We start from the raw sequence: 115,343 nt of genomic DNA, 5'->3' as shown, positions 1-115,343 counted from the left end.
AGACATATTAAGTACCTGTGAGGATTTCTCATAGATTTGTCGGTCATAAATGTTGAACACGTATCTCAGGACAGATACATAGAATGTGAAGCTGATCAACATCAGAAGTCCGATGAGAAGAATGGTTTTGTGATGAATCGGCAATCTCGTGAAAGCGTTCTTAATTTTTCTCATCCAAAGCGCTCCTTTGGCTGGCGAAGGGTGCTGTCCATTCGAAATGGTTTTCGATCTACTGTAAGTTATTTTCATATTTACACATCCATGGTCAGATGACAAGTCATATTTATGCAACATTTTAGATCATTATCGAAGGTTTAGCTCCCTTGTGAGAAATGAACATAGACGCAAAAAAAGCCAGTCTCCTTGAAAAAATCAAGGAAATCTGGCTGTTAGATATCAATCAATCATACAAGACATAGGTGTTACGGGTTCACAAAAACCGTCTTTAATTTGGCTACATACTGCACATCAAAGCCTAGACCTTCAGCTACCATTGCCAGCGGCACATACGTTTTGGACTCGTTGCCCACCTTGTTCAGGAATGCTGGTGTGTCCACGGCAAGGGATGCACCATTCACCTGAACGGCCGTTGCACCAATCTTCACGGCAACCTTCCGGTCTCCATATGTAATCGTTGCCGTTGAAGTTTTGTTATCCCAGACGGTTGTTGCACCGACTGCATTCACGATATCCTGGATTGCCACAAAGTTTTTGCCATTGCGAATGACTGGTTTGTATGGGGTATTCAGCGTTTTGCCACTAACGATGATGTTCATCGGTTCACCGCTCGCAGGAGCTGTCAGCTTGGTGTAGTCGCCCCAGATCGTTTCTGCGAATACTTTGGCAATCGCTTCATATCCGAACTGATTCGGATGGAAATCGCGGTCCTTAATCATGTGCGTCATCGTGCCTTCTCCGCCAATAAACTCCTTGGCGACATGAGCCACTTTTACATCCATCCCTTTAGCGGAAAATTCAGTAGCAATTCCATCAATGGTCTTCGTAAACCCTTGGGAAGCTTCCATCAGTTTCGCATAAAGCTCCTTACCAGCAACTTCAGGCATGGGTTGGTACTGGTCTGCGATTACGATCTTGGCATTAGGATTAACCTCATGAATATCATTGATAACTGCGCTAACATTGACTGTATAGGATGATAGCAATTCTTTCACTTTTGCTTCCAGTTCCGCATCACTCAGCTTATCTGCCGAGCCGAGCAGCTCGGATACATCGTTTCCTCCGATTGTGATAGCAACGAGATTCGCTCCAGCTACACTCTCCTTGATGGCAGCAATATTGGCTCCAACTTGTGCCGCTCTTGGATCAGGAAGACTCGGTTGAATGGTTTCGGAAGTGAGCGCTTTCCCTTCTTTAATCGCATCTGCAAAGTTTTTCAGACCACTGCTCTTCAATCCGGCTATACCATAGTTGTCCACCTGAGTACGTCCGTGAAGCAGGCCTTGTTCCTGTAACCGTTCCACATAACCATACGGCAGTTCTTTCAGGTTCGGCTCGTAACCCACGGTAATAGAATCCCCTAATGTGACGATGCGGAATTCCTTGGTTACTGCTATGGCATCCTTGTTCACAGGCAAAGATGCTGTTGTAGTTCCCGCAGGTAACGTATTGCTATCTGCAGCAAGAGCGGACTGGGCGGTTGATGCCAAAATCAGCATCCCTGCCAGCATACTTGCCGTTAATCCCGCGGCGGTACTTCTCCATATGCGTTTACGCTTCATTCTTAGAACACTCCTTGTCTCGTATCTATACTAAGTAAACAATAATTGCATATTACACTTTCCACTCCGATGACAGAAGTTCGTGTAACTCTATTCTAACATTATTAAAGGGGTGCTGTCGTCTGTACGAAAAAGGAGGAGCTCTCACTATACACGTAAATAGACTGCCCCGAAGTCGTTCACCCACCGGTCGTCGTCGCTGGACTCTACGCTGACGATCAAAAGGAGCTTCCCGCCATTTTTCATGACTATTGGAAGCCCCTTGTTTAACACAGATAAAATATCAACCTGTCAAGATTTCTGTTTACTTTGCGTCTCCAGAATCAGAACCATCCATGTCGTTTTCCGGTTTGTTCCCGGCAGAACGCTCTATATAACGATCATAGCGATCGTCCACTTCACGTGCCATATCCCGGTACTTCAACGTTTCCTCAACAATTGGGTCCCGTTCTGTCTGGATGCGCACCTCGTATTTGGGAGGAATGAGCTGGCGTTCACGCTTGTCAGCATCGCCGGACTCCTCCATGTCCCCTTCAGTCAGCATATCACTCAAACGTCGTTCCAGTTCTTTGGATTCATCCATTGTTGTTCGCTCCTTAGATTAAAGTCACAAATGCACTAATCTTACTATTACATCTTCACTTCGTGGACAGAACAGTCTTCCGATCGCTGTTATCCCCAGATTTCTTTGATTCCCTTGTCCAAGGGAGAAATCCGTTGATAAAGGCGAGCGCTCCGCTTCTTCAGATCTGTTCAGTCCCCTCCGTTTAATGTACAATTTCAAATTTTTCAAGCATTGATGAATTGAATATACTCACTCACTCCAAGCCGGTTGCCTTTGCTTCCTTCAACACATCCGTCAATGCATCATGAATCTTGCCATTGCTGGCCACCACATGACTCACCGAGAGTTGATAAGGCGTCCCCACGGTATCGGTAACCTTGCCGCCGGATTCCTCAACCAGCAGTGCACCTGCGGCGATATCCCATGGTTTCAGACCAACTTCGGTATAAGCGCTGAGGCGCCCCGCTGCAACATAGGCCAAATGCAGGGCAGCGGAACCGCCTGCACGCAGACTGCGTACTTGCGGTGCAAGCGCCTGAACAGCGGCCATATTGATCGGCAAGGCGTATGTCGTATCTGCCGGGAAGCCAACCGCGATCAGGCTCTGAGCCAGTTCCTGTTCACCCGATACAAGCATCCGGTTTCCGTGGACGTAAGCGCCTTTTCCTTTTTCCGCAACAAACATCTCGTCACGGGAAGGATCGTAGATTACCCCCACAACCACCTCACCGTTATGGGCCAAAGCGATGGATACGGAGTAGAACGGAAAACCATGTACAAAGTTCGTCGTTCCGTCCACCGGGTCCACAATCCAGAGAAACTCTTCTTCCTCAGCTTCTTTCAGTGCTTTGGCCGAAGCTTCCGGTCCTGGTTCTACGCCTTCTTCACCCAGAATGGCATGATGGGGAAAATGCGTCAGAATCAGGCGGCGGATCATCTGTTCCGCCCCTTTATCCACTTCAGTAACGAGATCCTGCGGGGAATACTTGGTTCCGGGCTCCCCCACAGTTCCGAGACGGCTCTTGATCCACTCTCCAGCTTTGGAGGCTGCATTAATGGCGACGGCAGTATAGCTTTTGCTTGTCACGACATAAGGTGTTTTTTCCTTCTCATTCAAAGCGTTCACTCTACTTTCTATATCAATCTACGAAAAATTAAAATACTTGTTAAAAGTATACGCCCCGAGGGTCGTAAAGTTTCTCGCTGCCCAGGCCCCTTTTGGCGCTACGGATGAATGATAACCGTCGACTCGTCCACCCAGTCCACACCCTCTTCGTGATAGAATGCTAGTTTCTGCATCAGTTGAACCAATGCTTCATCCTTGCGCTTTGCCTCAATCATCACATCAAGGGCGGGCGTATCTGCTGCGATATGGCGCAAGAAAGTGAGCAAAGGCTCCACTTCAACACCGTCAGCATGACCTCGCAGGTCCTTCTCACTCTTGGGACTGGACACGTGAATTTTGGGCGGCAACGGCTTGTCTGCCGGTGAATCCGCTTGGGCAAGCGGAGATTCCCATGTCTTCAATATATCAGGCCAGAGATCCCACGGCTGTTCGCCTTCATTGTTCACCCATTGATGATGAATATCCAGCACCATGGGTAGCCCCATACGCTGGCAGACTGCAAGTGTCTCGGGTGCATTGAAGGTCTTGTCATCATTTTCGAGCGTCATCCGCTCCTGAATATCCCGATCCAGCTTTAGAAAATTTTCCTCAAAACGCAGCGCTGCACTAGGCTTGTCCCCGTATGCACCACCAATATGTATATTGTTCTTGGCAGTGGCATTCAGCCCCATCGCATCCAGCATACGTACATGATGACGAAGGTCGCGCATGGAGTTGCGCAGCACTTCCTCCCGCGGCGTGCTGAGTACTGTAAAATGATCCGGGTGGAAAGATACACGCATCTCGTTCTCCTTCACAAAATCGCCAATCACAGCAAAATCCTGCTTAAGCGCGGGAAACGGGTCCCAATCACTCAGATCCTCATGTGTAGCCAGCGGAATTAATTTGGAGGAGAAGCGATATACATGAATATGGCTGCCTTTATTGTGTCTGAGCAAACGTAATGTATTATGCAAATTCTCGGCTGCAATCCGTTCCAGCTTGCGAATTGCCGCTTCCCTATCATCAATTTTCTTAAAGCTGGACATGGTCATCGTCCGGGAAGGTGAAGCATTCTCCACGAGCACGGACATCGCCACATAGCCTAAACGTACGAGCATGAATTTCTTCCTCTCTATTAGGGCGGAATTCCTTCCCGGCATATGAAGCCGGCAGTCTTCCCTTCACTGTATATAACCAAGTTTTACCCTAAAAGAGTGACCATAATCGTAATTTCGACAAATCCGTCCATTCGTTCCGGTCCACCTGTAACAAACTACCCCTGTGCCTGTTCACCAAAGAACATCTCGTCCGCAAGAGCGGTCTGAATGCGTGATTCTTCCTCGTTCAGTTTACGGATCAATTGCATCTCCACTTCGGTCACTTCCTGACCCTGGAAGTTAATCTCTGCAATGGAGACTACGATTTTTACGATGGCTACCGCCACGTTATCCGGTGTGTAAGCAATGACTTTCTGTCCGGTAGGAAATACACGAAAGCCTTGTTTGACCATTTTGCCACGGCCGTATTCAAGCAATTCGAACAGCTCTTGTTCATTCTTGAATTTGCACACGGAATTGAATTCGGTCTGAAATCCCATTCATACCCCTCCTTATTTTGTCGTCCTCAGGCTACACCTGTACGCCGTTCTCGTAGTTCAGCGCCTGCTTGCGGTTGTAGCGTTCCAAAGCCAGCTCAATCATGCGATCCAGCAGTTCTGCATACGATACGCCCGTCTCACGCCACAAGAGCGGATACATGCTGTAGGGGGTGAAACCAGGCATGGTGTTTACTTCATTAATAAGCAATACCCCATCCGATTTGCGAATGAAGAAGTCGGTCCGGGAGATCCCATTGCCTTCAATCGCACGGAATGCCTGCAATGCGGCCTCGCGGATGCGATCTGCGGCTTCCGGGTCAAGCGGAGCAGGGATCAGCATCTGAGACTGACCATCGATGTATTTAGCTGCATAGTCATAATATTCACCAGAGGATACAATTTCTCCTGGTACGGAAGCCATCGGTTCGTCATTGCCAAGCACACTAACCTCGACTTCACGCGCCTCTACAAACTCCTCAATGACAACCTTCGTATCATAACGAAGAGCAAACTCCACTGCTGTCTTCAGTTCACCCCGGTTACGCGCTTTCGAGATCCCCACGCTGGAACCGAGATTGGCCGGCTTAATGAAACAAGGATAGCCCAACTGATCCTCCACCTGCAGAATCATTTCATGTTCGGTCTGCTTCCACTGCGTAGCGTTAAAATACGTAAAGGCACATTGGTCGATTCCGGCCTGTGCGAACAGTTTCTTCATGACCACTTTGTCCATGCCACCTGCCGAAGCAAGTACGCCTGCACCAACATAAGGCATATCTGCCATCTCGAACATTCCTTGAATCGTACCATCCTCACCAAACGTACCGTGCAGCAGCGGGAACATGACGTCCATCGCCTCTTCTCCGCCATATAAACGGCCAAACAGCGCGTTCAGCGCTTCCTGGGTTCCGCCCGCCGCCTGCTCCAGCTTCAAATCTTCAATCTGCGCGAATGGCGCATGCATGACAGATCCTTTTTTCCACGTACCCTGCTTGGAGATATAAAAAGGAACCAATTCATACTTTTCATAATCAAAAGCGTTCGTTACAGCAAACGCCGTTTGCAGCGATACCTCATGCTCGCCTGACTTTCCGCCGTAAACGACGCCTACTGTTAATTTATCCATACTCATGTGTAACCTCCGATTATCTGTGCAATGATGCTGTCATGCCTGCATGTTCAGCACCACTTTTATTCTGTTATCTAGACTTATTTTACACGGAACCGGATGTCCACGTCACCGAATCCCATAAAATCTTTGACCATCAAAATTCATCTGCAATATGAAAAAGCCGATACACCGTCCGCTCGTTCCAGGCGTAAGAATCCCGGTAATCCCAGAAACGGTGGCGGCTGCTGACTGTATGTGCGTTCACAAGCGGCATGCCCCCCGCATCAAAAGCGGTCACTACGGTACTGTGTTGAAACCTGCCATCACCGTCCCAGTCGTAGAGAATGACATCTCCAAGCATTAGCTGCTCGGGACGCTCCACTTCGGTTGCTGACAATCCCCAGCTGCTGCCGGATAAATAGCGCTCCAGACTATTGGAGACCGCCCAACTGTAGCTCCACATTTCGGCGCCATTCACATAGCCTTTGTACCACCATCCTGCTTCTCTTTTACCAGTATAGTGGATGGGTGCTCCCCCTGCAAAGAGACATTGGGACACATAGTTGGTGCAGTCCACATCGAATTCCTCAAAGGCCGGATTACCCGCATTCCACCACCGATCCGCATAGGCCACAGCAAGATCCCTGCGATACAGCTGCTGCTTTGATCGCCTACCCTGTCCCAGTACTTCCCGGTTAAGCAGCGGCCGGTTCATCGCCTGTACAAAATCAGCTTGTTGAAAAGGACGACCCTCGCCTACCGGACGACGCTCCGGCACCTCACGTTCCACACGTGCAATGCTCCAAGCTCCACCTTGCCTAAGAAAGGTCAGGCGTTCCCGCTCAATCCGGTCTTCCCGATGGGTCAAACCGTTCTTCTCATAGAACAGCCTGCTGTACAATTGCACGTCCACCACCGATTCATCTGCCCCATCCATCAGTGTCCGCACAAGCTTGGCGCTGGTCTCACTGCGAAGAGGCACGGCCCGCCGCTTGCGATACCATTGGTCCAGTCTGGCCATCCGCTCTCCCCGTTCCAGCACAAATTCCGGATCGGTTACAATCCGCTCGCTTGTCTGTGGACGGTAGTCGATCTCACAGCGATTATACTGGTTCACGTAGGTATATAAGGCACTCTTCCATTCGCGTTCCAAGCCTGTGTCCCCCTTTGGCATGAGTTCTGTCCGGAATGATCCATTGCATGAAAACTCTTTTTTATTTATATGAGAGAATTTCGGTTGTATGTGTCTGGTTCTGTTTTGAAGCCTTAATAACGGGGATAATGCGTACGGAAGAGATCAAGTCCATTCCCTTTACTTGAGAACGCATTCAATGTCTAATTCGCTTGGCTGGACAGGCAAAAAGCCCTTTACGTACGGCGTTGAAAACGGTATACTTAAAACTAAAGTTACGATTATGAAATTACGTTTCACCTAATGAAACCAGTGAACAAGGACACGGAACGATGAAGGCCTGTTCTTCACCTATATGGACGTTTTCTTCATCTCACCGACCATTTTAAGGAGGTACATGTATGTCAGCCAAGAATCATTTCTCCGCGGCCCGCAGTCTTGAGGTCGGAGGCAAGTCTTATCGCTACTACAGTTTAGATGCTCTTCAGGAAGGCGGCTACGGCGACCTTTCCAAGCTTCCTTTCTCCATTAAAGTGCTGCTCGAAGCAGCTATTCGTCAATTTGACGGACGTGCAATTACCGAAGAACATGTTAAACAACTGACCGGCTGGGCAGAAGGCCGTGACAATAACAAAGAAATTCCATTTATCCCTGCACGTATCGTTCTGCAAGATTTCACCGGTGTACCGGTTGTCGTTGACCTTGCAGCAATGCGTGATACCGTGAAAAAAGCAGGCGGCGATCCAAAACAAATCAACCCACTCGTTCCCGTCGATCTCGTTATCGACCACTCCGTTATGGTTGATGCGTTCGGAACGAATGATGCACTCGACTACAACATCAAGGTTGAGTTCGAGCGTAACGAAGAGCGTTACCGCTTCTTGCGCTGGGCGCAAACGGCATTCAACAACTTCCGTGCAGTTCCACCATCCACAGGGATCGTTCACCAGGTTAACCTGGAGTACCTGGCTTCCGTGGCTGCAACCAAAACCATTGACGGCGAAACCGTTGTATTCCCGGATTCCCTCGTAGGAACGGACTCCCACACCACCATGATCAACGGACTCGGCGTTGTTGGTTGGGGTGTTGGCGGGATCGAGGCTGAAGCAGGCATGCTGGGCCAACCGCTTTATTTTGTAACACCGGACGTTATCGGTTTCAAATTAACAGGCAGCCTGAGCGAAGGCGCAACGGCAACGGATCTGGCACTCACTGTTACCCAAATGCTTCGTAAAAAAGGCGTTGTTGGTAAATTCGTCGAGTTCTACGGACCGGGTCTTAGCAACATCAGTCTGGCTGACCGTGCAACGGTTGCCAACATGGCACCAGAATACGGCGCAACAATCGGTTTCTTCCCTGTAGATAGCGAAACACTGAACTATATGCGTAATACGGGTCGTACCGACGAACAGGTGGATCTGGTTGAAGCTTATTACAAAGCTCAGAACATGTTCCGTACTGCTGATACGGTTGACCCTGAGTTTACAGATGTGATTGAACTTGACCTGGCATCTGTTGTACCAAGTCTCGCGGGACCTAAACGTCCACAGGATCGCATCGAGCTGACTCAAATGAAAGAAGGCTTCAATAGCATTATCCGCACGCCGATCGACAAAGGCGGCTATGGACTGAGCGACGAGAAAATCGCTGAGAAAGTGCCTGTAACACACTCTGACGGTTCCACTAGCGAACTGTCTGCTGGTGCTGTCGTTATCGCGGCAATCACAAGCTGCACCAACACTTCGAATCCAAGTGTTATGGTTGGAGCGGGTCTGCTTGCGAAAAAAGCCGTTGAACGTGGTCTGACCAAGCCTGGCTACGTGAAAAGCAGCTTGACTCCAGGTTCCCTCGTAGTTACCGAGTATCTGGAAAAAGCAGGTCTGATTGAATATCTCGACAAACTCGGATTTAACGTGGCCGGCTACGGTTGTGCAACTTGCATCGGTAACTCTGGCCCACTGCCAGACGAAGTAAGCGAAGCAATCGCTGAGAACGACATGACGGTAGCGGCTGTATTGTCCGGTAACCGTAACTTTGAAGGTCGTGTGCACGCACAGGTCAAAGCCAACTACTTGGCTTCACCGCCACTCGTTGTGGCGTATGCTCTGGCGGGTACCGTTAATATTGATTTTGCAACCGATCCAATCGGCTATGATACCAACAACGAGCCTGTATTCCTGAAAGACCTCTGGCCTAGCTCCGAGGAAATCAAGGATACCATCGCTAGCTCGCTGAACGCACAGATGTTCCGCAACAAATACGAGAACGTATTTACAGCTAACGAACGCTGGAATACGATTCCTGTACCGGAAGGCGAATTGTATGAGTGGGATCCTAACTCCACATACATTCAGAATCCACCATTCTTCCAGGAGCTTGGCGACAAGTTGACGGATATCGCAGATATTCGTTCCGCACGTGTCATGGCATTGCTAGCTGATTCCGTAACAACGGATCACATCTCGCCAGCGGGTAATATCGCACCATCCAGTCCGGCTGGACTGTACCTGAAAGAACATGGCGTAGAACGCAAAGACTTCAACTCTTACGGCTCACGTCGTGGTAACCATGAAGTCATGATGCGTGGTACGTTTGCAAACATTCGTATTCGTAACCAAGTGGCTCCAGGTACCGAGGGTGGTATTACCAAATACCTGCCAACGGACGAAGAAATGTCTATCTACGATGCTTCCATGAAGTATCAGGACGAAGGACAAAACCTGATCGTTATCGCAGGTAAAGAGTATGGTACAGGAAGCTCCCGTGACTGGGCGGCAAAAGGAACATTCCTGCTCGGCGTCAAAGCCGTTATCGCAGAAAGCTTCGAGCGTATTCACCGCAGTAACCTGGTGGGTATGGGCGTAATGCCATTGCAATTCCAGGAAGGTCATGGCTGGTCCAGCCTCGGTCTGAACGGTCGTGAAACGTATGACATCACAGGTCTGAGCAATGATGTGAAACCAGGTCAAGAGCTGACGGTTACCGTAACCCGTGAGGACGGCACCAAGTTCGACTTCCCTGTCATCGCTCGTCTGGACAGCATGGTGGACGTGGACTACTACCATAACGGTGGTATCCTGCAAACCGTATTGCGTCAAATGATGAAAAAATCTTAATTGCCTTTATATTTAATGCAATTAAGTTATACAGAAAAGCTCCTCGTTCCGTGCGGTCTGCACGGTGACGGGGAGCTTTTTGATTCTGCTTTTATTAATCGATATATGTTTAAAAATCAATCTTCAATCCAACTTCCGAATCATCGGGTGGCGCGGGAATGCGGTACACACCTCTGCAGTTCAATTTCTCCACGTTAATCCAGTCCATAAAATCATCCCCTCCGTAACTACGGACAAAAACAGCGTATTCCAACTTGCCTTCATAATTAATGGACTCTGTATATTCTGTGAACGGATGTTTCCCTTCTATACTCTGCAAAAAATCAGAAAACTCCCTTCTCCACTTATCTATTTGCTCTGCATATTGATCGGGAACATAATAATAGAAACCATCTGGCGTATAGTAAGAAATTTTCATTATCATCTTGCAGACCTCCTAGATCCTAATTGACAGACTAGAGTTTCAGGATTTCCATACCTTCTTTCAGTTGTTCTGACACAGCCGTATAATATTCAATGCCATGTGCAAGTTCCTGTTTGGTCTTATGTACCAGATAGTAGGAATATTTCTGCATTAATTCATGATTATTCAACTCAATCGGTAAGTGAATGATTTCAATTTCATTTGAATTAAAGTGATATCGATACCCTCTCTCCGATCTTCCAACTTTCATTACCGTTTTGATGACTAGCAACTCATCACGTGAAAAGGTTTTTATCAAATCTGACCTTTTCTGTTCTAAATCACGTACAAGCTTTTCACCTTGGTGTTCACTTTCTCTTTCAGCTTCAGCAATCTCACTTTCAATTTCCATGATCGCTTTCATTCTTCCTGCGAGTTGTTTAGCCAATGAATACAATATATGTCCTCCTTGTAAGGATATAGGTAAATAGGGTTATCCTCTCTACTCTACCTTATTAGCAATTCCAATCGCAAACTGTACCATGGCTTGCTTCTTATTTCACTTTTATATGTGATTCCTGTAGCACATCAGAAAAGGTGATGGGGAGCTTTTTTAATAGAATGAATATGAGCATGCTTAATGATGTTTATGCCAACTTCCCTTTAATGTCCAATGTAATGTGAAGCTTGATCCAGTGTTTGAAGTGAGGCCATGACCAGAAAGAGACAGGACATTATGATTAATGAGTACCCAATCCATCTGGCGGTGATTTGATTGTTGTTGTTTCCATCCTTTGAAGAAGAATGAGTAACGTAGCTTGGACGAACGACAAACACGACTCCTGTGCCAATCATTAAAGCAGCTAAGAAAATCAAATGCTTCCCTCCTTAAACGCGACTCTGATTGGAATTATACTCTTTTCTCGCGGTGCCAGCCGCTCCACCTACGATTATCCGTTTCAGACCGATAAGCATCGTATACAGGACATAACCAATCACCCCACCAAAGGTATTCAGCATAAGATCATCCACGTCGAATATGCCCATGCCCGTCAATAGCTGTGTCACTTCAAAAGCAAAACTTAAGAGCAAGGAAAGTACAAGTACCTTTGCCCCTGACAACAGCTTGTTACCCATCAGCACTGGAATGAAGATACCCAGCGGGATAAAGGCCATGATATTACCGAGCAGATGAATTGCGGTTCCGGGACGATGTAACGACAGGCTATGCCAGTCTCTTGAAATTTCCTGAAATGGCGTCAAGTTAACGGTACGTGTATGAATCAGATCCGGCTGTTGCGCGAACGTCATAAGTTGAAATCTAACGACGTTCCAATCCATCGTATGTCCCTTGAACAGGATCAGCTTGGTCAACAGATACAGATAGATGATGAATGCCGCCACCCAAACGATCTTCATATTGAACTCTTTAGGTTTCATAATGAACCTCCGTGTATATCTTGTTGTTGTTTATTCCTCCACCGTCACGACAACTCCGTTCACGTTGTCTCCCGATATCTCATATTGACCGTGTTCAGGTACGTTAATACTCTTCGCTTTGGATGCATCGTAATAACGCACATGATAGTGCTTGTCCCCGACTTCAGCGGAAATGCTCTTTTTCTGTTGCAGCAGCTCCAAATACTGCTCCAGAACCAGGTGATTATGATACATGATGGCACTGTGCGGCAGTCCCACATACCTAAAATGCCAAGGTTCGTATTGAATGCCGGTGATGTGCACTTTATCCTTCGGGTAACGTAAAATGAATCCGTATTTCCATGCATTCTTCTCCAGCCAAGCTCCTTCTGGCGCTTCACTCATGGCAGCCAGGGTAGAGCCGATATCCATGGACAAGCCCAGATTATGTTCACTGTGACCCGCAGGAAGAGCATAGTCCGAACCCTTTTCCTCGTAAAGCTGCTCCTGTTTCGTAAAGTCTCGATAACCACTGCTGATGAGGAAGTAACGCACGTCATCTTTCGCTGCAGCTTCAATCATCTTCTCGAACGCTTGCGCTACGTACTTTGACAACATGATATTGTGATCCAGCAAGCCGTATCCACGAACCAGATCTTGTTGTTCAGCCAAATTCACAATGTCCGTTCTAATACCCTCCGCATGAACAGGATACTCCGAATTGACGAGCAGTAAATTCCCTTTATGTACTTGATTCTTCATATCCACGTTAATGGTTTTGGTATATCCCGCCCGATTTTCAGCCGTATTCTGAATTTGCAGATTCGCTTCTTCCTTCTGCTCAAACAATGCAGGTGACTTGGAAAAAATATATCCCAGTACAATGATACATATCAAAAATCCCCACTTCTTCATCCCTTGTTCCTCCTTTACCTCGTATTATCAAGGATAGAGAAAACTAGTTAAAAAAAAGCAGGGCAATTCTAAAGTTTTTCTTAAATTTGGCATGTAACTTCATTCTAATGCAGGTAACCGAACTTCAAATACGGTCCGTACGACATCACTCTGGGCCGAAATGGTCCCATCATGCTGCTCCACAATATTTTTGGCGATAAAAAGTCCTAGACCTGTTCCACCTTCCTGCGGTGTACGCGCTCGATCCCCGGTGTAATACATATCGAAAATATGAGGCAGATCATCTGGATGAATATGTCCCCCATAGTTCATGATCTGAATGATAACCTGTCCTGCATCACGATGCCCATGAATATCCACATAAAGACCATCCGTACCGTGACGTGCCGCATTGATTAACAGGTTCTCAAACACGCGTGCAAGCACCTCACCATCGCCGGAGATGGTTAATTCGGAATCGATATGCAATCGGGTGACCAGGTGGTTCTTTTCAAAAACGGGGTACAGCTCTTCGTTCATCTGCCTCAGCAGCTCACTAAGATCAAGTCTCTTTTTCTCGATCGGCAACATGCCATAGTTCATTCGTGTAATCTCAAACAAATCATCAATAAGTTTCTCTAGACGCTGAGATTTGGTAAAAGCAATCGCTGTAAAGTGTCTGACCTGCTCTTCCGTTAACTGATCATCCTTCATCAACAGATCCAGATAACCCAATACTGACGTTAGGGGCGTACGCAAATCATGCGCCAGGTTTACTACCAGCTGGTCCCTGCTGCTCTCCGCAAAATCTCCCCGTTCTACCGCTTCCTTCAGCTTCAGATTTGCCAGATTTATATCCTCTGCAATCGCGCCCAGCTCGTCCTTCGTCGAAATCTGAACACGGTGCTGGAAATCTCCACTCGCGAGTTGCCGGATACCAGTAGAGATATCTTTGAAATAGGTAACATATGGCTTCGTAAACCAGAAGAAAAACAGTATAGCAAGCGGAATGAACAGGATGAGGAAAAAGTAAATATCCCCTATGCTTTTCATAAAGTGACGATATTCAGCTAACTGATCCTCCGCACGCACTCCGGTGTAATAGTATTGCATCAGTTTATATACCCCAAAGGTAATCGCGCCAGATGCCAGCATGCTTAGACCAAGCAACAGAATCATGGTTGTTCGAAAACTTCTACGTTTATTCATTAAATGTGTACCCCACACCCCAGATCGTTTTGATAAACTTGTTCTTGTCTACATCTTCCCCCAGCTTCTTGCGCAGGGTCCGAATATGAACCATCACGGTATTGCCGCTCTCATAATAAGCCTCTCCCCATACTTGTTCAAAGATGCTCTCTGCACTGAACACCTGTTTGGGATGATTTGCGAGCAGATACAGAATGTCAAACTCCTTCGGTGTTAATTCGATGGGCTTGCCATAAAGGGTGACGCTATGCTGATCTGGCGAGATAATGAGGCCGCCTTTCTCCAGAATGGAACGCTGGATCGGTACAGACTGGCTGAATTGAAGGGAACGGCGCAGCTGGGAATTGACCCGGGCGACCAGTTCCATCGGGTTAAATGGCTTGGTCATGTAATCATCTGCGCCCATCACGAGCCCAGTGATTTTATCCATATCCGAGGTTTTGGCGCTTAGAAAAATAATAGGCAGGTGATACTGCTCTCGAATTTTGCGGGTTACCTCATATCCATCCATACCAGGCATCATAATATCCAAAATAGCCAAATCGATCGTTTGTGTCTGAACGGCTTGAACCGCCGCTTTCCCATCGAATGCCTTGATGATGTGATATCCTTCTTTTTGCAAGTGCAATGCAACCAGATCAGCGATCTCAACTTCATCATCTGCGATCAAAATCGTAATACGTTTCATTGCTTATTCCACTCCTATATGTGATGCTCAACAATATAACATATCTGAATCCAACTTATAAATGATTGAAGGGAATCCAATATATGAAACTGGATCGTTTATTAGCCATTGTTGTGCTGTTGATCAATCGTGGCCGGGTGCAGGCCAAGGATTTGGCGGATACGTTTGAGGTGTCCATTCGTACCATCTACCGAGATATAGACACACTGGGTCAGGCGGGTATTCCTGTCGTCACCTATCAGGGTGCAAGCGGGGGGATTGGCCTTGCAGAAGGTTACCGGCTTGACCGAAATGTGCTGACCGACAAAGATCTGGCCTCCATTGTCACTGCGCTGCGCAGTGTCTCCACCTCCCATACGAATGTGGCACGAGACCTGTTGATGGAGAAACTCAGCAGTATCGTGCCTGAAGCCAAAAATGAAGATTTCCAGGCCAATACCAGCCGCTTTATTGTAGATTATTCGATGTGGACGCATCCCGAAGCGCTGCAAATCAAGCTCCAGCTCATTGAACAGGGCATGGATCAACTGCGGCCCATTACATTTACCTATTGCAGTGCCGAAGGTACCCAGACCCATAGAACGACCGATCCGCATACCCTTGTGCTCAAAAAGCATTCCTGGTACCTCTATGCGTTCTGTCACGAACGCAACGAGTTCCGTATGTTTAAGCTGGTCCGCATGCGAGACGTCGCCCTTGCCCAAGGAAACTTCGAACGCAAGCCGATTAACCTGCAGGACAGACCCTGGCAGCAGGATTGGGCAACCCCGGATAACAAGGTGCCTCTGACCCTCAGATTCCATGCGCGTATCCGTCACATCGCAGTGGAATGGTTTGGCATAGAGAGCGTCATCCCGAATGATGAGGGCTATTATATCAGCCAGGTCGCATTCCCGGAGGACAACTGGCTGTACGGGTTCATTCTTGGATTTGGCGCAGATGTCGAAGTACTGGAGCCTCTTCATATTCGAGAGGAGATTCGTAGAATTGCCGAACAAATTGTGCAAAATTATAGTGCCCCGCCTCGAACCTGACAGACAGGTGTCCAGTTCCTCCCGTTATACTTCTATTATATTCAAGCTTTACATAACGAGGAGGAATTAATTATGAACGTCACCGTATGCCAGAGCTGTGGAATGCCACTCACTACGCCTGCCCAATTCGGAACAGAAACGGATGGTACTACAACCCGCGAATACTGTATCTATTGTTATAAAGAAGGCAAGTTTGAGCAGCCCGATATTACGCTGGAGGGCATGATTGAAATGTGCACCGCCATCCTGAGCCAAGAAGGTATGGACGAGGAATCAGCAAGGTCAATGCTGCGCAACCAACTTCCTTTTTTGAAAAGATGGCATGCAGCTGGTATTGAACGGAACGTGGCATTTCCAGCAGAACATTCGAATGGGTCCGATGGCCTTAATCAAGTAACGCCCGACAATACGCTCTCCACAGAGCCCATTCGGTATGTCACACTGCCAGGAAAACGCCTCGCGGGTGTGTCGGCCAGAACCACCAATACCATTGAGATTAGTGGCAAAGGCTGCATTCAGGGTCTCTGGAACAGCTACTTCGCTTCAGATCATCAGCCCGCTCCTGAAGCGGCACGCTATGGCTGTTACGCTGACTATACGGATGGCATACATGGAGAATACACCATACTTGTGGGTCATGAGGTGAGCCCGGATGAATCGTTACCTGAGGGAGTGAATTCCGTTGAGCTGCCGCCTGCAACATATGCGGTGTTCACCTCCAGAAAGGGCCCGATGGCCGAAGTCGTGGGTGAAGCCTGGGGTGCGGTGTGGGCCTGGAACAATCAGGGGGAACGCACGTTTACCGGAGATTTCGAATTGTATGATGAGCGAAGTCTCGATCCTGAGAACGTACAAGTAGACCTGTATATTGCTGTTCGCCGCGAAAAATAAGAAGAAAAGTGAACATGATCATTTCTTAATCCGAATTGGACTGTTTATATCTGTATCTGTATCTCAGCAATGAAATTCCGCTCATGGATTTATGCAAAATGCTGTTAGGCTGCCAGGTTTCCTGGCGGCTTTTTTGGCATTTCCCTTTTGTCTATCCGTCGAAAATTGCCCTAATATGCACCCGACAACCGACCATGGTACCAAGTTAGCTAGCTTATGTCGTACCTATACAACCAGACTATATGTCTTAATTTCGACACAATTGGCAATCCCAAAACTGGGTCTATTCACTTAACAATCGCTTCTATCCTCCCATACGAAACCTCACATATTCGGTCCTTTCCTCCTGAATTTCTTTAAAAACGTTTACATCTCCTCAATACGGGGTAAAATCACTACAACCCAATTGGAATTGCACCTTAAGTTGCCTGTTTCGTCTAACAAGTCACATATACCTATTTGCGTAACAGAGACGATAACCTGTCGGAATACATAAGCTATTTAATAATCACATATGCATATTCGAAAATGCATTAAAGGAGGAACCAAGATGATCCGCATGCCTATTCAGCAAATGATCCCGTACCACCACCAATATCCGCGCAACACGGCGACCGTTGCTCCCAAAAAGGAGAATGAGAACACTCAAGGTCTATCCTTTCATGAAATTTTGCAGCAAAAAATGGCTAAAAAGAACGCCTCCCCTTCTTTGCGATAAATGAAATGATGAGCGAATTGAGCATTGCTTGCATGGCTGCACCGTTCTCTGCGAAGTTGTAGATGAACGGTTATTCGCGTTTTCGCTTTAATTGGTTGTTACATCGGCATTTTACATATGTACAGTCTATGGTCACATCCCTATAATGGGTTAAACATCTGCGGCACTTTGTTGAATCAACATCCATTTCAGGGGGCAAATATGATGATGACTATCGGCTGTTTTCACGCTCACTATTCCAACATTGCACTGATTGAAGAAGCACTCGCTCCTTATGAAGTTGAACTAGTTCATTATGTCGATCCGGGTCTGGATCGCCTCAAACATGATGCTGATTTCACCGAGGCAGTTACGCGTGAGAAAGTATCACAGACGCTGCAATGGATCGCACACTGTCATGCAGATGCCATCCTCGTCACCTGCACCCTGTTTGCAGCCGTACTTGAGCAGGAGGCACAGTATGTTCCCGTCCCAGTGGTTGGTATTGACGACCCATTACTTCAGGAATTGAAACGAGTACCGGGGAGATACATATTGGCGTTTACCAACCCTGCGACGATTGAAGGAACGATGGCACGGGTGAATCAGGCTTTGCAGCAGGATGATGAGAATGGACAGCGAAAAGGGATCGATGCTGTAGAAGCTGAAGCGGTATTGATCCCGGGTACATTCGAGTTAATCATGCGAGGCGATAAGGTAGGTTATCTTGCAGCCGTGAGTGCTGGATTGCAGCAGATTGCTGAGCAGTCCCCGGGAAGCACGGTAGTAGCGGCTCAGCTGTCCATGGCTCCCGCAGCAGCACGAGTTACAGCAGATACCGGCATGTTGATCTTTAGCCCGCTGGCATCGCTTTCGGCTTATTTGGAAAAGAAGTTGAGCTTGGCCCACCGTTAAGTGTTGAGCTCATGAAGCAAAATAAAAAGACTCTCGAATGAGAGTCTTTCGAATGGTATAATCATTTTGTACAGCCAATTTGTGGTGGGAAATAGATTGCCTCCAGTGGGAGGTGATTCTATGAACTTCTCTTTCAACGACGTAATCGTGTTCGCAATGTTAGTTATTGCGCTCCTCACATACATCGACCGTAAAAAGAAGTGACCCGCCACAGGTTGACGGCCTGACGGGTCACTTCGTCTGAACTATGCTGCACTTGGAGGAATACCCACCGCAAATGCTGTGCAGGAGTAGCCATTGGCCTGGCTACTCTTATTTGTTTTTACTTATACTCATTTTATTAAACATCTATGAGACAATCAACCTATAAGTGATAAAAATATGTTGTGTCGTACTTCTTGTCCTCTAAGATTAAGTGCGAACACCACATACCGGGTTAAAGCCGCTCTTCTCCACAATCACGGAGAGGAACGGCTTTTCACCATATCAGGCTGCCCAGATTGCGCTGTAACAACGCTTAGGAGCGTGTTCGGTATTCCTCAGCCTTTTCCTGCATGCCCGCAGCCAAGGCCTCATTCTCGGACAATCCTTTGTCCGCGGCAAAAGCACGAATATCCTGCGTAATGCGCATGCTGCAAAATTTCGGCCCACACATGGAGCAGAAATGGGCTTCCTTGGCCCCTTCGGCCGGCAGCGTCTCATCATGGTAGGATAGCGCACGTTCCGGGTCCAGCGACAGGTTGAACTGATCCCGCCAGCGGAACTCGAATCGTGCTTTGGACAGCGCATCGTCCCGCCGCTGGGCACGCGGGTGACCTTTCGCTAGATCGGCAGCATGTGCAGCAATCTTGTAGGCGATAACCCCTTCTCGCACGTCATCCTTATTGGGCAAGCCCAGATGTTCTTTTGGTGTAACATAACAGAGCATCGACGTACCGAACCAACCGATCATCGCTGCCCCGATCGCCGAGGTAATATGGTCATATCCCGGTGCAATATCGGTCGTCAGGGGTCCCAAAGTATAGAACGGCGCTTCCTTGCAAATCTCCATTTGCAGATCGACATTCTCCTTGATCTTGTGCATCGGCACATGTCCCGGACCTTCGATCATCACCTGCACATCATGCTTCCAGGCGATTTGTGTCAGTTCACCAAGCGTAGCCAGTTCCGCCATCTGGGCTTCGTCATTAGCATCGTAGATGCTTCCTGGGCGCAGCCCGTCTCCGAGAGAGAACGCCACGTCATACCTTTTCATAATCTCGCAGATTTCTTCAAAATGGGTATACAGAAAATTCTCCTGATGATGCGCAAGGCACCATGCCGCCATGATGGACCCGCCCCGTGACACAATGCCTGTCATGCGCTTGGCGGTCATCGGGATATATCGCAGCAGCACGCCTGCATGAATCGTAAAGTAATCCACGCCCTGCTCTGCCTGCTCAATGAGTGTGTCACGATACAACTCCCAGGTCAGTGCTTTGGCTTCACCATTGACCTTCTCCAGCGCCTGATAGAGCGGTACCGTTCCGATCGGTACCGGAGAATTGCGGATGATCCATTCCCGAGTCGTATGAATGTCCTTGCCTGTGGAAAGATCCATCACCGTATCTGACCCCCAGCGCACCGCCCAGGTCATCTTCTCTACCTCTTCCTCGATAGAGGACGATACGGCAGAGTTTCCGATGTTCGCATTAATCTTCACATGAAAATGACGCCCGATCAGCATCGGCTCGCTCTCCGGGTGATTGATGTTCGACGGAAGGATCGCCCTGCCACTCGCCAGCTCCTGTCGCACAAACTCCGGCTCCACGCCTTCACGAATGGCGGCGAACTCCATTTCCGGTGTGATGATTCCCTGTCGTGCATAATGCATCTGGGTCACGCTGCGCCCAGCTATTCCTCGCAAGGGTTGACCCCGCAACCCTGGATACTCCTCGGCTCCAGCTCGCTTCCCTCCTGGCTTCAGACCGTTATCTTCCGGCTTTACCGTCCGTCCCCGGTAAGCTTCAACATCTTCACGCTCCGTAATCCAGCGTGTACGCAGCGCTGGCAGACCCGCCCGGATATCGGCATGAAATCCGGGATCGGTCATCGGCCCGCTCGTATCGTAGACACGCAGCGGTTCGTTATGTTCCACTCCTTGGGGAGTATTCGTGTCATGAAGGGCAATTTCACGCTCCGGTACAGCAATGTCCGGTCGAGAGCCATAAATGTAAACTTTGCGGCTGCCCGGGAAGGGCTGAACCCGTCCGGTCGCCCCTTTTTCTTTTGCCAGCTGCTGATCCTGCTCGTCCTGTCCCATCGTTCTGTTCCCTTTACTCATCGCTCTTGTCTCCTCCTCATTGGTGATCGTCTGGATTGAAATGCTTGCGTACTTATCCCGAATCATCCACAACATAGATAAAGAAAGAGCGACCATACGACAGAAAGCAGGACATCACATTTAGTAATACGCAGGCAGTCAATGCAAATGGACTCCATCCCAGACGCTCTCCAGCCGCTCCCGGGTACTTTGCCCAAAAGCAGTTCTGGCAGCGTCTTCCGCCTGTTTACTGTATAAAAAAAGCCGGTTCCCAAGGGAACCGGCTTATGTCCATCACCAATAACGCACCTTATAAAGGCTCCATAGCGGAGCCCATCCAATAGGTCACATCATGTGGTGTTCGTGGTCGTATCGCCGATTACTTCCCTACGCTGGTATGATCCAGATCAGGTGCAAAGGGTCCGGAATCTCATGCGATTCCGTCTCAGTCCGGACAATTCGGACTCCCCCAGTAACGTTAACAAGTTGCAGCTAAGCCGCAGATACATATTTAATTATCCTGACCCGTTAGGCCGTCCATTACAGAGTAGCGCAACCGAATCATAAAAACAACCTTTATATTCAGAAAATAAAATCAGGATAACATGAGTCCCATCTGTGCAGCTGCTTCCTTCAGCACAGGTGCGTATTCATGCAACGTCTCCTGGGAAAGGCGACTAACAGGCCCGGATACCGACAAGGCAGCAGCGATGTTTCCTTTCCGATCCAGGATGGGGACAGATACTGCCGCAGCTCCCGGTTCACGTTCCTCATAACTTGTTGCGTAGCCATATTCCAGAATGTCTTTCATCTGTGCCAAATATACTTTGGGATCGATAAATACCGGCCATTCCGGTCCATTCATCAGATCTTCACGGTCCTCCTCGGTGGCAAAAGCCATCAGCACTTTGCTGGACGCTCCCACAGATAGCGGAAGTCTGACTCCCACCGGAGCCACCCGGCGAATCGCCTGATCACTCTGCACGGCTTGAATCCGAATCCGCTCACTGCCATCACGCAGATATAAGCTTACGGTTTCGCCCAGTCGATCCCTCAGCCGCTCCATCGCAGGAAGGAGCAGAATGGCCGGATCATCGCTGCGAGACATATGGGCAGACAGCTCCCAGATGCGTATGCCGAGTCGATACTTCTCGGTGGCTGCATCCCGGATCACGAACCCTTTCTCCTCCAAAGTAGCCATCAGACGATGGACTGTACTTTTGTGCAGACCGATCTGAGTGGCAATTTCCGTGAGTCCCAGATCACTGCGCGTTGTAAAACACAATAATATATCCAGCGCCCGTTCTACAGCCCGGACGGTTAACTTTCGATCTTCCATGGCATGTTGCCCTCCTCATGTTTCATCACATGAAACTTGGTTACATAAATTATATGAGAAACGGTCTCATCTGTAAACCAAAAAGCGCCAATTTGAAATAGGGATAATTGTAAATATTTTCTTTTTATAAATAAAAATCCCCTGCAATTTGCACCCTAAGGAAATGTTAACCATATATCTTCAGAACTATATAACAATTGCGTAACAAATGGCTCCAATCAATTGACTTTGACTATATTGGAACATACGATAAAGATATATTAAATTAAGATTTTGCTTCATACGTAGTCAGAAAAATCATTAATACGCTCTGTTCGTCTCGTTGTTATCTTCATTTGATTTTTAAAGGAGGGGCAATCATGTATCCGACATCCCAGAGCGAAGCCCCGCTGCAAACGAAAGTGTCAGATCTGCCTTCTTCGTTATCACCGAGGCTGATCCGGTTCAAACATATTGTCGTGGCGTTGCTGCTCTCCGTTGTATTTTTTCTGCTATTTTGTTTCATTGCACTACACGGTTATATTGCTTGGGTATTATCCAATCCAACGGTAGCGCCTGTCTTCTCCAATCCCATGCAGGCCAAGAACATGAAGTATCAAGACATCACGTTTCCAGCAGCAGACGGCAGTCGAACGATGCAGGGTTGGTATATTCCGGCTGACGATAATGCAAACAAAACCATCATATTCAGCCATGGATATGGTGCGAATCGTGAAGAAACGTGGGTACCGATGTATGACCTGGCCCATTATGCTCACCAACTAGGCTTCAATGTGGTGATGTTCGATTACGGTTTCGCTTCCCAGGTGAACAAAGCTGTCGCCACAGGTGGCAAAGCCGAATCCCAGCAGCTGCTTGGCGCAATCCAGTTTGCGAAGCAGCGCGGAGCTCAGGAGCTTGTTGTATGGGGCTTCTCCATGGGTGCAGGTACAGCCCTCCAGACTGGGCTGATTACCAAAGATGTGGATGCGATGATTCTGGACAGCACGTTCCTGCTTGAGCCAGATACACTGTACCATAACATCCATAATCAGATTGATCTGCCGCGTCAGCCTACACTGCAGATTATGAATCTGCTGTTCCCGATTCTGAACGGGACCGGATTGCAGCAGATTCCGTATCAGGAAGTGAAAAAGGAAGATTATCCGTTCCCTATTTTCTTCATCCATGGTACCGAGGATGAGAAAGCTCCTTACCCGATTGCGGAGCTGCTCGCTGCCAACCAGACCAATCCGTATTCCGATGAATGGATTGTGGATGGTGCGCATCATGAGCTGATCTTCCGGGAGCATCCGAAGGAATACCTGCGTCGTGTCTCTACATTCCTGAGTCATGTAACGAAGACGAGCAGCGATGATGTGGAAAATACCAATGCCGGAGAATCGTGAAGATCCGGTAATTAAAGAGCCCATATACGGGGCTCTTTTTTTTGTACACATAGGACAACATGACTGGAGAATATACTTTTGGGACGTAATTAAAGACAGCTCTAGCTTGTGTATTACAAAATTGAGGGAACCGGGGAGCCAATTTTATTTCCGCTGCTGGATCTAGATTTGAATTCATTTGAAACGGAGGTTTACCACTTATGAATTGGTATGGATATGGACATCTGCTGCCTCTGCGGGTACTTGAAGAAGTTCGTTTCTGGAAAGAGCAAGAAAAGGAACATACGATTGTTATCCGTGCATTGATTCCTGATCTTGAACCCTCATATGTCCAATGGCTTGCGGAATGGGAAGCCATCTTTGAGAACAGCGAGAGTGTCGCGAATCAGCTGTTGAAGCAAATACTGCCGGGAACCCAGCCTCCTGCCCCCTACATCATCCGCTGTATTGAACAGCTCGTGGCTGAAGCCTGCTCACAATCGCGAGAGTTCATTAGACAGCTATATGTCCTCCTGGAGCAAAGCACTGTAGTTCAGTCTGTCCCACTTGCCAAATTGGTTATTCTGCATTTTATTCGCGAATCCGAGTATTTCCTGGGGGTACTTGAAACGCTGAAACAACATGGAGCTATGCGAGATTCGGTGTCTGATTCAACTTTTTCACTGGAACATATTCTTCAAACCTCGGGGCAACCGGCTGATTCCAACGTACACATTGCCTCAACGTCCGTATCTGGACAGTCCAATCGTGAAGCTGTAGAAAATCCGTCTTCGGCTGTGGGAAAAGTCAACACCCCTCATCCATCCGTACAGGCGCAGGCTTCCGCTGCTGTTCAGTCTCCCAATGCAAACGAAGAGGGCACACCCAACGCTAACACAGCGGTGGTCAAGGAGAAACCTGTGCCGATTGGCGGACACACACTGCCTCCCCTACCTTATGCCTACAATGCGCTGGAGCCGCATATTGACGAGATGACCATGCGCATACATCATGACAAGCACCATCAATCCTACGTCGATGGACTGAACACCGCAGAGAAAAAGCTGGCAGAATCGCGTAAAAAGAACAATTTCGAACTCATCAAACATTGGGAACGTGAACTCGCGTTTAATGGTGCAGGCCATTACCTGCATACGATCTTCTGGACGATCATGAATCCCAAAGGTGGAGGTAAGCCTTCCGGCATGCTCGCAGAACAGATCAAGCGGGATTTCGGCAGTTATGAGGCGTTCAAAAATCAATTCACCGAGGCTGCCAACAAGGTGGAGGGCAGCGGCTGGGCCATGCTGGTCTGGAGCCCACGGGCGCATAGATTGGAAATTTTGCAGGCGGAGAAACACCAGAATTTATCTCAGTCCGACATCGTGCCTCTCCTGCCGCTCGATGTATGGGAACACGCCTACTATCTGAAACACCAGAATGAACGCAAAAAATATATCGAGGACTGGTGGAAGGTTGTGTACTGGCCAGCTGTGGCGGAACGTTACGAAACTGCGCGCAAGCTGTTATGGCCGCCTTATTAGGATTCTCGGGCTAAGCATAGTATCGGGGAGTGCTCTGGAGCGCATTGAATCCATGGTGCAATATGTTGATGTAAAAAAAGAGATATCTCCAGCCGAATGACTGAAAGATATCTCTTTGAGTTTGAATACAACTATTTACTTGCGGATAGAAGCTGCCTCAATCGCTTCATAAGCCCAATGTGTGGCAGGTACATCCGACCACTGTCTTGCTGCATTCGTTTCAGCTTGAAGACCAATCAGTTTATTCAGCATTGTCACAGCTTCAGCGCGGGTTATCGGCTGACTTGGACGGAACGTGCCATCCTTGTATCCGGTAACTACTCCCGCCGAACTTAATTGTTCTACTGCTTGTTGCCCCCAATGTTCGTTCACATCGGTAAATGCTGTCGGCGCAGTAGTCATCTGATCAGATGTTAATAACGGTAATAACGGCTGTAACACGACAGCCATTTCCGCGCGGGTTATCGCTTGATCCGGCTTAAAGCTGCCATCTGTATAGCCTTGAACAGAACCGGATTGGGCTGCCGCTAATATAGCCGCCTGTGCCCAGTGGCTGGATGTAACATCTGTAAATTCATGACTTCCCTCAAGAGTAGATGTTCCCAGAATACGCGTGATTAATGTTGCCATTTCCGCACGAGTTACATTACGCTCTGGTCGGAAACTGCCATCCGTGTACCCCTGAATATAAGGCTTTGCTTTCAATGTGTTGTCTGTCCAGTCTTTGACCTTAACAATGGAGAATGTACTGAATTTGTTTACTTCAATCTCGACACCTTGCTGATTATCAACGTTTAGGGTAACCCGTTTGCCGTGTACAAGCTCCTTCGTTCCATCACTATGCTCAATATATACACCTAGCTCCTCAGATTTTACACCTGCAACCTGATTAGCATCTAAAGGCAATATAAGCGTAACAGGTCTGCTCTGTAGATTCGTTTCGATCGTCATTGGACGTCCAATGATCTGGATATCCGTTGTGCCTACGAATTGGATGATCGACTCATTCGCCTGTGCTCTCGTTTGGATCTCTGAACGTTGGGATTCCTTCTTCACCGGTACAAGACGGAAATAAATATCATCTGTTCGTCCGTTCAAGGAACTCGCCGGAATGGTAATCTTCACATTAGGATTGGAAATAACCAGATCCACTCCTTGCTCAGCCAGCATTGCTGACGATTGTGGAGAGAGGTTCAGATCCCACTGTGATACTTCATCTTTTGCGTCTGGAATCAAGACAACCGCTGTACGGGAGCCTGTCTGTTTCAACTGGTCGATAATGATTTGCGTTTTGCTCTGATCAAGAAAAAGTTCATCCTTAACCGTACCATCTGTTCCTCGAGTACGATTAATCTCCAAGGAAGCGATCGTTGAAGCTTGATCCCCATTCGCTACATCCACTTTGATTACTTCTTTCTGTGGAGCTTGTGGAGTTGTTGGCGTTACAGGAGTAGGAGTAATAACTGCCCCACCTCCCCCATTACCTGGCGTTTCTGGATTGGATGGAGTTATGTTAATCTTCACTGGATTAGAAATTCCATATTCGGATACGCCATCTTCATATACAGCTCTAACAGCGAAAATATATTTTTCGCCTTCTCTAAGATCATTAATTTCCCAACTACTATTCAAAATATTAGAAGTAACAAGTACCCATTGTGAAGGGTCTACTGGTGCTGATGAGCCTTCGTACATATAGACCGAAGCTAATCCGTTCATGATTGGATCCCAAGTTAACGTAACCTTTTTCTCACCTTTTGTTGCCACTACATGCTGTGGTACAGGAAAGTTCGGGTCTGGGTCTGGATCTGGATTAGATCCACCACCATTATTATTCTCCTCTTGCGGGATCACAACGTTAGATGCAACATAATCTGAATTTTCTTCATCGGAAGTATACGATCTAACTGCAAATATATAGGACTGCCCATTTGTCAGATCACTGATATGTCCATCACTGTAACTGTCCGTCACATCCGTCCACAGATCGGGATCCTCAGGCGCTACTGTTCCTTGGTACATATACACGCGATAATCTAATTCTGGCTCTGTAGTCCATTCAATGGCAACCTGACCATCACCAGGTGTAGCCACTACGTTTTGTGGAAGAGGAGTTGAGTTTGCAAGTGTTGAATATCCCCGATCTCCCATGTTCTTGAGCTGACCATTCTTATCTTCTACCGCCAGGAACACTCGGTACCAAGTGTTCTCGTCCAATCCTGTGAACAAGAACGATTTTTCTTCATTAGCTTCTAGATCAACATAAGATAGATTATATAATGCATGTAATTTAGTATCTTCTTCCGACTGTCCTACAATTTCCTCATCATATAATTGATTGTCATAATAAAATCTACCAGCTTCATTAAGCTTCACCGTAACTTTAGATGTGGACTGAGTAACTGTTCCGTACATAGGATATGGATACAGATAACCTATTGTAGGATCGGGCAGTGGTGGAGTCGGTGCATTCATAAGCTTGGATGAACGCAAGATCGGATACCCATCGTTGATCCTGTTACGAGTTGTCCAAACTCCATCGAAATCCCATCCACTGAAATTAGATTGTTGTTTCATCTGCTCAGTAGTAAGACCCGTTGCATAATTAGAACCATTCTGCTGGTTCGTACTACTCTTGGCTAAATCATAGTAGTTATTAGTAAAGATAACTTGATTCTCTGAATCATTCAGATTACCAATGACTGACCCTATCGTCTGATCATCAATGGGTGATGATGAATTATCAGACATAACGTTTACAGATGCCGCCACATAATTATTAAGTACATTTATTTGAGAGGTGTCACTCGAGCCACGTACTTTATTCACTTCACCAAACAAGCCGCCAATACCTTCAGCAGAAAAGTCATTATTCCCTGAAGCATCAGATCTAACAGAACCGACCACATAATTGTCTGCAATGGTATGGCTTAATTCAAAATTAAGTTGACCAACTAATCCCCCTATTAGGTAGTCACCTGTCACCTGTCCTGAAACATAGCTTTGACGGATGAAATTATCATTCGACTCCCCAATAAGTCCTCCTATAGAATCATAACCACTCACTGTGCCTTCTGCAGCATTTCCAACGATTGTGCCTTTATTGCTTTCACCCAAAAGCCCACCGAAGGATTCGCCATACTCATCTAAGCCACTTACCGTGACACTAGTGCTATTATTCAGGTACTCACTTTCGTCCGAGTATCCTGAGATGCCCCCTACTCTTATATTCCCTCGTATATTTCCGCTGATATGCACGCCTTCAATGCGTGACTCTCTAATTTCTCCTGCAAGCCCACCTACCATCGCATCACCTGTAAAGGATACATTATTTAATATAAGATTTTTAACCTCAGCACTTTGTAATCCGTAGAACAGCCCCACATCGTTCTGATTCTCATCTGTCGTTTTCAAACCGGAGATTGAATAACCATTCCCATCGAAACTGCCTGTAAAAGGCATAAGCTCATCTTCTATCATGTCAGTAATTGGAGTCCAAGATCCTCCGTTCAAAAACGTGCTCATGGCTGCTTCAGAAATATCATTCTTCAGCTTGTAATTACCGTTTAAGTCTTCTCTTACGCAATAGAGCTCTTCAGGCGTACTAATGAGCTTCCATTCAACATCATCAGAATCCGTTTCCGTCATTTCATAGCAACTCTTGGCCTGAACGACGCCTTGTTGAAACACAACTGGCAGCATACCGAAGACCATAAGGAACGATAATATCACGACCCCTATTCTTCTCAGGAGCCTGGCGCGCTTCTGGTGATCCTTTTTTCGCATGTTCGAATCTTCCCTTCTCTTTCTGTTGTAGGAAGATTATAACTATCAGCTCTGAACGGATTCTGAACAATTATCGGCATTTTTCGTGAAAATATGCCTTTTCTCGCATTTTCGCAAAACCACTTTCAAATGAACATGTTTCTTCCCGTACAATTGTTGTTCAGCGGGGCACGCTTAAATCGAATAATCCAAATACAGAACAAAAAAGCAAGCCTCTATACTAGAGACTTGCTTATCATTTGAGGCCCACTATGCAGAGCGTATACCTTAAGAGGCGCAACCCTCACAGGCAACATAATTGTCGCCAACCTGTTTGCTAATCGCGATCAGATCGCCCAGCTTGATATCTTCCTCACCTGTAAATTCAAGATCAGCGATACGTGCAATGATCAGAGCAGCTGCTTCTTCTTTGCTTGTTGCCATTTGGCTGAACTCAGACTTTTCGCCTGTGGAAATAACCTCATATAAATACGTATATCTTAATGTTTCCATGTAGACACTCTCCTTCCGAAATCACATCATATCATCTCTATTACCCAATTCCAAGTCCAAGCTTCTGAACCTAATCGTAACGCAGTTTCATCTGCTCAGCCGTCCGTCTAACGGTTTCCCGATCCACGCTCAACACGCGGCTCGTCTCCGCCAAGGGAAAACGCTGACGCAGTGTGCGTACCAGCGAGGCTGTATACGCCGCAGAAGAAGGAACACCTGCCAGTTCCTGCAAACTCGCCATCGTTCCGGGCCGAACATCCGGGTACCCTTCGCTGGCACCGTCTGCTGCGTCCTGATAGAACTGACGCACATCTGCTGCCAGTTGATCACCTTGTCCCTCCACGATGATAAAGGCAGTAATAATATAAGCCTTGGCCTGTCTGCGCTGGGCAATACCGCAGAATTTCAGTCCACCCACACTGACATCATAATCGCCAGGACAGAAAGCACCCTCGATCTCCCCTGTACGTGCCTGACTCGACCATGGTGTTAGCGATTCAGCGATCAATGAGGCCATCTCCCGGAAATCGTCGTGAATATTGATGGCACGTCCCGGGTTAGGCAAAATTAAAGACACGTTAACGACCCCTGGATTCAGGGGGACTGCTGCACCACCGGATGGACGAACACAGACCGCTGTGCCTTGGCTTCTCATGCGTTCCATGGCTTCTACGGCCTGTGGCAATCTCCTGTCTCGCAGTCCCGCTACAAAAGCATCTGGATGCCGCCAAATGTGGGCAACAGGCAACTGACCTTCTCCCACTCGGCGGCACATGACTTCTTCCCAGGCAAATGCTTCTAGTACACTGCTCCCGGGCCGCAGGAGCGGTGTCTCCCAAATTTGCAGGCGCAATGATTGATCCAGTTGCAAATGCTGCTCTGCTCCCCGCGATCCGGGTTGATCTGAATTGGACGGTATACTCATATAAGATAGCCTCCGACTAAACTAATCTGGATGAACTGAAATAATTGGGTGATCCTTATGTATCTCCTTGTGTGAATGCAAAAGTAATATATAAATAAGCCGGTTCCCCAGGGAACACGGCTTATTTATGAAAGCTTCCATTGGCACAAGCATCTATTCTGCCATTTCAGTTCCAGCAAAATTGCCGAATGGAAACGACATAATTACGCCAAAGATTCAAATGCTTCTGGCTTGTCCAACGTGTGGAATGAGCCAATCTTAATCTTTCACCAGTGACAGGAACTCTGCACGCTGTGCCGGATTGTCACGGAAAGAACCTCGCACAGCAGACGTTACCGTCTTGCTGCCCGGCTTCTTCACGCCGCGGGAACACATGCACAAGTGCTCGCCTTCCACGACGACCATGACACCGTTCGGTTCTACCGCCTCAGTCAGAATATCGGCGATCTGTGAGGTAATGCGCTCCTGAACCTGCAGGCGGCGGGTAACCGCCTCCACCAAACGGGCCATTTTGCTCAGTCCCACAATCTTGCCGCTCGGTACATATCCAATGTGCACCTTGCCGAAGAAAGGCGCCATATGGTGTTCACATTGGCTGTAATAGACAATGTCCTTCACAATGACCAGTTCTTCGTGATTCTCGTCAAACGTAACCCCAAGTACATCACGCGGGTCCACTTCATACCCGCCAAAAATCTCTTCATACATCCGGGTTACGCGTGCAGGCGTTTCCAGCAGCCCTTCACGCGTACTATCCTCACCGATCAATTTCAGGATCTGCTCAACGTGATACTCGATCTTCTCCCGATTGTCGGATACTTTTGAATTCAAATAATCTTTAACGCCAGCCACTGCCGAACGCCTCCTTTCGAACCACATGCTGTAAGCAACTATTCACTTGAGCATTATGCATAATTCGATTCTTATGCAAAATGCTCACTCACAGCTATTATTTTCGGCGGCCCGAGTTTTTACGCGCAGGATGTTGCCCCGGCTGAGGCATCTTCGCGCCAGGCTGCTGGTTCTTCATCATCTGCTGGGCGCGCTGCATTTGCTTGCCATTCAGGTTGTAACCCATTTGCTTCGCCATCTTCTGGAGCATGTCAGGATCACTTTGCATTTTCTCAAGCTGCTTCCGCAAGTAGTATACCCCAATGAAAAATCCTCCGACCAGACCAACAATCAATGTAATAATCGGTATTGCTATTGCCATCTCTTAGACACCTCTGTATGCAATCTAAAAAGCCTGATGATTCGTGTCAGCACATGATGTTGAACGCTCACGATGTAAACATGACACGTACCGGATTTCCTGAAAGTTATCATAGCATTTCCGCACGCCTTGAGCAAACGGATTTTCCAGCTAACTGCTGAATTTAACATCCAGGAAACAGATCGAAAATATTCAGTAAATCTCTCAGCAACATCCGTTTAAGTTACATCAGGACCGCCTCTATGAAAACGGTTGTATGCTGAGCCAAGTCCACTTCAATCACATCCAGATCATAACGTGTACTGCCTCGTGCAACCCGGATGACTGGCCTGCCGGGCAATCCCCGGTGCTGACGTACAATGACTCCGGTCTCCCTGGTAGACAATCGAACTGCTGTTCCATTCGGATAAACGGACACACTCCGGTTGAATTCGATCAGAATATCACGATCCAGCTTCGTGCCAGACATCGCCATCATTTCTTCGCAGGCCTCATGTGGCAGCATACTTCGACCCGAAAGGCCATTGATCAGATTATCATACGTGTTAGCTGCACTCACGATTCTGGCGAACAGATGAATGTCCTTTCCCTTGATACCTCTCGGCAGTCCTGTACCATCTACATGCTCATGATGCTGCAATGCCGTATGTGCCACAAGTAGATTGAACTCCCGTTTGGACTTGATCAACTCGAACCCTCTCCACGTGTGATGCAGAGAAGAATTCGCTGCTGAACCGCTGCCGGGTGCCCCCTCCACTTTGCCGATGTCATGCAATAGGGCTCCGACAGCCAGATCCTTGAGCTGCGCATAGTTAAGCCCCAGATTCAGACCAATGACAGAAGACAGCAAACATACATTCATGGCGTGAACATACTGTGCGTTATCTTTGGTCCGAATATCTGTGAGCTGGACAAGCAATTCACGCCCGTTCAGAACATCGTTCAACAATTTATCTATGCTGATGGCGACCTTCTTCGGGCTCCAGTCCTTCCCGGAACGAATAGATTCAAGCGTGACACTCATTTCATTAATTACTGCCTTTTTCGTGGCTTCATCCAGAATGTCTTCTGTATCCACATCTTTATACGCTTCATCCTGGATGTACAGCATGGTCACGCCAATACGCTTCAGCGTATTAACCATAAATACGGTAAGCTGGACTCCGGCAGACAGCAATACCGTGCCGTTGCCGGAATATATGGTTTTACCCAGAAACTCCCCCGCCTCCACGCTCTCCACGTTAACATACTTCATGAACGTCCCCCGCTCTTACGATTGCTGCTCCAATGTGAGCAATTGCTCTTTGGTTTGCAGACCGCCTACATAACCCACCAGGGTTCCGTCTTTACCGCTGATGCGGTGACAGGGAATCATAATCGGAATCGGATTTTTGCTAATCGCGTCCAGAACTGCTCGAACAGCTTTGGGCCTGCCGATGATTTCCGCAACCTGTTGGTGTGTTGAGGCCTCTCCATAAGATATATCGGACAGGACTTGCCATACTTGTAGCTGGAATGGTGTTCCAAACAAATCGAGCTTCAGTTCAAACGCTTTTCGTTCTCCTGCAAAATACTGCTTCAACTGCTGTACAGCTTCACTCAGCTTCTCTTCATTTTTCTCATATCGATATTCCCCAATCCAGGTACGGGCCCACTGTTGCAGATGCGCCTCGCGCACATGGAAAGCACCAAAATCAATGTGACACAGCCCCTTGTCCGTAGCACAGAGCGTAAGTGTTCCGATCGGTGTCAGCACCTCATCGTAATATACGGGTGTACCATGCAGACCTGTTACGGCTGACGGTTTCCATGCTGCAGCTTCCGGTTTGGCAGGCTCCTTAGCCTGCCCGTTCTCCTGTTCGGGTGCCTCTTCCGTTACCTGATTTGGCTGCTGCCCATCCAATTGGTTAAGCTGATTATTCTGTTCCTTCTGATCCTCAGGCTTATTGTTGCTCGATTGTTCTGCCTGAGGCTTATCGGGTAAGGTCGCGGACGAACTCAGTCGTTCCTTGGCCTTCTGCAGCATGCTTAGCACGTTCCCATCTTGTTCGTTAGCGGCAGCTTCCCCAATAGCTCTCATTGCGTCTTCTCCTCCAATTCTGCTCAGCGCCCAGGCTGCAGTTCCCCGCAGCTCGGGACGCGGATCACGCTTCAGTACCTCCGTTAGTTTTGGTACAGCGGTTTTGTCTTTGAAATTGCCCAGGGCAATCACGGCGTTGCGCTGGATTGGCTTTTTGCCCCGCCAAGCGGCGGAGCTTTGGCCAAAGCGCTCTTTGAATTCACGGTTACCGATGTCGAGCAGCGGTATCAGCAAAGGTTTTACAATCTCCGGATCGGGATGAAACTCGGGATGGTGGTCCCAATTTTTACCCCGATTCTTCGGACAGACAATCTGACAGGTATCACAACCGTACAGGCGATTGCCAATTTTTAGCATAAATTCTTCATCCACGAAGCCCTTCGTCTGGGTCACAAACGAAATACAGCGCTGTGCATTCAGCTGTCCCGGCCCCACCAATGCTCCTGTTGGACAGGCATCAATACACTTCGTACATTCACCACAATCCTCGGTCACCGGGTTATCTGGCTGAAACGGGATATTGGTTACCAGCTCCCCGAGAAAGATCCATGAACCGAATTTCGGCGATATAATGGCACAGTTCTTGGCACTGAATCCAATCCCCGCACGCTGGGAAACAGCTCGGTCCACCAATGCCCCGGTGTCTACCATACTTTCGATCATGGCTTCAGGTACGCGCTCACGTATAAAATGAACCAGCTTGTCCATCGCAGCCCGCAGAACTTGGTGATAATCCTGCCCCCAGGCAGAACGGGCCAGAATACCACGGTAGGCGCCCGGCTCCGACTTCGGCGGATTGATCATCTTCGAAGGATAAGCCACGGCTATCGCAATGAGCGAAGCAGGCTCGCCGTCCTTCAACTCGGGACGCACCCTTTTCTCAATGTCAGGCTCCTCAAATCCGGATTCAAACCCTTTAGCCCGATGCTGCTCCAGAATAGACTTCAATGTCACGAAAGGCTCTGCCGAGGCAAACCCAATATCATCAATGCCCATCTCGGGAGCGGCTGCTTTAATCTCTTGTTTTAACTTCTCCCATACAGCTGCCGCATTTGCTGCTCCGGTCTGTGCACTCGTCATATCTATTCCCTCTCTTCTTCCAGCGCTAATTCCGTAAATAGTGAACGCCCGCCTCAGGTGGGAGGACAGGCGCTGATTTCGATATACAAGTCGGACATACCGGAGCTAAAAAGAAACCGAGTCTATATCGTTTAACGCAAAATGCAGCGCGAAGTTGTTGTCCATGTCCTGCTAACATTTTACAGTTTTTTAATTTCCGAGAACGGCCAAAAAATAAACTCCGCCCTGCCTACAATTTCACTGGATGTAATGCTTCCAAACACACGACTATCCTTGCTCTTGCCTTCATGACGATTATCTCCCATCACAAAGTAATGATCCGCTTCCAGCGTAATCGGTCCAAAATCAGGGTCCTGAACCTCCGTATCCGTGTACGTTTCCGCTTGCTGCTCCCCATTTACGAACAGATGGTGATCCCGCACTTCAACCGTATCTCCGGGAAGTCCGACAATCCGTTTGACCAGAAAATCTTTTTTCTCTACACCTTCACTTGGATCACGAAGCACAATGACATCCAATCGGGACGGTGTCCCAAAATCATATACAATCTTATTCACAAACAGACGGTCTCGCTCCACCAGCGTGGGCTGCATCGATTGACCTTTGACCATTGAGAGATTAAATACAAACAGGTTCAGCAGCATCATGATCACAAAAGCTATCACAATGGTTTTCACCCAGTCCCAAAGCTCTGCACCCCAGGATTTTCCCGGTTGATCAGGCACTCCTGGCCCGTTTCGTTCCTTGGAAGCCACATGCTCCGTTGAAAGGTTATTGGAGTTCAAAGAGACACCTCGTTTATCAATTTTGTTAGAAAAACGTCTATCGATGTACTTTCAAGGGAGAAAGAACCATATATATTAATTGAACTAAAGAATATTTACAATTGACACTCCGATGACAGAACAACCTTCCGATCGCTGTTATCCCCAGATTTTTTTAATCCCTTATATAAAGGGGAAAATCCGGGGATAAAGGCGAACGCTCCGCTTCTTCAAGTTATTTCTGTCCTCTCCGTTATCGTGTAAATGTTTAGTACAATTTATATAGTGAATGTTTTTCTTAAAATATCAGGAAGCTCGCGCTCCGTGTTTATATGTTCTGATATTACCAAAATCGAGTGATCATAATCCTTTTAATTCTACTTCATTTGCAAGGGTGAAACAATTGGTTATGAGCACCAGCACCCCTAAAAAGGTAAATAACAACGCGAATCAAGCAGTTAAACTGGGCATTAAGTTAAATGTAATGGCGTTCAGAAGTGGCGAAAAAAGGGGAATAATCGGTGAATAACACCCATATAAATAGAAAGGCATATCCCTCACGTTGTTACACGCTGAAAGATACGCCTAATATGAAATGAAAATCTGTTATATTTCTTTATTAACCATACAAACTAAGCTTTGGACAAGATACTGAGTTTCTGGAAAGCGCTCATAATCTGATTGGCACCGTAACCCATTGCTTCATATAGAGGCATGGCTACTTTGTTGTGCTCATCACCCGCCACCCAAATTTGACTGACTTTACGCTGCTGGAACCGTTGTTCCATGGCCTCGACAAGTTTTTTGCCGACTCCGCGGCGACGATAGTCTGGATGGACCGCAATACGATAGATGCATCCCTGGTTGTGGTCAATCGTACCGATCAAAGCGCCGACGAGGTCTCCCTCTTCTTCCGCAACCATGATCAGGTCAGAATCCCATGACAATTGACGGGCAAACGGGCCCATCGTGTTCTCATAACACTCTTCCGATAGTGCAACCTGGAGAAGCTCTGTCATCTGGCTTGCATCACTCAACTGAAAGGAACGAACGTGCATGTCTTAAATCTCCCTTTTCGTTAGCTTAGATGAGGTTTTACAAAAAGGGGTTCCCCTTTTTACCAAAAACCCAATGTTCATATAATGACAAAAAACGAGAAAATACCGCTTCTTCGTCAATTAAACCATACTTTACGCCATAAAACACGCATTTTCTTTTGAAAGCGCTTAATTGTAACCGTTTACATACGAATATTAAACTTTTCCTCTATTCTAACCTCCAAAATCACATAAATAGTTTCATAATGGGTAAAATATGTTTGTTATCTCTAAGCCATGAATCGATTAACGTCTGGGGGGACTTAATAAACAAAAATGTTGCTTAATTAGCCCGGATGCGGTTTAATATTAGTGACAAGGGTATTATTACATATGTACCTGGGCAATTTGCATAAATCCTCTGAGCGACTTTCATTCAGCAAGATATAGATCGAAGTGATATTATTTCGTCTAAAACTTGTCCCGGGAGCGATTCGAATTGAATTATGCAAAATGCTGACCTTAACAAAAATTCAAAAATCTCAGGAGGTATTTCACTATGACTTTTCAATTACCAGCACTTCCTTACGCTAACGACGCACTGGAACCACATATTGATGCGCAAACGATGGAAATCCACCACGATCGCCATCACAATACTTACGTAACGAACTTGAACGCAGCTCTGGAAAGCGCTCCTGAACTGCAAGGAAAAAGCTTGGAAGATCTGATTGCTAACCTTGACAGCGTACCTGAAGGTATCCGCACAGCGGTTCGCAACAATGGTGGCGGACACGCTAACCACAGCCTCTTCTGGGAAATCATCGGACCTAATGGCGGCGGCGCTCCTACTGGCGACATCGCAGCAGCAATCGATAGCGAACTGGGTGGCTTTGACAAATTCAAAGAAGATTTTGCAAAAGCAGCTACAACTCGTTTCGGTTCCGGCTGGGCCTGGCTCGTAGTTGGCAAAGATGGCAAATTGTCCATCACTAGCACACCTAACCAAGACAGCCCTCTCTTCGAAGGTCTGACTCCGGTTCTGGGTCTGGATGTATGGGAGCACGCTTACTACCTGAAATATCAAAACAAACGTCCTGACTACATCGGTGCTTTCTGGAATGTAATCAACTGGGATGAAGTAAACAAACGTTACGCTGCAGCGAAATAAGACTGCTGGCATAATAGAAGAGCCTGACTCGGTCAACGCGACCGGATCAGGCTCTTTTTTGTGTGCTTTTAGGTAAATAAATGCAAATATACACAGACAAATACTAATGCATAAACACAGGCCTATATAGATAGCATACTTGCATGCATATATACTTGCCTTTATAGCCCCTTACCTTCTTCCACTATCCCTCTATATCCCTTGAAACGACGTTTACACCACTTGGCAATCTAAACAATCTAACGAACCGAGGAAGCGCTATTAGCTTCGAATTCCACAGACTGGAGATGTAACGAACTATAGAGACGCTATTTCACCAGACAGCGCACTATTTCACTGTTTTTAACCGTTTTTCACTTGACGTCGCTCAGGTTCGTCAACTCTTCACATCTTATCGTTATCTGCGTTATAGGATCTTTAGGATTCGTTAGCGCTGTGGGTTCGGTGAACAACTCTTCCTATTAAACTTCTATTTAAGTTCATGGGAGAGACAGCTTCTTTCAGGCGCAGGCACGGCACAAGCACGAGTTCTGCTTCTTCAGACTGGTTCTGCACTCTTTCATTAAGATGCATATATCAGATTTAATTCAGTTCTTCATTCTGTTGCTCGTATGCCCCGGCAAAATAACTGCTGATCAGCTTCAGGAAGATGTTCGGGAATGCCATCTTGTCCATATCTTCCGGACCAATCCAGCGGTAGGTCAGGTCATCGCCTTTGCCAGTCAGCGTAAGCTGAGCCTCATCTGCCGCTGGAGATTCATCCAACAGGTTCGCATCTTCCGATGGGTTGGAGAGCAGAGAAGTAATCGAACGGAACTGCTCCGAGTGAGTTGTTGCCAACTCAGACGCAGCAGACGCTGAGGATGAGTGATCGCTCGCAGCCGCCTGTGCTTCGTAGGCGGCTCTGGCTTCCGCAGCGATCAGCGGAAGCTCGTTACTCTGGTCCTGCTCTGTGCATTTGTACACCTGCAGGCTCCAGACAATATGGCTGAACACATGCTCCGCATGGGTAGCCAGCCCCTCTGGGCGGGCAGCGAAGCCTTCCGCCCACAGACTGCCGGCCAGCAAAGCCATGGCCGGCTCATCGGCCAGCGGCCCCGCCGCCTTGCCGGCTGCGGCGGGCGCCGCCAGCACATGCGGCAGCTCCCACATGCGGGCCAATAGGCCCGTCGCTGGGCGCTGCCGCACAAGCACACGGCCGCGATGAGCACCGCGGCCCTCCACAATGGCGACCAGCCGCTGCTCAGGGCGCGGCGGCTTCGCCTTGGTCTTGACCGGCAGCGTGAGCTCCCGTCCGGCGATGCGGCCGGAACATTGCTCCATGACCGGGCAAGTCAGGCAGTGCGGCGCTTTGGGCGTGCACACCAGCGCGCCAAGTTCCATCAGCGCCTGATTGAAATCACGCGCACGCCCTTCCGGAATGAGCTCTCCCGCGAGCTCTTCCATCAACACCCGGGTGCTGCCCTTCATAATGTCCTCATCAATGAGGAAGTATCGGGACAGGACCCGCATCACATTGCCATCCACCGCTGGCTGCGGCTGGTTGAAGGCAATGCTGAGAATGGCCCCGGCTGTATACGGGCCCACCCCTTTTAACGCAAAGACTGCCTGCTTGTCCTGCGGCATCTCCCCGCCGTGCAGCTCCATAACTTGTCTGGCGGCTGCCTGAAGATTACGGGCACGCGAATAATATCCGAGTCCTTCCCAATTTTTCAAAACATCTTCTTCCGATGCCTCAGCCAAAGCCTGTACGGTCGGAAAATTCCCGATAAAACGGTTGAAATACGGGATCACCGTATCCACCCGAGTCTGTTGCAGCATAATTTCCGATACCCACGTAAAATAGGGGTTGTTGTGGCGACGCCACGGCAAATCCCGTCTGTTGACCATATACCAATCCAGCAAATTCACACTGAAATGTCGTTTCTGTTCCAATAAACCCATATTCCCGTCCTCTCCTGTTACCGTGCTTACATGCTTATGTTCTTCACACATTCCATCATGGTTACTGTTCAGATCCAGACAACGTCTTCTCCATCTGTTCCACAATAGCAAAGGCCGCAGCCAGCTCCGTCTGGTGTGTAATGCTCAAATGAATGTCATACTGTTGGCCGTATGGCAGTTGCAGTCGTTCCCATGCCTCAGCAGACAGCGTGGCAACGGGACGTCCTTTCTCATCAGGCAGTACTTCAATGTCGGTAAAACTCATCACGCTTCCAATGCCGCAGCCAAACGCCTTGGACACTGCTTCCTTTGCGGCGAAGCGGCCGGATACAAACTCGACCCTCCGTTTTCCCCGATGATCCGCAATCTCCCGCTCGGCATGTGTTAAAATTCGCTTCATAAACGCTTCCGCGTGGCGACCGGACATCAGCTTGCGCATGCGTCCAATCTCCAGCACATCGTTTCCAATGCCATATATCATCAACGCTTCACCCGCTTAATCATTTATGCTGTAAACGATTTCCATTCGATCATATGATCCGTAACTTATCCGAACACGTATTCTATTGTAGCAGGAGGGGCGTACGGATGCGAGTACCTTCGTCCACATTACCATTTATGTTAAAATATGAATCGGGAATAGTATGAAAATTGAGGAGGAATAAGATATGTCCACAGCATTTGAACTGCCTGCTGGCGGGGATGCCGTCATTCGCGGAAATATATTCACTGCACGGCAACCCGCTCAAGGAATCATGATCCTGGCTCACGGTTACAAAGGCTTCAAAGACTGGGGCATGTTCCCCTACGCTGCATCCCAGCTAAGCGAGAATCATCACGTCCTGACCTTCAATTTCTCTCACAACGGCGTTGGAGAAGATTTGGAGCAATTTTCTGAACTTGAAAAGTTTGCAGTCAATACGTACAGCCGGGAGCTTTCCGACCTGGCAGCGCTGCTTGACTATGTGTCCACACAGCCAGAGCTTAACGAACTGCCGGTATTTCTGATTGGACATAGCCGCGGTGCAGGCGTAAGCCTCGTGTACGCGCTGGATCATCCCGAGCAGATTGCGGGCGTTCTATCCTGGAACGGCGTAACTAACCTGGATCTTTTTACACCGGAGCAAAAAGAGGAAATGCGTACCTTTGGCCGCAGCCATGTCACGAACGGTAGAACAGGCCAGCAGATGCCACTGGATGTATCCATTCTGGAGGATTTGGACAAGCATAAGGACCGCTATGCCATCATTGATCGATTGTCTGCCTCACCTCTACGTGTAGCACTTATTCAAGGAACAGAGGATGGCCAACGGCTGCGTGACGGCTCGGCCGCACTGGTTCAGGCTCGTCCGGATGTCCCGTGGCACCAGATCCCTGGAGGAAATCACACGTTTAATACGGTACATCCATTCAAAGAATTGACTCCGCAGCTTGAGCAGGCGATCACCGAAACCCTTCGCCAGATCGAGGCCTGGAGTAAGTAGTTCCTGCATAACAAAAAGAGTCGCTGCCTTATGCAGTGACTCTTTGCTGTTTAGATGCTTGCATTGTCCATATCATGGCATACTTGCCATCCATATTAGATGCCAGGAATGGCATTCCGTTTGTGATGTGTACGCTTGTAAAATGCTTCAAGACGCTCCTGTGCAGCCGGATCGATCTGTTTGCCCTCCAGATAGTCACTGTTCGCTTCATACGAAATGCCCAGTTCATCTTCATCGGTCTGGCCTTCCCAGAGTCCTGCTGATGGAGCCTTGTCCAAAATGGCCTGTGGCACGTTCAAATACGCAGCCAGCTGACGCACCTGACGTTTGTTCAGGGTGCTCAGTGGTGTAATATCCACTGCGCCATCGCCCCATTTGGTGTAGAAACCCGTGATGGCTTCAGAAGCATGGTCTGTTCCGACAACCAACAGATTTTCCTCAAAGGAGAGAGCATATTGCATCACCATACGGGTTCTCGCTTTCACGTTCCCTTTGCCTTGGTGAGTCATGTGACGCGGACTCCCCATGGATTTGAAACCTTGCTCCACTTCGAGTGCAATCTCGTTAACTGCATCTTCGATGTTTGTTTCCACAACATGCTTCAGGTCATAGGCTTTTGCCACAGCATAGCTATGGGCAATGTCCGATTGCTCACCGTAAGGCTGGAATACACCCAGTGTTTTGTATTCCTTGTTCTCCTCTGCTGTAAGCTCGTCCGTTGCTTTTTTGCAAAGCGCCGTAGCTACAGCGCTGTCAATACCGCCACTGATCGCGATGAGCAATCCTTTGGAACCGGCATTTTTCACATACGTTTTGAGAAAGTCAACGCGCTTACGCACTTCCTCTTCTTCATTAATGCTTGGTTTAACCTTCAATTCAGCGATGATCTGTTGTTGCAAACTCATCGTTCACACACCCCGTTTCTAAATTAATGAAATTTGATGTCCATTTTGAAAGGTCCGAATGGTTCAATAACCTTATTCGCTCAAAATGAAACGCCCCGGCATCGGTCATCCGAAAGGCGGGGCGTTTGCTTGAGCTAATTAACGGCAGTAACGGTCAAACACACTTGTGAGCTCAGCCGCGATTTCCTCTGCAGAACGGTCTTCCACTTGATGACGCTCAATAAAATGAACGAGTTCTCCGTCTTTCATCAAAGCGATGGAAGGTGAAGATGGAGGATACGGTGCAAAGTATTCACGTGCTTTTGCTGTAGCTTCCTTATCCTGACCGGCAAATACCGTGTACAGGTGGTCTGGTGTAATATCATGCTGAAGTGCTTGGGATACACCTGGACGGCATTGACCTGCGGCACATCCGCAGACCGAGTTAATAACTACCAGAGCAGTTCCTTTGGCATCCGGCAAACTTGCTTCAACCTCTTCTGGCGTACGCAGCTCCTGAATTCCCAAACGAGTCAAATCATCCCGCATCGGTTGAACCATATCTTTCATGTATTGATCAAATGACATAGACATTTCGGTTTCACTCCTTAAACATGTAGGTTCTATTATTTAAAAAATTAAATGCTTTTGTGCTATTCCTATTATACATCGCTAATCAATGAAAGCAAGGTTCAAAGACCGCCTGCGGAAAGGCTTCTTCTACAATATTATGTCTCAATCCTTGGCAAAACATGCTTGAAGTTCAGCGTTGGAATGCAACCTTGAACGTTGTACCCTGACCTTCCTCCGATTCGACGGTAATGGTTCCGTTATGTCGTTCAACAATGCTTAGACACATGGATAATCCCAGTCCGGTTCCTTTGGCTTTGGTCGTAAAAAAAGGTTCGAACAGCTTCTCCTTTTTCACTCTGGGTATACCCGGGCCTGTATCTCGTACACACAGCTCCACCGTGTCATCCACCAACCGGGTCTCCAGCGTAAGCACTCCTTTTTCATTCATGGCTTCCATCCCGTTGCGAGCCAGATTAAGTACCACTTGTTTGATTTCCTTTGAATTCAGATGCAGCTTGGGTACATCGTGAGCCAGCATAAATTCAATACTCTGACCTCGCAAATTTGCATCCGCCCATAACAAAGGACTTAGTTCATGAATGATATCATGCAGCTGGGATTCTTCTTTCTCGGCAATTCTATTCTGCGCCAATGATAGAAAATCATTAATAATGCTGTTTGCCCGATCAAGCTCTTCCAGCACGATCCGGTAATAGTGATCCAGGGATTCCGGGCTCTTTTCCTGCATTAATTGAAGAAAACCACGCACAACCGCCATTGGATTTCTTACCTCATGGGTAATACTTGCGGCCATTTGTCCGACAAGACTGAGTCGATCCACATTATCGAGCTCGCTTCGCAGCATTTCAAGTTCAGTAATGTCCTGAATGATCAACATGGCTCCTATAGCCTCTCTTGGTTCTGGGGATAATGCGTAAATAGGAACCGTCCGGGACTGGAACACGTTTGAGCCATAACGCACTGTCAGCCCACTCACTTCTCCATGAACAATGGCTTTGCGAATACTGTTCTCCATCTTGTCTGCCTGAGCTTGTTCGACAAACTGGCTAGCAGGTTGCCCAATCAAATCAGGTGTTGTTGTGCAGGGCAGTTGATCCCGCGCCGTTTGCTCCATGGTATCATTCACGAACTGCACGGTCCCCTCCCTGTCTACGGTAGCTATGGATAAAGGAACGGCATTCAGAATTTGGTTAAGCTTTTCCGTTTCGGCTATGTATCGATGATGAACTTCGGACAAATGCTGCTCCAGCCCCCTGTGATGCTGCATCTGTTCAATCCAGAGCATACTAAGACTTCCGGCGAGGATTGCACCGATCGTGTATCCCAGAGCTGGCAATAGCCAATGCACTATTGAGAATGTTGTTTCAATGGATAGGATATATAGCAGACTGTCCACAACCAGCTCTGCCGTTATCAAGGCGATAACTGTTCCCATTTTGCGTGAACGTGTATAATGCTTGAATCGTTTGGCTGACAACCATACAATAGGATAGAGAAGAATGCCCGTTTGAAATAGAAATCCGTACAGATTATAGGGATGCGCAAAGAGAAAATAGAAGAGTATCTGGAGAAGAGACAGCGTTAGGCCTACGCGGGGCCTGCAATACAATATGACGAGCGTCAGGGGCACAATGCCCAAGGAGATGGGAACGGATACTGGGCTTCCATAGAGAGCAAAAAGCAGACACAGTAACATGCTCACCACACTGGTCGCGGCAAAACTGGTCAGTATCATCCTGTGATATCCTGCCTTGGCGACCGTTTGCCTGGAGAGCCCCAAGTGCAATAATGGAATCAGGAATACCGCAGCTCCTGCAAGCAGTATTTGTAAAAGAATGTCCTTCAACGCAACCACAATGCCATCTCCCTCCTCTGCCTGCACATTCCCTTATGTATTTCTGATTAAAACATAGGCGACAGTATATTACAATATATCCCTTAAGACTGCATAATAGAACTGCTAATACATTTGTATTGTTTCATAAACAGGCAGGAGTAGACAGCGTTTTCGGAAATCAGACAAAATCAATGAAAAAAGAGGGTAATAACGCATGTATGATGTCATTGTAATTGGTGGTGGATCTGCGGGCCTCATGGCCTGTGTTGCTGCTGCCGAGCATGGAGCGTCCGTGCTTCTGCTGGATAAAGGAGATCAACTCGGCCGCAAACTCGGGATCTCTGGTGGCGGTCGCTGTAATGTGACCAATGCCAAGGAGACGGATGAACTGATCCGGCATATTCCGGGCAATGGACGCTTTTTATATAGTTCATTTCAGAATCTGGACAATCAGGGAATTATGCGTTTTTTTGAAAATCTGGGTATTGCTCTGAAAGAGGAGGATAACGGGAGAATGTTCCCGGTAACCGATAAAGCCAAAACGGTGGTAGATGCGTTGGTAGGCAAGATCATTTCCCTTGGGGTTGAGATTCGCACCAAACAGCCGGTTAAGGAATTGATTCAGAACGGTCAACGCGTGCAGGGCGTGAAGCTTGCATCTGGTACAACCGTGCTTGGACGCTCTGTTATTATCGCTACCGGGGGCAAATCGGTCCCCCAAACCGGCTCAACCGGGGATGGCTATCCTTGGGCTGAAGCTGCTGGACATACGATTACGGAGCTATATCCGACGGAAGTGCCAATTGTGTCTGGTGAAAGCTGGATTCAATCCAAAGAATTGCAAGGCTTGTCCTTGCGGAATGTGGGGTTATCTGTTCTGGATGCCAAAGGCAAATCGGTTATCTCCCATCGCGGAGATATGATCTTTACCCATTTTGGCGTATCCGGGCCGATTGCGCTTCGTTGCAGCCAGTTTATTCGCAAAGTGCAGATGAAATCCGGACAACCACAGGTCACGATGAGTATTGATCTGTTCCCGGATCTGTCTGCCGGCGCTTTGGAAGCCCAGGTTCAGCAGGTGCTGGAGCAGGAATCCCGAAAGGCCGTCAAAAACATACTCAAAACATGGGTTCCTGAACGCATGATTCCATTGATGATGAAGCGTGCAGAGATCAGCGAAGACCTCACATTCCACCATTTTCCCAAAGGTATGTTAACTACGTTAGTGGGGTTGATGAAGGCTTTTACCTTCCGCGCAGACGGTACACGTTCTCTCAAGGAGGCCTTTGTAACTGGCGGGGGAATCCACTTAAAGGAGATTTACCCCAAAACAATGGAATCCAAGCTGCTGCCGGGGCTATTCTTTTGCGGTGAAGTCCTGGATATTCATGGCTACACGGGAGGCTATAATATTACTGCTGCCTTCTCTACGGGGTATACGGCTGGTATGCATGCTGCTGAATATAAAAACGCTCGCTCATAACATGAACCTACGATGTTGATGGACGGATTCACGTTCCACATCAGCTAAGGTCAATAAGAGTATTAAAAAAACCTCGAAATCCCACTATCATGGGGTATCGAGGTTTTTATATGATATATGCCCATTCAAAATCCTTGTTACAAACACGATTACATACTAAGACAAACAGCCGCATCGCCCATATGTCTTTACGCCTTCACACTGCCCGAGAATCCATCGACTGAATCATCGAAGGTCGGATCATCATCCCGGTTATGCATCCCCTGTTCAGGATTGCTCCCTTTGCTTCCACTAGCATAGCCTTCATGCCAATCTTCATTCACGAGATGAGCCGGAATGGATATATTCTGAAACTGATCCAATCCATCGGTTTCCGAAAGAAACACAGCACTGCCTCCGTGAGACTGTACAATTTCCACAGCAGACTGCGTATCCTGACGATCTGTAGGAATATACAATTCGAGCGGTCCTGATTGATATGGTTTATACCCCAGTTCCTCCAAAGTTGCTTGCGCAGCGAGCAGCGCTGCATGATCTTCGAAGTGCACCTGAAGTTCGCTATCATCCATCATAATTTTTCCTCCTTGCGAGAGCTGATCTCTTATCTTCTAAAATGATAAGATCCGTCTCCACTAGCATGGTCAGTTATTTCATCGGATATGCTACTGCACAAGGAAGAATATCATTTAAGCAGATCGGATGTAACGAATCCAGCCTGTTATAGACAGGACGAACAGGCCAAATGCCACCGCAGCCGCAGCTGTAAGGATACCTTCAAGCCAACCCAGCCAGGCTGCCCCCAGTGAATATCCCATTAGAATCCCGATCGGAACGAATAACATTCGGACCATGGTCGCTGCAGCTTGATTCAGCGCCTCGGCATCGTAGGATACGAGCTGAACATAGTCGGAGGTGGCAAATACATCCCATGAACGATAAAAGAGCACACTCAGCATGATAATTAATAATCCACACACAATCACATTGACCGGAAAAGGAGGCAAAGCAACGGCAGCGATGGACAGGCCACCAAGCTGCAAATACAGTTTCATGGTCGATGAGTTACGAAAGAATGCCTTGAATGCCGTTTCGGCTGTCCGATTAGAGATGGATCGATGACGCAGCAGCTTGCGCGGCTTGCGGAATATCACGGTCCGAGTGCGCGGAGCTTTTGGCTTGGTGATGGAGCGACTTAGTATAAGTGCTGTAAGCTTCAGTCTTTCCCGTAAATCCTCTCTCACATCGCCTTCAAAGGTCCCCTTCATCTCCAGCCTCATTCGGCCAACCATAATTAGTAGAAAGATTGCGGCCACGATGCCTGCAAGCAGTGTCCAGATCTGCCCATGCATCCAAAACGTTGCCCCAATCGTGATAATGCCCATTACAATTGCGAGAGGAATCATGCGAATCCAGCGTCTCCAGCCGGTATACCGTACTTTTGTCATATGGAGCACAATAACCTGAAATGAAGCCACTGCGCCAAACCAAATCGATATAAGCGCGATATGGATAATTGACATGTCATACACACGGGACCATAGTGGTGCGGTCAACGCGGTAATTGCAATCATTTTGCCCAGATGCTGTATACAAGCCCGGTAGATCCCCTGTCTCATCAATGTGCGCATCCACAGTGACCTCGACTTCAGGAATAACACATCCGCTTCTTCCACAAATATAATAATTCCGCCTGTGAGCATAACAATGTCGATTAGTCCTGTCAGTGTAGGCAGTGATAATCCGGTCGCCCATGAGGGAAGCGCTTTGGACCACAAGCTCATATACCATCCGCTAAGATACAACAGACCCGGAACAAGCAGATACACCCATACCGTCCAATCTACTACCAGTTTCAGGTTTTTCAACTGTTCATTGAAGTGCTCCTTACGCCTGCGTTTATATAAACCAAGTGGTGTGTATGTTTGAAAGGTCTGCATCTCTTCTCCCCTTCCCGCTTAGGATGTCAGTGTATCAAAACAATCAAATAATGAGGCTTCCGGCAAATCTGCGGCTGCACGGATTTCATCCAGCGTTCCTTCAGCAGCTGATCGCCCGGCGTGGATGAGAATAAAACGATCACAGATTCGCTCAGCGGTATCCAGTACATGCGTTGACATAAGTACACCTGCACCACGGCGGCGCTCCTCGTCCAGCAATTTCAAAAAATCCTTGGTTGCTCGCGGATCCAGTCCGATAAAAGGCTCGTCCACAATATATACATCCGGCGAGGACAGGAAGCCGATCATCAGCATCATTTTCTGCCGCATGCCCTTAGAGAAACTGGCCGGAAGATCATTGCGAACGTGGTCCATACCGAAACGAACCAATAACTCCTCCGCCCTGGCAACAAAGAAATCTTCCTCCATCTCATAGGCGGCCGCTGCCAGGTCGAGATGTTCCCACAGGGTCATATATTCGTAAAAAACAGGCTGCTCCGGGATATAGGCATAGCGACCGTCTCCTCCAATGGTCACTTCATATTTCGCATGCTCAAGCAGGCCAAGCAATGTTTTGATGGTCGTGCTTTTGCCAGCCCCATTCGGTCCGATAATGCCTACCAATTCTCCTTGAGCCACGTGTAATCGGATATTTCTTATCGTGGATTGACCCGCCTCATATCCTGCTTCCGTAATATGTACGTCCAATATGGACTCCTGTGCGGGTATATCTTTGTTTTCGCTTTCCATATCATTCACTCCCTGTCCTGTCAGGTGCTTGTTTCCGTTCTTTATTGTTATTGTAATCGAGTTTGTGAGGAATTGTTTGATCATTTTGAGCTTTTGTATAAATGAATTTGCATTAGTAACTCATGTTATAATGTTATAACATACTAACATTTATACTTACCTACGTATTCATTTCTTAAGTTGGATCATACTATAGGAGGAACATACTATGAATGGTGGGGCCCAAATGAAAGAGGACAATTTTAAGAAAAAAATATTATCTCGTAAGATAGGTAAAATGGGGAATAGCTTAGGCGTTAGCCTGCCAAAGGTTTTGATTGATAAGCTCGATGTGTCACAAGGTGATGAGATTGAATTTATTGAGAACAGTCAAGGTGAGATTATACTCAAAAAAGTTAGACAGGTGAAAATACCTGAAAATGTAAGACCTGAAGTACTGGAAGCTTTCTTTGATGTTTTTGAAGAGGATGAGGGTATTCTCCAAGATTTAAGGGATCGTTAATCATGATCATATTCCTTTCAATAGAAGAAGTGGTAGCCGCTCATTATTTTATGATGAAGAGGATGAATGACACAGCACAAGCTGGAGTGAAAAACTATTCTTTGTTGGACTCTGCTGTAAATAGACCCCAACAAACTTTGTTTGGAGAAGATGCCTATCCTTCTATATTCGATAAGGCTAGTGCTTTATTAGAGTCCTTAGTTAAAAATCACTGCTTTCATAATGGGAACAAACGGACAGCTTATCTCGTAACCAAGTCGTTTTTGATGTTGAATGGCTACCATCTCCAAATGGAACGTCAATATGCAGTGGAGTTCATGGTCAATATTGCAGAGGGCAAACACTCATTTGAAAGCATCGCAATTATATTAAAGGACCATTCAGTGGTGCGGTAGCTCATAATTTTATAAAAGCAGGAGTTCCGGAGCCCCTGCTTTTTTATATTACAGTGAAAATCTCATATTACCGAGTTGATTTTTCCAGAACTTATTGAACTAAACATTTACACGAGAACGGAGAGGACAGAAATAGCCTGAAGAAGTGCAACGTTCGCCTTTATCCCGGATTTCCCCCTTTAAAAAAGGGTATTCAAAAAAATCTGGGGATAACAGCGATCGGAAGGTTGTTCTGTCAGAGCAGTGACAAGTGTAAATATTAATCGTTCAATTTATATAGACAAAAAATGATTAAATTTTAATTGCTAAAAATGCAAATCTTGTGACATATCGCATGTTTTTCACACAAACAGACGCTTACAATAAAAACATGGCGACCCTCTGAATCGTCAACTGTCAGTTCATTATCAATTACAAACTAATCTGAAAAGGCGGGATCAGCATGCTGGAATTACAGGAAATCGGAACCGAACGTTCTCTTCATCTGTACCGCACCTTGGCCCAGACATTTAAGAGCGTGAATGAACACGCTGTATCCGGAAGCAAAGTGCATGGCTTCAACCCCACCGCTTACGGGGTGCTCGAAGTGTTATATATGAAAGGAGCACAGCCTATTCAACAAGTCGGTGCACAGCTTCTGCTGCAAAGCGGGAATGTCACTTATGTCATTGACAAGCTGGAGCAAAAAGGACTTTTGCATCGCAAACACTGTCCACAGGACAGACGCATCATTTTTGTAGAACTGACCGAGGAAGGCCAGCGTACCATGGATGAAATCTACCCAGGCTATGCACACAAAATTGATCGTGCTGTCAGCGGACTGAGCGAGGATGACAAAACATTGCTGTCTGAGCTGTTGGAAAGGCTTGCACTCGGTGCAGATCGTTTATCCGCAAACGGCTAGGACCAGCCCCATATCACCTGATCCAAATTAAAAATAACCGGTTCGCCTAAATAGGCGGTACCGGTTATTCGTATGTGTTAATCAAAGGTACAGAATCCACATCAATACTGTGAGGGCTGCAACGACCAATCCACCTGCAATCAGCAAATCGACAACGTATCTGGACAGATCTGAGCGACTGTGCCCCTCAATCTCCCTCTGAGTCTCTTCGTACTTGCGTTTGGCTTCGTCTTCCTTCGACGAATTCAGATTATTGGGAAACATCATCCTCACCTCTACTCCCAATGAGATATCTATATTATTTTGTGTTGGTTTGCCCCTGATTACGGGCTTTATTCACTATCCATCCCAGACCGGATTGCCACAACAAAAAAACAAAGGTTGTTATTACTACGTATTGATAAGGGCCGACATACTGGAAGGCATCCATTTTGAACACAAAGATGGAGAACAACAGCGCACTACCTACACCCAAAAGAAAATAAGTTCCGATTACACATATCACCCTTGTTACAGGTCCATTCAATCTCAAGGAAGCAAGCACACTGTCCGCAAATAACGATAAAGGCAGGATCAGAAATAGAAGAACAGCCAACTGGATAAGGATGCTTATGATCAATGTATACCAGAAAGGATAGTAATATGTATGTTCAGCTCGATCCGCCAAGGGAACATATTGCATGAGTCCAACAACCACTGAAAGCGAAACGCAGGTTAGAATGGCTGCCAGCAGCTTGATTGGAAAGGGCACATACCGGGACGATTGCAGGGATTGCTTACTCATCTTAACTCGCCTCCCACTCCATTACTGTAAATTATAGATAATCCCTTCTAGAAAATAATAACAAAAAAGCAGCTGAGAAACAGCTGCTTTAGACCAATGATTATTCTTTTAACTTCGTTTAATTCCCTGAAGCTTGTGCTTGCGGCGGAGCATCTGCATTTTCGGGAACGATTAGCCGTTTGCGCAAGGCCAGTGTCGTCATCCACGAGATAATGGCAATGACAAACATGATAACGAACAATGAATGCAGACTTCCTTCCAGCACGTTACGCAGAAGTGACCATTTTTCATCCGACAGGGCAGCTTCCGTATGCGGGGCAAGCAGTTGATTCAGGTCCCCATCCGAGATCCCCGCTTCCGCCAGATGCTGCTCGCTCGACAACGTTGATATTCGGTAGTTCAACCAAGTGCCGAAGGCTGCTGCACCAATGGTTTGTCCTAGCGTACGCATGAAGGTATGTAACGCCGTGGACGATCCACGCTCTTTATATCCGACCGAAGACTGCGAAATAATTGTGAATATCGTAAAAGCAAACCCGAAGCCGAGTCCATATATAAAGGTCAGAATAAACAGTACAGACTGGGGCGACGTCCCACCGACCAGGAAGAGTCCTCCCGAGCCTATGGCGATCCCGGTTAATCCAATCACCGCTGTTAAGCGTGATCCAATCTTCATTAACAGACGGCCCGCAAGAACGCTGCCGATTAGCCAGCCGACTGACATGGGTGCAAGCAACAAACCCGATTCAGTCGCATTACCGCCCCGAACCCCCTGCACCCAAAGTGGCAAATAACTGGTTAGGCCAATCATCAGGGTGCTGGTCAACAGTCCGGCGATATTCGCCACCCGGATGTCCCGAATACGGAACAGATGGAGAGGAACCATCGGGGCCTGAGCTCTCTTTTCCACCACAAAAAATAAAATCATGAATATGATAGCCACAATGCTCAGTCCCACAATAACAGGGGAACTCCAGGCGTAATACTGTCCACCCGCCGACAATACAAAGAGCAATGCGGTGATACCGACGGTAAAGGTCAACGCACCCAAGTAGTCAATTTTTGCGGTACGCGGAGACATTTCTTCCTTCAAATAACGAAATACAAACCACATTGCCAGCAGTCCGAACGGTAAATTGAATCCAAAGATCCACTGCCATCCCAGATTGTCTACAAAATAACCGCCCAGCAGCGGTCCTGCCAGAGAGGATATGCCCCACACGGAGCTGATCCAGCCCTGTATTTTGCCTCGTTCTTCAATCCGATAGATGTCACCGATAATCGTAAACGTAACAGGCACAACTGCACCTGCACCAATCCCTTGAATCGCACGATAAATAATCAGCTGCTCCATGTTCTGCGAAAGGCAGCAAAGAAGCGACCCTAGTAAAAATAAGGCACAGCCAATCAGGAATACCGGCTTTCGTCCGTATATATCACTGATTTTCCCGAAAATCGGCGTGCTCACAGCCATCGTTAACAGATAAGCAGTGAAGATCCAGCTTAGCAGCTGCACACTTCCCAGCTCACTGACAATGGTTGGCCCTGCCGGACCAATTACGGTACCTTCAATGGCCGACAAAAAAGTCGCCAGCAGCAACCCCGCCAAGATGAAGCTGCGATTCAAACCTCCGGATGTATTCACACAAACCCTTCTCTCTTTAATTCTCTCTCTTGCGCAAAAACTCATCGTATAACAGGGAATACATCACCATATCCTTATATCCGGTAGACGTATGCTGCACCTGACGCAGCAGTCCTTCCCGCGTGAAGCCGTGGTTCGTCAGAAACTCACCCGAAGCGAGATTACGCGGATCAACCAGCGCTTCAATTCGATTGAGACCCATCGTCTCATACCCAAACGGCAGTATAACCGAAAATGCTTCCGTCATATAACCGTGACGCCAGTAATCGCGCCCCAGTTCATAACCGATCTCACCCCGGAATGCGCCTTCAAGCTGCCAAGTGTTATATCCGCAGCTTCCGATAAGCCGGCCCGTTTCCTTGAGTTCAATCCCCCAGCGAATCGCCTCCTCTTCTCCTGCCATATGATTCAGCAGCCCAATCATATCCGCAGCCTCACTTGTCCCAATCATGGGCGCCAAATTCATATAACGTGTCACTTCCCGGTCAGACCAGCAAGCGAACATCTGGGCCGCATCCCGGCGGCGCATTTTGCGCAAACGCAGCCGTCCTGTCTCTAGTTCGGGAATTCTCCCTTTGCATTTATACATGAAAAGACACTCCGATCCGATCCATCTCCACAGACCATAAGATTCAATAGCCATCTAACCATAACCTGCACCGAATGGCAACTGTTCAGTCATCGTAATCACGTCAAAAAACCGGGCGCTTCCGCTCCCGGTCTTGTTGTACGTATCGATTAACTCAAGTTTGCATGAAATTTCGGGAGACTTTGACCCAAGGTAGATTTAGGCAGTAGACGTCTTCTTGCCCGTCGCCAGCAATTCCTCACTAACCCGGCCAAGTACAGCTGTGATTTCCTTAAACTCCTCAATGCCAGTCCCGGTAAGACTCCATTGATCTCCATGGGCGGTCAGGAAGTTCTCTTGCGTCAGGTGCTCAAGCTCCTGTTTGATTTCCCGCTCACCAACGCGATATCCCCGTTCTTCCAATAGAGGCAATGCGTCGCTAACGGTTAAATCCTGATTTTGGGCCAAATATAGAAGATGAATTCGTACAAAAAGATTCTGTACCTCTGCATGCATAAGCCAAGCTCCTTCCCGGGTTGTAGCCCGCCGTGGTTGCTAAGTAATTACCCCACGCAGGAAGATGAGAAACAGGAGGAATTTTCAGGCATGACCTGCCTTTTCCGAAATCCTCCGCTTGACTAACCGCATACTCTGCACTATCTTGAAAATAAGTACCATTTTTGCTCGGGAGGGTGATTCATCATGTTTCAAGCTGTTTCTTATGAAGGAACACGAAGCGAGCAGCAAACCGCCGTCCTGGGACAGTTAAGCGCTCTGATCCGCGATGAACCTAGCGACATTGCCAATCTGGCAAACGCTGCGGCGTTGCTCAATGTATTTATGACCGATACCAATTGGGTCGGATTCTATCTGTATGATGGAAAAGAACTTGTACTCGGTCCATTCCAGGGACTGCCTGCCTGCATCCGTATTCCACTGGGACGCGGTGTATGCGGCACTTCTGCTTCGGAACGACGTACGATGGTCGTTGAAGATGTTCATGCCTTTCCAGGCCATATCGCCTGTGATGCCGCATCGAACAGTGAAATCGTAGTCCCGATTATCAAAAATGGCGAATTGTACGGGGTGCTCGACATCGATAGCCCGCTCAAGAACCGTTTTGACGATGAAGACCGCATCTTCCTGGAAAAGGCGGTAAGCCTGATTACAGAGCAGCTGGAATTATCCTAACTGCCTGAAGGACATGTTCATTAAGCCGATGAAGCATTCATCAGCTTTACGATGGTGTGCAATAACAAAGAGCGCACTCCTCACTAGAGGAGCTGCGCTCTTTGTTATGATTATTTTCTTCACACCCATGTTCTGCTCGCCCATGATACTTTATGCATCTAGGATAAATCCTGTTCCGCCTTAATCATCATCCCGTCTCGCAAAAACTCGGCCAGCTTGGGGTGATAGCCATCATACATCTGGCGAAAGTTTTTGTGCTCGACATACAGATTGCCCAGATCGCGGTAAATCTCGGCCGTTGGGGTGTAATAATCCTTGATCCATTCGAGATGTCTACCAATAATTTGTTGAACCTCCGAGCTGCCAGGCGTTAACCCTTCCTCAATGGCGCCCTGCAAGTCCAAATGAATCTGGTCAAGCTTCGCTTGCGAATCGAGAAAATCTTCCTTTGACTTCATCTCCTGGCCCTCGGGCACGGTGGATTGCTCCAAGGAATGGACGCCTTGCTTCTGAGCGGCTTTTGTCTGCTTCTGTTCGTAATAATCATGCTTTGCCGCATGATCAGAGGTCGTTTCATTTAAAAGCCTGTGACGTCCTTTATTCGAAAAGCCAGCGTACAGTTCAACCTCATCCAGTTCCTGCTCTCCTCGTAAATAGGAGATGGTTTTGTCCAGTGTCTGGATCATCCTGTGAAGATGAAGGGCCTTCTCCAGCATCTCGATCCGATGCTGCTGCATAATACGGATCATGTCCCGGGGAGTATCCCTGAGCATGGGGGCGATTTCTTCCTCCTCCATGCCTACTTCTTTACAGAACAGTATCTGCTGCAGCCTTAGCAATTCCGGCTTCTCATAGTAGATATCATCATCTTGACCCACGAAGGCAGGATTCAGGAGACCTGTCTCTGCGTATTGTCCCAATTCACTAAGACTTACACCGGACATTCCGGATACATCAACCATGGAATATGCCATATGAATACACCTCCTGTCTGGCCTGTATGCTCAGGCTTGTTCATTCTGCATTTTATTTGAATTTTGAGTGAGAGATTATAAAACGTTCGACAATCTGTACCCGAGTAATCCGTTCATTTCTCTGGATAGATACACAATACTTCGTTGATATGAACGGCATGTAATTGATAGATTCGCGGTATGATAAGTATTTATACCCTTCTCATCAGATGTGAACCCGGGGTCAGTGAAGAAAAGCTATGTATTTTTTTACGTTAAGGACTGAATGTTGAAAAGCCAAAAAATCCTGCACCCGCTAATTCGGGCACAGGATCACCTTGTTCTATTTCATCTCGAATATCCCGCTCACTTATAGGTCGATCTTAATTCTTGTTAAACATGACAAACTTCAATTCCGTCATTTCCTCTACGGCATATTTGACACCTTCACGCCCCATCCCGCTCTGCTTCACACCGCCATAAGGCATATGGTCCACACGGAATGTCGGAATATCATTAATCATTACGCCACCAGCTTCGATGTGGTCAGCAGCATGCAATGCGGTATGAATATCATTAGTGAATACACCTGCCTGAAGGCCATAGATGGAATCATTCACATGCTCAATCCCTTCTTCAACCGAATCCACTTTATTAATGACAACGATCGGCGCGAATACCTCCTGACAAGACACCTTGGCATCACGCGGAACGTTAACAAGCACCGTTGGACGCAGTACGCCTCCCTCGGCTTCGCCGCCTGCTGCAACCTCAGCACCTGCCTGCTTGGCCTCATTAATCCATTCGAGCGTACGTTGTACGTCTTTGGATGTGATGAGCGCAGAGACAACGGTATCCGGGTTCAGCGGGTCTCCTACCACGACTTGTTTCGCCGCTTCAGCAAAACGGCGAATGAACTCAGCCGCGACCGCGCTGTGCACATAAATCCGCTGCAGCGAGATACATACCTGACCTTGGTAAGTAAAAGCCCCGGTCACACATCTCGGTACCACCTTGTCCAAATTGGCATCCGCGTCTATAATGACAGCCGCATTTGACCCTAGCTCCAATGTCACCCGTTTCAGTCCGGCTTTGCTGCGAATGCTTGTGCCTACAGCGGGGCTGCCTGTAAATGTAATATGAGCCACATCAGGATGCTCTACGAGCACATCACCAATCGTTTTGCCTTCACCGCTCACCACATTCAATGCCCCATCGGGTAATCCGGCTTCCTGAAGCAGATTGGCGATGTAATAGGAAGACAGCGGCGTCTGCTCCGCAGGCTTCAGTACAATCGTATTGCCTGCTGCCAGCGCCGGTCCTACTTTGTGAGCCACCAGGTTCATCGGAAAATTAAACGGCGTAATGGCTCCAACAACGCCCAAGGGCTGCCGCATTGTGTATCCTATGCGCCCTTCTCCGCCTTTGGCTGCATCCATGGGGACCGTCTCCCCAGTGAGGCGCTTGGCTTCCTCTGCGGCGAAACGATACGTTTCCACCGTACGATCAACTTCAGCGAGCGCCGCAGTAATCGGCTTCGCCGCCTCCAGCGCAATAATACGTGCCGCTTCTTCCTTCCGTTCTTCCAGCAGGACAGACAGCTTGTAAAGAATGTCTGCACGCTGATGGGCAGGCATTCTGCGCATCTCCTTACGAGCTTGAACTGCGGCGGCAATCGCTGCTTCAACTTCCTCAGCTGACGCCGAGGATACTTCTGCCAGTGTTTCTCCAGAGTACGGTGCCTGAAGTGTTATATAATCTACTGATTCGGTGGGCTTGCCCCCGATGAACAGATGTTGTTTTTTCATCGCTGCATCCTCCATTCATGTTTTCCGCAGAGTATTCCCATTCCTATTTATACACCACTTTGGCATCATCAACACAAACCATACCTCTATTTAACGGTCAGGACCGGGCATCCTGCATGTTTCAGGACGCCGTGGCTGACACTGCCCACCACGATTTCCGCGAGCATGCTTTTTCCGCCCGTTCCCATCACAACGAGATCACAGTCTCTATCCTCCGCTACACGGCAGATCTCATTCACAGGATCACCAGCGATCAGTAATGTTTCATAATGGACAGCATGACCCGCTAACAAGGCATTAACAGGTTGTATGATATGCTGTCCTTCTTCAGCGATCCGCGCTTCCAGATCCACACCGAGTGCGGGCTCATTCAACGAGATCGAAGGATTAACATGTACGATAATTAAGGAAGCCGGTTGTTTCAAACTTTCTGCCAGAACAACAGCTTTCTCCAAAGCCTTGTTTGCATGCTCCGATCCATCGACAGCAACCAATATTCGTTTCAGCATTCTCCATTCCTCCTGTTCATTAATGATGCGTAATGGCAGCATCGATATCGCGCAGATGTCTGCGGCGTACCAGAAGCACAACGACCCCGATCAGAACCATCAATGCGCCAAAATAAAACGGTGTCTCCGGCAGGAACCACTCGGATAACTTACCAGCAAGCCATGGTGCCAACGCACCGCCAAGGAACCGGACAAAGCTGTAGGCAGCCGATGCCACAGAACGTTCCACGGGCGCTGCTTCCATGACTGCCGTTGTAATTAACGTGTTGTTGATCCCGAGGAAAATCCCGGCAACGATAACAGCTACGATAACGGTTGTGGATGATCCCATCACCGTACCTACCGCCATCACCAGCAAATCTATTGCGAACAGGGTCAGCATAACGCTCATGGAAGGAACCGATCCGAATCGGCGTTGCAGTCTTGGTGCGACAAATACAGATGTAATCGCCAGCATCAGACCCCAACCGAAGAATACGTAACCGAGTCCGTGCTCATCCAGATTCATGACATAAGGTGAATAAGCCATCAAGGTAAAGAAACCAAAGTTATACAGGAAGGCGGTAATCGCCAATGTTTTCAGTGAAGGATAACCCAGAGCCTTGAACGGATCGGACAAGGAGCTGCGTGTTTTGGGTTTGGCTATCTTGGGCAGCATAAACGTAATACTGATAAAAGCAATCGCCATCAGAACAGCTACCCCATAGAACGGACCACGCCATGAGATGGAACCCAGTTCACCACCGAGTAATGGACCAACGGCAATCCCGAGACCAAGAGCTGCTTCGTATAAAATAATCGCTTTGGCTGTCCCCGATGTGGACAGTCCCACGATAGCGGATAATGCGGTTGCGATGAACAGGGCATTCCCCAGTCCCCAACCACCACGGTAACCGACGAGTGCACCTACGGTATCAGATGTCCCGCCCAGGAACGAGAAAACAATGATTAGCAAAATGCCACTGAGCAGTGTCCACTTCACACCAATCCGGCTGGATACAACACCCGTAATGAGCATGGCAACCCCGGTAACCGCGTTATAACTTGTAAACAATAAAGATACCTGGCTTTTGGAAGCATGCAGCTGATCTGCAATCGCAGGCAGAATCGGGTCAACCAATCCTAGTCCCATAAAGGAGATAATACAGGCGAAGGCTACTGCCCATACCGCTCTGGGCTGGGATAGCAGGCCTCCACGGGATGACGGTAATTCGTCAGGTAACGAGGGTTCTCTTTTCATACGTGATTCCTCCTGATTCATGATTTATGTTGTGAAATAAATTGTGAAAACAATGAAATTCTTGTCTTTATTTTCAAAAATATAGGAAAGAACACGGCACAAATGACACCGGATCTCCCGGTGCTTATCGTGAATATGAATTATGTGTCATTCTCGTGCCCTTCTAATCGTCGAATGCCGTTCTGCACCCGTTGACGCAATTCCTCCAGTTCCGCCTGAACAGCATGGATGCTCTGAAGTTTCTGCTCGATCAGTTGCAGCTGGTCGTCCAGCGTCGTCTCCATCTTGGTGAGCTTCTCGATCCGCTCCTTCACTTCCGTGGTCTGCTGGTAGTCAAAACGCTGTTCGTTCAGCGCATCTGCCGTTGCCACATAAGTATGCAGCTCCTGAAGCGAGAAACCGAGCACTTCCTTCGCCCGGACCACCTTTTTCAGATAATCGATATCTTCCCGGGTGTATAATCGTGTGCCACCGTTCGTCCGCTGAGGTGAAGGCATAACACCAATCTCTTCGTAATACCGAATGGTACGCTTGGTCAAACCACATTCCTTGGCTACGTCATCGATTTTATATAAACTCATTTCCTTCACCTCACTTTTATTATATGTCTATAATGTTATATACATAATTATATATACTATTAACGTTAACGTCAACGTTAGATTTTTGACCGGAATATGTAGTATGTCTCAAACATCGACTGATTATCTCAAATAAAAGCTTTCCAATATGTTGTTAAATGTAGTTTTTATTATTCTCTGCCTCTATAAAACGCAAAAAAGATCCGCTCTCGCGGATCTTTCGTTCAGGTCGAATTCACATCATACTTCTAAGCGCCTTGCTTCTTCTGTCCCTGCTGCTGAACACGCTGCATTTCCTTCAAGCGACCTTCAACCTTGGTAAACAGACGTACCGTATAGAACACGACAGCGAAAAGACTCAGAACCAATGCTTGTACATCGGTAAACCAGAAACCGAGAATACCAAACACCGTAATAATGACACCAAACTGCATCATCAGATTGGCGCTGTATCGTTGTGCTTCTTCCCACAATTCCGGGTTACTCATCGCGCGCGGGGTACGGTATCCATATATGCCATTGATTCTTTTAGGCGGTTTTTTGTAAACCATTAACCCCAATACGAAATAACACACGCCGCATATCAAACCAACAATTGCTCCTGCCACAATGTCCTCCCCTAACTCCATTCAAAATACACCACAGATATTAAAACAAAAAAACGGCTCTACGTATATACGAAGAGCCGCCCAGATCGTTTCGTAAAACTTAGATATCCTTCACCCGCAGTACACGCATGGCGTTCAGGACAGCCAGCACGGTCACCCCTACATCAGAGAATACCGCTTCCCACATGGTGGCAATTCCGAACACACCCAGCAGCAGGAAGATCGCTTTGACACCCAATGCAAAACCGATATTTTGCCAGACAATAGTTCGTGTCCGTTTTGCAATCCGGATCGCACTCGCCAGTCTGGATGGTTCATCCGTCATGATGACCACGTCTGCCGCTTCAATAGCAGCATCGGAACCGAGTCCGCCCATCGCTACACCTACATCGGCTCGCGCCAAGACGGGCGTATCGTTAATGCCATCACCGACAAACACCATTTTCTCTTTTGGTGATTTGGAAGCTTCAAGCCGCTCTAACTGTTCGACTTTATGCTGTGGCAGCAGCTCTGCGTATACTTCATCGACACCCAGTTCACGCCCTACAGCCTCACCAACAGCCTTGGCATCCCCTGTCAACATCACTGTTTTGCGGATGCCCAGCTTCTTGAGCGCCTGAATAGCTGCCGCTGCATCGTCCTTCACCTCATCGGCAATGATCAGATGGCCCACATACGAACCTGATTCGGCAACGTGCACCACTGTGCCCACGGTTTGTGGAGTCGTGTACGGGATGCCTGCCTGTTCCATTAATTTGGCGTTACCAGCAAGCACTTCACGTCCATCTACACTGACCTTGATGCCATGTCCGGCTACCTCATCGTAATCGTCTACACCCTGGGTACGGATATCTTTTGCCCAAGCTGCACGAATGGATTCAGCAATCGGATGATTGGAATGGGCTTCGGCAATGGCAGCAAGCTCCATCAATTCATCTTCCGTGCGCCCACCTTCAGGGCGAATGGCTGTTACTTTGAAAACACCTTTGGTTAGTGTACCCGTTTTATCAAAAACAACGACTTTGACATCGTTCAGTGCTTCAAGGTAGTTACTTCCTTTGATGAGTATACCGTTACGTGAGGCAGCTCCGATGCCACCGAAAAAACCAAGCGGAATGGAGACGACCAGCGCACACGGACAAGAGATTACGAGGAACACCAGTGCACGATAGATCCAATCGGCGAATGTTGCACCACTAAGCACCAGCGGCGGAACGAACGCAATCAATGCAGCCAAAATAACAACAACCGGCGTGTAATAACGGGCGAATTTGCTAATAAAATGTTCCGTTTTGGCTTTGCGGCTGCTCGCATTCTGCACCAGATCCAGAATTTTGGATACCGTGGATTCACCAAAGGTTTTCGTTACTTCAATGGTCAACATCCCGTTTTTGTTCACGAACCCACTCAGCACATCACTGCCGGGCTCCAGTTCCCGAGGCACCGACTCACCCGTCAGAGCGGACGTATCTACCATGGAACGACCTGCCTTGACGATCCCGTCCAGAGGCACCCGCTCGCCCGCTTTGACCACGATGCGATCTCCAATGCGCACTTCTTCCGGAGAAACCCGCTTGGTCTCTTCTCCCGTACCGATCAGCATATTGGCATAGTCCGGGCGAATATCCATAAGGGACTGGATCGACTTCCTTGAGCGATTAACCGCCATTCCCTGAAACAGCTCACCGAGCTGATAGAAAAGCATGACCGCAACACCTTCGGGGTATTGACCAATGGCAAAAGCACCGATGGTGGCGACGGACATGAGGAAGTATTCATCGAATACCTGACCGCGAATAATGTTTTTTGACGCTTGGAGGACGATATCTCCCCCTGCAATCAGATAAGCGATAACATAGAGTGCAAGCTGCGCCCATCCTTCCAGCGGGGACCAGATCGCCGCTGCCAGCAGAATGGAGCCTGCCGCCAGACGTGCCAGCAGCACCTTCGTCTGCCCGGCGCCATGTTCATGCGATTGTCCGGCGTGCGCGTCATGATCGTGACTGTCTGCATGTTCGTGATCGTGACCGACATGACTTCCATGATCATGCACGTGCCCTTGGACGCCGTGTTGATGGGCGTGGTCATGTGCATGATCATGGTCATGGGAATGACCAGCATGATCTTGACCACTCGGCGTGTACTCATGCGTGTGGACTCCGCTGCCTGCGTGTGCGTGCACATTGCCGTTGGCATGGTTTATTGAATCGGCAGCAGCACGACTGCCTTGTGATGATTTATTTTTTTCCGAAATACGAATATGCGGCTCCAACCGAAGAACTTTGCGCTTCGCTTCTTCCACCACCTGCTCATCCATATCGGATGTGGTGTGCATGGATAAGGTTTTAGTTACAAAATTAACCGAGCAATCGGAAATACCTTTAATTTTTTTGACGCCATTCTCAATCTTCAATGCGCAGTTCGCGCAATCCAATCCATCCAGCAGCAGTTCCCTTTTCACCTGTTCCTGTCCGGTTCCCATGTGAACTCTCCCCTTTGCAGTACGTAAAACAAAATTATCCGTAATTTTTTTGATCTTACAATCAACATATGAGCAATCATTCATATGTTTTGTTAACCCTATTATATGCACGCCTAAACATGAGTGTCAACAATTCCAGTTGATTTTTCATACAGAATATGCTAATAGTAATCATTTCGCTTTAGACGTTTTTTGGATATAATAGGCTTATCGAAGAACATTTGATCAAAGGTTGAGTTCATATAGGTGGTGATAGGAAATGGAACAACCGGTTAAAGCTCCTGCCGAATGCGACGCGGCCTGCTCTGGAACAGAGGCTGACGTGCAGACCCTTCGTGCTTCTCTCATGGATCGCGAGACCTCTTCCGAGATGGCTGATTGGTTCAAGGCTTTCAGCGACCCGACACGGCTTCGTATTATTGATGCGCTGTTGCAGAAGGAATTATGTGTGCACGATCTGACGGTGCTGCTCGATATGGGACAGTCGGCCATTTCGCACCAGCTGCGGTCGCTTCGCAACATGCGGATCGTCAAGCGGCGCAAAGAAGGCAAGACCGTGTATTATTCTTTGGATGATGCACACATTGAGCAGATCTTCCTGCAAACGCTCCAGCATATTAAACATGGCTAGGCATTAGCCTGCCTGTTCATACAACAGAACCCCCGCCTCTCGGCTGTTAGCCGATGGACGGGGGTTCTGTTGTATAAGGGCACCGTTTTGGCAGAAAAAGAAGTGTATTATGGGGGATCAGCTTAGGCTTGCCCACTCCGGTTACAATAGATTGTTATTTTTCGGATCATACAGGCCGGATCGTTCCTTGAACCAGTTGAAGATATGTGACACACATACTTTCAGCACCGCGTATCCCGGAACGGCCAGCAGAATGCCCACCACACCGAACAGATTGCCTGAAGTCAGAATGACAAAGATAATTGTGATCGGGTGAATCTTGAGCGTTTTGCCCATAATCTGAGGTGAGATGAATTTACCCTCAATTAATTGCACAATGGTCCACACGGCTACCATCTTCAGCAGCATCACCGGAGAAGTGACCAGGGCAACGATCAACGCAGGCGTAATCGCGATTGCAGGTCCCAGGTACGGAACGACACTTGTGAACGATGCGATAATCGCAAGAATCAGCGCATAGTCCAGACCAATAATCATATAACCAATGTAGAGCAGAATACCGATGCAGAAGCTGACGATAATCTGTCCGCGAATGAACGAACTGATCTGGTGATTGATATCTTCCAGCACATGCATTGCACCCGTACGGCTCTTGATTGGCAGGAATGACAGAATTTTCGCTGGAAGCTTCTTGCCGTCTTTCAGCAGATAGAACAGGATAAACGGAACCGTTACTATGGACAGCACCGTCTCGGTGAATGCTCCAAGGAATCCGCCCAATCGGGTCCAGGTCGAGTTCAGAATCTCAGTGGCTTTCTGGGAGATCGTGCCCCACCAGTCTTGGGAGTTCAGGTTCACCGCTTCCTGGAATTGGCTGAACAGCTGGCTGCCCGTAAGTTCCTCAAACTGATGCTTTACCGTCTCACTATACGTTGGGAAATTCTCGATCAGCCCCGTAATTTGGTTACGCACGACCGGAATGACTGCCAGTACAACGACTGTCAGGATACCTCCGATAGCGAGATACAAGATTAGAATGGACCATCCTCGCTTGATCTTCCACTTTTCCATGACATCCACAATCGGATTCAGCAGGTAATAGAGAATACCCGACAGAATAATTGGCAGCACAATCGTCTTGATTAGCACCGCAAGCGGGTGCAAAACAAAGGATACTTTGGTCAGAACCATCACGTTCAGTCCTACCAGCAGCAGAATTAACAGAAAAAGGACAAACTTGTTATTCAGAAAAAATCGCTTAAACCGATCCGGCCAAATGCGGGGTTGCTCAGGTTGCTCCATAGGCGTGTCTTCCTCTCTTATGTATCCTTTATCAAAGCATAAGCTATAAACCAGCATGTTTCTTGACTGCGCATAAAGTAGCTTGTACAAGCCAACATATGTATAACACATGGAGTTTATACGTACGGCGCTGTTTAACCGTTTCAAATTAGAGCGGTAAGATCATTTTACCCTAAAAAGATCCTTATGCCCCATAGAACTCCTTTTGAAAAATATCCCTACCAAAAAACGGCTCGTCTCCGAAGAGGCAAACCGTTATTATGTCAGCAAATCCTTATACCTTAGCTGCTTGTCTATACTTTTGGTTAAACTTTTGCTTATGCTTTTCCCGCCAGTTGTGCAATCAGTTCATACGAGTGCAGGCGTGCCTGATGATCATAGATCATCGACGTAATAATCAGCTCATCTGCTTGAGTCTGATCGATAAACGATTCCAGTTGACCGCGCACGGTCTCCGGAGAACCGTTCACAGCCACTTTCAGCGTCTGCTCTACCCCTGCTTTCTCACGATCTGTCCATTTGCCTTCCATATCGGCTGGTGGCTGCACCAATCCTGTTGTGCCGCGAATAATGTTCAGGAACTGCTGCTGCATCGTTGTACCGAGCCATGCTGCTTCTTCGTCAGTATCCGCAACGACAGCATTTACACCCACAATAACATGGGGTTCCTTCAAGTGATCGGATGGCTGGAAGCTGCTCCGATACGTTTCAAGTGCAATCCGGGTGTAATCCGGTGAGAAATGGCTGGCAAAAGCAAACGGCAATCCCAGCTGTCCTGCCAGACGAGCACTGAAATCACTGGAGCCGAGCAGGTAAATCGGGATATTCAATCCTTCACCGGGTACAGCGCGAACGGGTGCATGATACGATGTAGCAGAGGCATCGAAGTAGGCTCTAAGCTCAGCCAGCAATTCAGGGAAATCTTCACCACTGTTGAGGTCTTTACGCAGGGCTAATGATGTGCGACGGTCACTTCCCGGTGCACGGCCCAGTCCAAGATCAATACGGCCTGGATACAGGGACTCCAGTGTACCAAATTGCTCGGCAATCACAAGCGGCGCATGGTTAGGCAGCATGATTCCACCTGAACCGAGACGAATGGTTTTCGTTCCTCCCGCGAGGTAACCAATCACAACCGAAGTGGCTGAAGAAGCGATGCCTGGCATGTTGTGATGCTCCGCTACCCAGTAACGGTGATATCCCCAACGCTCCGCGTGCTGAGCGAGATCCAGACTATTGCGAAGCGCATCCGCAGGTGTGGCCCCTACAACGACAGGCGCCAGATCCAGAATGGACAATTTAACGTCGTTAATATGTTTTTTATGGGATGCAGCTGTGTTTTCGGTAGACATGATATATAGTTCTCCTCTGTAGTTATATTTTTATTTTTGTATATCCAGATATATAGATGTAAAAGCGTGAAAAAATGATGTGCAGAGCTACTCCTCAAGCCGTTTACATCCGGACGGAATACCCGCTTGCACCTGCATTCTTGCTTCCGTCTCGGCGTCCGGCTTATAGCTCGTGCTGTACGTACTCGGCAAATTGACGAATGGTTTCTTCGTTGCGGCGATAATACGTCCACTGTCCCCTACGCTCGGAGATCAGTAACCCGGCTTTGAGCATGGTCAGCAGATAGCTGGATATGACGGATTGAGCCAGTCCGGCCTTCACCTGAATCGTACCAACACATATGCCGCTCTTTCCAGCATCCGGATGCTGGGACAGCTCCAGCGGTGGAAAGTGTTGCTCCGGGTTTTTGAGCCACAACAGAATCTGTCGACGTGTCTCGTTGGATAATGCTTTGAATATGAGTATAGGTTCCATGGGTACGATTATACCGCCTTTCTTTCATTTTGCAAACTAAACAGACCGATTCGACGAACGAACCGGCCTGTCAATAAATTCATGGTTATGCGTTTAGAACCTGCTGCTGATGGTTTCTTTCACTTGCTCCAGCATGGAGTGGTAAATTTAATCAATCCACTGAGTGATTTTTTCCAAAGGCTGACGGGATTTCTCGCGTGGCGGGTCTTCCGCACGATAACCAAAGGCTGCCATAACGGAAACATCCCATAGTCCATCCTCCAGCAGACCTTCTTCTTCCAGAATCGAATGTACGCCCTCATAGTTAAACCCTTCAATCGGGCAAGAATCGATACCAATCAACGCTGCCGCCGTCATCATATTGCCAAGAGCAATGTAGATCTGTTTGGACGCCCAGTCCAATAAAGTACGGGGGTTCTCCAGAATCCGTTGGTTATTTTGAAATTTGCCATAAGCTTCACGAGTCAACTCAAATACGTCATCCGGCATGCCCTTGATTTCTTTCAGCATGTATTCCGCGTATGGCGAGTTATAACTCGCATCAGACCGCGCCAAAATAACAATAAAATGGCTTGCCGCCGCCAATTGCTTTTGAGCCCCGGAAGAGACTTCAGACAGACGCTTGCGCAAGTCCGGGTTCTGTACAATCAGAAATTTCCATGGTTCCAATCCGATCGAGCTTGGCGACAATCGTCCCGTTTCCAGAATATACTCAAAATCTTCTGCCGGAATGAGACGTGAAGCATCAAACTGTTTGGTTGCATGGCGAAAATGGTAAGCGTTCAAGACCGTTTCTTTTGTAATGGCTTTTGCCGAAGATTCCATATGATCTGCACATCCTTTTCTTGTTTATGTTCATGGTTTAAAACTGAATGCCTGAGTATTATTTTAGATTCTATAATCAAAATATAAAAGTACGCACAATGTTGTTTCTTAGTTCATAAAAGTAACTATAGCTATCTAACAAGGTTTTTCTATGGTCAAGTGCATGCCCTGTTGTAACCAAAAACAAGTCGCCATGGATCTGCTGCTCCCCAAGGCGACTTATCTGTGGTTCATGTCAGCAATGATGATTAAAACTGCTGCATGAACTCATTTTCCGAGATGACCGTAAACCCCTCTTGCCGCAGCAAAGCAGAAGTAACCCCTTCGCCCACAACCTTGTGGTTGGCAAAGTTGCCATCGTAGATCATCTGTGTACCGCAGGAAGGACTGAATTCTTTGAGTACTACACAGGTGACATCCAGTTTCTGCGCCCATTCAAGTGTCTGATAGGCTCCTTTTGTATAGATCTGTTACGTCGTTGCCACTCTTCTCAATCACCTTGGCTGTACCTGACAGGACATCCTTGCCCGTACCGCCGATAATTTCAGCCGGCTCCCGCGGGGTGGAAAATCCGCCAAGCAGCTCCGGGCAGACCATCTTCGCCTGTTCCTGCTCCACAAGCTCCTGAATCTTTGCATCCAGACTCGCTGTTCCGTTATAACGGCAGGCTACGCCAGCAAGACATGAACTCACCAAATATTTCATCGTTATACTCCTTATGCTCGATCCATCTATTAGTTTGATTGTATCATAAGGAGTCAGGTCTTAGAGGTCAATTCTTGTAATCATTGTAATCCGTGCATCGTCTTCATATCGAACCTGAAAAGTATTGTAGATCTTTGTCTCTGCTGAACGAAATGTGACCATTCCAGGCGTATTTGGATCTCTTTCAAGTTTATAATGATCAAGATCAATATTGAACATTTGTTTTATTACTGGTGCTGCGTTCTGCCTGATTATACTTTCCTTCATGTTAAGTAACTTCTCAAAGTAAAGCTCATACTCTTCCCGAGTTTCAAGCTCTGGAATCCCCCTCTGGTAATCCATTACAGTATATCCGTTGCTAAATCTCCCACCAATTCTACTTACTAAATACCGATCTCCAAAATACAGGTCCGTAGTATCTTCAAGCGTCTTGCCATTTTGTTCAAAAATTATATCTTTCAAATCAGGTGCGGGCTCACCAGACAAGGCTTCAATCGACATTCTGGCTTCTGTTATTAAATCTTGTGATACAGTATCTGAACTCACACTACCAGAAACGGATACTGCTTCATCCCTCGTCCATTCGATACTGCCACTGCCCCTACTATTCTCCAAAAACACTGTTGTGAACCATACCGGTTTTTCCTGACCCTGCTTCATTTTCACATAACGTCTGGCTGAGATCGGTTTTAGCGTAGGGTCACTTTTTATCCCTTCAAGCAGTGACGGGATCTGACGCAAATAACGATGCTCAAGCTCATTAGCTGCCATCTCCCGTCTCATCTGTACCTCACGCAGATTGCCTGTTGCCGCATCAAGCCAGATCAACGCATATTCTGCATCGCCTTCTTTTCCAGCCTCGACAGACACTCTTCCAGAGACAGGCAAGTCCTTCACTTTGGTTATACGTAATTGTTTGCCAAGATAGTCTCGCATCGTGACGGCTACATTTTTTTTCATCTTGTCTGTGAGCAGGTTCATGCCAGCATCATCAGTATATTGCAGCGCTGCTGTGGGATATACTTGTTCAATGATCGGCTCCACAATCTGTCCGTTCCAGAGAATGACAACCGCTGCCACGGCTGCTATCGTCGTGTACACCATAACGGCTCTGCGGGAGCGAAAACTGCGTCTACGTTGATTCGGCCGAACGTGTTGCTCGTTAGACTTATCCCCAGCATCACTCATTTTCTGTGCAGATCCCGATTTGAGCCAGGCTACCTGACGAAGTACGTTCTGCTTATGCTCTTCGGTAAAAGGAGACGCCGCAAACGGCTCCTGCCGGGCTACTTTTTCCCATTCGTCATCCATATGTTTCATTCGCTTCGCTCCTCCCACTGTTTCCGTACTTTGGCCTTCGCCCTCGATAGTCGCGATTTGACCGTTCCCGCACTGATGCCCAGCATTTCCGCAATTTCCCCCGTCGTAAGCTCATACTTCAGATGCAGCAAAAGCAATTCCCGGAATTTGTCCGGCAGAGCCATGACGATGTCCCAGATTTCATGAACATGCTCCCTGCTAATCGCCTCGGCTTCGGCAGAAGGGTGAACAAATTTTTCGGGCTTCATCTCGCCTTGGCTCGCATTAACCTGTTCCGTGTGGATTGGCAGGGTTTCTCCCCATAAACTGCTGCGAAAAAATCTGGATTTCCGGTATGTAAATGTCGTGTTCCTAGTAATGGTCAGCAGCCATGTCTTCAATGAGCATTCTCCGCGAAAATGGGCGATCCCGGAATATGCCCGGATAAACACTTCCTGTGACAATTCATCCGCCTGCTCGGTACTTTTGGTCAGAAAGTACGCGTAATTCCATACGTCGTTCCCGTAGTCATCCATCATATTGCTAAGTGTGTAATTGTCGATGGTCTGAGCATGTGCCAGATATTGATAGTCCAACTGATGTTCACCTCACTTAATAAGACTGCGTCCAATCCGGTTTGGTTCCCCAACGCCTTATTTCTTTCTCCCTCTCCTGCAAAATAAAATAAACCAGCAAGGTCCAGATGCACTGAACGCGCTGGTCTATCTATGATAAATCCATTCAATCTACGACGAAAGCTGCTCACACCTTAACCGCAGCAATCATGAGAAACATCGGTCGGCGACTCTCGTCTCGCATACCTGGAACCTGCTCCATCATCTCCGTGGATGGCTTGGACTCGGCTACCTGTTGAATGACAAACCCCGCCTGAATCAATTCATTCAGATGCGTCGCCAGCGTCCGGTGGTATTTCACCACATCCTGATTCAGAAAGTTCGCTACCCGCTGTCCTTCCTCATGATAATGATCCACAGGCCAATGCAGTATCTCACCCTGAGCTCCATAATGCCAGTCCTGCTCCGCCCGCGCCGTGAAGATGGGATGCTCCGCAGACAGGACAAACGTACCTCCTTGAACAAGACATTCATTGATTTTGGCATAGACCTGATCCAGACGCTCGATATAATGCAAAGCCAGTGAACTGATCACCACATCAAATTGTCCGGGTGCAAAATCAATATCCTCAATCGCCATGCGTTGGTACTCGATATGAGGGTCATCCGTCATCTCCCGTGCACGCTGCAACATATTTTCAGACAAATCCACGCCAACCACCGAACGTGCCTGCTGCTCACGTGCATATCGACAGTGCCAACCGAATCCGCATCCCAGATCCAATACGTTCTTGCCCTTTAATTCAGGCAGCATCGTTTGCAGCTCATGCCACTCACCAGCTGCCTCCAGTCCTTGGGTGGATCTAGCCATCTGACTGTAATTGCCGAAAAATTCGGCTTCATCATATTTGTTTTGTTTCATACAGTGATCCCTCCCGTGTCATAAAAGATGCCCCATTAACTCTACCATATAAACGATAATCTTTTGGAAAAGTTGCCAACCAAAATCATGGCATGTTATTATACAGAACGAACGTTCAGTATAATATAATACAGAATGAACATTCAGTATATTAACGGAGGTCACCATGAACACAAATTGGACGCATCCATTAGAAAGGCAATCTGTAGGTAAGGCATTTGTAAGCTACCTCGTGCCTTCCATATTAGGGATGCTGGTTATCGCTTTCAACTTTATTATCGACGGCATTATGGTTGGGCACAAATTAGGCTCTACAGCGCTGGCCGGAATCGGGATTGCTTCTCCTGTCTATACGCTTTTTGTAGCTATGTCGCTATGGATTGGTATGGGCGGAGCTACCTTGTATTCAACTTACATGGGGAAGAAAGACCCTGCAACCGCGAAGCAAATCTTCACCAAATCCATAACGATCATTTTGCTGATTACGATGGTCATCGGATACACGGCCTATACATTCAAAGATAAGCTGGTCTTCGCCCTCGGTGCCAATACTGAAACATTCCCGTTTGCTGCGGACTATATGAATATCATTTTGTTGTTCGGTTTCGTTTTCACCATTGAGAACGCACTCACTATTTTTGTTCGAAACGACGGAAATCCCAATACATCCATGTATGCTCAGATTACGTTTGCGGTAGCCAATATTGTACTCAATTATGTAACGTTATACGTACTGGAATGGGGTGTCCGTGGCGTGGCGATTGGCACAATCGTATCGGCATCTCTGGCGCTTCTCGTCCTGCTGACTCATTTTTTCAAAAAAACAAATAATCTTAAATTGACCCGCTTCAGATGGAATACCAAACTGCTGGGTTCCATTGTGCTCATTGGTTTCCCCAGCTTCCTGGCTGAACTGGGCATGTCCGTCTTCTCCATCGCTCACAACATTTCACTGGATCGGATTGCGGGCACGGATGGCGTGGCATCCTTTACAGTCCTGAACTATATTCATGGCGTTGTACTGCTGGCATTTCTCGGCCTGGCGTCCGCTGCCCAACCTTTGGTCAGTTATTATCACGGAGCCAAACAGATGGATCGGGAAAAACAGACCATTCGCTTAGCCTCCAGAACAGCTCTGGCATGTGGGGTTCTGCTGTTGCTTGTTGTTCAACTGGGCGCACCTTATTTTGTGCAAATCTTCGGGAACTTCAGTGACAGCGTGACGGATAACGCCGTGTACGGTTTGCGCATATTTACTTTTGCATACTTGTTTATGGGTATTAACTTTGTCATGAGCACATACTTCCAATCTGTCGGGAATGCCAAAATGGCTATCTGGATTACAGCTGCTCGCGAGATGATTATTATGGTTGCCTTGATTGTTATCCTCCCTTCATTCTTGGGTGTCACTGGTGTATGGCTTGCTGTTCCGTTATCTGAAATGATGGTTCTGGTGACTATTGGGATGTACTATAAAAAACAATCCATCTCTGAACGGATAAACAGTTTAACGATTGAATAAAGCATGTACATGTGAACAACCAAAAGACCTGCTTGATCTACAGAGATCAGGCAGGTCTTTTGGTAAGGCAATCAACTCTATTTTTATCGATTGGCTCGTTTAATATGTTTACCTAAGGTTTTTAGATTAGGTGCTATATTACTTTATACCCGAATATCGAATCGGCCATTGCTGTCCGTCGTGGCATTTGCAATTTCTTGCGGGGATGCGGCTTGCATGCCATTGTTCGCAGGTTTGGCTGGCGGCGCTTCTTTGGTTCCGGTTGTACCGCTGCTCTGGGCGCTTTGCTGCGAGATTTGAGCTTCGATTTGCTTGATTTGCTGCTGCAGCTGCTTCGTTTTGGTCTCCTTGGTTTTCTCATCGTCCTTGCTGGATTGTACCTTCTCCAATTCGGCCTCAAGCTTCGTCTTTTGCTTTTCCAACTCGCTTGTGCTGTTCGAACTGGATGAAGATGTGGATATGTAGGATGTCGTGGAACTTGCTGCTGAAGAAATATTCATCGTTGATCTCCTCCTCTTTCTTGGTTCCACTATATCCCATCCAAACAAAAGGAACGTTAAATTCAACTGAAAGGTTGCTGAATGATTAGCTTTCAAGTCGTCCTAAGGGGGACTTTTAGATAGCGCATTTATTTGCGCACAACGTTATACCCTTTATCCTTCAGCAGCTGGATAACCCCATCCTTACCCAGGAAGTGGCCTGCGCCAACTACGATGAAATATTCCTCTTTCTTGTCGGATTTCAGGTAGCCATCGATTTTGTCAGCCATCCCGATATTCCGGTCAATAAGCATTGCTTTGTTATACTCTGGATCGACAGCCATGCTATTGGTGAATTCTAGCAATCCCTGGTCATCCCCGGTTTTCCACATTTCAGCCATCTGGTCGACAGAATCATCAAGGACACCAAAATTATCGATCACAGCGTTCAGATTCTTCTCTTGCAGTTCATTGGAGAAATGATCGAACATGCCTAACTGGGATTCATAGGATTCCAGCTCCAGCACGGGCAATTTTCGTTCAACGGCTTTTTGTATGAAATACAGATCGATACCCGCAGATGCTTCGTATCCGGCTTTCACTGATTTCAGACTGCTGAGAGTCGATTCCGCCACCCATGGTTTAAATGCATCAAGAGCATTGACTTGCAAGCCACTTTGCTTCAAAATGGCACCGAGTTTAGCATACGTTTCCTTGGACACATGATCCTTCAGCGTTGTGCCGTCCTGATACATCCCCATATCCATAATCAGCTTCTGCTGCGCCTCATCGGCAGCTTTGCTGATATCAATCTCCACACCGAGATAGTCGGCTTCGGCAAAAGCTTCTTCAAATTCTTTACGTAACGGGTAGAAGCTATCATCTGCAATATGCATGGAACCTACCAGATACACCGTATTTCCATTATTTTCGACTTCCCACATAAAACCGCGGGCGCCGGTTTGGACAGCTTCCGTGCCTCCACCTTTGGAGACCAACAGAACGGTGCGCGTTGTCCCATCCCAGCGAACTTCATAACCAGCTGCATCCCCGACGATACGGATCGGCGCATACGTTACGCCATTGATTCGTGTAAGTTTACTTTTAAGCGTAATCGTTTTGCCATCCACTACGGCAGTGATCGTGTCATCCGTTGCAGTTGTCAGCTTTACATCCATCGCGTCAAGAGTGGTACGCAGCGGAACCAATGTGGTTCCCTTATCCATAATCGGCACTTCTGTCGCATATTCTACTGCCTGATCATTGACCTTGACGGAAGTCTTCTGTGGAGCCGCCATAACTGGTACTGCAGATGCGAGCAAACCTACCGAGATTGTAAGGGATAAGAGCATTCGTTTCCAATTTTTCATATTATGTATTCTCCTTCATTCACAATATATTTCTTTTTTGGCATCATTATCTTTATTATAACACAGCAAAAAGTCCGCTCTCTAAAAGTCGGCAGAGTGGGCTATGTGAGTACTTCAGAAGCGCCAACAAAGGTAGCGCTTTCAGTTAACCAAAAAAAGGGTTGATTATTGAGAAATCATCCACTATGATAATGTCATCAGTCCGGCTACAAAAGTTAAAGCACTTTAACTTTCAATTGCATAACATCATATGAAACCTTTCAATTAAGGGAACTATCTTTCGAAAGTTAAAGCGTTATAATTTTATGTCCAATAGAAAGGTTGGTGTTTATGTGACCCATCGCGAAAGCCGACGGCAGACATTTTACATGTACCTCTTCATCTCTCCATGGCTTATCGGTTTCATGGTGTTTGCCTTGTATCCGATTCTGTCATCCCTTTATTACAGCTTCACGGACTATGATATTATCCACCCGCCGAAATATGTCGGACTCGCGAATTACAACGAAATGTTTCACAATGACCTGTTTTGGAAATCTGTTGTCGTAACGGTGCGCTATACATTTATCAGTGTACCGATCCAGCTGCTGCTGGCACTTGGCTTTGCTCTCCTGCTCAATACGAAAATACCGTTCCGCGGATTTTTCAGAACCGCCATGTATTTTCCGAGCATGGTATCCGGCGTCGCGATGTCTCTGCTGTGGTACTGGATTTTCAACCCATCGATCGGTCTGTTCAATTACGTGCTGTCCTGGTTCGGCATTAGTGGGCCATCCTGGCTCATGAGCCCCGATTATGCGCTTTACGCTCTCATGATTATGTCCTTCTGGACAGTGGGCTCAGGCATGATTCTGTTCCTTGCGGGACTTCAGGGCGTTCCTGCCAGTCTCGTAGAAGCCGCCAAGTTGGACGGTGCGGGACGCTTCAGGATTTTCCTGAACGTAACGCTGCCCATGATTTCACCGGTACTTTTGTTCCAGCTGATTATGGGCGTCATCGATTCCTTCCAGGTGTTCACGCAGGCGTATGTAATGACCCAAGGGGGTCCTAACTACTCGACCTGGTTCTACGTTTACAACCTGTATACCAGTGCCTTCAAGGAATACAGGGCAGGATACTCATCGGCACTCGCTTGGGTGCTGCTGATCGTCGTCATGGCGTTTACGGCGCTCATTATTAAACTCTCGAACCGTTATGTTCACTATGAAGGAGGCGGACGCAAATGAGCACAATTCCGACTGCCAGCCCAGGGGCAGGGGCTTCACCTTCTGTGAGTAAACGCCGGCGCAAAATCGACGCGGTTAGCATTGCCAGCTTCATTGCCCTGGTGGTCACTACCTTTCTCATGCTCCTCCCTTTGTTTTTCATGGTCTCGACCTCGCTGAAATCGAAGAAGGAACTGCTGAAGTTTCCTCCGACCTTTCTGCCAGAGTCCTGGCAGTGGAGTAACTACAGAGAGATTTTCGACACGCTGAACTTCGGTCAAATGTATATGAACAGTCTCATTATTGGCATTTTGACCGTTGTTGGCACCCTGTTTTCGTCGGCGCTTGCAGGCTATGGTTTCGCCAGATATCGGGGCAAAGGCAGCAACTTGTGGTTCATGCTCATGCTCAGCACCATGATGCTTCCCTATCCGGCGATTATGATCCCACAGTTCATTCTCTTTTCCAAACTGAACTGGATCGATACCTTTCTGCCGCTGATTGTCCCTGCATTTTTTGGTTCAGCATACAACATCTTTTTGCTGCGACAGTTCTTCTCCACGCTCCCGGATGAGCTGTTTGACGCCGGACGCATTGATGGCTGCAGCGAGTTTCGGATGTGGAGACAAATTGCTTTGCCTCTGTCCGGTCCGGCGCTTGCAACTGTTGCGATCTTTGCCTTCATCTACAGCTGGAACGATCTTTTGACACCTGTGCTCTACTTAAGCTCATCGGATAAGTTTACGCTTCCGGTCGGTATGTCTTCCTTTACCTCTTCCCGTTTCCGGATTCAACCGTGGCACCTGCTCATGGTTGCCTCCGTGCTCGCCATGCTGCCAATCGTGGCCCTGTTTGCGATAGCCCAGAAGCGGTTTGTGGAAGGAATTGTACTTACAGGCATCAAGTAAAGGCTCCGCCGCAGGGGCGGCAAAAAACTTGAATATATGGGGGACTGTCATTCATGAAAAAGATAAGGATCAAAAAGACTTTTGCACTTTTGCTTGCGACCAGCATGCTCGTCGTATTGGCACTGTCCGGCTGCAGCGGCGGTAAATCAGCGGGAGATGTAGTACCTGGTAACGATGGTGATAGCGCTAAATCCGGCTCCTCCGGCGAGCAAGTAACCATAACGCACTACACTATCGATTCCGAGGATCGCACCTTTATTGAGAAGCTGATTCCCGATTTTGAAGCCAAACATCCGAACATTAAGGTAAAAGTCGAAAAAGCTCCTTACGAGCAGTTCGACAGTAAGCTCCAAACGCTGATTGCCGGCGGCAAATCGCCTGACGTCACAAGCCACTATGGCTACGGTGGTTTTGCGGAGTATTACAACAAAGACATGCTGCTCGACATGAACGACATGATTAAGGAAGACGGATTTAAGGCGTCCGACTACAGCATCCCGGATGACCTTATGAAAATCTATACTGTTAAAGACCATGTCTACGGTATTCCGGTCAACATGTACGTTACTCTGATGCTCTATAACAAAGACATGTTCGACGCTGCCAACGTTCCTTATCCTCCAAGCGATTACGAGGACAAGAGCTGGACGTTTGATAAAATGGTCGAAGACGCGAAGCAAATGACACATGTGTCCAACGATATTGCCAACACTCAATATGGCGTTGACTTCACATGGTCCGAGCGCGATATGCGTCCGCTCTATTTTGGAGCCGAACCTTACTCCCAGGATACCTGGACCAACGGCGGCGTACCATCCGAAACTTATTTCAATTCGCCGGAAGTCATCGCAGCCTATAACAAGCTGTTCAACCTGATTTTAAAAGATAAAGTGTCTCCGACAACGGAATGGAGCAAAAGTGTAGCGGGGCAAAACGGCGATGCATTCGTAACCGGTAAGGTGGGTATGACCGTTAGCGGCTCCTGGAGCCTTGCCGGCTCGAATGACTTTCCGTTCAAGGTTGGCGTGGCAGCAGTGCCGGCCGGCGGCAATGACAAGGTCCGCAGCGTGCTGTTTGTCGATCCGCTCTTGATTCTGAAAGGCTCTAAACATCCGAAGGAAGCTTTTGAATGGATCAAGTACCTGGTCAGCGACGAGGTTCAGGAAAAATCCATTGACCTGAGCGGCGGCAATCCTCCTGTAAATACGAAGGCAGCCGAGACCTATTACAAACATTTTGAAGGCATCGATCCAGCAGATGTGAAGAAGGTTTACGAAGGCGCAGTGAAATACGGATTTGAATCCTACAACCACCTGATCACCCACTATTCTCAGATCAACGACATGTTCATCAACGAGATGCAGCCGATCGATACCGGACACAACACCGTTGAAGAAGTGATGCCGACGATTCAGAAAAAGGTTATGGAAATTATCAACCGTTAACGCCAGACATTGTGCCGTCCCGCAAGGGGCGGTGCATCTACTAAATTAGCTTCGCGGCTAAGCCTCCGTACATGTATACTAGTGTTAAATCAATATAAAGTACGGAAAATCTGCCGCAAGGAGAATAAACAATGAAGGTTAGTATATTTGATGTAGCAAAAAAATCAGGATTATCCGTTGTAACGGTTTCCCGGGTACTCAATGGTGCCGAATCCGTTCGTGAGAAAAATAGACAAAAGGTCCTTGACGCCATTAAGGAGCTTGATTATCATCCCAACGCTGCTGCGCGGAGTTTAGCCCGCGGCAAGACAGGAATCGTCGGTTTGATCATGACCACTCTTCAGGACTCCTTCTTTGACGCCGTCGTTAAGGAGCTGAACGAAGTGCTTTCGCTTCACGGCTATTTTCTTGCCGTTTCGGTCTCTACCGGCATTGGCTCGGATGAAACTCATTACCTGATCCAAGAGGACCGGGTGGACGGTCTTATTCTGCTCTCACCGATAGAAGAAGATAACTACATTGTAGAATTGAAGCGGCGCAATATCCCTTATGTCCTAATCGACAATCAGAAGCCGGAGAACGATGCTTTTTCCGTAACGATCGACAACTACAAAGGCGGTTATGCCGCTACGAAGCATCTGCTTGATCTAGGCCATACATCCATCGCACACATAAGCGGAGACGACATGTTCCGCAGTACGAAAGAGCGCCGCAGCGGTTTCCTGCAGGCACTTAAGGAACAAGACCTGGCTCCGTTCGACATGATCACAGGCGATTTCGAAATCGATTTTGGTTATGACATCTGCCGCCAATGGCTGCGGGATGGCCGCCTTCCTTCCGCAGTGTTTGCAGGCGATGACCATATCGCGCTTGGGGTCGTGAATGCCCTCATGGAAGAAGGCATCAAGGTGCCTGAACAGGTAGCTATTGTCGGCTATGACGATCAGTATATTTCATCCAAGCTGCACCCCCACCTGACAACGGTCCGGCAGCCTGCCGACCGCATTGGGATTGCTGCTGCGGATATGCTGCTGAAACGTATGGATGGTACGATGAAGCGCGGGGCTAATGTGCGAATCGACCCTGAACTCATCGTGAGAGAATCTACTGGATCGCCAACAGAAGATACGACCGGATAAAAAATATAACCTTATATATAGGAGTGACGACCATTGACTTACTACTTGGGAATCGATGGGGGAGGAACAAAAACATACGCCCTGCTGACTGATGACTGCGGCAATGTGCTTGGCAAAGGCGTGGGCGGCAACGGCAATCACCAGATTGACCACACCTTGGCCTCGCAAAGCATACGGGAAGCTGCAGAAGGAGCCCTGAACGAGGCAGGGTTGCAGATTCATGAAATTTCGCACACCTTTTTCGGGCTTGCAGGCGCAGATCGGGAGATAGATTACCGAATTCTGCATCCTCTGGTTCAGAGAATCGGATTCACCCGGAATTACTCGATTGACTGTGACACGATGATCGGCCTGCGCGCAGGCACGAACCGCCCTTACGGGGTCGCATTGATTTGCGGCACAGGCACCAACTCTGCAGGCCGCAATCCGGCAGGAGAACATGTACAGATCGGCGGTTTTGATTATATGTACGGCGATTTCGGCGGCGGGGGTTCCCTCAATATTGAGGTGTTCCGCTCTGTCATCCGTTCCTGGGACGGCCGTGAGCAGACAACACTCCTGACTCCCCTCCTGCTGAACTTCCTTGGATATGATAGTGTCAGCGATATGTTCGATGATTTCCAGGATCACGGCAAGCATGTGCCTGTCCATGCTGCGAAGCTGCTGTTTGAAGCTGCCGCAGAGAACGATGCTGTAGCTCTGGAAATTCTGAACCGTCAGGGCGCCGAGCTTGGTAAATCAGCGACTGCTGTCATCCACAAGCTCGGAATGGAAAAGGACACCTTTGACGTGGTACTAGCAGGAAGTCTGCTAACAAGGGGAGATCGCGGCTGGATTCGCAGCAAGGTTGAACAGGCTGTCGCAAACGTTGCTCCAAATGCGACCATCGTAACCTTGGCCACAGAACCTGTCGTCGGTGCTTTATGGTCTGCTATGGATGCGGACGGACATACGGTAAGCCATGATGTATATGACACAATGCGGGCCTTCCGCGAATTCGAACATATTAAGCAAACAACAAGATAAACGTCCATAGGGACTGTCATCATAAAAAATTCTAAAAAGACTGGAGTGTGCAAAATGTCAAACGAACAAGGACTAAAAATAGCCGTAATCGGCGGTGGATCTTCCTATACTCCGGAACTCGTTGAGGGGTTCATCCTTCACCATGCCGAGCTTCCTGTACGCGAGCTGTGGCTGGTGGATATTGAGCCGGGACAGCACAAATTGAACATTGTCGGCAACTTGGCCAAACGCATGGTGGAGAAATCCGGTCTGCCGATTGAAGTTCATTTGACGCTCGACCGCCGTGAAGCCATCAAGGGCGCGGACTTCGTCAGCACGCAAATGCGTGTCGGCATGCTGGATGCCCGTGGCCGCGATGAATCCATCCCCCTGAAATACGGCGTGATCGGCCAGGAAACCACTGGTCCGGGAGGCATGATGAAGGCGCTGCGGACGATTCCGGTCCTGCTTGATATCTGCCGTGATATTGAAGAACTCGCTCCTAATGCCTGGCTGCTGAACTTTACGAATCCGGCGGGTATGGTCACGGAAGCCATTCTGAAGTATTCCAACGTTAAAAGCATCGGTCTCTGTAATGCGCCGATTGGCCTGATCAAGCAGACATCGGCCAAATACGGCGTAGAAGCGGACCGCATCTATGCCGAGTTTGTCGGCCTGAACCATCTGCATTGGATTACGCGTATCGATGTGAACGGAGAAGACAAACTGGATGAGATGCTGGCCGATACGGCCAGTTACAGCGCGAAGAACGTACCTGCACGGGAATGGAATCCGGAATTTCTGCAATCCCTGCATGCCCTGCCTTCCTACTATCTGAAGTATTTCTATATGACCGATGCCATGCTCGAAGAGCAGCTGGAATCCTTACAAACAGGCGGCAACCGTGCGGAAGTAGTTAAACGCGTCGAAGAAGAACTGTTCGAGCTATATAATGATCCGGAGCTGAAGGATAAACCAAAGCAGCTGGAGCAGCGCGGCGGCGCTTTTTATTCCGAAGCAGCCGTGAACCTGATGCGCTCACTCTACAACGGAACGAATGACATTCAGACGCTGAACGTAGCCAATCAAGGCATCATCGACTTCCTGCCGGACGATGCCAGCATTGAAGTCAACTGTGTGGTTACCAAAACCGGCCCGCTGCCTCTGCAGCTGACCAAGGTTCCTCCAATGGCCGTCGGACTGATCCATGCGGTTAAAACCTATGAGCGCCTCGCCATTGATGCTGCCGTGACCGGTGATCGCGGATTGGCCATTCAGGCATTGGCCCATCATCCTTTGGTTCCTTCGGTCGAAGTGGCGATTCAGATGCTGGATGAAATGCTCGAAGCCAACAAGGAATATTTGCCGCAGTTTTTTACGGAAACTGCAGCTAATGCATAATAATTCGGCTATCATTCATTCATTCATTCATTCATTCATTCATTCATTCGTCCTGATCCCATAAGAAAAACGTCTATCGATGTAATTTCACAAAAGACAGACCATATTTAAATGTTATTTTTCTAGCGACTATAGGATGGTTATAGAATGGTTCAGCTTCGCTGATATTGATAGATTCTATAATTTTATACGATACCGCCATGTCCCAGCATTTCCTGAGATATGGCGGTTTTACGTTTTATAGACACTTGCCATCTAAATCGCTTTGCTCAAATCATTCTCCTAGCTCCATTCATAAAAAAGCAGGCAGGGAGCTAATCTCCCTACCTGCTGGCATTTGAGCAATCAACCAACTTCAGTTGCTTAGTATGTCCACCAGTTGCCGGACATCACGATCATGGAGAAGAGCTTGATGCTGTCTTCATAGTAGCCCTCATTGGAGCTGCCGGCTGTTTTGGTCCAGACGGAATTCAGCCAGCTTTGGTTCGTGGACGAGGTCATAGCGCTGACACCAAACGGTGCATAGAACGCGCCGCTGCCGCCGGAACCTGTGACCGTGCCGTTGAGTTTATAACCATCTTTCACACTGCTAGGGTTGCCGCTTACTTTGGTCGAGATCCAGCTATTCATTTGGTTTAGCTGATTGAGCGCCCGACTGTCACCAGTCATCAGGTAATCCGTTGCGATCCGCCAAGGTGTACGACATGAATTGTAATCGTAGTTGCCGTCGTTCGCCCCTTCCAGAAAATCGGCTGAAGCCGGCTTGTACGTCGAGCCCGACAGAACGACGAAGTCTGGAAGCAATCCGGTTGATGAGCTGTAGCCGCTATATAAGGAGTTGATGATGGTATAGGTTTTGTTGATCACGTTTGTCCATTTGGCATCACCTGTTGCTGCCTGGAACGCCTTCAAGTGATTCAGCATAAAGTCCGATGGACGGGTAGCATTTTTGAACGTGTTATCCGTTGCCCAGTCGCCAAGACGCAGCGTCCATTGCGACTGATTCACGTCACTTTGCATAATAGCATTGATGATGTCCTTGCCCGCCTGAAGGTAATTGATACTGCCGCTGCTACCCCACTGCTTGTCCGCAAGCAAGAGCGAATAAGCAATGTCCATGTCTCCATCCGTGGCCGAATCGGCACCTTCAATGTTCTGGAAGCTGCTGTTTTGTTTCCACGCCATCAGTTTCGAATTGTTGGCGCTTGGATGAGCCTTATAATATTGATATAGTCCGTCAAAATAGGTCTGTGCATTGCTGTCATAACCAGCCATTATCACCGTTGCCAGCATTCCGTACCCATGTGCCTCAGATACGGTATCCCCGTTGGACTGATACTTCACATAATACTTTCCTGTGCCCGCCGTCTTCAGATACGCTGATTTCCAGCTGTCCCATTTCGCTTTCACGGCGCTGTCCATCGCACTTTGCGTAACATGGTTCGGCTTGATCGAACCGCTGGTATATGTCGTGTGCTGCGGGAACGGCTTGTTTGGAGCAGCGAAAGCAAAACTCGCCGGAATTAGAAGAAAAGCGAGACAACACATCATAACAGCCTTGCTGCTAAACGAAAATCCCCTATTTTTTCTCATAAACTTACACTCCTTTTAGGTTCATATGGGTCTTGATCCATGACATAACCTTTAAGCCGAAAATTCAGTGCAGCATCTGGAAGGTTTAAACAATGATTTGATACTCGCTAAACCACAATCACCTCCGTCTTAAAGTTTAAGCGCTTTAACTTTTAAAACGCTTACATTTATTTTAAATGTTCTTCTAATATTTGTAAATAGATATTTCCGCGATTGAATCTAAAGTCCTGAATCGACATTTAACAGTAAAAACCCCGGGAACGAATGTCCCGGGGTTTGCTTGTTGCCTTTATACTTACTGTCTTACGTCCATTCTCGTTCATTGACGTTACTGTCTGTCGTTCTACCACTGTTACTGCATTGTTGTTTGTCTGCTGTTGCTGTTGTTTGTTCGTAAACTCGGATCAGATTTTATACGCCTTCATTGCTTTGAACAATTCCTTAAACGTTGGGCGTTTACCATACATCAGCACACCTGTACGATAGATTTTCGCTGCCAGCCAGCCGAAGATCATAATCGATACCACGAGAATGGCCAGGGACGTCCAGATCTGCCAGGTTGGCGCAACGCCTGCCCCGATCCGTACCAGAATTGCCGTTGGCGATGTGAACGGAATGAAGCTTGCTACTTTTAAGAGCAAAATATTCGGTGTAGCAATACTGAAAATCGCAATATAGAAGGAAACCAGGGACAACATCGTAATGGGCAATACGGCCTGACCCAGTTCTTCTGTCCGACTCACCATCGATCCAATGGCCGCAAACATCACCGCATACAGGAAGTAACCCAGAATGTAGAAGATGAGTCCATATACAATAACGGCGACGTTCACATCACTCAGATTCATATTGAAATCGCTCAATACATCGCGGTTATGCGGTAACAGCATATTCCCCGCAACTACGGCACCGAAAATACCGATTTGTAGCAAACCTACCATGAAAATACCGATGATTTTACCAAACATCTGACTGAGCGGAGATACACTTGTAATCAAAATCTCCATAATACGCGAGCTCTTCTCGGCTGTAATCTCGGAAGCAATCATGTTACCTGTCATCATCGTTGATGTGAACAACAGGATAATCAGCAGGTAAACAACTACGTAGTTTATGCCGCTCATGCCACCTTCTGACTCCGCAGCAGCTCCACTTTGGTCAGAATCCAGACTGTGCTCCGTCAGTTTCACCGGCGTACTAATAAGCTGTTTTTGCTCCGCCGTGAGTGTATCCTTCACCACCACATCCAGCTTCACAATTTGCAGCGCAGCTTCAATGGGTGTTATAACCTGCGGGGAAATATCATCACTTGAATACAAGACAGGTTGTGGGAAATCTTGCCCCGCCACAGGTTCGAACTTCAGGTACCCATCCAGCACCCCAGATTCCACATCGGCCTTGAGTGCCGCTTCATCTTTACTTGCGTCGTTAACGACTTGATACGTCTCATTTCCTTGTGCGGACGAATATGTCTCCAATTTCTCGGCTACCTCTGTTTGGCCCGTGCTCAGAAGACCGATATTCACTGGCTGATTTCCGCCTGCACCTCCGCCAATGGGACCACCATTAAATAAAGTAATGAAATATGGAATATTGAGTCCAATCGTAATTAAAAGTGCAAGTACAATGGTCGTCACCATGAAAGACTTCGTTTTCACTTTGTTTTTGAACGTAAATCCGATAATCGTGCCCATTTTATTCATTCGACTCACCTACCTCACGAATAAAGATTTGATTAAGCGTTGGTTCCTTGATTTCAAAATGTTCAACGGTCGTCTGAGCCATGGCTGCTCTCAGAATTTCCTGAGCGGCTTCCATCTGACCAATATGGATCAGGTATCCACGCTCATTTTGCTCTACCTTTTTCACACCCGGCAACAGTTCCAGCCCGTTGACAATGCCCGTTGTGCTCAGGAATACGTGCTCACGAGGATAACGACTCTTGATCTCCTTGATCTCTCCCTGTACCACAGTGTTGGAGCGATGCAGTATTGTTATCTGACGACATAATTCTTCGACGTGCTCCATCCGGTGTGTCGAGAACAGAATGGCTGTGCCTTCATCACGCAATTCCTTCACCGTGGACTTCAGTAGTTCCACGTTCACCGGATCAAGTCCGCTGAAGGCTTCATCCAGAATGAGAATTTGCGGTCTGTGGACCACTGCGGCTATGAAACCCATCTTTTGCTGATTACCTTTGGATAGTTCCTCAATCTTTTTGTCATAATACTCCGGCACTTCGAATCGGTCCAACCAGTACTTCAGGCTCTGATCCGCATCCTTTCCATTCATGCCGCGCAGACGGGCCAGATAATTGATCTGTTCACTGACCTTTACCTTAGGATACAAACCGCGCTCTTCCGGAAGATATCCCATAATCTGCTGCAATTCTGTGCTATAGGGTTTGCCGTTGTACTGGATATTTCCCCCGTCCGGATGGATCAGCCCAAGCACCATACGCATCGTTGTTGTTTTACCAGCGCCATTGGCTCCAAGCAGACCGTAAATCTCCCCTTCTTTTACATTGAGCGTTACACCATTAACTGCTGTTTTGTCTGCATATTGCTTGACTACCTGTTTCAATTCCAATCGGTTCATCTTGTATCGTCTCCCCTCGGTTATCTCCACTGTGCCGGTGCATACCCGGCAATCCAGAATGCCAAGACTTCATCCAATTCCAGGTTACGGATTTTCAATACCCGGTTATTGGACAGCTCCAGCCTTTCCTGCGCTTCACTGACCCGGGTTGTAATGACGCGGACCAGCCCTCTCTCTTCAGAAGAAGATTCCACAACACCAGGAATACTCTCTGGTCGCAAATCTCCTTCATACCAGACTTCTTTCCACTGATCGAGCACCATATCTTTCTCGGCCATCCCCAACGACTGACCACGGTGCATCAATACGATGTAATCTGCAAGCCTTTTAACTTCATCCGCAATATGTGTGGCAATCAGAATCGTGGTGTCTCCCTCAGCCATAAAGGTACGGAACTGCTCGACCATCACTTTCCAGGCAAAGGGGTCCAGACCTGATGAAGGCTCATCCAAAAGCAATAATCTTGGGCGAGCTGCGATTGCAGCAGCGATCTCGAATTTCCGCCGTTCACCCTTGGACATCTTGTTCAGCTTCACATCAACAGGCACTTCCATATCGTGAACCAGTTGGTTGAACAACTTCATATCCCAACGCGGGTACCAGTAGGCCCGAAAATCAGCTGCTTCCTGTGCAGTAATCCGGTTCTCTTCGAGCCCAGCGTTGTCAGCCACAAAACCGATCTGTTGTCTCAGTTCAATGGGAAGCGGCCCCTCATGTTCCTTCCCGAACCATATAATCTGCCCGGCATCAGGCAGTACCACTTGTTGCAGCATGTTAAGAAGTGTGCTTTTGCCTGAACCGTTATGGCCGAGAATAGCAACTACATACCCTTCCGGGATGGTCAGATCGATCGGGCCAATAACTCTGCGTTTTCGCATTTTGGACACGCCGTTCAACTGAACTGCTATGGGCTCCATGTATGAATCACTCCCTCACTTCGAGTAAACTGCCTTCAGGACTTCCCGGAACAGACTCTCCAGTTCTTCTTCCGTACATCCTACTGATTTTCCAGACTGCACCGCTGCCTGCATTGCTTCCTGTGCGGCCTTCATTCTATAATTTTCTCTGTCGCTGGCTTCTACCTGGGCCACAAATGTACCCGTCCCCTGCTTCGTACGAAGCAGGCCTTCATTCTCCAGATCTTGATAGACCCGTCTAACCGTAATGACACTGCAATTCAGCGCTCCGGCGAACTCACGAATGGACGGCAAATGTGTCCCCTCCCCCAACTGACCCGTAACAATTAACGATCTTAACTGATTTTCAATTTGGTGATATAAAGGTTCAGCGCTATTTTCATTAATCTGAATGGGTATTTTCACATCTTGCACCTCGCCCTCCGGTACACTCCAGTCTGTTACCTGTCCGTGCCGGTTTCATCCTGTATTCATTTTTGCGTTCATCCCTCATACCATTAACTCAAATCCCGAGTGGAAAGTTTCTTCAGCGTCAATCGACTGAAAAGCCATAATCCCGCTAGGCCAGCCACCAAAGCAACCCACATAATCGGGGAAAGCAGCCCCCATGTTTTACTCATATCAATTACAATCGAAAATCCGTAACTGCCCGATGTTCGGATCAGTAAGGATAAGATGATCGTAAGCGGCAAGAACAGCGAACTGAGAAGCAAATATTTTTTACCACTGTGCAGAAACTCTCCGTAAATATATAAGCCTGTCATGAGAAGTCCGTAACCTGTACAAGTTATGCCAAAGGCCAGGTACTGATCCCACAGGAACCCTTCCTCGTGCAACCCGACCACATACAGTGATCCATAGAAAAAGACACCATTATACGTAAACGCCATCAGAGACTGCTGAAGTCTCGACCACATCACCGTCTCGTTAGGAATGGGAAGTCTGCGATAGTAGGCCAGCATCTGAGTATAGGAATCCTCCTGTATATAACGGAAAGATCGTCTGCTGAACAGAAACCCCTGAAATGGCACCATGATTAAAAAGAAAGTATCTACAACAGGATTAATGAAATCTGTCTTCTGTTGTCCTAATAACATCACACCACTCATGCCGCCAGTGTATATCATAAAAATTGCAGTCCACAGCCATTGGAGCTTATCCTTGTTCATCTCACTACGGGTCAACCACCACGCCTGTTTCCATGCGTTCATATCGCCTGCCTGCCTTTCCATCTTGACTGTGCTCACTGTGTCTACTGTATATATCAATATACACAGTATACAGACCACTCTCTTGTCCCGTCAACCCCTTATTTTCCTGAATCAGGAAGTACGGGTGGGATTCATATCATAGATACGATAAAATAAAACTTGATTCCGAATATACAATGATTCATTGTATATTCATTCGTTCAACTTATAGGATACATAGAAAGGATTGATTCACCTATGGATTGGCTGGTTGAGATCGGATTTGTGCTCCTATTCTCATCATTCCAGACACACCTACGATCACAAGCATCATGACGGTGATTCTTTTTCGGGATTTACTCACCATCACAGCAGCGATAGCGGAAGCAGCAATGACAGTGGTGGGGACAGTGGCGGCGGTGGTGGAGATTAAGATAACTTCTCAAACCCAAAAAAGAGCTGTATCCGATATTGTGCGAACACAATTCGGAACAGCTCTTTCCTGTTTCCCGGCACCTGAATACCAAGGAGGTCTAATCCTTAAATCAGCTCATAACCACTCGGCAGAGTACGATTCCTACGGATCGCACGAATCTCTTCCAGAGTCAGCCGCTGATTGGTGGAGATCAAGGATTTCACATCATTGCCACGGATCAGATCATCCAAATCTCTCAAATTGGTGTTCCCACGATAGACGCGGAATCCGCCTTGAAAGTTAGGTCTCGTAAACACAACCAGCGTTGCATTCGAACTTGTCGAGAAGAAACGCAGGCTCTCTACCCCACCCAGAATGTTATCCAGATTGCGGAGACCCGTGTTACCACGGTATACCCTGCTTCTTCCACGGTAACCCTCTTCTGAATACACCGTGAGACGTGGATACGTTTGACTTACATGGACTGTTTTTTCATTTCTTTTCCCCCTCTCGATCTCATTCTATGAATCAAGGAGAGAGGGAGCTTGGACCAATCAACGAATGGATTCATCCATTTTCATATTTTCAAAGAATTCTATTCATCACATAAACTATTAAACGCCCAAAATAACTTCCCATACCGGACGTGTATGTCCACCAGGATACAGCAGGTATAACAGAACGTATACAATAACGCCAGTGATGGCACTGCTGAACCAGATCATGGATGTAAATCGTCCCCAGCGACGATGGGTCTTGAATTTCTTTTTGAAACCAAGCACCAGAGTGGAGATGCCGAAGACCGCTGCCACCGTGGCGAGGATAATATGAAAGATCAGAAATATCCGATAGAAGATCTCCATCTCCGGGTCCCCACCCCAAGCCGTATTCCCGACAAAGATGGTACGAGACATATAAATGACAAAGAACAGAAGGGCAGCAATGGCCCCTGCAATCATCGCGGTTTGGTGCGCCACCCGTTTGCCACGGATAATTAGCACCCAGCCAATTCCAACCAGCACCGCGCTAATCACAATGAAAGAAGTACTGATCGTGGGTAGCAGAAAATACATATCCATCGTGTGTTTCCCCCTCTTGTCCAAACAAGACTTGTGTTATTTCGCTGCAGGATTAAGCGGTCCTCCCGAATTCTCTATAGGATACGGATCATCATCATCTTCCCGTTTTTCTTTACGGTACCATTGGAAAAAGACGTATGCCAGCATAGAGACGAAGATACCTTCCTGTATGAATTTCATCAAAATACCGCCCACCTGCTGATCTTCCTTCGCAGAAGACAGGAAGTTGAAGAACGCCGGTCCACCGAACGAACGCAGCAAAGCCGTAGAATCCCCGGATACACAATACCGCATCGCCTCAGCCCATACCGCCGGGTTGCTGTAAGTCGCATATAAGGGTTCGGAAGCAAAAATAATCAGCCCACAAGCTGGTGTCAGCAGCACCATGTTCAGAAAAATAAATCCAATCTTGGACAGCCCTGACGCCTGTCTGCCTTCAGGCAACGGATTGAGCAGCGTCCACCACATCAGCATGGAAGTGATGAAAAGTACAATGTAATACAGACGGTGAACCGTGAAATTCAACATCACGTAATCATGTACCACCGGTAAATGATATAACGAGAACAATCCGTTAAACAGCACAGCCGCCACGATGGGATGGGCCAAAAAAGAGAACTGCCGTGTCGGCAGCCACCGAATGATTCCGCGCCATACCCAGAGGGGTAATCCCTTCATCAGTAGCGGCGGCGCTACCAGATAGGACAGAGCCATACTCACCATATGGAAGCTGAACATCACATGCCCCAGCAGATTGAAGGGCCCCGCTTGTGCAAGGTACAACACCGTAAGCCCCGTAATAAACATAATCTTCTGTACAGCTGTCGCCTGATCTGCCCCCTTGATCCGCTCACTGAACGGACCGACGAGCACTAGATAAGCTGCGGCAATGAGCAGAAACAACGCCAGAATAAGTGGACTCCATAAATCGTTGAAACTAAAATATTGCAACCCGAGCATACGGGAAACCTCCCCGTGACCTGTTTTGGTTGTTGCCTGAATCCATTACGGGATTGATTCGCCTAAAAGGGGAAAAGACGGCGACACTGCGCCGCCGCCATCTCTTTTACCACCAAACCCAATAGAGTGCCATAATGATGCACGTAAAAGCTACGAAAAATCCGAAGGCCATAAACAGGATCGGCATTAAATGCCCTTTATCCTTCAAGTGCATCCAGTAACCGAGCTGTACAAACACCTGAAGGATCGCCATTACCACCAATATAATAATAGTAAAGGTCGTATTGACTCCTCCCGCGGCCGCCGCCGCGAACGCAATGAGCGTCAGGATGATCGAGAATATAAAAACAACAACGTGTTTCTGTGGCCCTTCCGTCCGGTGACGATGCTTCACAGGCTGTTGATCACTCTTATCCTGTACCGACATGTGTTACCCCACCTTTCCGAGCAGGTACACGACCGTAAAGATAAACACCCAGACCACGTCAATAAAGTGCCAGTACATTGCGGAGACGTATACTTTAGGTGCAGTTACGACCGTTAAGCCTTTTCTGAACAGTTGCCCGATAATAAGCCCGATCCACATAATACCGAATGCAACGTGAGCTCCGTGGAACCCAACGAGTGTATAGAACGCTGAACTGAATGCACTTGTGGTCATGCCGAACTCTTTATGTTTCACATATTCATAGAACTCGTAAATTTCCAGACCGAGGAATCCGAGACCCAGTACAACGGTAATGCCAAGCCAGAGAGCGAGAGCATTGCGCTTCCCCTTATGCATCGCCTGGATGGCAAATACACTTGTCAAACTGCTGACCAGGAGAATAAAGGTTGCGGCAGCCACGAGTGGCAGATGAAACAATTCATTCGCCGTCGGTCCGTCATTCGTTTGGCCACGGAGGGCCAAAAAGGTTGCGAAGAGGGTTCCGAACAATACTGTCTCGCCGCCAAGGAACAACCAGAAGCCGACAAGCTTGTTGCGTCCTTCCAGCGTTGCTTTCTCCGGTTCATGCGGCAATTTGCCATTTATCGGTTCGGCATGTGAAGTTGTCATGTTCTAACCCCCTTCTCATCCTGATCCTCCGGTTCAATATGCCAGCCATGATCATCGTAAAGTGACCGCAGCGCCATAGCACCAAATGTAATCAATAGGCCAATAATAACCACAATATAATTGTTGAACAATCCGTTCATAAAGGCATTGCCAAAATCATCCTTGCTGAACATTAGACCCAGTCCGGCAATGAATATACCAACAGACATCACAAACGGCAGTGGAGTTGCTGACGGCATATGAATCGAACCTACAGGTTCAGCCGGTGTCATCTCCGTATGTCCTGCCATTTTTTCTTTCCAGTATGCATCTATTCCGCGTACCAGAGGCGTCTGCTTAAAGTTATATTCCGGCGGCGGAGATGGAATGGACCACTCCAACGTACGGCCATCTTCCCACGGATCATTTGGTGCATCAACTGGTTTTCTTGTTGTAATCACGATGTTCACGAGGAACATGATGACCCCAACACCCATCAGGAATGCACCGATGGAGCTGACCAGGTTGAGCAGATCAAAATCCTGATTCGGCAAGTATGTAACGATCCGGCGCTGCATCCCCATCAAACCAAGGAAATGCTGAACAAAGAACGTTAATTGGAAGCCGATCATGAATGTCCAGAACGTCCATTTTCCAAGTGTTTCGCTCAGCATGCGACCGAACATTTTCGGCCACCAGTAATGTAGTCCTGAGAACAAACCAAGTACTAACCCACCAACGATAACGTAATGGAAGTGAGCTACAACAAAGTACGTATCATGGAACTGGAAATCCGCAGGCGCAGAGGCCAGCATGACACCCGTAACCCCACCCATAACGAAGGTTGGAACGAATCCTACAGCAAACAGGTTTGCTGCCGTAAAACGAATCTGACCGCCCCACATCGTAAAGAGCCAGTTAAATATTTTGATCCCCGTTGGTACAGCAATCAGCATCGTAGATATGGAGAACAATGCATTCGCCACGGTCCCCAGACCTGTTGTAAACATGTGATGCGCCCACACCATGAATCCCAGGAAGGCAATCAGGATGGTTGCAAACACCATGGAGCTGTAACCGAACAGTCTTTTACGTGCAAAGGTTGGAATAACCTCCGAGATAATACCAAATGCCGGCAAAATGAGAATGTATACTTCCGGGTGCCCAAAGATCCAGAAGATATGCTGCCAGAGTACCGGGTTACCACCACCCGCAACATCGAAGAAATTGGCTCCCAGTATACGGTCAAACGTTAACAATACAAGTCCTACCGTAATGGCAGGGAATGCAAAAAGGATAATAGCTGATGTAATAAATGTCGTCCAAGTAAACATCGGCATCCGCATATAGGACATTCCCGGCGCACGCATCGTAATGATGGTTGCGAGAAAGTTAATGCCCCCTATGAGTGTGCCCAGACCTGCGATCTGAAGTCCTATCGTGTAGAAATCCACACCGTGCGTCCCACTGTACTCACTGCCAGAGAGTGGCGTATACGAAGTCCAGCCGGCATCCGGTGCACCTCCCATCAACCAGCTCAGGTTCAGCAGCAGTCCGCCAAACAGGAACGTCCAGAAACCCAGCGCGTTAACAAAAGGGAAAGCAACGTCCCGCGCTCCAATCTGCAAAGGCACAACGGCATTCATCAGAGCAAAAATAATAGGCATGACACCAAGGAAAATCATTGTTGTTCCGTGCATCGTAATCAATTCGTTAAAGACCTGTGCCGACACAAAATCATTCATCGGTTTCATTAACTGAATCCGAATCAAAATGGCTTCAATACCGCCGATTCCGAAGAAAAATCCACCCGCAATCAAATAAAGAACGGCGATTTTTTTGTGATCGACGGTGGTGATCCAATCCATCAAGCCCCTATACCGCTTGACGCTATGAGCATGAGCCAAGGTTGTGTACCCCCTTCTTCGTCCTTGCTGTTCTATTCATAGTCCAATTTGTAGTTGGCCAGATATTCGGCAATTCCGTCGATTTCTTCATCAGTGAGCCCAAGGTCTTTCGGATTAGGCATCGTGTTGCCCGGCTTCACGGATTGTGGATCATGGAGCCATTCTTTCATGTTGTCGAGTACCGGATTGCCGTCTTCCTGTCCTTCACCCTGGTTCAACAGAATGCCTGCCACGGATTGCTTGCCGCCGATTCCCGTCAGGTTAGGCGCAACCGGCCCGCCCTGATCCCCAACTGCATGGCAAGAAAGACAGTTCGTCTTGAACTTCTCAGCCAATTGGGTATCTTCCGGAAGTACCGCCGGGGCTTTCATTTCATTGACCCATTTGTCAAAGGATTCCTGACTGACCGCTTTTACCTTGAATTCCATGAAGGCATGCGACCTGCCGCATAATTCAGCACATTTACCTCGGTAAACGCCTTCATTCGGCGCCGAGAAGCTGAACTTGTTAAGTGTCCCATCTGGGTTTGTGTCCATTTTACCCGCAAGTGACGGCACCCAGAAGGAGTGAAGCACGTCAGCGGTTTTCAATTCGAATGCGATTTTCTTTCCGGTCGGGATGATGAGATCTTGAGCGGTGGTTACATCATATTGAGGATAAGTGAATTCCCACCAGTACTGATGCGAGGTGACTTTGACCTGAATTGCATTTTTGTCATTGGACAGATCTTCGCCTTGGGCAAAAATCGTTTTTACCGTCGGTACTGCCAGAACGATAACAAGCAACAACGGAATGGCTGTCCATATTACTTCCAGCTTGAAATTACCTTCAACCTGTTCGGGCATTTCATTCTGCCCGGCTCGTCTGCGAAACCGGATCAACACATACGCAGCAATAGCAAATACAATGATGAGCACCACGATCATAATCGTAATGGACAGCTTCATCAGATCATATTGGCCTTGCGCCACAGGACCCTGAGGTTTCATTACCGACAAGTCTTCCCGCCCGCATGCGGATAGCAGCAAAGAGAACACCGCCAGCAAGGGGAGAATTCGCTTTGCAACCTGCCACTGTTTCATCATTGATCTACCCCACTTTTTTAACATTTTCGTAGATTTCCGTTTTCGCCCAAAATAAACTCAAATTAAGTTCATTTCAGCACGATACAGGTAATCCTGTCCGACATACAGAACGCTTACAAAAATAACGCTTCCACTAATCCCGTCTTTTCCTGCTAAGGGCATGTCTGCGCATTCTTCCAATTCATTCTATATGGTTCAATCACTTATTAAATATAAGTTGAGGGTATGATTTTGTCAATCTTTGGACACATGTTCACAAATTGTTCACTATATGTAAAAAAACCGCACCACAACTTGATTTGTAACCGATTTCAGTTAAAAGTATTACTCTCTACTTTTGAAAAATTTTGCCAAATTTCGGTGATAAAATTGATTTTTTTGCCGATTTTTCTCACATTGAAAACATGCAGTATTATGCAAAAAAAGAAAAGCATGCATCGGGTGATCTCCTTTACAACTCTTGGAAGGAGCAGTGGGTCCCATACCGCCTCCATTTAGAATCAGACGGTACGGAGCCTAAACCAATTGTATATCTCGACACCGTTATACAGCCCCACTACCAGCTTGCAAGTGATTCAGCATTCATGTCCCATCCGTCAGTATAAGAGGTCCATCCCCTGTGATAGCCACCGTATGCTCATACTGGACGCCCCAGCTTCCATCAACGGTTCTTACCGTCCAGCCGTCTTCATCCCATACAACCGCTCCAGAGCTGCCTTTTGTAAATATGGGCTCGATGGTAATAACCATGCCCTCTGTCAGCAACATACCCGTTCTGCGTTTCCCGTAAGGAAGCACGTTTGGGGGTTCATGGATGTATTGACCAATGCCATGACCAATGAGAGGCTTCACAATACCGTAACGATACATCTTCGCTGTCCGCTCAATCGCATTCCCGATATCCCCCAGCGTATTTCCTGGCACTGCCAGTGCTATGGCCTTATGAAGTGCCCTTTCCGTTCGCTTCATTAGCTTACGAATGGACCTGCGTTGTTCACCGATCCCATACGTCCATGCAGAGTCGGCAAGCCAGCCGTCTTTGTTCACCACCATATCAATGGTTACCACATCTCCTGTGGACAGTTCCCGGTCATCAGGGAAGCCGTGGCAAACCACTTCATTAACGGAGGCGCATGTAGCGTATGGATACCCTTTGTATCCCTTTTGCTCAGGTGTAGCTCCTCTTTCAGCCAAAAAAGCTTCCACCCGCTCGTTAATGTCACCTGTGGTTACACCAGGGGCGAGCCACTTTTCAATTTGCTCGTGACAGCTTCGCAGAATGCGTCCTGCTTCCCGCATGTAGCCAATCTCTTCTTTTGTTTTCAAAATAGGGTCCACATGCATTCATCCTTCCTGCCATATGTGTACTTCCATGTATATGCAGCAGGAACGGAACAAAGCCCCCCAAAAGTGCAGCGAAGCTCGGAGGCTTATTCCAATTACTCTTTGGGAACCATTACCCATTAGAAATATATACATATCATTTTCCAAACAAAAAAAAACCGCCTGCCGGAGCCTAATGCCCGTGAGACGGTTCTATTCATATCGGAACAGTATATTCAGAGTTGTGTGTGTTTCAGGACACGGAAGAATCCATCTTGACAAGCTCATGCTCGACCACAGAAGTCAATTCTTCCTCGTATCCACCCGTAATCCGGTATTTTCTCACGTACTCCTTCACGAATTTTTTTGGATCTTTAGGACGGAAAATCCGAGTCATTTCCCTCAAACTTTCTTTGACCTCATTGTGACCTTTCGTTGCCATTGTAATTCCCTCCCAAAACGTTGAAAGTGAATGCTCCGTTTAGAGAATGCCGAATAAGTCTTAAATGCCATCCATGAAGTTGTGTGCGCGGCTCAAAGCAAGCTTTAGGTCGGGAACCCTGCTTAAGCAAGTACCTGACACTATAAATACCCGATATGATTCGGTATGAATCATAATCTTATTGTAGCATATTCGGAAGTATCTTACGACTTGACAACTTTACCTAATATTTATAACGGTTTTTATGCCCAAAAAGTTTAATTCCGAATCATATGTAATAAAAATGACACTTCTATACGGAATTAATATATCCAGCATAACACTCAACTATTCGGGGGATATTATCACGGACAACCCATACAGTTAAAATACTGGGATCTAAGGAGGCGTTGTTTTATGGATCAGAAAGACAAAGAAATGCTGCCCCTTTCGCATGAAAAGGTGGATGTGGACGGAATATACACCAACGAAGCTGGACAAGAAGAGCATCTGCATCGCGGACAACACTTCCCGGCTGACCCTGTTCTCGGTAAGACCGAATGGGAACTGACGGAATTCGCTTTTGACAACCATCACGAAGGTCGTACCGACGAACGTTTGGTTCCCAAAGAGAATGACACTGATAAGATTGGCAAGATTACCCATCCACGAAGACACTTTCAGCGTGGTGACCGTTAAGTTATATAATGAGGCGAGAAAGGGGCATGTTCCAGGGCAGCATTAGGAACATGTCCCTTTTGAATGAGCAAAGATACATTTCGTCCCATCCGGTTCAGTTCTGTCCACCTTCCTCATAGCCTATATAAAAAGGACAAAGGAGGCTGGACCGGATGTCCCCCATGAAATCATCAAGCGGTCTGGATGAAAATATTGCCGGCATGCTCTGTTATCTGTTCACTTTTGTAGGCGGAATCGTCTTTCTGGCTGTAGAGAAACGCAGCCGTTTTGTTCTGTTTCATGCACTTCAATCCGTCACGGTATTTGGCATCATCATGGTCGGCCATGTGCTATGTGCATTCCTCCCGCTGTTTGGCCCACTGCTGGCATCACTGTTGTCCCTGCTTGGCGTGGTGATCTGGCTTCTCATGGTGGTCACCAGTCTGCAAGGCAAATGGCTGAAGCTCCCTTGGGTCGGAGACTTTGCAGAGAAACAGATGCGGCATCTGTAAGATATAACGTGTCGATCGGCTTTACCCCCAAAGTAATTCATCCCGTGAGTCAACATAATAATCCATCTTTTTTTCTAGCCAAAAAAAGCAAAAACACCGGATATCCTGCCCTTTCAAGCATGGAGTTTCCGGTGTTTTGTTTATTATCCTCAATAACAATTCACAGCATAGATGATTCATCCCCTGAATCGTTCAAGTCGTTTAACTTTTTATTTACAGCATTTATTATTCATGCCATGAGGAATATGAAGTTAACATAACATACATATTGGATGCATTGAGGTAATGATAATGACGATTTCATCTTTACATTTTACGCCGACTTGCCGTTATCCCCGAGGATTACATCCGCTTGTCGTTCTGCCATTTTGGCAGCTGTTGCTTGAGTACCCAGACCATTGAACAGCAAATTCATGAAAATAGCTGTAAAGCTACCTGCAATGATTCCGTTACCGAGCATAATCTGTGCCCAGTCCGGTGCACCTGCGAACAATTGAGGCACAACCGTTACCCCCAGCCCCATACCTACAGAGCAGGCGATGATGAACAGGTTCTCATGACGATTCAGATCGACCTGACTGCCCAGAATACGAATACCGGACGATACTACCATACCGAACAATGCAACCATGGCCCCACCAAGAACAGAACCTGGAACAAGCTGTGCGAGCGCCGCAATCTTCGGTACAAATCCGATGACCACAAGCAGTCCGCCTGCTACAACGATAACATCACGCGTTTTGACGCGAGTCATCTGCACAAGCCCTACATTTTGAGAATAGGTCGTGTATGGAAATGAGTTGAAAATACCACCCAGTACAATCGCCAAGCCTTCTGCACGATATCCACGGGCCAGATCTTTGGAAGACAGGTCTTTATCCAAAATTTTGCCGAGAGCCATAAATACACCAGTGGATTCAGCCACGCTGACAATCGCCACCAGAATCATGGTCAGAATTGGTACAATCTCAAACGTCGGTTTGCCAAAGTAGAACGGCTGCACGACGTGGAACCAGCTCGCTTCGCGAATTGGCGCAAAGTTAACTTCACCCATAAGCCCTGCTGCCACGGTACCGGCGAGAAGGCCAATCAACACTGAGATGGAACGAACGAATCCTGTAGTAAACCTTGTCATCAGAATGATGAACAACAATACGCCGAACCCGAGCAGAAGATGAACTCCACTGCCAAAATCTTCTGCGCCCTGGCCGCCGCCGAGATCGTTGAACGCTACCGGAATCAGTGTCAGACCAATAATGGTTACTACTGATCCGGTGACGACTGGCGGAAAGAGTCGAATCAATTTCCCGAAAATGCCCGAGAACAATACAACGAATATCCCTGACGCGATGATCGCACCATAAATAGCAGACACACCGCTCTTCATCCCAATTAAAATCATTGGTGATACGGCCTGGAATGCACAGCCAAGCATAACGGGCAGTCCCACTCCGAAGAAACGGTTGCCCCATACCTGCAATAGTGTTGCCACACCACAGGCGAGCAGGTCAATTGCAATCAGATAGGTTAACTGCTCCGTTGTAAAGCCTAGTGCCTTGCTGACAATAATCGGTACAACGACAGCTCCTGCATACATCGCCAGCACATGCTGGAGACCCAAAGAGAAAGTTTTGATCGGATGCCGATGCCGCTGAAAAATACGTTCGCGTGCCATATTAGATCGTGACCTCCTCGTCCGCAAACGTAACCTGTCCGTCTGACAACGCCCCGATACGAACCAGCGATTCCACACGGTATCCTGCTTCTTTCAGCAAGCGACCTCCCGGTTGGAACGCCTTTTCAATAACGATGCCAATACCCACCACTTCAGCACCTACCTGCTCCACAATGCGGGCCAGACCAAATGCTGCCTCGCCATTCGCCAGAAAGTCATCGATGATTAGTACGCGGTCACCGGGCTGCATGAACTTCTTCGCAACTGTAATTTCATTCGTCTCCTGCTTCGTAAAGGAGTACACCTTCTCGACCAGAATGTCTTCGGTGAGCGTAAGTGACTTCTGCTTCCGTGCAAAAATAAGCGGCACGTTGAGTTCCAGCGCAGTCATGATACCTGGTGCGATCCCTGACGATTCAATCGTCAATACACGTGTAATGTTCTCCCCTTCAAAACGACGGATGAACTCCTTGCCCACTTCCTTCATCAGAACCGGGTCCATCTGGTGGTTCAGGAACGAATCCACTTTGAGTACCTGCTCGGACAGAACAATGCCTTCCTGTATTACCTTGTCTTTTAACAATTGCATCGTAATTCTTCCCCCTGTGCGCCCTCCCGTACAGAAGCCTGCATGACCATCGATCCGCTCTGTAAAAAAACAAAAAGCCCGCCTTTTTACACGCTGCGGAAGGACCGGAGACGGGAAAAGACGGACTTGTACGTATGTGGACAAGCGCTTGGATACTGCGAGTGTAATGGAATGCAAAATCATGATAACAGGATGACTCAGAGCAAACCTCACTCAAAACTCCCTATCGAAATAGGAATATGAAGCTGCCTGAACATTCTTTTTCAGACAAACAGCCCAAGAATCCTTTCTCTACATACCTTACAAACGTTGCAGATCTTTCCCGTAGTCCGATCATTCCGGTGATCGGGTAGAAACATGCAGGCCTATTCCTGCACATATACGAGTCGGCATATTTAATTTTTAAGCTCCATGATTCGTTACAATATATGATCGCGAACCTGAATGTAAAAGTGTGAACAGAATTGATAATGTTAGAAGTATACCGAATTGGCGGCGTGAAATAAAGAAGTATTTTCATGGAAGTTGCGGAAACTTGTCTTAATTTGCATAAAAGGGATGATTGATGCGTGTTTTTTATGTACAATATGAGAACGGAAGCGCGTGTCCGAACGGAGAATCGATGGATACGCCGCCTGTATTATGAATTATTTAATAAAGGAGATTTGCAAACATGAAAGGCGTACTGAAGGAATTTAAAGAATTTGCCGTACGTGGCAACGTCATCGATCTGGCGGTCGGTGTCATTATCGGGGCTGCTTTTGGCAAAATTGTCACATCCCTCGTGAATGACATCATTATGCCGCCAGTGGGTAAACTGCTTGGAGGCATCGATTTCAGTCAGAAAATCTTTAACCTGGATCGGGATATGCGAACTGCCAGTGGTCAGGAGATCACAACACTCGCTCAAGCCAATGAAGCTGGCGCTACGGTGATTGCCTACGGACAATTCATCAACGTGATGATTGATTTCCTCATCGTTGCTTTCTGTATTTTCATGCTGGTGAAAGGTATCAATTACATCAAAAGCAAAGAACACAAAAAGCCCGAGCCACAAAAAACGACCAAGGCTTGCAAGTACTGTCTATCCGAAATTCCGGCTGCCGCTACTCGCTGTTCACATTGCACCTCGGAACTGGAAGCAGAAGGAACTGGTGCAACGGCTTAATCGTTTCCACGCTTCGAGCGTCTCAGAATCCAATTTCTGAGCCGGACTAAATTGAAGACCATTGTTATCATGATCGGATTTATGTAAAGTAAATCCTGCTTGCTCTGTCCGTTATTCTTCCTTCATCCGTGTGTTTGGAAAACCCGCACGATGGCGGGTGGAGTCAAAACAGCTCCCACATGAAAGGTCTCACCGTAAAGGTGGGGCCTTTCCTTTATTTTATTTTACGAGCCAGGCGCAAGCAGCCTTGTTTACCACACTTTCACTCACACTCACACCATGATACTAACTAGAATCGACGCGGCAGCAAATGCTCCAAAATCGACTTCAAGTCCTTATCTTCCTTATAAACCTCTTCCCCGGTATCAAGCTCTGTCACTCGAATATATTCAAAGTTTGCCGAAGCATCCGTAGGTTTGAACAGCAGCTGTGCCTCATCTTCCAAACGTACATGAAATCCCATATCCTTAAACATGGTCGTTAACTGATTGGTTGCCGGTTCTTGTCCCTGTCCAACAAATATAAGACCTCTAAGACTTTTGCGTTCCTGAGGTTGCGGATAAATGACTTGAAAGTGTACAATGCATTCCATAAGATGGTTCCCCTTTCGTTTAAAACATACTTTGTGAAATTTTGAACTTTAAAACTTGCTATATAAGGAGATACGTATCATGACCCCAGAACGTTTCGATATTTACGACGATCAGCAAAATTGGATAGGTACAGAGCTTCGCAGCGTAGTGCATGCCAAAGGATTCTGGCACCGTTCATTTCACTGCTGGATCGTGCGCGACGAAGGTTCGCGGCGGTTGGTACTTTTTCAACGACGACGGGATATCAAGGATACCTTCCCCGGAAGTTACGACATAACAGCAGCAGGGCATCTCACTGCCGGCGAACAGCTGCATGAAGCCAGTCGTGAGCTTGAGGAAGAACTGGGCGTGCAAGCGCCTTTTGAAACGCTGACCTATCTGTTGACTGCAAGACAGCAACTTGAAGGGCAGGTTCGCGGTGTTCCTTTTGTCGATCGGGAATTCAGTTCCGTCTATGGACTGTGCTTAAACCAGCCTCTCGAAGCCTACACCTTGCAGGCAAGCGAAGTCGACAGCCTGTATGAAGTGCCTTTGGATGAACTGATTGCCTTATTCCGTGGTGAAACCCATGCGATTCAGGCAGTGGGAGTACAAGCCGTACAGTCGGCGTCTAATCAGGTGGATCAGGCAAATGGTAACTCTGTTCTTCTTCCCGTTCAAGCACGTCACATTCGCGAGATTCAAGCAGCCGAGTTCGTTCCACACGGTACAGAATATTATATCGATGTACTTGAAGCGTTATATAATATACCCAAGGACAGATCCAATCCTGTATAAGATTACGTTACGTTCCTAGCTTCATTTTCTCAAAAATAGCATGACTTCATACCCTACTACATTAGCTCAACAGGGAACATTTGCTGTGATGAACATCACTGCTTCCGTTAAGTAACATAAACAGGCGTCTGCCTCTTGGCAGCGCCTGCTTCCTTTAAGCATGTATTTAAGCGTTCATAAGATGCTCGCTCTTTTTAGATTGAAGCCGTAATCACGGAAGCCCCAGACCCTTAATCCGGCATGATTCCCTCCGAGGGCACTGACCAATAACGTGCTGAGAGGTTTTGGTATCGATGCCCGTAACGAGACTCCAGTTCCTCTCCCATATCCTGCTCCAGCTCATACAACACCAATTCTTGAGCAAAATGATTCAGCAGCAGCCCGGTCATGACCGGATGCTCTGTCACCATCGCCTGAGTGACGCAGGATTCCCCGCGCATCCCTACCATGCACCAACGCCGATCCACCACTAAAGAGAATTTCCGGCCATTACCTGTTCCGTATGAAGGCAAACCAGGCCAAGGAGCGGGCTGATCCATAATGCCCTCTCCACCATCGCACGACCATAACAGTCGCACGCCGCGGTCTTCAGCACGCTGCAAGTCGGCACGCAACAACTCCGCTTCCTCACGCCACACGTCCACCACAATCTCATGTTTGGCCTCAGCCAGTTCACGGCTCAGATTTTCAAATACGTTTTTGTCGCCTTCAATGTTGTAGAAGACCGGCTTCTCAGGCTCATGCTGCGGCATACTGGTCTGCACATATTCAAGGGAAGCACGCATCTGGCCGGAGATCATGCTGGTCATCTCCTCCGGCTTCAAGACACTGTATTTTGCAGGCTCTCCTGCGCTGCAACGCAGGAACCCCCGCTGTTCCAGCCGTTGCAGGGTGGCATATACATTGGAACGGGACACACCCAACCTTTTCGCGACCTCATATCCCGAGGCCGAGCCTTGGCGAGCGAGTTCCACCATAATTTTAGATTCCATCTCGGTAAACCCCAGATGACGCAAATGATGCAGCAGTTGGTCCATATTCCCGTCCCCCCATGCTGTAAGCAACCAGCGCTGCCTCACAATGATTCCGCAGCGCTTTCTACTGCATCAGATCTGTTCTGCTCCGCAGCGTGGGCACCATTTCGAACCTTTGGGCAGCTCTGCCGCACAAATCTGACAATTCACCATCTCGCGTGGCACTTCGGTCTGTACGTCCACCGTGTTCACGATCGGATTATTTTCTTTCCAGTACCGAATGCGCTCATCCAGCTCCTGCTGACGCTCACGCTCACGCTGCATTTCTTCATCCCGACGGCGTTCCCACTCTGCATCGAACGCTTCCTTTTCCTCTTGGGTAAACTCTGTGCTGTTATACTCGGATTCGGTCTCCAGATCTGCAATGGACGGAATCACCGTGTGATACGGCTCAGCTTCCTCCAGTTCCTCTTCAGTTGGCGCATCATAATTCGGTCGCTCCGGGCTGTGAGCCACGGCCGCTTCCTGTCTCGCAGGGCTCGTCGCTCCTACAGACGCTGCTGTGGGCTTGAATTCGCCCAACTTGCGTCCGCATTTCGGACAGAAGTTGGCATCCAGTGAAGCTACATGCCCACACTCGCATAAGCGCTCATTTTTGAGTTGTGCAATCTTGTTGCGCAAGCCATCGATCTCATCCTGCAATTCGTCGCACAGCCCCGACAGATCCACCATCTCTTTTTCGGCACGCGTCATGTCCTGTGCGCGGTAGCCTTCATAGAAGATACGACCCATATCTGTAAAATGGACTTCCTGTTCCTGCTGCAAGCCCACAATCTGATTATTTATTTTGCCGATTTCAACGGCGTGCTGGGCACGCTCTGTTGCTTTGTTTGCTCCGTTTTTAATTCGTTGTAGCAGTTTCATAACATCTCCTCCTCATCCCGTCAAAACCCATATCATTTTAATTTTCCATAGTATAGCATTTTGCATAACTCGATATAATCACAAGCGGTACAACCTATCGAGGGATACGAGCATTCCGATCCATATGTATGCTGATTGGAAGTCACTCTCCTGATCTTATGCAAAAGCTCAGCATATAACTTATACGATATCATGCCAAAAAGTTGCGAAATCGTGCGCGAATGCCCGTTTTCTGCCGATGCTGGATGAATTCGGGGGCTTTCGTCAGGACCATACGTTCGGGTATAATGAAGCTTTGGCCCTGTTGATCCGCCTACTTGGGCGGTTAACCCTATCATACCAATTTACAATGCCATTGTGAAAAGGGCAAATGAATTACTTTTAAGCCGGGATAGTCCTATCCCTGAATGCATATAGAGGTGGATGAATGATGTTAAGTCCGAACTCAACGTTTTACCCCCGTCCGCTCGGGGTTACCCCGGCGGCATCCCTGCCCCAGTCCCCTTCGGCTCCATTGGAGACCAGTAGACAACTCGTGGGCAGTGATGAACGGGATGCCCCATATTTCCGCTCTCTGGAAGAGGTAGGCATCCGTCTAAACGGGCCCCAAATCTCAGCGGTTCGCCACGGCAAAGGCCCCCTGTTAACTCTCGCAGGAGCTGGCTGCGGCAAAACAACTGTACTGGCTGCACGAGCCGGCTACCTGATGGAGGTTAGTGGTGTTCACGCGGGAAGCATCCTGCTGGTGACGTTCACGAACAAAGCTGCCACCGAAATGAAAGACCGCATCGCTTCGCTGCCTGGCATTCGTCCAGCCGCTGCAAGAGCGGTGCAGGCTCGTACATTCCACTCGTTCGCGCTGACGCTGCTTCGTCATTACGGCGTGCAGGAAGAAATTTTTGGCGAGTCGCGCGCGCAGCATACCGTACTTAAAATGCTCCTGCGCCAGAATGGCATGAGTGAGGCCTTTCAGCCGGAGAGCCTGCTGGCCATGCTGTCCGCCTGGAAAATGCAAGGATCTGAGACGAGCGATCTCCCCGAAAAATCACAGGAGGAACGAGACGCCAAACGTGTTCTCCTTGGTTATGAAGCATGGAAGCGGGATCGCAACAAGATGGATTTTGATGATATTTTGCTGCGAGCTGCCGCACTTCTTCGTGATCCTGCTGTCTTGGGGCCGCTTCAGCAGCGTTTTCAGTACATTATGGTCGATGAGTTCCAGGATACGAACAGTCTGCAATATGAAATTGTACAAAAACTGGCTGCCGCCCATCGCAATCTGATGGTTGTGGGAGACGACGACCAGACGATCTATACGTTTAATGGGGCACGGCAGGAATCCATTTTGGAATTCGATAAAGTATACCCCGGTGCACGCATCGTGACGCTGGATATCAACTACCGCAGCGATGCGCGTATTCTGGGACTGGGCAGCGAATTGGTCGCCCGGAATAAACGAAGACGCGACAAGCGGCTGCGCGCAGCCGGGCATCGCGGAGATGCACCACGGTTCGCCACCCCCTCCAATGCCGAGGAAGAAGCCGCTTGGGTTGTAAACCAGTTGTGTCAGCAAGTCGAGGAAGGTCTGCATACATATCGGGATATCGCGATTCTGCATCGGACAGCCAGCAGCAGCCGGGCTATATTTGAGCAGCTTGTATTGAAGGATGTGCCGTTTGTACAGCATGGAGCGTCCCCGGTCTTCTACGACCAGTCCCTGATTCGACCGTTAATGGATCATATGCGCTTGTCGCTGAACCCCCGTGCTGTAGATGCTCTTCCAAGTGCGCTGGGACCTCTCTATGTGTCCCGCGATGCTGGTCTGGAATGGATTCAGCGCAGTGAAGAGCAGCAAGCGAAGAAATATCCGCTCATTCATCTGGCCAAATGGGACAAGCTGAAGCCGTTTCAGCAGGAACAGGTCAAGGAACGTATCAAGCTGATCAAATCGCTGACGAAACTGAAACCGGTGATCGCCATCCAGGAGATGCGCCGCCAGTTTTACGACAAATATATGGAGAGCGGTGATCCAAGCATCTTCACCCATTACAAGGAAACGATGCTGGAGACTCTGGACGAGTTCGAAGCCGCCGCCAAAAAATTCGAAACCGTGGAAGAGTTCATTCAATTCGCTGATGAGCTCTCTCGCAGACACCGTGAGATGGAGTCACTGCGCCGTGCTCAGGACAGTGATGCGGTACAACTGATGACGATCCATCGGGCCAAGGGACTTGAATTCCCATGCGTTTACTGGATCGGGGCCAGCGAAGGAATCGTGCCTCACAGCACGGCATTGCGGCAGGATATTCCGGAAGACCAGAAGGCAGCCCTTACGGTGCAGCAAACGGATGCAGAATTGGACATGGCTCTGGAAGAGGAGCGACGGCTCGCCTATGTTGCAATCACTCGGGCGAAGCAGTATTTATACGTCACTTCTCCCGCCAGTCATCACGGAAAACCGGCGGACGTTTCCCGCTTTCTGCTGGAGGCATTCGGCATGGAGGTGCCGGACAAACGCAAAAACCGCGATGAAGCCCGAACTGGCCATCACGCGTCATACGGCAAGGGCAATGGCAATAGTCAGAACTCCCACTCTGGTGCCCGTTCTGAAGGTAGGAACGTGGTACACAGACGGACCATCAGTAACAGTGAACGTCGTGACTTCGATGTTCATAATGAACGTGACGATGATCGGCTCAGTGAACGACGCGGGAGTGGTATCATTGGGAACCACAAGGCATTTAGCACCACGGGTGTGAGTCAGGCAACTTCGTCTTCGTCCAGTTCGGTATCGCGCACCTCAGGAGATGCTGAACGTACAGAGACTGTAGCGATTTGGAAGTGCAGTTCTTCCACCTGCAAAGCATGGCTTCGCCAGAAACCGGATGTATCTTCGTCCAAAGCATCCAAAAAGGCAGCGTCTGGGCCCCCTCCTTGCCCGCTGTGCTCAGGCAAGATGGAAGCCAGTACCCGTAAGGTTCCTGTGACTGGGCGGTTCGGAAGGTAAACGATTACCATTCGTTTCAGGACGCTTGCTGCTGTTTATTAACAGTAGAAGCGTCTTTTTTCCATTTTAGAATGGAGGTTGGAATATGCAGGACGGCAAAAAGCATTACTATGTATCGGTAACCCATAATCTCATTGAACAGACCAAGAACGAATCATCACCGTTTGAAGTCATGGTCGACGATGAACAGTTAAATCGGCTGAAAGACTTGATGAAAGTACTGGAGGATGAAGATGCCTATACACTGCAGCGAGCTCCGGTACCCTACAAATCGGCTGATCATGACGACGCTACGGAGCAATTCTCGGATGGCATGACGCTGCTGTATACCTTTCTGTATGACCATGGTACTCCGGATAGCCGACAGGCGATTGAGAGCATGAATGTACTTCCCCGGCTGCAAGATACGGATTATGATGACCCGGGATATGAGAATTCACCGCTTAATAAATGAACTCTTTTCACAAAGACTTCCTCTCCGATGACAGACCCATTGTCTGCTTCAGGAGTGATGGAAGTCTTTATTTTTTTACAGATTCAGTCCCAATAGTATCAATATTGATACTATAAACCAAAAATGATACTACTATTCATTTTTAATATTATGGCATATATTTATATATACATTAACTTATTTCTGCAAGGAGGATAACTATCGACATGGGAAATTCAATCATGATGAAAGCGTTCGGATATTACGAGCCTGGGTTAGAGGCCAACATACCGCCATTTCAGGAGGTGAAAGTGGAGAAACCAAAACCTAGAGGACAGGATTTACTTATTGAAGTGAAAGCAGTGTCTGTCAATCCGACGGATTGGAGGTCGCATAGTTCCAAACATTCGGACGATTTATCCCTGACCATACCTGGTCGTGACGTAGCGGGCGTGGTCGTGGACATCGGCTCCGATTGCCATTTGTTCAACGTTGGTGACGAAGTATATTATGCGGGGAGCAATACGCGCCCAGGCGGACACAGTGAGTTTCATTTAGTGGATGAACGAATTGTGGGCAGAAAGCCGAAAAGTCTGGATTTCGCTCAAGCGGCAGCTTTACCTCTGACAAGCCTTACAGCAGGAGAAGCTTTTTATGAGCGCTTGGGCATCTCCAGGAATGCATCGGATAACGAAGGTAACAGTATACTTATTATCGGGGCAGCGGGAGGTGTCGGATCGATCGCTACTCAATTAGCCAAGTTGGCTGGCCTTAGAGTCATAGCAACTGCCTCTCGTCCCGACTCGATCTCATGGACAAAATCAAACGGAGCAGACCACGTGATCAATCATCATCAACCATTTGCACCCCAACTTAAAGATCTCGGACTAGCTGGGGTACAATATATTTTCGTGCTTAATCATATAGATGAGCATATGGCCGAGATGGCAGAAGTTATTTTGCCACAAGGAAAGATTTGTTCCATTCTGCCGTTTGAAAAACCAGCCGAACTTCAAAAGTTATTTCTAAAAAGCGTAACACTCGTTTGGGAAATGATGTTCACCCGTCCGATGTTCCAGACAGATGATATGATTGAACAACATCTTCTTCTAAATGAAATCGCAGATCTGGTGGATGCCGGAAAAATTCATACAACGATGGCAGAGCGGATCGAACCAATTAATGCGGCTAACCTGCTGGAAGCCTACCGAAAGAGCAAATCGGGTACTGCGATTGGCAAAATCGTGTTGGAAGGGTTTGAAAAGTAACGTACATCCGTCTAGTCTGATCACGATCAATGAATCAAAGGGGCTGTCCCCTGCGTAGCAAGGAAGGGTACATTCTTTCGGTTCGGCGCATGACGGAGCCTGAAAGTGTATTTGGACAAGTCAAAACAACCGGAGATTCCTGCTTCGCGGCTTGCAAAAAGTAAGCCTGGAGGTCGATCGGCTTTGCCTTGCCTACAATCTGCTTAAAAAAGCCCCAATGACAGAAAAATGCAAAAGGACCGAAGCAGGATGAACCTCTGCTTCGGCTTTTTTGCAAGTACCCATGGTAACTATTATTCACCGATAGTTTCTAAGGACTTTTGAGACAGCCTCTTTCTTAATTCGCTGAATTATTTAATTGCTTGTGTCCATTCTACGAATTTATTAGGTTCTTGCCACGATCCAGAATAGGGCCCAGAAATGTCACCAGAGAAATTACCTTTTCCAGTTGCATTCCATGTTCCGCGATTTACGAATGGCGTTATCCAAAAAACATAAGAAACAATACCGCTACCAACTTTCGGTCCTGAATATTTAGTATTTATGCTTTGGGTAATTTCACTAGCCAACCCAGCTTCGATTGAGGTTTTTAAACTAGATGGAATCGTTACACTAGCAGAGACATTAGCACTCAACTTGTATGTGGTATTTATAGTTCTTTCTTGAGACTGGCCAACGCTTGTTATCTGTTGAGCAGCTAAGGGAGTATCTCTTTGAGTTACTTGTTTAGTAATATCCCAAATAATGTGAGTATCATACCATGCACTTGGAGAGACAGTGTTTTGTGAAAAAGGAGAGATTTGATTTGTACCTTCAATAACATTTGAAATGATGATATCGCCTGTTCCATTAGCTTGCTGAGAAATAGCTTTCAATTCCTCATCGGTTATTTTTCCAACTACATTGGGTGAGATGGAAAAGTTCTTTCCATCAATAACCTTTTCAATATTACTAGAAACTGGAGCAACCGTATCCTCAATAGATTGGGCCATTGCTATGGACGATAAAGAACTACCCAAACATAATGAAGCTGCAACAACTGGTATAAAAATTTTTTTCCTAATAGACAACATATATTCCCTCTTTTCGTTTATAATTTGGTACATAATCCATAAAAAAGGAAAAATATAGATTTGTAAAATAATTCAAATAAAGGAGGTATTTAAATGAATTTCCGAACTGCAGGCATATTACTTTTATCTTTAGGAGGATTTTTATATACTCTTGAACGTGTGGTTGCCTATTTCTCTACCTACATTACAAGTATTGGCAAAGAGGGTATCTCTGTTGATTTAACAGTGTTATACCCTGGATTTTTCAGCAATCTCTTCATTCCATTTTTTGTATTCTTAGGATTAATCTTTTGCGTTATTGGTTTTTCGAGTAAAAAAAATGACTAAACGCGCTATGTAATTCCAGTCCAGTTGCAGAGAAATGAATATTGTAAATTAGTCCATGCTACTATTTTAAAAAATGTTCTGGTAGATCGATTTCTACCAGAACATTTTAAGTGTAACAACTATTTCACGAAAGACACGGATCTAAGTTTTTCAGTCCAGACGAATCTCTTGACCTTTTTCGGCTGACTCGTAGATTCCGCACAGCATCCTGGTTGAAGCCACACCATCCGCAATGGGACTGATTGGCTCAGTACCATTCAGACAACAATCCACAAAGTGATCAATCTGATTCTGGAAGGCACCGTGAATATCGAGACCCTTATAGTCTGTCTGGGGCTGGATATTCAGGATCGTATTGTGTTTCTCGGTGACGATGAGTGTCTCGGGCTCCAGTTCAAACCCACCACGCTCGCCGTATAATCTAACTGAAGATTCTTCCCCACGTGCATGCAGGGTAAAGCTCACATCTACCGCTAAAGAAGCCCCGTTCTCGAAGCGAATTAGCGCATTCGCCATATCCTCTACATTGTTGACAGCAGAACTGTAATCTGCGGCTTTGTAAAAAGAAAGATGCTCGATATGGGCACGATTGCCCAGTTTTCGATACGTATTGCCACTCACCGAAACAGGCTTCGGTTTGCCCATCAGATACCAGCATTGGTCGATAATATGTACGCCAAGATCAATGAGCGGGCCACCGCCGGAACGGTTTTTGTCCGCAAACCAACCTCCGGGATTTCCCAAGCGTCGCAGGATAGAGGCTTTGGCATAATACAATTCACCAAACTCACCGGCATCGATGAAACTGCGCACCATCTGCATGTTGTTATCAAAACGACGTACAAATCCCACAACAAAGGTACATCCGCTTTTTTTCACAGCCTCTTCAATACGCAGCGCATCTTCCACATTGGTTGCTACCGGTTTTTCCAGCAGCACATGTTTGCCAGCCTCCAGAGCCGCGATGGCAAATTCGGCATGGGTATTATTCCACGTACAGATGCTAACGGCATCCACATGCGGGTCCTTCAGCATCTCCCGATAATCGGTGTACACGGATTGTGCACTATACTTCTCTGCGGCTGCGACTGCACGCTGTTCGTTCAGGTCACAGATGGCGTAAATGACGGCATTCTCGTTCTTGGCGTAATACCTCATATGAAGATCCGAGATGGACCCTGTGCCAATCATACCGATATGCAGCATTTTACTCGTACTCATCCTCTTCCTCCTTACCTTTCCAGAACATGGTTATGGTCTAGTCTGCCCGGAGCATGCCTTTGTAAATCCCTGGTGTTGAATTTTCGATCTTAACGGCCCCCAGTGTCTGAGCATAGAAATCTACGGGTCCTGCCGATCCTATGATCGCGTAAGCGTAACCATCTGCCTTCATGGCGTGCATACAGGCCAGCAGCAAAGCTGTACCTACACCTTTGCCCCGCGCCTCCTGACTAACACCTGTTGGACCAAAGAAATTGCGACACGTCGCCTCATAACAAGCGAAGCCGATCATTTTCCCATGCTCAAGTGCAATATAACAAGTCACAGGTTGACGTGCAAAAGCCACATCACATTCATCCACCCAGGGCTGACTAAAATGGGATCTTACCCAATCCAGCACAAGCTGCTTCTCTGGTGCAATGGCTCTTCGGATGACAATGGAGGAATCCTCCAACTTTTTGAGTCTACTCTCTTGCTCTGGCAAATGGTAAAGCGCCACCAACATATCACTCATCTGACCTTGTTCCTCCTTGTATTGAATGTTAGCAACCTCACTTGAATTCAAACCAACATCAAGACGATCCGTAATGTAAATCACAGGTTATAGCACTCTCTTGAAACTTAACCCTATCTTGAAGCCTGTAACCTGCAAGATGACTGATATTGCAAATTAGAACTGACACACTTCTTCCATAACTTACATAACAAGTGCAACCCTTGATCAAGTTGTCCCGTCTATAAGAATGAAGCGCGGCCCCAATTAGGAGTTTACCGCGATATAACCAAGATTAGAAGGGATGAAAATCAACAATGAACAACAACATGAAAAAAGTAAGCGCCCTGATGGTCCTGTCCTTGGCCCTGAGCGGTGGAGCTGCATATGCAGCTACTCTGGACAGTACACAACCCGTTAATTCAACCTCCGTATCCGCTGACAGCAAAGCGGCTGAAGCCGTTAAAGTATCTGTGAACGGTGCGCCAATGGCTGACGGTTATTGGAACAAAGATGGTCAAGTACCCATGATTGCGCTGCGCGATCTCACGGAGGCACTTGGCATTGAACTGAAATGGAACAAGGAAAACAAATCTGCTGAATTGACCAAAGGAACGCTCTGGACACTTGTCACTACAGGCAAAGACCAGTATTCGGTCAATAAAATGCTGCTTAAACTGGGAACAGCACCCGAAATCACGGATGGCAAACTGTTCGTACCCGCTTCTTTTGCAGAAGAAGTACTGCATGGTCAAGTGAAAACAACAGGAAACCAGGTAAACATCTCTCTTGAAGAGGACGTGAAAACCGTTACTGAGCGTGGTGTCATTACAGGAATCAATAGCGAAGGCAAATATCAATCCATCCATATCGGCGGTGCAGGTACAGACGGTATCGTACTTAATGTCGGTGAGGATACTACGTTCAAATCCGCGGATGGCAAAGATATCAAACTCACTGATCTGACCATTGGTATGAACGTGGAAGCGGAGCATTCAGAGATTGCAACCCTCAGTTTACCGCCGCAAACACCTACCTACAAGGTCACTTTGCTGGATACCGTTGCTTCGGATTCCGAAACACAATTGAAAGAGGTTCTGGGTACAGCAGGCACGATTGAAAATGTAAAAACGGCTGCAGACAACATGACCCAAATTGAAATCTCTGGCACACGCCTGACTGAGACAGCACCTGATCACGTGATTCTTAACATTGGCAAGGATACACAACTGGTGAACCATGAAGGGGAAACCATCAAAGCAGAGAAACTGACCAAAGGAGCCAAAGTCATTGGATTCTATAGCCCGGTCCTGACTCGCAGCCTGCCGCCAATCGGAACAGCTTGGAAAGTAGTCATCGAAACACCAGCCGAGCAACCTGAAGCAAAATAAGCAGCATGGATGAACGGCTAACTGCTTAGTTCGCTGCCTTCCAGGAGCATAGTGACATTATGTTCATCATGCAGAAATAACCTTACCCTACTTCCTTTTCCATGGAGGTGTGGGTAAGGTTATTTCTCTATCCTGGATTTTACATAATCAATGTATAACTTTCTGTGCTAAAAATTTCTTCACGAAATGTATGTAATTGTGATAGCACTATTTCGTTATTTCGCCATCCGTTTTAGCTTCTGCATCAATAATCGCTTCCGCCTCAATTTCCACCATCAGCAAAGGATCAATGAGCGCACTAACCTCCACCATCGTGGCGACAGGCTGGATCTGACCAAAAAATTCACCATGAGCCTTGCCCACTTCTTCCCAACGGGAAATATCAGTTACAAACATCCGGGTTCTCACGACATGAGACATGTCTGCTCCCAATTCTTTCAGTGCATTCTCAATAGTCTGCAAAACAAATCTTGTCTGTGCATATGGATCGCCCGCTCCAACAACCACACCGTCCTGCATGGCCGTTGTACCAGCCACCTCAATTCGGTTACCAACACGGATGGCACGGCAATATCCCACAAGCGGCTCCCATGGAGAACCCGTAAAAACCTGTTGTCTGCTCATTCTGCTTTCCCTCGCTTTAATTGTCATTTTCCTTGATTAATCTTTGAAGTATATCAGCCCACTGCTCTTCCAGACAAGCAGAATCCGTTTCTTTCCCGATTAATTCTGTGCATATCAAAAAATCCCTGTAAGACAACGCATTCACCTCGGTAAATGGCGTTCTTACAGGGACTCTTGATACTGGTAAGTTGTATGCAAAATATGAAGCAATCTGCCTACAGCTTGATATTAGCCTCGTCAAAATATTCTTCAAGTGTCAATCCGCTTTTCACGATATCTGGCGCCAGATCGGTGCCGACATAGCGGATATGCCATGGCTCATACACATAGCCTGTTATATCATCCTCACCTTTCGGATAGCGGATGATATAACCGTATTCTGCTGCATGCTCGGCCAACCACTGGCCTTCTTTCGATGTGCCAAACACTTCTTCCAGCGCATTGCCCACACTTGGACTGGAAACGTCAATCGCAAGCCCGGTCTGATGTTCACTGTGGCCTGGTACAGAGCTTACACGATCTGTGTATTCTTGACCTTTGGTTTTGACATTGTTGTTGTAGATCGATACTTGACGCTCATACGAACGGTATCCAGACACCGCACGAAGCTCAATGCCGTCCGCTTTGGCACCTGCAAACAGCTTCTCCAGCGCCTCGGCAGCTTCCTTGCGCAAATGACGCTTCTCATGCGGTCCGTCAAAGGAGAACGGTACGTTAGGCTCCACCAGATCACTCGGCTCGTAGCCTTCAGGCAAGCTGCGCTGTTTGTTAACGATGACGGTCATCGCCTGTGCATTAGTAACCACAGCTTGTGTATCAATCGTCGTTTGCAGTGCACTAATGCTGCGCTTCTCCATGAGTGGATCTTCTGTTGTAGCTCCGTTGCCTGCGTCAGAAGAACCCTCTTCTCCGGTTGAAGCATTGCCGGAACCACTGTCCGTGCCTTCACTGCTATTGTCCGAAGATGAGCTGTCATCCCCACCTGTGTTGTTGCCATCTTTGCCAGTATCCTCGGTCAAATGAACCGTGGTACCATCCGACTCTTGCTGTGCGCTCCCTGCCGCGTTCAGACCCTGGTTCTCCTCTGAGCCCGAACCGTCCTGGCACGCGGACAGCAAAGCTCCGCATATCATAAGTGAGGACAGCATGACCGCAACGTGGCGCTGTCTTCCTGTACGTAATTTCATGTAAAAACTCCTATCGCATATTGTAATAATGATTGCTGCATTCATGCCTGTGGGCTTGTCTTCCCCTGCGACAGTATACCTTAAATTGCAGCGAAGCTCCACCGGTAAAGACCCCCTTGAGAGGGGGTCACCCTAAAGATATGCCGGGTGTACAGCTTGTACGGTCGTTTTTTGGACTTTTAGAGCCGTATCTCAAGGTTCTACACAAAAGATGAATTGGAACTGGGTATAATCATTTCAGATAAAAGACTTGTGCTGATGCACATCACAAACAAGCGGGGGATGATCTAAGATCCCCCCCGCTCCGAGTGGTGCATCATTTGGTTGCCGGGCTGTCCTTCTTCTTCTTTTGGACAGCCTCCCACATCCGCGCAGCTACGCGCTCGCGGATCAATGCCAGCCCTGCGGCGGCAGGCACGCCTGGCAGCAGCGCCGCCAGCTCCGGCGTCGCCGGGGGCTTGCCCGGCTGCGCCAGCCGCACCTTCACGGCGCCGAAGCCAGGCCCCGGCTGGTGCATGGCGCCGTCCGCGGCCGCCTCGGCGATCCATTCGCCGACGGCTGCGCCGCCTTCGCCGCCCCGCGCTTGCGGGCGGCCGGCCGTTTCGGCTGCGCGGCCGGGGCCGCTGGGATCATGGGCAAGTTCC

General features: G+C 47.8%; 112 protein-coding genes, 4 pseudogenes and 2 riboswitches (1 of these 118 running past the window's edge). Of the genes and pseudogenes, 33 read left to right on the top strand and 83 right to left on the bottom strand.

Going from position 1 to position 115,343, the window contains the following annotated elements:
• The 8 genes from QP794_RS29865 to QP794_RS29830 form a co-directional block, all read right to left on the bottom strand.
• A protein-coding gene (locus tag QP794_RS29865; RefSeq protein WP_285080364.1) for a sensor histidine kinase crosses the window boundary here: on the bottom strand, positions 1–174 show its start. It extends 1,614 nt beyond the left edge of the window; only the first 174 of its 1,788 coding nucleotides appear in the window; it begins with the start codon at positions 172–174; its stop codon lies off the left edge, out of view.
• A gap of 248 nt (positions 175–422) precedes the next feature.
• Positions 423–1,739: an SGNH/GDSL hydrolase family protein gene (locus QP794_RS29860; protein ID WP_285080361.1), complete on the bottom strand. Its 1,317-nt coding sequence runs from the start codon at positions 1,737–1,739 to the stop codon at positions 423–425.
• 304 nt (positions 1,740–2,043) lie between these two features.
• Positions 2,044–2,322, bottom strand: coding sequence for a hypothetical protein (locus tag QP794_RS29855; protein WP_285080360.1), 279 nt, complete (start codon positions 2,320–2,322; stop codon positions 2,044–2,046).
• A gap of 235 nt (positions 2,323–2,557) precedes the next feature.
• Complete coding sequence (locus tag QP794_RS29850) at positions 2,558–3,421, bottom strand: inositol monophosphatase family protein (RefSeq protein ID WP_483311972.1); 864 nt, start codon at positions 3,419–3,421, stop codon at positions 2,558–2,560.
• 107 nt (positions 3,422–3,528) lie between these two features.
• Complete coding sequence (uvsE, locus tag QP794_RS29845) at positions 3,529–4,530, bottom strand: UV DNA damage repair endonuclease UvsE (protein ID WP_285080356.1); 1,002 nt, start codon at positions 4,528–4,530, stop codon at positions 3,529–3,531.
• Between the two features lie 155 nt (positions 4,531–4,685).
• Entirely contained in the window at positions 4,686–5,009 is a 324-nt protein-coding gene (locus tag QP794_RS29840; RefSeq protein ID WP_053779624.1) for a hypothetical protein, read from the bottom strand.
• Positions 5,010–5,040: 31 nt separating this feature from the next.
• On the bottom strand, positions 5,041–6,141 hold the full coding sequence (locus QP794_RS29835) for a D-alanine--D-alanine ligase (protein WP_285080354.1): 1,101 nt from the start codon (positions 6,139–6,141) through the stop codon (positions 5,041–5,043).
• 133 nt (positions 6,142–6,274) lie between these two features.
• Positions 6,275–7,294 (bottom strand): amidase domain-containing protein, encoded by a 1,020-nt coding sequence (locus QP794_RS29830; protein ID WP_285080352.1) that lies wholly within the window; start codon positions 7,292–7,294, stop codon positions 6,275–6,277.
• Positions 7,295–7,653: 359 nt separating this feature from the next.
• On the opposite strand from QP794_RS29830, the gene acnA reads away from it, so the two are divergent.
• Positions 7,654–10,368: an aconitate hydratase AcnA gene (gene acnA / locus QP794_RS29825; RefSeq protein ID WP_285080351.1), complete on the top strand. Its 2,715-nt coding sequence runs from the start codon at positions 7,654–7,656 to the stop codon at positions 10,366–10,368.
• A gap of 109 nt (positions 10,369–10,477) precedes the next feature.
• On the opposite strand, the gene QP794_RS29820 is transcribed toward acnA, so the two are convergent.
• The 7 genes and pseudogenes from QP794_RS29820 to QP794_RS29790 form a co-directional block, all read right to left on the bottom strand.
• On the bottom strand, positions 10,478–10,792 hold the full coding sequence (locus tag QP794_RS29820) for a hypothetical protein (protein WP_285080349.1): 315 nt from the start codon (positions 10,790–10,792) through the stop codon (positions 10,478–10,480).
• Positions 10,793–10,823: 31 nt separating this feature from the next.
• Entirely contained in the window at positions 10,824–11,228 is a 405-nt protein-coding gene (locus QP794_RS29815) for a hypothetical protein (RefSeq protein ID WP_285080347.1), read from the bottom strand.
• A gap of 206 nt (positions 11,229–11,434) precedes the next feature.
• Complete coding sequence (locus QP794_RS29810) at positions 11,435–11,647, bottom strand: hypothetical protein (RefSeq protein ID WP_094939452.1); 213 nt, start codon at positions 11,645–11,647, stop codon at positions 11,435–11,437.
• A 12-nt stretch (positions 11,648–11,659) separates the two neighbouring features.
• On the bottom strand, positions 11,660–12,211 hold the full coding sequence (locus tag QP794_RS29805; protein ID WP_285080344.1) for a VanZ family protein: 552 nt from the start codon (positions 12,209–12,211) through the stop codon (positions 11,660–11,662).
• Between the two features lie 233 nt (positions 12,212–12,444).
• Positions 12,445–12,772: pseudogene (locus QP794_RS33400) on the bottom strand (M15 family metallopeptidase); the annotation flags it as partial.
• A 432-nt stretch (positions 12,773–13,204) separates the two neighbouring features.
• Positions 13,205–14,293: a HAMP domain-containing sensor histidine kinase gene (locus tag QP794_RS29795; RefSeq protein ID WP_079348883.1), complete on the bottom strand. Its 1,089-nt coding sequence runs from the start codon at positions 14,291–14,293 to the stop codon at positions 13,205–13,207.
• A complete protein-coding gene (locus QP794_RS29790; protein WP_024633012.1) occupies positions 14,286–14,981 on the bottom strand; it encodes a response regulator transcription factor in 696 nt (231 codons plus the stop codon). The genes QP794_RS29795 and QP794_RS29790 overlap by 8 nt, the downstream gene beginning before the upstream one ends.
• 83 nt (positions 14,982–15,064) lie before the next feature.
• Between QP794_RS29790 and QP794_RS29785 the strand changes: the two genes are divergently transcribed.
• The 4 genes from QP794_RS29785 (at position 15,065) to QP794_RS29770 (ending at position 18,518) form a co-directional block, all read left to right on the top strand.
• On the top strand, positions 15,065–16,015 hold the full coding sequence (locus tag QP794_RS29785) for a helix-turn-helix transcriptional regulator (RefSeq protein ID WP_285080339.1): 951 nt from the start codon (positions 15,065–15,067) through the stop codon (positions 16,013–16,015).
• A gap of 72 nt (positions 16,016–16,087) precedes the next feature.
• The gene (locus QP794_RS29780; protein WP_285080336.1) at positions 16,088–16,906 is read left to right on the top strand and encodes a zinc ribbon domain-containing protein; all 819 of its coding nucleotides are present in this window, start codon (positions 16,088–16,090) and stop codon (positions 16,904–16,906) included.
• Positions 16,907–17,456: 550 nt separating this feature from the next.
• Positions 17,457–17,624, top strand: coding sequence for a hypothetical protein (locus tag QP794_RS29775; protein WP_179132768.1), 168 nt, complete (start codon positions 17,457–17,459; stop codon positions 17,622–17,624).
• Between the two features lie 201 nt (positions 17,625–17,825).
• Positions 17,826–18,518 (top strand): aspartate/glutamate racemase family protein, encoded by a 693-nt coding sequence (locus tag QP794_RS29770; RefSeq protein WP_285080333.1) that lies wholly within the window; start codon positions 17,826–17,828, stop codon positions 18,516–18,518.
• A gap of 175 nt (positions 18,519–18,693) precedes the next feature.
• On the opposite strand, the gene QP794_RS29765 is transcribed toward QP794_RS29770, so the two are convergent.
• The 3 genes from QP794_RS29765 to QP794_RS29755 form a co-directional block, all read right to left on the bottom strand.
• Complete coding sequence (locus tag QP794_RS29765) at positions 18,694–18,816, bottom strand: hypothetical protein (RefSeq protein ID WP_285080331.1); 123 nt, start codon at positions 18,814–18,816, stop codon at positions 18,694–18,696.
• A 219-nt stretch (positions 18,817–19,035) separates the two neighbouring features.
• On the bottom strand, positions 19,036–20,820 hold the full coding sequence (gene thiC, locus QP794_RS29760; RefSeq protein ID WP_285080373.1) for a phosphomethylpyrimidine synthase ThiC: 1,785 nt from the start codon (positions 20,818–20,820) through the stop codon (positions 19,036–19,038).
• A 367-nt stretch (positions 20,821–21,187) separates the two neighbouring features.
• A riboswitch (TPP riboswitch) is annotated at positions 21,188–21,301 on the bottom strand.
• Between the two features lie 114 nt (positions 21,302–21,415).
• Positions 21,416–22,159 carry an IclR family transcriptional regulator gene (locus tag QP794_RS29755; RefSeq protein WP_285080330.1) on the bottom strand — a complete coding sequence of 248 codons (744 nt, stop codon included), beginning with the start codon at positions 22,157–22,159 and terminating at the stop codon, positions 21,416–21,418.
• Between the two features lie 359 nt (positions 22,160–22,518).
• Between QP794_RS29755 and QP794_RS29750 the strand changes: the two genes are divergently transcribed.
• Together QP794_RS29750 and QP794_RS29745 are read left to right on the top strand one after the other, a co-directional pair.
• Positions 22,519–23,547: an alpha/beta hydrolase gene (locus QP794_RS29750; RefSeq protein WP_079348878.1), complete on the top strand. Its 1,029-nt coding sequence runs from the start codon at positions 22,519–22,521 to the stop codon at positions 23,545–23,547.
• Between the two features lie 200 nt (positions 23,548–23,747).
• Positions 23,748–25,070: a Fe-Mn family superoxide dismutase gene (locus tag QP794_RS29745; RefSeq protein ID WP_285080329.1), complete on the top strand. Its 1,323-nt coding sequence runs from the start codon at positions 23,748–23,750 to the stop codon at positions 25,068–25,070.
• A 135-nt stretch (positions 25,071–25,205) separates the two neighbouring features.
• Here the strand turns inward: QP794_RS29745 and QP794_RS29740 are convergent, their stop codons facing one another.
• The 9 genes from QP794_RS29740 to QP794_RS29700 form a co-directional block, all read right to left on the bottom strand.
• Positions 25,206–28,856, bottom strand: a complete 3,651-nt coding sequence (locus tag QP794_RS29740) for an S-layer homology domain-containing protein (RefSeq protein ID WP_285080327.1) — start codon at positions 28,854–28,856, stop codon at positions 25,206–25,208.
• Positions 28,857–29,123: 267 nt separating this feature from the next.
• Positions 29,124–29,348: a hypothetical protein gene (locus QP794_RS29735; protein ID WP_024633003.1), complete on the bottom strand. Its 225-nt coding sequence runs from the start codon at positions 29,346–29,348 to the stop codon at positions 29,124–29,126.
• A gap of 70 nt (positions 29,349–29,418) precedes the next feature.
• Positions 29,419–30,273 carry a lipoate--protein ligase family protein gene (locus QP794_RS29730; RefSeq protein WP_285080325.1) on the bottom strand — a complete coding sequence of 285 codons (855 nt, stop codon included), beginning with the start codon at positions 30,271–30,273 and terminating at the stop codon, positions 29,419–29,421.
• A 258-nt stretch (positions 30,274–30,531) separates the two neighbouring features.
• Complete coding sequence (folE, locus tag QP794_RS29725) at positions 30,532–31,125, bottom strand: GTP cyclohydrolase I FolE (RefSeq protein ID WP_024633001.1); 594 nt, start codon at positions 31,123–31,125, stop codon at positions 30,532–30,534.
• A gap of 97 nt (positions 31,126–31,222) precedes the next feature.
• Positions 31,223–31,486 carry a YneF family protein gene (locus QP794_RS29720; RefSeq protein WP_024633000.1) on the bottom strand — a complete coding sequence of 88 codons (264 nt, stop codon included), beginning with the start codon at positions 31,484–31,486 and terminating at the stop codon, positions 31,223–31,225.
• A 223-nt stretch (positions 31,487–31,709) separates the two neighbouring features.
• Entirely contained in the window at positions 31,710–32,741 is a 1,032-nt protein-coding gene (locus tag QP794_RS29715) for an HD-GYP domain-containing protein (protein WP_285080323.1), read from the bottom strand.
• 15 nt (positions 32,742–32,756) lie between these two features.
• Positions 32,757–34,646 (bottom strand): tRNA epoxyqueuosine(34) reductase QueG, encoded by a 1,890-nt coding sequence (queG, locus tag QP794_RS29710; RefSeq protein ID WP_285080322.1) that lies wholly within the window; start codon positions 34,644–34,646, stop codon positions 32,757–32,759.
• Positions 34,647–34,825: 179 nt separating this feature from the next.
• Complete coding sequence (gene lepB / locus QP794_RS29705; protein WP_285080320.1) at positions 34,826–35,431, bottom strand: signal peptidase I; 606 nt, start codon at positions 35,429–35,431, stop codon at positions 34,826–34,828.
• Positions 35,432–36,042: 611 nt separating this feature from the next.
• Complete coding sequence (locus QP794_RS29700) at positions 36,043–36,468, bottom strand: GNAT family N-acetyltransferase (RefSeq protein WP_024632996.1); 426 nt, start codon at positions 36,466–36,468, stop codon at positions 36,043–36,045.
• 538 nt (positions 36,469–37,006) lie between these two features.
• Here QP794_RS29700 and QP794_RS29695 point away from each other — a divergent pair.
• Positions 37,007–37,618 carry a superoxide dismutase gene (locus QP794_RS29695; protein ID WP_024632995.1) on the top strand — a complete coding sequence of 204 codons (612 nt, stop codon included), beginning with the start codon at positions 37,007–37,009 and terminating at the stop codon, positions 37,616–37,618.
• Between the two features lie 582 nt (positions 37,619–38,200).
• Here the strand turns inward: QP794_RS29695 and mutY are convergent.
• Positions 38,201–39,562 (bottom strand): A/G-specific adenine glycosylase, encoded by a 1,362-nt coding sequence (gene mutY / locus QP794_RS29690; protein WP_285080318.1) that lies wholly within the window; start codon positions 39,560–39,562, stop codon positions 38,201–38,203.
• Between the two features lie 61 nt (positions 39,563–39,623).
• Positions 39,624–40,043, bottom strand: a complete 420-nt coding sequence (gene acpS, locus QP794_RS29685) for a holo-ACP synthase (RefSeq protein WP_285080317.1) — start codon at positions 40,041–40,043, stop codon at positions 39,624–39,626.
• Between the two features lie 187 nt (positions 40,044–40,230).
• Between acpS and QP794_RS29680 the strand changes: the two genes are divergently transcribed.
• Entirely contained in the window at positions 40,231–41,046 is an 816-nt protein-coding gene (locus QP794_RS29680) for an alpha/beta hydrolase family protein (protein ID WP_285080316.1), read from the top strand.
• A gap of 95 nt (positions 41,047–41,141) precedes the next feature.
• Here QP794_RS29680 and nadE read toward each other — a convergent pair whose 3' ends face one another.
• The 3 genes from nadE to QP794_RS29665 form a co-directional block, all read right to left on the bottom strand.
• Positions 41,142–41,951, bottom strand: coding sequence for an ammonia-dependent NAD(+) synthetase (gene nadE / locus QP794_RS29675; RefSeq protein WP_285080314.1), 810 nt, complete (start codon positions 41,949–41,951; stop codon positions 41,142–41,144).
• A 138-nt stretch (positions 41,952–42,089) separates the two neighbouring features.
• A complete protein-coding gene (locus tag QP794_RS29670) occupies positions 42,090–42,524 on the bottom strand; it encodes a BrxA/BrxB family bacilliredoxin (protein ID WP_053779648.1) in 435 nt (144 codons plus the stop codon).
• Positions 42,525–42,693: 169 nt separating this feature from the next.
• Positions 42,694–44,379: a two-component system sensor histidine kinase NtrB gene (locus tag QP794_RS29665; protein WP_285080311.1), complete on the bottom strand. Its 1,686-nt coding sequence runs from the start codon at positions 44,377–44,379 to the stop codon at positions 42,694–42,696.
• A 196-nt stretch (positions 44,380–44,575) separates the two neighbouring features.
• Here QP794_RS29665 and QP794_RS29660 point away from each other — a divergent pair, with 196 nt between their 5' ends.
• Positions 44,576–45,844: a BaiN/RdsA family NAD(P)/FAD-dependent oxidoreductase gene (locus tag QP794_RS29660; RefSeq protein ID WP_285080309.1), complete on the top strand. Its 1,269-nt coding sequence runs from the start codon at positions 44,576–44,578 to the stop codon at positions 45,842–45,844.
• A 188-nt stretch (positions 45,845–46,032) separates the two neighbouring features.
• On the opposite strand, the gene QP794_RS29655 is transcribed toward QP794_RS29660, so the two are convergent.
• From QP794_RS29655 to QP794_RS29645, 3 genes are all read right to left on the bottom strand, one after another.
• On the bottom strand, positions 46,033–46,416 hold the full coding sequence (locus QP794_RS29655) for a hypothetical protein (protein WP_285080307.1): 384 nt from the start codon (positions 46,414–46,416) through the stop codon (positions 46,033–46,035).
• 114 nt (positions 46,417–46,530) lie between these two features.
• The gene (locus tag QP794_RS29650) at positions 46,531–47,781 is read right to left on the bottom strand and encodes an ABC transporter permease (RefSeq protein WP_285080305.1); all 1,251 of its coding nucleotides are present in this window, start codon (positions 47,779–47,781) and stop codon (positions 46,531–46,533) included.
• An 18-nt stretch (positions 47,782–47,799) separates the two neighbouring features.
• Positions 47,800–48,531 carry an ABC transporter ATP-binding protein gene (locus QP794_RS29645; protein ID WP_285080304.1) on the bottom strand — a complete coding sequence of 244 codons (732 nt, stop codon included), beginning with the start codon at positions 48,529–48,531 and terminating at the stop codon, positions 47,800–47,802.
• 208 nt (positions 48,532–48,739) lie between these two features.
• Between QP794_RS29645 and QP794_RS29640 the strand changes: the two genes are divergently transcribed.
• The 3 genes from QP794_RS29640 (at position 48,740) to QP794_RS29630 (ending at position 50,332) form a co-directional block, all read left to right on the top strand.
• Positions 48,740–49,033, top strand: a complete 294-nt coding sequence (locus QP794_RS29640; protein WP_285080302.1) for an AbrB/MazE/SpoVT family DNA-binding domain-containing protein — start codon at positions 48,740–48,742, stop codon at positions 49,031–49,033.
• 2 nt (positions 49,034–49,035) lie between these two features.
• On the top strand, positions 49,036–49,428 hold the full coding sequence (locus QP794_RS29635; protein WP_285080301.1) for a type II toxin-antitoxin system death-on-curing family toxin: 393 nt from the start codon (positions 49,036–49,038) through the stop codon (positions 49,426–49,428).
• 442 nt (positions 49,429–49,870) lie between these two features.
• Complete coding sequence (locus QP794_RS29630; RefSeq protein WP_024632985.1) at positions 49,871–50,332, top strand: MarR family winged helix-turn-helix transcriptional regulator; 462 nt, start codon at positions 49,871–49,873, stop codon at positions 50,330–50,332.
• Positions 50,333–50,413: 81 nt separating this feature from the next.
• On the opposite strand, the gene QP794_RS29625 is transcribed toward QP794_RS29630, so the two are convergent.
• The 5 genes from QP794_RS29625 to QP794_RS29605 form a co-directional block, all read right to left on the bottom strand.
• Positions 50,414–50,599, bottom strand: a complete 186-nt coding sequence (locus QP794_RS29625; RefSeq protein WP_024632984.1) for a hypothetical protein — start codon at positions 50,597–50,599, stop codon at positions 50,414–50,416.
• 31 nt (positions 50,600–50,630) lie between these two features.
• Entirely contained in the window at positions 50,631–51,116 is a 486-nt protein-coding gene (locus QP794_RS29620) for a hypothetical protein (RefSeq protein ID WP_285080299.1), read from the bottom strand.
• A 118-nt stretch (positions 51,117–51,234) separates the two neighbouring features.
• Positions 51,235–52,743, bottom strand: coding sequence for an MDR family MFS transporter (locus QP794_RS29615; protein ID WP_285080372.1), 1,509 nt, complete (start codon positions 52,741–52,743; stop codon positions 51,235–51,237).
• Positions 52,744–52,777: 34 nt separating this feature from the next.
• Positions 52,778–53,350, bottom strand: coding sequence for a GNAT family N-acetyltransferase (locus QP794_RS29610; RefSeq protein ID WP_285080297.1), 573 nt, complete (start codon positions 53,348–53,350; stop codon positions 52,778–52,780).
• Positions 53,351–53,548: 198 nt separating this feature from the next.
• Positions 53,549–53,845, bottom strand: a complete 297-nt coding sequence (locus QP794_RS29605; protein ID WP_024632980.1) for a hypothetical protein — start codon at positions 53,843–53,845, stop codon at positions 53,549–53,551.
• A gap of 186 nt (positions 53,846–54,031) precedes the next feature.
• Here QP794_RS29605 and QP794_RS29600 point away from each other — a divergent pair, with 186 nt between their 5' ends.
• Positions 54,032–54,520, top strand: coding sequence for a GAF domain-containing protein (locus QP794_RS29600; protein WP_024632979.1), 489 nt, complete (start codon positions 54,032–54,034; stop codon positions 54,518–54,520).
• Positions 54,521–54,678: 158 nt separating this feature from the next.
• Here the strand turns inward: QP794_RS29600 and QP794_RS29595 are convergent, their stop codons facing one another.
• The 7 genes from QP794_RS29595 to QP794_RS29565 form a co-directional block, all read right to left on the bottom strand.
• Positions 54,679–55,494: a MerR family transcriptional regulator gene (locus QP794_RS29595; RefSeq protein ID WP_285080293.1), complete on the bottom strand. Its 816-nt coding sequence runs from the start codon at positions 55,492–55,494 to the stop codon at positions 54,679–54,681.
• Between the two features lie 362 nt (positions 55,495–55,856).
• On the bottom strand, positions 55,857–57,281 hold the full coding sequence (locus QP794_RS29590; protein WP_285080291.1) for an aldehyde dehydrogenase family protein: 1,425 nt from the start codon (positions 57,279–57,281) through the stop codon (positions 55,857–55,859).
• An 86-nt stretch (positions 57,282–57,367) separates the two neighbouring features.
• Entirely contained in the window at positions 57,368–57,790 is a 423-nt protein-coding gene (locus QP794_RS29585; protein ID WP_285080289.1) for a universal stress protein, read from the bottom strand.
• A 19-nt stretch (positions 57,791–57,809) separates the two neighbouring features.
• Positions 57,810–59,030, bottom strand: a complete 1,221-nt coding sequence (locus QP794_RS29580; RefSeq protein ID WP_024632975.1) for an MFS transporter — start codon at positions 59,028–59,030, stop codon at positions 57,810–57,812.
• Between the two features lie 140 nt (positions 59,031–59,170).
• Positions 59,171–59,611 carry a helix-turn-helix domain-containing protein gene (locus QP794_RS29575; protein ID WP_285080287.1) on the bottom strand — a complete coding sequence of 147 codons (441 nt, stop codon included), beginning with the start codon at positions 59,609–59,611 and terminating at the stop codon, positions 59,171–59,173.
• A gap of 248 nt (positions 59,612–59,859) precedes the next feature.
• On the bottom strand, positions 59,860–60,219 hold the full coding sequence (locus QP794_RS29570) for an SdpI family protein (protein WP_285080285.1): 360 nt from the start codon (positions 60,217–60,219) through the stop codon (positions 59,860–59,862).
• Between the two features lie 100 nt (positions 60,220–60,319).
• Positions 60,320–62,701, bottom strand: a complete 2,382-nt coding sequence (locus QP794_RS29565; RefSeq protein WP_285080283.1) for a heavy metal translocating P-type ATPase — start codon at positions 62,699–62,701, stop codon at positions 60,320–60,322.
• Positions 62,702–62,960: 259 nt separating this feature from the next.
• Here QP794_RS29565 and QP794_RS29560 point away from each other — a divergent pair, with 259 nt between their 5' ends.
• On the top strand, positions 62,961–63,332 hold the full coding sequence (locus tag QP794_RS29560; RefSeq protein ID WP_024632971.1) for an ArsR/SmtB family transcription factor: 372 nt from the start codon (positions 62,961–62,963) through the stop codon (positions 63,330–63,332).
• Positions 63,333–63,473: 141 nt separating this feature from the next.
• Here the strand turns inward: QP794_RS29560 and QP794_RS29555 are convergent, their stop codons facing one another.
• The 8 genes and pseudogenes from QP794_RS29555 to QP794_RS29520 form a co-directional block, all read right to left on the bottom strand.
• A complete protein-coding gene (locus tag QP794_RS29555; protein ID WP_285080280.1) occupies positions 63,474–64,634 on the bottom strand; it encodes an AI-2E family transporter in 1,161 nt (386 codons plus the stop codon).
• A gap of 317 nt (positions 64,635–64,951) precedes the next feature.
• On the bottom strand, positions 64,952–65,986 hold the full coding sequence (locus tag QP794_RS29550; protein ID WP_285080278.1) for an LLM class flavin-dependent oxidoreductase: 1,035 nt from the start codon (positions 65,984–65,986) through the stop codon (positions 64,952–64,954).
• 163 nt (positions 65,987–66,149) lie between these two features.
• The gene (locus QP794_RS29545) at positions 66,150–66,461 is read right to left on the bottom strand and encodes an ArsR/SmtB family transcription factor (RefSeq protein ID WP_063567799.1); all 312 of its coding nucleotides are present in this window, start codon (positions 66,459–66,461) and stop codon (positions 66,150–66,152) included.
• A 147-nt stretch (positions 66,462–66,608) separates the two neighbouring features.
• Positions 66,609–67,286, bottom strand: coding sequence for an NAD(P)H-dependent oxidoreductase (locus QP794_RS29540; RefSeq protein WP_285080276.1), 678 nt, complete (start codon positions 67,284–67,286; stop codon positions 66,609–66,611).
• Positions 67,287–67,534: 248 nt separating this feature from the next.
• A pseudogene (locus QP794_RS29535) lies at positions 67,535–67,991 on the bottom strand (2-thiouracil desulfurase family protein).
• Between the two features lie 60 nt (positions 67,992–68,051).
• Positions 68,052–69,311, bottom strand: a complete 1,260-nt coding sequence (locus QP794_RS29530) for a hypothetical protein (protein ID WP_285080274.1) — start codon at positions 69,309–69,311, stop codon at positions 68,052–68,054.
• Positions 69,308–69,886 (bottom strand): RNA polymerase sigma factor, encoded by a 579-nt coding sequence (locus tag QP794_RS29525; RefSeq protein WP_285080272.1) that lies wholly within the window; start codon positions 69,884–69,886, stop codon positions 69,308–69,310. The genes QP794_RS29530 and QP794_RS29525 overlap by 4 nt, the downstream gene beginning before the upstream one ends.
• A 166-nt stretch (positions 69,887–70,052) precedes the next feature.
• A complete protein-coding gene (locus QP794_RS29520; protein WP_285080271.1) occupies positions 70,053–70,787 on the bottom strand; it encodes a class I SAM-dependent methyltransferase in 735 nt (244 codons plus the stop codon).
• A 166-nt stretch (positions 70,788–70,953) separates the two neighbouring features.
• On the opposite strand from QP794_RS29520, the gene QP794_RS29515 reads away from it, so the two are divergent.
• On the top strand, positions 70,954–72,309 hold the full coding sequence (locus QP794_RS29515) for an MATE family efflux transporter (RefSeq protein WP_285080270.1): 1,356 nt from the start codon (positions 70,954–70,956) through the stop codon (positions 72,307–72,309).
• 143 nt (positions 72,310–72,452) lie between these two features.
• On the opposite strand, the gene QP794_RS29510 is transcribed toward QP794_RS29515, so the two are convergent.
• Together QP794_RS29510 and QP794_RS29505 are read right to left on the bottom strand one after the other, a co-directional pair.
• Positions 72,453–72,809 (bottom strand): FlxA-like family protein, encoded by a 357-nt coding sequence (locus QP794_RS29510; protein WP_285080269.1) that lies wholly within the window; start codon positions 72,807–72,809, stop codon positions 72,453–72,455.
• A gap of 128 nt (positions 72,810–72,937) precedes the next feature.
• Positions 72,938–74,158 (bottom strand): TraB/GumN family protein, encoded by a 1,221-nt coding sequence (locus tag QP794_RS29505; RefSeq protein ID WP_285080267.1) that lies wholly within the window; start codon positions 74,156–74,158, stop codon positions 72,938–72,940.
• Between the two features lie 305 nt (positions 74,159–74,463).
• Here QP794_RS29505 and QP794_RS29500 point away from each other — a divergent pair, with 305 nt between their 5' ends.
• The 6 genes from QP794_RS29500 to QP794_RS29475 all read left to right on the top strand — a co-directional run bounded on the left by QP794_RS29500 (position 74,464) and on the right by QP794_RS29475 (position 81,261).
• Positions 74,464–75,384, top strand: a complete 921-nt coding sequence (locus tag QP794_RS29500) for a carbohydrate ABC transporter permease (RefSeq protein ID WP_483311971.1) — start codon at positions 74,464–74,466, stop codon at positions 75,382–75,384.
• Positions 75,381–76,271: a carbohydrate ABC transporter permease gene (locus tag QP794_RS29495; protein ID WP_285080266.1), complete on the top strand. Its 891-nt coding sequence runs from the start codon at positions 75,381–75,383 to the stop codon at positions 76,269–76,271. The genes QP794_RS29500 and QP794_RS29495 overlap by 4 nt, the downstream gene beginning before the upstream one ends.
• 53 nt (positions 76,272–76,324) lie before the next feature.
• Positions 76,325–77,716 (top strand): ABC transporter substrate-binding protein, encoded by a 1,392-nt coding sequence (locus QP794_RS29490; RefSeq protein ID WP_285080264.1) that lies wholly within the window; start codon positions 76,325–76,327, stop codon positions 77,714–77,716.
• Positions 77,717–77,847: 131 nt separating this feature from the next.
• On the top strand, positions 77,848–78,855 hold the full coding sequence (locus QP794_RS29485; protein WP_285080263.1) for a LacI family DNA-binding transcriptional regulator: 1,008 nt from the start codon (positions 77,848–77,850) through the stop codon (positions 78,853–78,855).
• 33 nt (positions 78,856–78,888) lie between these two features.
• On the top strand, positions 78,889–79,881 hold the full coding sequence (locus QP794_RS29480; RefSeq protein ID WP_285080261.1) for an N-acetylglucosamine kinase: 993 nt from the start codon (positions 78,889–78,891) through the stop codon (positions 79,879–79,881).
• Between the two features lie 54 nt (positions 79,882–79,935).
• The gene (locus QP794_RS29475; RefSeq protein ID WP_285080260.1) at positions 79,936–81,261 is read left to right on the top strand and encodes a 6-phospho-beta-glucosidase; all 1,326 of its coding nucleotides are present in this window, start codon (positions 79,936–79,938) and stop codon (positions 81,259–81,261) included.
• A gap of 363 nt (positions 81,262–81,624) precedes the next feature.
• Here QP794_RS29475 and QP794_RS29470 read toward each other — a convergent pair whose 3' ends face one another.
• From QP794_RS29470 to QP794_RS29445, 6 genes are all read right to left on the bottom strand, one after another.
• A complete protein-coding gene (locus tag QP794_RS29470) occupies positions 81,625–82,854 on the bottom strand; it encodes a family 8 glycosyl hydrolase (protein WP_285080258.1) in 1,230 nt (409 codons plus the stop codon).
• Positions 82,855–83,258: 404 nt separating this feature from the next.
• A complete protein-coding gene (locus QP794_RS29465; RefSeq protein WP_285080257.1) occupies positions 83,259–84,557 on the bottom strand; it encodes an ABC transporter permease in 1,299 nt (432 codons plus the stop codon).
• Entirely contained in the window at positions 84,550–85,452 is a 903-nt protein-coding gene (locus tag QP794_RS29460) for an ABC transporter ATP-binding protein (protein ID WP_285080255.1), read from the bottom strand. Before QP794_RS29460 ends, QP794_RS29465 begins: the two co-directional genes overlap by 8 nt.
• Positions 85,453–85,472: 20 nt before the next feature.
• Positions 85,473–86,369: an ATP-binding cassette domain-containing protein gene (locus QP794_RS29455; RefSeq protein ID WP_285080254.1), complete on the bottom strand. Its 897-nt coding sequence runs from the start codon at positions 86,367–86,369 to the stop codon at positions 85,473–85,475.
• A 15-nt stretch (positions 86,370–86,384) separates the two neighbouring features.
• Positions 86,385–86,774, bottom strand: a complete 390-nt coding sequence (locus tag QP794_RS29450; RefSeq protein WP_285080252.1) for a GntR family transcriptional regulator — start codon at positions 86,772–86,774, stop codon at positions 86,385–86,387.
• Positions 86,775–86,866: 92 nt separating this feature from the next.
• Positions 86,867–87,580 carry a hypothetical protein gene (locus tag QP794_RS29445; RefSeq protein WP_285080251.1) on the bottom strand — a complete coding sequence of 238 codons (714 nt, stop codon included), beginning with the start codon at positions 87,578–87,580 and terminating at the stop codon, positions 86,867–86,869.
• 250 nt (positions 87,581–87,830) lie between these two features.
• Here QP794_RS29445 and QP794_RS29440 point away from each other — a divergent pair, with 250 nt between their 5' ends.
• Positions 87,831–87,992, top strand: a complete 162-nt coding sequence (locus QP794_RS29440; protein WP_285080249.1) for a hypothetical protein — start codon at positions 87,831–87,833, stop codon at positions 87,990–87,992.
• A 107-nt stretch (positions 87,993–88,099) separates the two neighbouring features.
• Here QP794_RS29440 and QP794_RS29435 read toward each other — a convergent pair whose 3' ends face one another.
• The 9 genes from QP794_RS29435 to QP794_RS29395 all read right to left on the bottom strand — a co-directional run bounded on the left by QP794_RS29435 (position 88,100) and on the right by QP794_RS29395 (position 95,806).
• Positions 88,100–88,426: a hypothetical protein gene (locus tag QP794_RS29435; RefSeq protein WP_285080248.1), complete on the bottom strand. Its 327-nt coding sequence runs from the start codon at positions 88,424–88,426 to the stop codon at positions 88,100–88,102.
• 162 nt (positions 88,427–88,588) lie between these two features.
• On the bottom strand, positions 88,589–89,053 hold the full coding sequence (locus QP794_RS29430; RefSeq protein WP_285080246.1) for a DUF420 domain-containing protein: 465 nt from the start codon (positions 89,051–89,053) through the stop codon (positions 88,589–88,591).
• A gap of 36 nt (positions 89,054–89,089) precedes the next feature.
• Entirely contained in the window at positions 89,090–90,013 is a 924-nt protein-coding gene (gene ctaG / locus QP794_RS29425) for a cytochrome c oxidase assembly factor CtaG (protein WP_285080245.1), read from the bottom strand.
• A gap of 106 nt (positions 90,014–90,119) precedes the next feature.
• Entirely contained in the window at positions 90,120–90,440 is a 321-nt protein-coding gene (locus QP794_RS29420; RefSeq protein WP_079348834.1) for a cytochrome C oxidase subunit IV family protein, read from the bottom strand.
• 3 nt (positions 90,441–90,443) lie between these two features.
• Positions 90,444–91,070 carry a cytochrome (ubi)quinol oxidase subunit III gene (locus QP794_RS29415; protein WP_285080244.1) on the bottom strand — a complete coding sequence of 209 codons (627 nt, stop codon included), beginning with the start codon at positions 91,068–91,070 and terminating at the stop codon, positions 90,444–90,446.
• Positions 91,067–92,917 (bottom strand): cytochrome c oxidase subunit I, encoded by a 1,851-nt coding sequence (gene ctaD, locus QP794_RS29410; RefSeq protein ID WP_443146447.1) that lies wholly within the window; start codon positions 92,915–92,917, stop codon positions 91,067–91,069. Before ctaD ends, QP794_RS29415 begins: the two co-directional genes overlap by 4 nt.
• Positions 92,918–92,988: 71 nt before the next feature.
• Positions 92,989–94,041, bottom strand: coding sequence for a cytochrome c oxidase subunit II (coxB, locus tag QP794_RS29405; RefSeq protein ID WP_079348831.1), 1,053 nt, complete (start codon positions 94,039–94,041; stop codon positions 92,989–92,991).
• 582 nt (positions 94,042–94,623) lie between these two features.
• Positions 94,624–95,385 (bottom strand): type I methionyl aminopeptidase, encoded by a 762-nt coding sequence (map, locus tag QP794_RS29400; RefSeq protein ID WP_024632137.1) that lies wholly within the window; start codon positions 95,383–95,385, stop codon positions 94,624–94,626.
• A 232-nt stretch (positions 95,386–95,617) separates the two neighbouring features.
• Entirely contained in the window at positions 95,618–95,806 is a 189-nt protein-coding gene (locus QP794_RS29395; RefSeq protein ID WP_017690840.1) for a hypothetical protein, read from the bottom strand.
• Between the two features lie 396 nt (positions 95,807–96,202).
• Between QP794_RS29395 and QP794_RS29390 the strand changes: the two genes are divergently transcribed.
• Both QP794_RS29390 and QP794_RS29385 read left to right on the top strand, forming a co-directional pair.
• Complete coding sequence (locus QP794_RS29390) at positions 96,203–96,484, top strand: transposase (protein WP_285080240.1); 282 nt, start codon at positions 96,203–96,205, stop codon at positions 96,482–96,484.
• A gap of 152 nt (positions 96,485–96,636) precedes the next feature.
• Positions 96,637–96,975, top strand: coding sequence for a DUF4870 domain-containing protein (locus QP794_RS29385; protein WP_053779715.1), 339 nt, complete (start codon positions 96,637–96,639; stop codon positions 96,973–96,975).
• A 313-nt stretch (positions 96,976–97,288) separates the two neighbouring features.
• On the opposite strand, the gene QP794_RS29380 is transcribed toward QP794_RS29385, so the two are convergent.
• Positions 97,289–98,650: a nucleobase:cation symporter-2 family protein gene (locus QP794_RS29380; protein ID WP_285080236.1), complete on the bottom strand. Its 1,362-nt coding sequence runs from the start codon at positions 98,648–98,650 to the stop codon at positions 97,289–97,291.
• A 1-nt stretch (position 98,651) separates the two neighbouring features.
• On the bottom strand, positions 98,652–99,239 hold the full coding sequence (locus QP794_RS29375; protein WP_024632141.1) for a xanthine phosphoribosyltransferase: 588 nt from the start codon (positions 99,237–99,239) through the stop codon (positions 98,652–98,654).
• Positions 99,240–99,544: 305 nt separating this feature from the next.
• Positions 99,545–99,644, bottom strand: a riboswitch (purine riboswitch).
• Positions 99,645–99,912: 268 nt separating this feature from the next.
• On the opposite strand from QP794_RS29375, the gene mscL reads away from it, so the two are divergent.
• Complete coding sequence (gene mscL / locus QP794_RS29370; RefSeq protein ID WP_285080235.1) at positions 99,913–100,407, top strand: large conductance mechanosensitive channel protein MscL; 495 nt, start codon at positions 99,913–99,915, stop codon at positions 100,405–100,407.
• A gap of 289 nt (positions 100,408–100,696) precedes the next feature.
• On the opposite strand, the gene QP794_RS29365 is transcribed toward mscL, so the two are convergent.
• On the bottom strand, positions 100,697–100,999 hold the full coding sequence (locus QP794_RS29365; RefSeq protein ID WP_024632143.1) for a hypothetical protein: 303 nt from the start codon (positions 100,997–100,999) through the stop codon (positions 100,697–100,699).
• 79 nt (positions 101,000–101,078) lie between these two features.
• On the opposite strand from QP794_RS29365, the gene QP794_RS29360 reads away from it, so the two are divergent.
• Positions 101,079–101,777, top strand: a complete 699-nt coding sequence (locus tag QP794_RS29360) for an NUDIX hydrolase (protein WP_285080233.1) — start codon at positions 101,079–101,081, stop codon at positions 101,775–101,777.
• 230 nt (positions 101,778–102,007) lie between these two features.
• Here QP794_RS29360 and QP794_RS29355 read toward each other — a convergent pair whose 3' ends face one another.
• Complete coding sequence (locus tag QP794_RS29355) at positions 102,008–102,814, bottom strand: TrmB family transcriptional regulator (RefSeq protein WP_285080232.1); 807 nt, start codon at positions 102,812–102,814, stop codon at positions 102,008–102,010.
• Positions 102,815–102,883: 69 nt separating this feature from the next.
• Complete coding sequence (locus QP794_RS29350; protein WP_285080231.1) at positions 102,884–103,675, bottom strand: zinc ribbon domain-containing protein; 792 nt, start codon at positions 103,673–103,675, stop codon at positions 102,884–102,886.
• Between the two features lie 430 nt (positions 103,676–104,105).
• Between QP794_RS29350 and QP794_RS29345 the strand changes: the two genes are divergently transcribed.
• The 4 genes and pseudogenes from QP794_RS29345 to QP794_RS33395 all read left to right on the top strand — a co-directional run.
• The gene (locus QP794_RS29345; RefSeq protein WP_285080370.1) at positions 104,106–106,682 is read left to right on the top strand and encodes a UvrD-helicase domain-containing protein; all 2,577 of its coding nucleotides are present in this window, start codon (positions 104,106–104,108) and stop codon (positions 106,680–106,682) included.
• A gap of 85 nt (positions 106,683–106,767) precedes the next feature.
• Positions 106,768–107,136 (top strand): hypothetical protein, encoded by a 369-nt coding sequence (locus QP794_RS29340; RefSeq protein WP_285080230.1) that lies wholly within the window; start codon positions 106,768–106,770, stop codon positions 107,134–107,136.
• Between the two features lie 206 nt (positions 107,137–107,342).
• On the top strand, positions 107,343–108,383 hold the full coding sequence (locus QP794_RS29335) for a zinc-binding alcohol dehydrogenase family protein (RefSeq protein ID WP_350338904.1): 1,041 nt from the start codon (positions 107,343–107,345) through the stop codon (positions 108,381–108,383).
• Positions 108,384–108,433: 50 nt separating this feature from the next.
• Positions 108,434–108,636 (top strand): annotated as a pseudogene (locus tag QP794_RS33395) (transposase); the annotation flags it as partial.
• Positions 108,637–108,733: 97 nt separating this feature from the next.
• Here the strand turns inward: QP794_RS33395 and QP794_RS29330 are convergent.
• Positions 108,734–109,456 carry a TASOR family protein gene (locus QP794_RS29330; RefSeq protein WP_205524946.1) on the bottom strand — a complete coding sequence of 241 codons (723 nt, stop codon included), beginning with the start codon at positions 109,454–109,456 and terminating at the stop codon, positions 108,734–108,736.
• A gap of 93 nt (positions 109,457–109,549) precedes the next feature.
• Here QP794_RS29330 and QP794_RS29325 point away from each other — a divergent pair, with 93 nt between their 5' ends.
• Complete coding sequence (locus tag QP794_RS29325) at positions 109,550–109,783, top strand: hypothetical protein (protein WP_064642526.1); 234 nt, start codon at positions 109,550–109,552, stop codon at positions 109,781–109,783.
• Positions 109,784–109,933: 150 nt separating this feature from the next.
• On the opposite strand, the gene QP794_RS29320 is transcribed toward QP794_RS29325, so the two are convergent.
• Both QP794_RS29320 and QP794_RS29315 read right to left on the bottom strand, forming a co-directional pair.
• Positions 109,934–111,004, bottom strand: coding sequence for a Gfo/Idh/MocA family protein (locus tag QP794_RS29320; RefSeq protein ID WP_285080225.1), 1,071 nt, complete (start codon positions 111,002–111,004; stop codon positions 109,934–109,936).
• Positions 111,005–111,041: 37 nt separating this feature from the next.
• Complete coding sequence (locus QP794_RS29315; RefSeq protein ID WP_350338903.1) at positions 111,042–111,602, bottom strand: GNAT family N-acetyltransferase; 561 nt, start codon at positions 111,600–111,602, stop codon at positions 111,042–111,044.
• Positions 111,603–111,826: 224 nt separating this feature from the next.
• Between QP794_RS29315 and QP794_RS29310 the strand changes: the two genes are divergently transcribed.
• Complete coding sequence (locus tag QP794_RS29310) at positions 111,827–112,888, top strand: copper amine oxidase N-terminal domain-containing protein (RefSeq protein WP_285080224.1); 1,062 nt, start codon at positions 111,827–111,829, stop codon at positions 112,886–112,888.
• Positions 112,889–113,095: 207 nt separating this feature from the next.
• On the opposite strand, the gene QP794_RS29305 is transcribed toward QP794_RS29310, so the two are convergent.
• From QP794_RS29305 to QP794_RS29295, 3 genes and pseudogenes are all read right to left on the bottom strand, one after another.
• On the bottom strand, positions 113,096–113,512 hold the full coding sequence (locus QP794_RS29305; protein ID WP_285080223.1) for a RidA family protein: 417 nt from the start codon (positions 113,510–113,512) through the stop codon (positions 113,096–113,098).
• 215 nt (positions 113,513–113,727) lie between these two features.
• On the bottom strand, positions 113,728–114,699 hold the full coding sequence (locus QP794_RS29300; RefSeq protein ID WP_285080222.1) for a M15 family metallopeptidase: 972 nt from the start codon (positions 114,697–114,699) through the stop codon (positions 113,728–113,730).
• A 316-nt stretch (positions 114,700–115,015) separates the two neighbouring features.
• Positions 115,016–115,343: pseudogene (locus tag QP794_RS29295) on the bottom strand (phosphoribosylglycinamide synthetase); the annotation flags it as partial.

Origin of the sequence: Paenibacillus sp. UMB7766-LJ446 (assembly GCF_030226665.1) — a bacterium.
GTDB lineage: Bacteria > Bacillota > Bacilli > Paenibacillales > Paenibacillaceae > Paenibacillus > Paenibacillus vandeheii.
This window is presented reverse-complemented; position numbering and strand designations above follow the sequence as displayed.

Coding starts and splice junctions, on each gene's coding strand:
- QP794_RS29495 (WP_285080266.1), top strand. CDS start 75,381: ATGAGCACAATTCCGACTGCCAGCCCAGGGGCAGGGGCTTCACCTTCT.
- QP794_RS29600 (WP_024632979.1), top strand. CDS start 54,032: ATGTTTCAAGCTGTTTCTTATGAAGGAACACGAAGCGAGCAGCAAACC.
- QP794_RS29540 (WP_285080276.1), bottom strand. CDS start 67,286: ATGGAATCTTCGGCAAAAGCCATTACAAAAGAAACGGTCTTGAACGCT.
- QP794_RS29470 (WP_285080258.1), bottom strand. CDS start 82,854: ATGAGAAAAAATAGGGGATTTTCGTTTAGCAGCAAGGCTGTTATGATG.
- QP794_RS29820 (WP_285080349.1), bottom strand. CDS start 10,792: ATGATAATGAAAATTTCTTACTATACGCCAGATGGTTTCTATTATTAT.
- QP794_RS29555 (WP_285080280.1), bottom strand. CDS start 64,634: ATGGAGCAACCTGAGCAACCCCGCATTTGGCCGGATCGGTTTAAGCGA.
- QP794_RS29650 (WP_285080305.1), bottom strand. CDS start 47,781: ATGCAGACCTTTCAAACATACACACCACTTGGTTTATATAAACGCAGG.
- acpS (WP_285080317.1), bottom strand. CDS start 40,043: ATGATATATGGCATTGGAAACGATGTGCTGGAGATTGGACGCATGCGC.
- QP794_RS29790 (WP_024633012.1), bottom strand. CDS start 14,981: ATGAAACGTATTACGATTTTGATCGCAGATGATGAAGTTGAGATCGCT.
- QP794_RS29620 (WP_285080299.1), bottom strand. CDS start 51,116: ATGAGTAAGCAATCCCTGCAATCGTCCCGGTATGTGCCCTTTCCAATC.
- QP794_RS29745 (WP_285080329.1), top strand. CDS start 23,748: ATGAATTGGTATGGATATGGACATCTGCTGCCTCTGCGGGTACTTGAA.
- QP794_RS29855 (WP_285080360.1), bottom strand. CDS start 2,322: ATGGATGAATCCAAAGAACTGGAACGACGTTTGAGTGATATGCTGACT.
- QP794_RS29530 (WP_285080274.1), bottom strand. CDS start 69,311: ATGAAACATATGGATGACGAATGGGAAAAAGTAGCCCGGCAGGAGCCG.
- QP794_RS29475 (WP_285080260.1), top strand. CDS start 79,936: ATGTCAAACGAACAAGGACTAAAAATAGCCGTAATCGGCGGTGGATCT.
- QP794_RS29565 (WP_285080283.1), bottom strand. CDS start 62,701: ATGGGAACCGGACAGGAACAGGTGAAAAGGGAACTGCTGCTGGATGGA.
- QP794_RS29395 (WP_017690840.1), bottom strand. CDS start 95,806: ATGGCAACGAAAGGTCACAATGAGGTCAAAGAAAGTTTGAGGGAAATG.
- QP794_RS29765 (WP_285080331.1), bottom strand. CDS start 18,816: ATGGCTACTCCTGCACAGCATTTGCGGTGGGTATTCCTCCAAGTGCAG.
- uvsE (WP_285080356.1), bottom strand. CDS start 4,530: ATGCTCGTACGTTTAGGCTATGTGGCGATGTCCGTGCTCGTGGAGAAT.
- QP794_RS29520 (WP_285080271.1), bottom strand. CDS start 70,787: ATGAAACAAAACAAATATGATGAAGCCGAATTTTTCGGCAATTACAGT.
- QP794_RS29670 (WP_053779648.1), bottom strand. CDS start 42,524: ATGTCTATGTCATTTGATCAATACATGAAAGATATGGTTCAACCGATG.
- QP794_RS29630 (WP_024632985.1), top strand. CDS start 49,871: ATGCTGGAATTACAGGAAATCGGAACCGAACGTTCTCTTCATCTGTAC.
- QP794_RS29740 (WP_285080327.1), bottom strand. CDS start 28,856: ATGCGAAAAAAGGATCACCAGAAGCGCGCCAGGCTCCTGAGAAGAATA.
- QP794_RS29390 (WP_285080240.1), top strand. CDS start 96,203: ATGGATCAGAAAGACAAAGAAATGCTGCCCCTTTCGCATGAAAAGGTG.
- QP794_RS29795 (WP_079348883.1), bottom strand. CDS start 14,293: ATGAATAAACGTAGAAGTTTTCGAACAACCATGATTCTGTTGCTTGGT.
- QP794_RS29505 (WP_285080267.1), bottom strand. CDS start 74,158: ATGAAAAATTGGAAACGAATGCTCTTATCCCTTACAATCTCGGTAGGT.
- QP794_RS29340 (WP_285080230.1), top strand. CDS start 106,768: ATGCAGGACGGCAAAAAGCATTACTATGTATCGGTAACCCATAATCTC.
- QP794_RS29730 (WP_285080325.1), bottom strand. CDS start 30,273: ATGAGTATACCGTCCAATTCAGATCAACCCGGATCGCGGGGAGCAGAG.
- acnA (WP_285080351.1), top strand. CDS start 7,654: ATGTCAGCCAAGAATCATTTCTCCGCGGCCCGCAGTCTTGAGGTCGGA.
- QP794_RS29300 (WP_285080222.1), bottom strand. CDS start 114,699: ATGAAATTACGTACAGGAAGACAGCGCCACGTTGCGGTCATGCTGTCC.
- QP794_RS29770 (WP_285080333.1), top strand. CDS start 17,826: ATGATGATGACTATCGGCTGTTTTCACGCTCACTATTCCAACATTGCA.
- QP794_RS29500 (WP_483311971.1), top strand. CDS start 74,464: ATGTCCAATAGAAAGGTTGGTGTTTATGTGACCCATCGCGAAAGCCGA.
- QP794_RS29445 (WP_285080251.1), bottom strand. CDS start 87,580: ATGAACGCATGGAAACAGGCGTGGTGGTTGACCCGTAGTGAGATGAAC.
- QP794_RS29580 (WP_024632975.1), bottom strand. CDS start 59,030: ATGAAAAGAGAACCCTCGTTACCTGACGAATTACCGTCATCCCGTGGA.
- QP794_RS29545 (WP_063567799.1), bottom strand. CDS start 66,461: ATGGAACCTATACTCATATTCAAAGCATTATCCAACGAGACACGTCGA.
- QP794_RS29550 (WP_285080278.1), bottom strand. CDS start 65,986: ATGTCTACCGAAAACACAGCTGCATCCCATAAAAAACATATTAACGAC.
- QP794_RS29385 (WP_053779715.1), top strand. CDS start 96,637: ATGTCCCCCATGAAATCATCAAGCGGTCTGGATGAAAATATTGCCGGC.
- QP794_RS29380 (WP_285080236.1), bottom strand. CDS start 98,650: ATGGCACGCGAACGTATTTTTCAGCGGCATCGGCATCCGATCAAAACT.
- nadE (WP_285080314.1), bottom strand. CDS start 41,951: ATGAGTTTGCAACAACAGATCATCGCTGAATTGAAGGTTAAACCAAGC.
- QP794_RS29560 (WP_024632971.1), top strand. CDS start 62,961: ATGGAACAACCGGTTAAAGCTCCTGCCGAATGCGACGCGGCCTGCTCT.
- ctaD (WP_443146447.1), bottom strand. CDS start 92,917: ATGGATTGGATCACCACCGTCGATCACAAAAAAATCGCCGTTCTTTAT.
- QP794_RS29780 (WP_285080336.1), top strand. CDS start 16,088: ATGAACGTCACCGTATGCCAGAGCTGTGGAATGCCACTCACTACGCCT.
- thiC (WP_285080373.1), bottom strand. CDS start 20,820: ATGGGACAGGACGAGCAGGATCAGCAGCTGGCAAAAGAAAAAGGGGCG.
- QP794_RS29305 (WP_285080223.1), bottom strand. CDS start 113,512: ATGAGCAGACAACAGGTTTTTACGGGTTCTCCATGGGAGCCGCTTGTG.
- QP794_RS29840 (WP_053779624.1), bottom strand. CDS start 5,009: ATGGGATTTCAGACCGAATTCAATTCCGTGTGCAAATTCAAGAATGAA.
- QP794_RS29460 (WP_285080255.1), bottom strand. CDS start 85,452: ATGAACCGATTGGAATTGAAACAGGTAGTCAAGCAATATGCAGACAAA.
- QP794_RS29355 (WP_285080232.1), bottom strand. CDS start 102,814: ATGGACCAACTGCTGCATCATTTGCGTCATCTGGGGTTTACCGAGATG.
- QP794_RS29420 (WP_079348834.1), bottom strand. CDS start 90,440: ATGTCGGTACAGGATAAGAGTGATCAACAGCCTGTGAAGCATCGTCAC.
- QP794_RS29635 (WP_285080301.1), top strand. CDS start 49,036: ATGATCATATTCCTTTCAATAGAAGAAGTGGTAGCCGCTCATTATTTT.
- QP794_RS29350 (WP_285080231.1), bottom strand. CDS start 103,675: ATGAAACTGCTACAACGAATTAAAAACGGAGCAAACAAAGCAACAGAG.
- QP794_RS29735 (WP_024633003.1), bottom strand. CDS start 29,348: ATGGAAACATTAAGATATACGTATTTATATGAGGTTATTTCCACAGGC.
- QP794_RS29320 (WP_285080225.1), bottom strand. CDS start 111,004: ATGAGTACGAGTAAAATGCTGCATATCGGTATGATTGGCACAGGGTCC.
- QP794_RS29805 (WP_285080344.1), bottom strand. CDS start 12,211: ATGAAACCTAAAGAGTTCAATATGAAGATCGTTTGGGTGGCGGCATTC.
- QP794_RS29515 (WP_285080270.1), top strand. CDS start 70,954: ATGAACACAAATTGGACGCATCCATTAGAAAGGCAATCTGTAGGTAAG.
- QP794_RS29595 (WP_285080293.1), bottom strand. CDS start 55,494: ATGGCATATTCCATGGTTGATGTATCCGGAATGTCCGGTGTAAGTCTT.
- QP794_RS29455 (WP_285080254.1), bottom strand. CDS start 86,369: ATGGAGCCCATAGCAGTTCAGTTGAACGGCGTGTCCAAAATGCGAAAA.
- QP794_RS29465 (WP_285080257.1), bottom strand. CDS start 84,557: ATGAATAAAATGGGCACGATTATCGGATTTACGTTCAAAAACAAAGTG.
- QP794_RS29785 (WP_285080339.1), top strand. CDS start 15,065: ATGAAACTGGATCGTTTATTAGCCATTGTTGTGCTGTTGATCAATCGT.
- QP794_RS29625 (WP_024632984.1), bottom strand. CDS start 50,599: ATGATGTTTCCCAATAATCTGAATTCGTCGAAGGAAGACGAAGCCAAA.
- QP794_RS29680 (WP_285080316.1), top strand. CDS start 40,231: ATGTCCACAGCATTTGAACTGCCTGCTGGCGGGGATGCCGTCATTCGC.
- QP794_RS29695 (WP_024632995.1), top strand. CDS start 37,007: ATGACTTTTCAATTACCAGCACTTCCTTACGCTAACGACGCACTGGAA.
- QP794_RS29715 (WP_285080323.1), bottom strand. CDS start 32,741: ATGAAGTATGTTAACGTGGAGAGCGTGGAGGCGGGGGAGTTTCTGGGT.
- QP794_RS29430 (WP_285080246.1), bottom strand. CDS start 89,053: ATGGATATGTATTTTCTGCTACCCACGATCAGTACTTCTTTCATTGTG.
- QP794_RS29860 (WP_285080361.1), bottom strand. CDS start 1,739: ATGAAGCGTAAACGCATATGGAGAAGTACCGCCGCGGGATTAACGGCA.
- QP794_RS29325 (WP_064642526.1), top strand. CDS start 109,550: ATGAATTTCCGAACTGCAGGCATATTACTTTTATCTTTAGGAGGATTT.
- QP794_RS29610 (WP_285080297.1), bottom strand. CDS start 53,350: ATGTATAAATGCAAAGGGAGAATTCCCGAACTAGAGACAGGACGGCTG.
- QP794_RS29835 (WP_285080354.1), bottom strand. CDS start 6,141: ATGAGTATGGATAAATTAACAGTAGGCGTCGTTTACGGCGGAAAGTCA.
- QP794_RS29655 (WP_285080307.1), bottom strand. CDS start 46,416: ATGATGGATGATAGCGAACTTCAGGTGCACTTCGAAGATCATGCAGCG.
- QP794_RS29345 (WP_285080370.1), top strand. CDS start 104,106: ATGTTAAGTCCGAACTCAACGTTTTACCCCCGTCCGCTCGGGGTTACC.
- QP794_RS29585 (WP_285080289.1), bottom strand. CDS start 57,790: ATGCTGAAACGAATATTGGTTGCTGTCGATGGATCGGAGCATGCAAAC.
- QP794_RS29830 (WP_285080352.1), bottom strand. CDS start 7,294: ATGCCAAAGGGGGACACAGGCTTGGAACGCGAATGGAAGAGTGCCTTA.
- QP794_RS29415 (WP_285080244.1), bottom strand. CDS start 91,070: ATGACAACTTCACATGCCGAACCGATAAATGGCAAATTGCCGCATGAA.
- QP794_RS29750 (WP_079348878.1), top strand. CDS start 22,519: ATGTATCCGACATCCCAGAGCGAAGCCCCGCTGCAAACGAAAGTGTCA.
- QP794_RS29360 (WP_285080233.1), top strand. CDS start 101,079: ATGACCCCAGAACGTTTCGATATTTACGACGATCAGCAAAATTGGATA.
- QP794_RS29330 (WP_205524946.1), bottom strand. CDS start 109,456: ATGTTGTCTATTAGGAAAAAAATTTTTATACCAGTTGTTGCAGCTTCA.
- QP794_RS29590 (WP_285080291.1), bottom strand. CDS start 57,281: ATGAAAAAACAACATCTGTTCATCGGGGGCAAGCCCACCGAATCAGTA.
- QP794_RS29755 (WP_285080330.1), bottom strand. CDS start 22,159: ATGGAAGATCGAAAGTTAACCGTCCGGGCTGTAGAACGGGCGCTGGAT.
- QP794_RS29605 (WP_024632980.1), bottom strand. CDS start 53,845: ATGCATGCAGAGGTACAGAATCTTTTTGTACGAATTCATCTTCTATAT.
- QP794_RS29310 (WP_285080224.1), top strand. CDS start 111,827: ATGAAAAAAGTAAGCGCCCTGATGGTCCTGTCCTTGGCCCTGAGCGGT.
- mscL (WP_285080235.1), top strand. CDS start 99,913: ATGAAAGGCGTACTGAAGGAATTTAAAGAATTTGCCGTACGTGGCAAC.
- QP794_RS29645 (WP_285080304.1), bottom strand. CDS start 48,531: ATGGAAAGCGAAAACAAAGATATACCCGCACAGGAGTCCATATTGGAC.
- QP794_RS29335 (WP_350338904.1), top strand. CDS start 107,343: ATGGGAAATTCAATCATGATGAAAGCGTTCGGATATTACGAGCCTGGG.
- QP794_RS29575 (WP_285080287.1), bottom strand. CDS start 59,611: ATGAGTTTATATAAAATCGATGACGTAGCCAAGGAATGTGGTTTGACC.
- QP794_RS29660 (WP_285080309.1), top strand. CDS start 44,576: ATGTATGATGTCATTGTAATTGGTGGTGGATCTGCGGGCCTCATGGCC.
- QP794_RS29775 (WP_179132768.1), top strand. CDS start 17,457: ATGATCCGCATGCCTATTCAGCAAATGATCCCGTACCACCACCAATAT.
- mutY (WP_285080318.1), bottom strand. CDS start 39,562: ATGGGTTTATTGGAACAGAAACGACATTTCAGTGTGAATTTGCTGGAT.
- QP794_RS29375 (WP_024632141.1), bottom strand. CDS start 99,239: ATGCAATTGTTAAAAGACAAGGTAATACAGGAAGGCATTGTTCTGTCC.
- QP794_RS29490 (WP_285080264.1), top strand. CDS start 76,325: ATGAAAAAGATAAGGATCAAAAAGACTTTTGCACTTTTGCTTGCGACC.
- QP794_RS29640 (WP_285080302.1), top strand. CDS start 48,740: ATGAATGGTGGGGCCCAAATGAAAGAGGACAATTTTAAGAAAAAAATA.
- map (WP_024632137.1), bottom strand. CDS start 95,385: ATGCATGTGGACCCTATTTTGAAAACAAAAGAAGAGATTGGCTACATG.
- QP794_RS29485 (WP_285080263.1), top strand. CDS start 77,848: ATGAAGGTTAGTATATTTGATGTAGCAAAAAAATCAGGATTATCCGTT.
- QP794_RS29720 (WP_024633000.1), bottom strand. CDS start 31,486: ATGGCAATAGCAATACCGATTATTACATTGATTGTTGGTCTGGTCGGA.
- coxB (WP_079348831.1), bottom strand. CDS start 94,041: ATGATGAAACAGTGGCAGGTTGCAAAGCGAATTCTCCCCTTGCTGGCG.
- QP794_RS29510 (WP_285080269.1), bottom strand. CDS start 72,809: ATGAATATTTCTTCAGCAGCAAGTTCCACGACATCCTACATATCCACA.
- QP794_RS29700 (WP_024632996.1), bottom strand. CDS start 36,468: ATGCACGTTCGTTCCTTTCAGTTGAGTGATGCAAGCCAGATGACAGAG.
- queG (WP_285080322.1), bottom strand. CDS start 34,646: ATGACGAGTGCACAGACCGGAGCAGCAAATGCGGCAGCTGTATGGGAG.
- QP794_RS29365 (WP_024632143.1), bottom strand. CDS start 100,999: ATGGAATGCATTGTACACTTTCAAGTCATTTATCCGCAACCTCAGGAA.
- ctaG (WP_285080245.1), bottom strand. CDS start 90,013: ATGCTCGGGTTGCAATATTTTAGTTTCAACGATTTATGGAGTCCACTT.